The sequence below is a fragment of the Nonomuraea sp. PA05 genome (assembly GCF_008086045.1).
Lineage (GTDB): Bacteria > Actinomycetota > Actinomycetes > Streptosporangiales > Streptosporangiaceae > Nonomuraea > Nonomuraea monospora.
In genome coordinates this window covers 1-91,423 of sequence record NZ_VSEY01000049.1, presented here as the reverse complement: position 1 = coordinate 91,423, position 91,423 = coordinate 1, and the positions used below count along the sequence as shown (strand labels likewise).

Sequence of the window (91,423 nt, the reverse complement as noted above, 5' to 3'; positions counted from 1 at the left end):
CTGCAGCGGCGTCTGCACGCCGAACAGGTTCACGACCGGCCCGAACGGCACGATGGAGAAGGCCAGGAAGGCCGGCACCACCATGATGACCGGGGCCAGCAGGTAGAGCACCTTGTCCACGGTCCGCGGGAAGAGGTCCTCCTTCAGCCCCATCTTGATCGCGTCGGCGACCGACTGCAGCAGGCCGAACCTGCCGGCCCGGTTGGGGCCGTAGCGGTGCTGCATCCGCGAGATCAGCTTGCGCTCGAACCAGACCCCGAGAACGACCCCGAGCCCCAGGAAGGCGAACAGCATCACGGCCTTGACGATGGTGATCCAGAGCGGATCGTGGCCGAAGTCGGCGAGGGTGGGGCCGGCCGCGAGAGCCCCCGCCGACGCCACGGTGAGCGTCATGATCGGGGACGCTAACGCGTGAGCCGTCCGGTGTCTTGGATCAATGCGAACAGCTCCTTCGGCGTCAGCTCCGCCATCGCCCGGACCTCGCGCGCGAGATGCGGCTGATCGGCGTAACCGCACGCGACGGCCCCGCCCAGCGTGGCCGACGGGCGGGTCAGCGCGTGCACCGCCCGCTGGAAGCGGGCGACCCTGGCCACCGTCTTGGGCGTCAGGCCCACCACCCGGCGGAACCCCAGCTCCAGGTAACGGCGGCTGACTCCCAGCTCGCCGGCCAGCGCCCCGATCGTGTGCGGCCCCGCCGGGGCCTGGAGCCGCCACCAGGCGTGCAGGACCAGGCCGTCGGCGCCCGGTGCGCCCCGGCTCGCGGCGCGGGCGCGCAGCCCGTCCGCCAGCCATCGCTCCAGCGCGCCGAAGCGGCCCGCCCAGCTCGCCTGCTCCGCCAGCCGTCCGGCCAGCTCCCCGGCGCGGGCGGCCCCGAGCAGGTCCTCCAGGGGCGCGATCGCGCCGGTCACCTCGCGCATGGGCGTCCCGAGCAGCGCTGCCATGCCGGCGGGGGTGAGCCCGAGCGCCACCCCGTGACGCCAGAGGGGGCGCGGTGAGAGCGTCACGGCGCTGCGCGGGCCGGTGAGGGTCGCGCGCATGCCGGTGAAGTCGACGATCAGGGTGGCCGCGTTGAGCGGCAACATCCTGGTGGGCTGCTCCGTTCCCGCCTCGGCGCGGAAGCCTGCCCAGCCCAGCACGTACGGCCGCAGATCAGGCCCGGACGCGCGCATGACGGTCTTGAGCGGAGCCGGCCGCGGACACGCGGGCAGCGAGTGGATGGCCCTCACACCCACCATCCTGCGCGTCGCGTGTCGAGACCGCACCTTCCTGCCGCGCGGGCGGGGGCTTTGTGGCTTCGCAGCGAGTTCGAGAGACCGCGTTCCGTGCAACGTATTCACTATGACGGTAAAGACGAAGAAATCCTGCTCATGCGGACACGGATCCTCCTGCTCCTGCGCCAGCGGCTGTAGCTGCGGCTGCAACTCCTGATCCCGCGCCCGGTACGCGGCCCGGCAGGCGACGCACAGCGCCGTGCGCGCCGCTGATCTGCCGGGCGGCACACGCGTACGCGGGAGACTCCGGGTCGGCCGCCGCGGGACCGACACGGCGAGCCCCGGCGCCGGTGGACCGGCTTCGCGGAAGAAGGCCGCGAGCCGGTCGCCGGCGCCAGGGGTGCGACAACCCCGCGGGTCAACGCATCTAGGGCCGGCCGTTGAGGGTGTCGAGGAAGCGCTGCTCGAACGCGGCGGTTCCGGCGGCCGTGCCGTACCGGATGAGGCCGCCCGACGGCGACAGGACCGTGCGTCCGGCTGACGGGCCGCTCAGCACCACGTCCACACGCCCGTAGGTGAACCGCACATGTCCGGGACGGACGGCGCTCATCGCGGCGAGCGGGTCCCACCAGTAGAGGAGGTTCTGTTCGATCAACGGCAGCACCTCGGGGTGGGTGACGATCTCCAGGACGGTGCCGGCGGCAGGGGTGCCGTGGTCGGCGGCCAGCCGGTCCAGGAAGGCGGCGGTGATCGGCACCTCGTTGGCGGCGTCCAGCGACACCATGCGCACGGCGCCCCGGCTGCCGGTGAGCACGGCCCGCGCGGCGGCGGGGTCGAGCCAGTAGTTGAACTCCTGCGTGCCGTCGAACTCGGGCGGAGTGCCGCAGCACAGGTTCCCCGGGACGTGCACGGCGCCGCCCATGGAGGTCAGCACGGAGGCGGAGTGCGGCAGGGCGGCGGCCGGGTTGGTGAGCGGCCCGGTGGCGATGATCTGCGTGGCGGGGTCGTCCCGCAGCAGCTTCCTGATCAGGTCCGGCGCGCGGACCGCCGACGGCGTCTCGTCGCCCGCGCAGCCCGGGGTGGCGGCGGTGAGCACCCTGTCGAAGAGCTGCCGCAGGTCGGCGGGGAAGGAGTTCGGGCCGGTGCCGGAGCCGTCGGCGATGCGCACGCCGCGCAGGCCGAGCCGCTCGGCCAGGCAGCGGGCGTGCCTGACGGCCCGGCCGGGTAAGCCGGCGCCGCTGTTCGTCACGGTGATGGCGCGCAGGTCGATGCGGCCCGCCCGGTGCTCCTGGGCGAGGTAGGCGAGGGTGGCGGCGTCGTCGAAGTCCATGTCGGTGTCGAAGATGACGGCCGGGGGACGGGCGTGGGCCGCGGTCGCCGGAAGGGCGGCCAGGGCGAGGAGGAGGGCCAGCAGGAGTCTTCTCATGGGTTTCCCGGAGGTTTGAGGTGATCCGGACGGGCTCCAGTCAAACGTGGAGCTGTTTCATTTCGCCCTCATGGCCCCGGCGTTTGCGCGAACGCGGCGTCACTTGCCAAACTGGTGATGTGAAACATGTCTTCCTGTGTGGCAACCCCGCGCTCGACTTCGCCTGCACGATGCGCGCCCGCCGTACGGCGCGCTTCGAGACGCTGGACGCCCCGGCCACGCTCGACGCGTGGTACGTGGAGTGCGGCCTCGTCAACGCGGCACCCTCCTGCCAGGAGGGCGACCTCGCGCGGGCCGTGTCGGTGCGGGAGGCCATCTACTCGCTGATCACCGCCAGGCTCGCCGGCGACGGCTACGACCGCCAGGCGCTCGCGCTGGTGAACGAGGCCGCCCGCACCCCGCCCGCGACGCCCCAGCTCACCGGCGGCGGACGCTGGACGGAGGCCACCCCTGAGCAGGCGCTGTCCACGGTGGCGCGGCACGCCATCGAGCTGCTCAGCGGGCCCGACGTGCCGCTGATGAAGGAGTGCGCGAACCCCGAGTGCACCAAGGTCTTCATCGACCGGTCGCGTGGCGGGCGGCGCGAGTGGTGCGGCATGGAGTCGTGCGGCAACAAGATCAAGGCGGCGGCGTACCGGGCGCGCAAGAAGCAGGCGGCCGACGCGCACTGACGCTCACAGCAGGCCGCACCGGTCCCCGGCCAGGGTCCCGTTCCAGGAGAAGACGCTCGCGCAGGAGTAGGCGCCCTGGGCGGGACCGAACCTGATCAGGACGGTCACCTGGGAGTAGCCCACCCCGTCGCAGCCCGAGGCGGACAGCTCGAAGTACGTGCCGTCCCAGGTGCGGGAGCCGGAGAAACACTCGTGCGAGCCGTCCGCGCGGGCTGGGGCGGCGTTGAGGGAGACGACCAGGAGCGCCGTGGCGGCGATGCGGCTGAGAGACATACCCCGACCGTAGGAGCGGGCGCGGGGGCCATCCAGGTGCGGTTTGTCACCGGATGATGTGAATAATCCATGGTCAAGCGGTGCCGCGCATCTCCTCCTCGATGTCGCGGGCCGTCACGGCCAGCGCGCCGACCAGGCCGGGCAGCCGGTCACGGGAGAAGCGCGTGGCGGGCATCGACACCGACACCGCCGCCTGGGCCGTGCCGTCCGCGCCCCGCACCGCCCGGCCGATGGCGGTGACGCCGGCCTCCGTCCGGCCCGCGTTGATCGCGAATCCCCGCTCCCGCGTCGTACGCAGCTCGCGCCGCAACGCCGCCAGGTTGGGCCGCTGCTCAGGCCGGTCGGCCCACTTCTCCTCGGTGTAGAGCACGTCGAGCCGCTCGGGCGGCAGGTCGGCGAGCAGCACCTTGCCCCCGGACGCCAGGTGGGCGGGGAAGACCATGCCCTCGCGGTTGCCCACTCGCAGCGCCTGGCTGCACTCCACCGTGCCGATGAACCGTACGTGATCACCGGAAAGGATCACCAGGTTGGCGCTCTCGCGCACCCGCTCCACCAGCGCCGACAGGTGCGGCATGGCGACCGCGCGCAGCCGCGAGGTGTGCGACAGGGAGCTGGCGCCCAGCGAGAGCACGGGACCGGCCGCGTACCGGCGATCCTCGAGCTGCACCGCGAAGTCGCGGTACACCAGCATGGCCAGCAGCCGGTGCGCGGTGGACGGGGCCACGCCGAGCCGTTCGGCGGCCTCTCCGACGCTGAGCGGGCCCTCCACCTGGAGCAGCACAGCGAGGTGCAGCGCGTGGTCGACGCTGCGGATGGCATAGTTCGGCGGATTCTTCACAGCAGAATGTCCTGTTCTTCTGGTACGCCCAGGCTACAAGCTGGCAACGCGTGTCACCGAGAAGGAGCCAGAAGAATGACCGAGACCGCGAACCGTCCCGTGCGCCTCGCCGTGGTGGACGCCCCCGGCCAGCCGGCGCCGTCACCCGCGCTGGAGGAGCTCTACCGCGGCTTCGAGCAGGAGCTGCTGATCCCGCTCTGGACCGAGATCGGCGACCTGATGCCCCCGCATCCGCGTGCCAAGGCCGTCCCGCACCTGTGGCGCTGGCAGAGCCTGCTGACCCTCGCCGGCCAGGCAGGACACCTGGTGCCCGTCGGCCGCGGCGGCGAGCGCCGGGCGATCGCGCTGGCCAACCCGTCGCTCGGCGGCCGGCCCTTCGCCACGCCCACGCTGTGGGCGGCGATCCAGTACCTCATGCCGGGCGAGGACGCCCCCGAGCACCGCCACACCCAGCACGCGTTCCGGTTCGTCGTCGAGGGCGAGGGCGTGTGGACCGTCGTCGGACGCGACCCGGTGCCGATGCGGCGCGGCGACTTCCTGCCGCAGGCCGGCTGGGCCTGGCACGCGCACCACAACGGCGCCGCCGAGCCGATGGCCTGGATCGACGGCCTCGACATCCCGTTCCAGTACGCCGTGGACGCCCAGTTCTTCGAGTTCGGCAGGGACCGGATCTCCGAGGCCGAGCGCATCACCCCGGACCGTTCCCGTTCGGAGCGGCTGTGGGGGCACCCGGGCCTGCGCCCCGTCTCCGCGCCCGGCCCGCAGCCCGGCACCCCGCTGCTGGCCTACCGCTGGGCCGACACGGACCGCGCCCTGGCCGACCAGCTCGGCCTGGAGTCGGAGGGGTACGCGGGGACGGTCGAGCCCGGCCACGCCGCCGTCCGATACACCAACCCCACCACCGGCGGCGACGTGCTGCCCACCATCAGGGCCGAGATGCACCGCGTCAGGTCCGGCGCCGAGACCGCGCCCCGCCGCGAGGCCGGCTCCTCGGTCTACCAGGTCTTCGACGGCAGCGGACGCGTCACGGTCGGCGACGCCTCGTGGTCGGTGACCCGCGGCGACCTGTTCGTGGTGCCGTCCTGGCAGCCGTTCTCCGCCAAGTCGGAAGCCTCGGCGTCCGACTCCGACTCGGGCGCCCTCGATCTGTTCAGGTTCAGCGACGGGCCGGTCTTCGAGGCACTGCACCTCGACCGCGTCGCAGTGGAAGGAAACAACTCATGAAGCTCGCCACCATCCGCACCGCCGACGGCCGCACCAGGGCCGTGCGCGTGGACGGGGACACCCTCGTCGACCTCGGCCTCGCCGACGTGGGCGAGCTGCTCGCCCAGCCGGACTGGGCGCAGCGCGCCGCCCGCGCGGACGGCGAGCCGGTCGGGAGCGCCGGGTTCGCGCCCGTCGTGCCCCGGCCCGGCAAGATCGTCTGCATCGGGCTGAACTACCGCAAGCACATCCTGGAGATGGGACGGGAGCTGCCCGCGCACCCGACGCTGTTCGCCAAGTACCCGGAGGCGCTCATCGGCGCGTACGACGAGATCCTGCTGCCGCCCGAGTCCGATCAGGTGGACTGGGAGGCCGAGCTGGCCGTCGTCATCGGCGCGCGCGTGCGCCGCGCCGATGAGGCCGAGGCGGAGGCGGCCATCGCGGGGTTCGCCGTGCTGAACGACGTCACCATGCGCGACTGGCAGTACCGCTCGCCGGTGTGGCTGCAGGGCAAGACATGGGAGGCGAGCACGCCGTTCGGGCCGTACCTGGTCACGCCCGACGAGCTGCCCGGGGGCGTCCGGCCGTCGCTCACCCTGACCGGGGAGGTGGACGGTGAGGTGGTGCAGCGGGCCGACACCTCGGACCTGGTCTTCGATCCGGTCGCGCTGGTCCGGTACGTCTCCACGATCCTCACGCTGAACCCGGGTGATGTCATCGCGACCGGTACGCCGGGAGGGGTGGGGCATGCTCGCAAGCCCGCCCGCTACCTCGCCGAGGGCAGCGTCCTGGTCACCGAGATCACCGGCCTGGGCCGCTCGGAGTCCAAGGCCGTGGCCGAACCGGTCACCCCCTGATGGCCGCGCGGCGGAGCCTGGCCGACAGCCTGCGCTGGATGGCCGAGGGCGGCAGGACGTTCTTCGCCGCGCTGGCCGGTCTGCCGGACGACCGGCTGGACCGGCCCACGGCGCTCACCGGCTGGACGGGCCGGCACCTCGTCGCGCACGTCGCCGCCAACGCCGACGCGCTGGTCAACCTGGCGCACTGGGCGCGCACCGGCGAGGAACGCCCGATGTACACCTCGTTCGAGCAGCGCGACGCCGACATCCAGGCCGGCGCCGTACGCTCGGCGGCCGAGCTGCGGTCCTGGGCCGCCGCCTCAGCCGAGCAGCTCGACCGGCGGCTGTCGGAGCTGGACGAGCGGCAGTGGAGCCGGCCGGTCCGCACCGCGCAGGGCCGTACCGTGCCGGCGGCGGAGATCGCCTGGCTGCGGGCGCGTGAGGTCATGGTGCACGCCGTCGATCTCGGTGCCGGGGTGGGGTTCGGCGACCTGCCCGCCGACTTCCTGACCTCCCTGATCGACGACATCACCGCCAAGCGGTCGGGCGCGGGCGACGGCCCCGCGCTCACCCTCACGGCGACCGGCGTGCACAGCTCTTGGACCGTCGCAGGCACCGGCGACCCTGCCGAAGTGACCGGCACCCTGGCCGAACTGGCGGCCTACCTCTCCGGCCGCGGCCCAGGACCGGGCGACCGCCCCGCACCCCCGCTGCCCCGATGGCTCTAGCGGCCACCCGTCGCCGCGACACGATGAAAGGAGCACCTCATGGTGACCAGTAACGACGTCGACGTGGTCGTCGTGGGCGGCGGCATCGGCGGCCTGTCCAACGCCCTCGCGCTCACCCGCAAGGGCCTGCGCGTGCGGGTGCTGGAGCGGGCCCAGGAGTTCGGCGAGGTCGGCGCGGGCCTGCAGATCGCGCCCAACTGCACGCGCATCCTCGACCGCTGGGGCCTGCTCGACGAGATCACCTCGCTCGGCGTGCTCCCGGAGAACATCGTCATGAAGGACGCCCTCGACGGCAGCGTCCTGACCAGGCTGGACCTGCACGACGTGGAGCGGCGCTACGGCTTCCCCTACATGGTGATCCACCGCAGCGACCTGCACGGCACGCTGCTGCGCGCCTGCCGGAAGGCGGGGGTGGACCTGGTCACCGACGTCGCGGTCACGGGGTACGAGCAGGCCGCGGGCGGCGCGGTCGCCGTGCACGCCGGAGGGCGGGAGCCCGGAGCGGTCGTCATCGCGGCCGACGGCCTGCACTCGGTGGCCCGCCGGATCCTCAGCGACGACGAGCCGGTCAACTCCGCGTACGTGGCCTACCGGGGCGCCGTGCCGATCGACCGGGTCGCCGACCTCGACGTGCACACCAAGGACGTGGTCGTCTACGTCGGCCCCCGCTGCCACTTCGTGCAGTACCCCCTGCGTCAGGGCGAGATGTTCAACCAGGTCGCGGTGTTCGAGTCGCCGAAGGCGCTGGCCGGGGAGGCCGACTGGGGCACCCCCGACGAGCTGGACGCGGCCTTCGAGGGGACCTGCGGGCAGGTGCGCGCGGGGCTGCCGCTGATGTGGCGGGACCGCTGGTGGCGGATGTTCGACCGGGACCCGATCATGAACTGGGTCACCGGCAGGATCGTCCTCACCGGGGACGCGGCGCACCCGCCGCTGCAGTACCTCGCGCAGGGGGCGGTCATGGCCATCGAGGACGCCTGGGTGCTGTCCGAGCACGTGGAGGGCGCGGGCCGTGACTGGGACGCGGCGCTGGCGGCGTACAACGCGGTGCGTCCCGAGCACTGCCGGCGCGTGCTGACGACCGCGCGGGCGTGGGGCGGCCTGTGGCACCACGACGGCGAGAAGCGGTTGTGGCGCAACGAGGTGCTGCGTGAGCGCGAGGTGCACGACTACGGCTACGTGGACTGGCTCTTCGGGCCGACCGCGCTCACCCCCGATCAGGAGCCGCCGATGTTCCCGGCGGCCTGAGCGGGGGAGGCGCGTCCGCCTAGCGGGCGTTGGTGTCGAGCGGTTCCCCGTTGGCCAGCGCGGTGAACAGCTTCTCCCACAGCGGCATCACGACGTGCGGCGTGTACCCGTACGCCGTCTCGGCCGCGGTGGCCCCCAGGCGCAGCCGCAGCTCACGATCGCCCATCACCCGGTCCAGCGCCTCGGTCATGGCGGGCACGTTGCGCGGCGGCACGAGCAGCCCGTCCTTGCCGGGCGTGAGCACGTCGGCGGGCCCGGTCGGGCAGTCGAAGGCGACGATCGGCAGCGCGTGCCCCATCGCCTCGATCATGGCCATCGGCAGCCCCTCGATCCGGGAGCTGAGCGCGTACACGGACGCCTTGGCCAGCTCCTCGTGGATGCGGTTGCTGCGGCCCATGAGCTTGATCCGGCCGCCCGCGCCGGCCTCGTCGATGCGCTTCTGCAGCCGTTCCCTGGACGGGCCGGTGCCGAAGATGCGCAGCTTCCACTCCGGGTGCTCCTCCGCGGTGGCGGCGAAGGCCGGGATGAGCATGTCGAAGCCCTTCTGCGGCACCAGCCTCCCCACGGCGATCACGATCTTGTTGCTCTGGTCGGAGTGCTTGCGCTCGTCCATGTGCACCGCGTTGGGGACGCGCACCACGGGCGTGTCCTTCAGCAGCTTGCGGTACTCGCGGCGGCTGGTCTCCGTCAGCACCGCCACCGCGTCGAAGCGGCCGTAGTGACGGACGATCTGCTCGCGGACCCGCTCGTGGTAGGAGGCCAGGTTCATGTGCTCCTGGGCGACGCGGATCACGCTGGAGGAGGCGCGGCGGGCCGCGATCAGGTTGAGCGCGGGCCGGGTGGTGACCAGGATGCCGTCACGCAGCCCGGAGACGTAGTCGATGACCGCCGCCTCGACGCGCTCGGTGAAGTACTCGGCCGCGAACTCCCCGTACGGGACGATCTTGCCGCGCGCCCGGCGCCACACCTTGCGTGCCAGGGAGTCGGCGGTGACGCCCTCGCGCTGGTCCACCAGCGTGGACAGGCGCACCAGCGGGTCGATCGCGAACTGTGGCTCGTTCCTGCGCCGGACGACGCTGACGATCTCGACGTCGTGGCCGGCCGCGGCCATCGCGTTGGCCTGGTTGACCACGGTGCGGATGGTGCCGCCCATGCCGTAGGCGTGCAGCAGCATGTAGCGGATCTTCACGTCAGGTACTCCCAGTGCCTGCACATGTCCTTCAGCACATCAGGGATCTCCTCGGCGCGGGGCAGGTCGCGTCCGCGTTGCACCGTTCCTGAGCGGATCTTGTCCTTCCAGTCACCGAGGCCCTTGGTCACGACGTCGGGCGTGCCGTAGGACAGCAGCTCGGGCGCCCACGGGACGTCCAGGAACTCGCAGATGCCGCGGCCGATGCGCTCGGGCTCCGCGGTCAGCTCCTCGTAGCGGACGGTCAGGCCGGGCAGGGCCTTGCGGGCCCGCTGCACCGCCTTCATGTACCGCAGCGCGTCGGCGGCGGCCTCCTCCGGGGTCCGCTTGCCGGGGCTGGCCTCGTACCAGGAGGAGGCGATCGAGGCGGGGTGGCGCAGCAGGAAGACGAACCGCGCGGCCGGCCAGCACGCGGCCAGGCGCTCGTAGGCGAAGGCGTTGGCGGGCGTCTTCTCGACGATGTACCGCTTGCCGCTGCGTACCAGCTCCCGGTGGAGCACCCGGTCCCAGAGCAGGTGCTCCAGGTCGGCCTTGTTGTGGCCGAGTGCCTCCATGGCCTTCTCCGCCAGCGAGGTGTCGAATTCCACTCTCAACCGGCGTACGTGCAGCTCGTGCGGAGCATGCAGGTCCGGGTGAGCGTTGAGCATCGCCCGCAGCAGCGTCGAGCCCGATCGGACCGGCGAGATGATGAACACCGGCGCCTGCACGAGACGATCGGTCCTCGGATCCGCCGGCGGCCGGAAAGGCGATTCCGGTCGTTTGACCGCAGCCTTTTCCGGCGCCTTCGTCGTAGCCGCTTGCCCTGCTTTACCTACTCGGTTGAACTGGAATCCTGTGTACCTCGCCAGCGCCCCGTTGATTGTGCGCTGCCACTTCATGCCCGGGAGAGTACCCGCCCTACCTGGAAATTGCCTGAAGAAGAACGAGCGCTTAACGCGGCACCACGGGCAGGGTGATCCACGAGTCCGGGAACACCCGCTGATGCTGGACGACCAGATCGGCCTCCGTGGCCGAGGCCGCGGGGCGGCCGGTACCCGGGTTGCGGTCGAAGCGGGGGAAGTTGGAGCTGGAGATCTGCACCCGGAGGCGATGGCCCGCCTTGAAGACCTGGCTGGTGGCCACCAGGTCGATCGTGTACGTCCCGGACGGCGTCGAGGTGCGCACGATGCCGTCGGTCACGCTCAGCGCCCGCCCGTCCGGATGCACGTTCACCAGTTTGGCCGTCCAGTCGGTGGCGGCGGCCGAGGTCTCCGCGCGCAGCGTCACCGTCACCGGGCCGGTCACCTCCAGATCGGCTTCGAGCGCCTCGCTGGTGTAGCAGAGCACGTCGGCGCGGCGCTCCACGTCGCGCTGGTCCTGCGGGCCCACGTTCGTGGGGTCGGCCAGCAGGGTCGGGCCGCCGGCCGTGGGCACCGGGTCGCGCGGGTCGAACGTGAACGCCGCCGGCTCCGCGCCGGGCGCGGGAGGCTCAGCGGAGAGCAGGCCGCCGGCGTGCAGGTGGTAGCGGGTCTCGACGGCGCGGGCCAGCGGCCAGGACTCCTCGTCGCGCCACACGTCGTCGCCCATCACGAAGATCTTCACAGCCGGCCCCGTGTCGCGCCCTTGCAGGAACGCGAGCTGCCGCTGCTCCAACTGGACCGCCGGCGCCGAGGCGGCGAACCCGAAGTCCAGCCGGCCCGTGCCGGACGAGGCCGCCGTCAGGTGCGACCACGGGCCGATCACCAGCGGGCCGCCCAGCCGGCGGTGGTTCTCCAGCGTGCCGGACAGGAACAGGTCGAACCAGCCCGCCACGTGCATGACCGGCGCCTCGATGCGGTCGTGCCGCAGCGTCTCGCCCAGGCCCTGCCAGAACGCGTCGCGCTCGGGGTGGGAGATCCAGTCGTGCCACCACGGGATGCCCCGGACCGCCTCCAGCGGCAGCGTCCGCACCGCCGCGGCCTGGTCCGTCATGGCGGGAAGCAGCTCGCCGAACGCCGCGCCGACGTCCTCGCCCGCCTCGGCGGCGTGCATCAGGCCGAGCGCCGCCTGCATCGCGCCCCAGTTGAGCGCCGAGCCCAGGGCCAGCGCACCGCCGTGGTACTTCAGGCCGTCGTGGAAGTCGTGCGGGGTCATCGCCGCGTAGACCGCCTTGAGTCCCGGCGGGCGGGTGGCCGCCGCCTGGAGGGCGCAGCCTGCCAGGTACGACATGCCGGTCATCACCACCTCGCCGTTCGACCACGGCTGCGACCTGATCCAGGCGATCGTGTCGTAGCCGTCGTCGCCCTCGTCCAGCCACGGCCGGAACTCGCCGTCGCTGGCGCCGCGCCCCCGGCAGTGCTGCAGCACCACCGCGAACCCCGCCTCCAGCGCCGCCGTCAGCGGGATCGCCCGGAACGGCCCCTCGCCGTACGGGCTGCGCGCCAGCAGCACGGGGAACGGCCCGCCCTCGGCGCGGCGGTGCACCGAGCCGCGCAGCACGGTGCCGTCGCGCATCGGCATCGGGGTGTCGTACTCGGCGGTGACGCGCATCGGCGAGCGGTCGAGCTTCGGCATCGGGGGGCCTCTCCGGTCGGGTCAGGTCAGGGTGTAGGCGTCATAACGGACCGCGGAGGCGGCGCGGGCCGCCGAGGCCACCGCCAGCGTACGGTTCAGCCAGCCGTAACGCTCGTCGCCGGTCTCGAAACGGCAGAACAGCCGGAAGTAGTACTCCGACGGGTCCACCTCCTCGCCCCGCGCGAGCCGGCCGAGCACCTCGGGCGGGCCGTGCCGCACGCCGCTGGTGGAGATGTAGAGCAGCGCGCCGTCGTGGGTGCGCAGCGTGTAGCGGGTGTCGACGCTGATCGCGCCGTCGGCGTGGACCACCTGCCAGTCGGCGCCGCCGGGCAGCACGACGCCCGACAGCCGGGGCCCGTCGAACGAGCCGCCCACGATGTTGATCACCCGGCGGCGGCCCCACGGCGAGTCGCCCAGGTCGAGGATGGGGTCCAGCTCGACATGAAAGGCGGCCAGCGGTTCGAGGTTCATCATGGGGTGACGCTCCAGGACGGCCGCGCGCTCAGCGAGGCCGGGTCGAAGCCCGCCGTGCGCTTGTAGGAGGCCGCGATCTCGGCCCGTTCCGCGAGCGGGATGACCTGCTCGACGTCGTCGAACCCGCCGGGCGCCCGCTCGTGCGCCAGCTTCATCACGACCTCGGGGCCCATCTCCCTGTTCGACAGCTGCAGCGCCGTCGTGGCGGGCCGCCGCAGCCGCTCGTACTCGGGCAGGTCGCCGCGGGCCAGCGCGTACGCCAGCACCCGGGCGTCGATGATGGCCTGGGACGCGCCGTTCGAGCCGATCGGGTACATCGCGTGGGCCGCGTCGCCGAGCAGCGTGACCTTCCCGCTCGTCCAGCGCGGCAGCGGGTCGCGGTCCACCATCGGGTACTCGTAGGCCGTCTCGGCCCCGGCGATGATCCCCGGCACGTCCAGCCAGTCGAAGTGCCAGTCCGCGAAGTGGCTGCCCACCTCGGCCAGGTCGCACGGGCGGTTCCAGTTGCCGCGCTCGGGCGGCTCGCCGTCGAGCGGGCGCTCGGCGATCCAGTTGATCAGGGTGCGCTCGCCGGTCTCGATGGGGTACGCGACGAACTTCTGCGTCCCGTCGCCCGCCATGATCATGGACCGGCCGGTCAGGAACGGCTCGCCGTACGTGGTGCCGCGCCACAACACCAGGCCGTTCCACGGCGGCGGGCCCTCGCCGGGGTACAGGTGCGCGCGCACGGCCGAGTTGATGCCGTCGGCGCCGATCAGCAGGTCCTCCCCGCCAGGGCCGGTGATCCTGCTCCCGGTCCGTACGCTGTCCGCGCCCAGCCGCTCGGCCACCGCCTCCAGCAGGAGCAACTGCAGCCGGCCCCGGTGCACGGAGTACTGCGGCCAGGCGTACCCGGCGCCGAGGCCGCGCGGCTCGGACCAGATCGGCGTGCCGTAGCGGTTGAAGTAGGCCAGCTCGGCCGTGGCGACGCCGATCCCGGCCAGCCGGTCGGCCAGGCCCAGCTCGGTCAGCTCGCGTACGGCGTGGGGGAGGAGGTTGATGCCGACGCCGAGTGGCTTGAGCTCGCGGGCTGCCTCGTGCACGGTCACGTCGGAGAAGCCTGCCGCGTGCAGGCTGAGTGCGGCGGTCAGGCCGCCGATGCCGGCTCCGGCGATGACGATGCGCACAGGCCCTCCCCTGAGATTGTTATGGCCGAAACAATATCTCGGGTACGTGTCCGGCTACGCAAGACTTGACCGGTGAACCGCTCCCAAGCCGGCCCGCCCGACCTCCCGCCCGACCTCCCGCACGCCGCCCCGCCCGACCCGCGTCAAGCCGCCCCGGCCGACCTCGACTACGCCGCGTACGCGCGGGAGCGGCTGGCCGCGATGCCCGCCCCCGCCGACCCGGAGGCGTTCGCGCTGGCCTACCACCTGCTCCAGCTCGCCTACCTGCTCGTGACGGATCTGGAGACGCGCATCCACCGGCCCCGCGGCTGGACGCTGCCCGGCTTCCGGCTGATGTTCAAGCTGTGGCTGCTGGGCCCCACCCAGCCGGTCCGCCTCGCGGAGATCTCGGCGATGTCCCGCTCCGCCGTCACGAACGCGGTCAACACGCTGGAGCGGGCCGGGCTGGTGGAGCGCGGGCCGGTGCCGGGCGACGGCCGGGCGGTGGTGGTGGCGCTGACCGGGGCGGGGGAGGAGGCCGTGCGGGAGGCGTTCGCGGAGCAGGCCAGGCGGGAGGGGGAGTGGTTCGCGCCGCTCGACGAGGCCGAGCGCGCGCGACTGACCGGCCTGCTCATCCGCATCCTGCGAGAACGCCCTGCCATGGGCTTCACCCGGCTCGACTGAGGCTCACCCGGTGCGGCCTGGGCTCACGCGGTGCGGCCGGAGGCTCACCCGGTGCTGCTGACCGTGAACCACACGAGCTTGCCGTGGTCGGCCCGCGCCACCCCCCACTCGTCGGCGACGGCCCCGACGATCTGCAACCCCCGCCCGGAAAGCGCGTCCACACCGGGAGAACGCTGGAACGGCACCCCGTCACCCGGATCGAACACCTCCCCGTACAGCCGGTCCGCCCGGTCCTCCAGCCGCAGCGTGTAGGCCGAGCCGCCGTGCCGGATGACGTTGGTGACGAGCTCGCTGACGATGATCAGGCAGTCGTCGGTGAGGTGGGTGAGGTCCCAGCGGGTGAGCTGCGCCCGGACCAGGGAGCGGGTCTCGGCGACTCCGGCGGGTGCGGACGGCAGCAGGTACTCCACCGCGCGGGCCTGCGAGGCGGTCGCGGAACCGCCATGAGCGGCCAGGTGGGGGGCCATACGCATCACGTCTCTCGGGAATTGGGAGCGCTCCCACATCCACGATAAGCGCTCGCCTTCACTTTTGTGAATGCGTGGCAGAGAAGTTTCCTCAAGGGATGCGAGCGACGGCGCCGTAGTTGCCCGACGTGCTGGGCTCCTCGCGACAGGCGAGGTCGTCCCCGGCCGGGCGCCAGTCCGGGACCCAGACGAGCCCGGGCGCCACCAGGTCGAGCCCCTCGAGCAGGGCCGCGACTTCGTCCTTCGACCGGATCGCCAGGTGCGGCAGGGTCATGGCGAGCAGGTCGCGGATGGCCGGCAGCAGCTCGGCGGGGATGCCGTCGAACGTGGTGTGCAGCAGGCCGAGGAAGCTGCCGCCCGCCGCCGTGTGGCGCAGCCGCTTGATGACGTAGTGGGCGTACTCGTCGTCGTTGAGGCTGTAGGTGGACATCAGCAGCACGGCCACGGGGCGGTCCCAGTCGATGAACGTCCTGACCACGTGCTGCCTGAGCACCTCGTCGATCTCGCGGATGTCGCCCTCGACCACCCGCACCAGGTCGGTGAAGGGCTCGATGGTGGCCTGCGCCATGGTGACGACCATCGGGTTGTTCTCGACGTACAGGACGCGCGGCTGGGCCTCGCAGGCCTGGCGGGCCGCGTCGTGCAGCGCCTGCCCGGCGGCCGGGCCGCTGGGAATGCCGCTGCCCACGATCAGATATTGGTCGACGCCTTCGGCGGCCAAATGGCGGATTACCCGGGTGAGGAAGTCGAGCACCGCGCGGGCCGCCGTGGTCAGGGCGGGGGCTGCTTGATCGAAATGGCGTACCGTGTCCTTGTCGGCCAGGAAATGGTTCTTCCCGCCCGCGGCCGCGTCGAAGATGCGCGTGATTCTGGCCTGCGTGGTTTCGAGGTTGGCCAAGTTCCGGACGGCACGCTGATGCATGAGCGTTGCCCCTTTCCCTCGCCGCTACCTTCATCCCGGTAAGCGATCTTTGGACCTCACTCGGTGACTCGAACCATATGTTCCAACAATTCCAGTCAATGACAACACGCTAGACCGGTTGTCTTGGAAATGTTTGGCCGGTGCATCGTTGTGGCAAGGCACCTCTGCCGGGCGGGACATACCCGGCAGAGGTGATTGTTACTCGTGCGTCAGTCGGTACCGGCCTCGATCGTCAGCCGGTACCGGCGTGGGCCGTCAGTCGGTGCCGACCTCGGCCGTCAGTCGGTGCCGACCTCGATCGCCGCCTGGTCGACGAGGTGGTCGTCGTCGGGCACCTCGGCGTCCTCGCCGCGCTCGGCGATCGCCTCGGCGCCGCCCTCCGGCATCGCGCCGATCAGCCCGGTCGCCGCGACCTGCGTGGTGCCCAGCAGCGTCTGGTGCCCGACCATGCCGAACCCGGCGTACTGCTCCAGCTTGGCGCGCGAGTCGGCGATGTCGAGGTTGCGCATGGTGAGCTGGCCGATGCGGTCGAGCGGGCCGAACGCGGCGTCCTCGGTGCGCTCCATCGACAGCTTGTCGGGGTGGTAGCTGAACGCGGGGCCCGTCGTCTCCAGGACCGAGTAGTCCTCGCCGCGCCGCAGCCGCAGCGTCACCTCGCCGGTGATCGCCATGCCGACCCAGCGCTGCAGCGACTCGCGCAGCATCAGCGACTGCGGGTCCAGCCAGCGGCCCTCGTACAGCAGCCGGCCCAGCTTCCTGCCCTCGGTGTAGTAGCTGGCCAGGGTGTCCTCGTTGTGGATGGCGTTGACCAGCCGCTCGTAGGCCGCGTGCAGCAGCGCCATGCCCGGCGCCTCGTAGATGCCCCGGCTCTTGGCCTCGATGACGCGGTTCTCGATCTGGTCGGACATGCCGAGGCCGTGGCGTCCGCCGATGGCGTTGGCCTCCAGCACCAGATCGACGGCCGAGGCGAACTCCTTGCCGTTGATGGTGACGGGACGGCCCCGCTCGAACCCGATCGTGACGTCCTCGGCCAGGATCTCCACCTCGGGGTCCCAGAACCGCACACCCATGATCGGCTCGACGATCTCGATGCCGGCGTCCAGGTGCTCCAGCCTCTTGGCCTCGTGGGTGGCGCCCCAGATGTTCGCGTCGGTGGAGTAGGCCTTCTCCGTGCTCGCCCGGTAGGGCAGGTCACGGGCCAGCAGCCACTCCGACATCTCCTTGCGCCCGCCCAGCTCGGCGACGAAGTCCGCGTCCAGCCACGGCTTGTAGATGCGCAGGGACGGGTTGGCGAGCAGCCCGTAGCGGTAGAACCGCTCGATGTCGTTGCCCTTGAACGTGGAGCCGTCTCCCCAGATCAGCACGCCGTCGTCGAGCATCGCGCGCACCAGCAGGGTGCCGGTGACGGCCCGGCCGAGCGGGGTCGTGTTGAAGTAGGTGCGGCCGCCGGAGCGGATGTGGAACGCCCCGCAGGCCAGCGCCGCCAGACCCTCCTCCACGAGGGCCTCCCGGCAGTCGACCAGCCGGGCGATCTCCGCGCCGTACGCCGAGGCGCGGCCCGGCACCGAGGCGATGTCGGGCTCGTCGTACTGACCGATGTCGGCGGTGTAGGTGCAGGGCACCGCACCCTTCTCGCGCATCCACGCGACCGCCACGGAGGTGTCGAGGCCGCCGGAGAAGGCGATCCCGACGCGTTCGCCTACAGGGAGGGAGGTGAGCATCTTGGACACGAGTAGAAGTATATACACATGAATGCATGACCATTCAATCCACCCCTCTCAACGGCGCGTCGCCCTCTCCGCGAGGCCTGGCAAAATTTAAATCAACTGCTTGACTGAAGCCGAGCCGCCTGGTTGGCTGGGGCCGACCAGGAGGGTCATGTCGCGTCAGACCAGATGTCAGAGGATGGAACACCATGAAGGTCACCGTCGACGAGGACAAGTGCTGCGGCGCGGGCAACTGCGTGCTGCTCGCTCCGGAGGTGTTCGACCAGCGTGAGGACGACGGCATCGTGATCCTCCTGGACGCCGAGCCGGGCGAGGGTCTGCACGCGCAGGTCCGCGAGGCCGCCGCCGTCTGCCCCGCGGGCGCGATCGAGGCCGGTGAGCAGGCATGACCGACACGCTGCCCGAGTTCCCCGGCGTCAGGGCGGAGCGGTGCCCGTTCGACCCGCCGCCGCGCATCCAGGCACTCCAGCAGGACGGGCCGCTCACCAAGGTGCGGCTGTGGGACGGCAGCACCCCGTGGCTCGTCACCACGCACGCCGAGCAGAAGGCGCTGCTCGGCCATCCGCAGGTCAGCGCCGACGTCACCCGTCCCGGCTACCCGCTGTCCGCGCCCAGGGCCGAGGGCGGGTCGCTGAGCTTCATCCTCATGGACGACCCCGAGCACCACCGGCAGCGCCGCATGGTGCAGGGCGCGTTCACGGTGCGGCGGGTGGAGAGCATGCGGCCGGCCGTTCAGCGGATCGTGGACGGGCTGATCGACGACCTGCTGGCCGGGCCGAAGCCGGTGGACCTGGTGGAGGCGTTCGCCCTGCCGGTGCCGTCGCTGGTGATCTGCGAACTGCTCGGCGTCCCGTACACCGACCATGACTTCTTCCAGGACAACAGCAAGACCATCATCAAGCGGAACGTGACCGCCGAGGAGCGGGCCGCCGCCGGCGGCCGGCTGTTCGAGTACCTGGACACGCTCGTCGGCGCCAAGCTCGACCACCCGGGCGACGACCTGCTGTCGCAGGTGGCCGGGCGGGTCAAGGCGGGCGAGCTGACCCGCTCGCAGGCCGCCCAGATGGGCGTGCTGCTGCTCATCGCCGGCCACGAGACCACCGCGAACATGATCGCGCTCGGCACCCTGGCCCTGCTCCAGAACCCCGCCCAGCTCGCCCTCCTGCGCGACGCCGGCGACCCCAAGGCGGTCGCGGGAGCCGTCGAGGAGCTGCTGCGCTACCTGAACATCACGCACAGCGGGCGCCGCCGGGTGGCGCTGGCCGACATCGAGATCGCCGGCCAGGTCATCCGCGCCGGCGAGGGCATGATCATGGCCAACGACATCGCCAACCGCGACCCCGGCGTCTTCCCCCACCCCGACGAGCTCGACCTGACCCGCGACGCCCGCCGCCACGTCGCGTTCGGCTTCGGGGTGCACCAGTGCCTCGGTCAGCCGCTGGCCCGGCTGGAGCTGCAGGTCGTGTACGGCACCCTGTACCGGCGCATCCCCACACTGGCCCTGGCCACCGGCCTGGACCGGGTCCCGTTCAAGCACGACGGGCAGGTGTACGGGGTCTACGAGCTGCCCGTCACCTGGTGACCCCGGCCCGCGCGCGCCGTTAAGGTGCTTGCGTGCGTCAAGGGGAAGCTCCGTGAACGATGGGGCGAGGCTGATCGAGCGCGTGCGCGGGCTGGTCGCCGGAGGTGAGCGTGGAGGCGGGCCGCCCGCTGAGGGCGAGCGCCGGTCCGGGTCGGCCGCCGGCGGCGAGCGCGGGTTCGGGGCGGGCGCCGGTGGCGAGCGGGTGGTGATCGGCATCGCGGGCTGCCCCGGCGCGGGCAAGTCCACGCTGGCGGGCTGGCTCGCCACGGCGCTCACCGCGGCAGGGCTGCCCGCCGTCTGGGTTCCGATGGACGGCTTCCACCTGGCCGACGTCGCCCTCGACCGCCTCGGACGGCTCAGCCGCAAGGGCGCCATCGACACCTTCGACGGCCACGGCTACCTCGCCCTGCTACGCCGCGTCCGCGCCGAGACCGGCACCACCGTGTACGCGCCGTCCTTCGACCGCGACATCGAGCAGCCGATCGCCGGCGCCATCGCGGTGCCGCCGGACGCGCGGGTCGTCGTCAGCGAGGGCAACTACCTGCTCGCCGCGCAGGACCCCTGGCGGCAGGTGCGGGCCGCCATGACCGAGGTCTGGTACGCCGACCTCGACGACCGCGTTCGCCTGGACCGCCTGACCCGGCGGCACGTCCGGTTCGGCAAGAGCCCCGAGCAGGCGGTCCGCTGGGTGGCCGAGGTGGACGAGCCCAACGCCGCCGCCATCCGCGCGACCCGCGCCTGCGCCGACCTCCACGTCGACATCGACGCCCTGGCTCTGGCTCCCTGAGCCCTCAGTGGTGCGGTACGGCGGGCCCCAGCACGTACTGGTAGAGCTCGTACCCCACGAACGCGACCACCGGCAGGCCGACCGCGATGAGCAGGCGGCGCGGCAGCGGCGTGCGGATGGCGGTCGGCAGGTCGATCTCGTTGACGGGCACCACCGGCACCTTCGCCAGCGGCACCGGGTCGGGCGCCGCCGTCAGCTCGGGGTGCCGGGCCAGGTAGCCGGTGGGGAACGACGTGAGGTGGTAGGCGCCGCATGCCGGGCAGCTCGCCCCTGACCAGGGAGGCTGCACGGGCACGCCGGAGGTGAGCCAGATGTCCACCTCGTTGCCGTGGCCGTCGGTCAGATGGCGGACGACGTAGTCCTCCTCCCATACGTACAGACACCGCAGGCACTCGAAAGGCCATGATTCACGGGATTCGAACCCGTCGTGCACAGGGAATCACCCCCTGGCCGGGTATGTGGTTGTTCCCTCCGAGTGTCCGCCTCCGCCCGTACCCCCACGCAAGACGGCAGTTGTGACACTCGCCGCCACAAAAGGCTTGCCGGCTGTGATGTTAGGCGCGCCAGATCCACGGTCGACGTGAGCTTCCGTGCGCACCGCGGAGAGGAGAAGGCGTTGCGGCGGGTGGGCTGAACCGCAATCAAATAGACGGTCATCGATGAATTCAGCGCGCGCTCAAGCGCCGTTTCCCGGACGTTCACATTGACGTTCTTCGATGCGAATGCGGGGGATACGGAAGCCTGGTCCCAGGCCGGGCTCGTGACGAGCCGAAGGATGCATCGTGAGCAATCGAATGCGGACGACGCTGACCGCAGCGGCCTGCGTCTTCGTGCTCGCCGCCTGCGGCGGCGGGAACCAGACGGCCGCCCGGCAAGGGGAGGGCACGGGTCAGCCGGCCAGGGAGCTGGCGGGCGACGTGAAGGTGGACGGCTCCAGCACGGTGGCGCCGCTGGCCACCGCCGCGGCCGAGTTGTTCGCCGAGCAGCAGGCCAAGGTACGGGTCACGGTCGGCACGTCCGGCACCGGCGGCGGCTTCGAGAAGTTCTGCAACGGCGAGACCGACATCTCCAACGCCTCGCGGCAGATCGAGGCCGAGGAGGTGGCGGCGTGCAAGGCCAAGGGCGTCAACTACGCGGAGTTCACGGTCGCCAACGACGCGCTGACCGTGGTCGTGCACAAGGACAACACCTGGGCGACCTGCCTCACCGTGGACCAGCTCAAGAAGATGTGGTCGCCCGGCTCGAAGGTGACCACCTGGGACCAGATCGACGCCAAGTTCCCGAAGGAACCGCTGAAGCTGTTCGGCCCCGGCACGGACTCGGGCACGTTCGACTACTTCACCGATGTGATCGTCGGTGAGGAGGGCAAGAGCCGTACCGACTACAGCCCGAGCGAGGACGACAACGTCGTCGTGCAGGGCGTGGCCGGCACCAAGGGCGGGCTGGGCTACTTCGGCTACACCTACTTCGAGGAGAACGCCGACCAGCTCAAGGCCGTGCAGATCGACAGCGGCGGCGGCTGCGTGGGCCCGAGCGCGCAGACGGCGCAGGACGGGACGTACCAGCCGCTGTCCCGGCCGCTGTTCATCTATCCGAAGGCCGCCTCGCTCAAGCGGCCCGAGGTGCTGGCCTTCGTCGAGTACTTCGTGGCCAACCACAAGCAGATCGCCGAGGACGCCAAGTTCATCCCGCTCAACCCCGAGCAGGAGGGCCTGCTCCAGGGCGCCCTGACCAAGCTGAAGGCCGCGGCCGGCGGATGAGCGCGACCGGCGGCACGACGCCCTCCCCGCCCGGCTCGCCAGGGCCGCTGGGGAGGGCGCGCACGCGCTACGGCGAGAACGCGGTGCGGGTCGTGCTGGTGGCCGCCGCGCTGGTCTCGGTGGCCACCACCATCGGCATCGTGATCTCGCTGGTGCCGCCCACGGTGGAGTTCTTCGAGGCCGTGAGCCCGGTGGAGTTCTTCACCGGCACCGAGTGGGCGCCGCTCTTCGAGCCGGCCGCCTACGGCGTGCTCCCACTGGTCGGCGCGACGTTGCTGATCACGCTGATCGCCGTCGTGGTGGCGATCCCGCTGGGGCTGGGCGCGGCGCTCTACCTCAGCGAGTACGCCCACGCCCGCACCCGCGGCATCTTCAAGCCGGTCCTGGAGGTGCTGGCGGGCGTGCCGACCGTCGTGTACGGCTTCTTCGCGCTCCGCTTCGTCACCCCGGCACTCCAGGCTTACCTTCCTCCGGGCCTGCAACCGGACATCTTCAACGCCCTGGCGGCGGGCCTGGTCATGGGCGTCATGATCGTCCCCACGGTGGCGTCGCTGTCGGAGGACGCCATGGCGGCGGTGCCGAGCGGCCTGCGCGACGGCGCGTACGCGCTGGGCTCCTCCACCCGCCTGGTCGCCGTCCGCGTGGTGGTGCCGGCCGCGCTGTCGGGCATCGTGGCCTCGTTCGTGCTGGCCATCTCCCGTGCGATCGGCGAGACGATGATCGTGGCGATCGCGTCGGGCAACAAGCCCGCGCTGTCGCTCAACCCGCTGGACGCCATGCAGACGATGACCGGCTTCATCGCCCAGGCCGGCTCTGGTGACCTGCCGACCGGCTCGCTGGACTACAAGACCATCTTCGCGGTCGGCGCCCTGCTGTTCCTCATCACGCTCGTCATGAACGTCATCAGCGCCCGCCTGGTCCGCCGGTACCGGGAGGTGTACGAATGACCGCCACCCAGCAGCGCCTGCTCGCCCGGCGCGGGGTGAACTGGGGCGACCTGGCCTTCAAGCTGCTGCTGCGGCTGTGCCTGGCCGTCGCGGTGGCGTTCCTGGTGACGCTGCTCGGCTACGTCGTCTACAAGGGCTGGTCCCGCCTCGACCCCCGGCTGTGGGAGAACTTCCCGTCCATCAGGCGGCCTGAGCGGGCGGGCGCGAGATCGGCGCTGTACGGCAGCCTCTGGGTGATCGGGCTGACGGCCGTGATCTGCCTGCCGGTGGGCATCCTCGGCGCGATCTACCTGGAGGAGTACGCCGACCACCGCCGCTGGTACAACCGCCTGATCGAGCTGAACATCGCCAACCTGGCCGCCATCCCGTCCATCGTCTACGGCATCCTCGGCCTGGGCGTCATCGCCAGGGGGTTCGGCCTCGGCACCACGGTGCTGACCGCGTCGATCACGCTGTCGCTGCTCGTCCTGCCGATCGTGATCATCGCCTCGCGGGAGGCGATCAGGGCCGTGCCGGGCGAGATCAGGAACGCCTCGTACGGGCTGGGCGCCACCAAGTGGCAGACCATCTGGCGGCAGGTGCTGCCCTCGGCCGTCCCCGGCATGGCGACCGGCTCGATCCTGGCCCTGTCCAGGGCGGCGGGTGAGGCGGCGCCGCTGCTGCTGCTCGGCGGCCTGACCTACGTGGCGTACGTGCCGGACGGCCTGCTCAGCGGCTACACCGTGCTGCCGATCCAGATCTACGGCTGGATCAGCCAGTCCCGCGAGGCGTTCCACGACCTGGCCTCGGCGGCGATCGTGCTGCTGCTCCTCGTGATCATCGTGATGAACTCGATCGCCATCTACGTCCGCAATCGCTCACAGAAGCGGTGGTGAACCTGCCGTGTCCGCGCACCTGACCACAGGATCCGAGAAGCACATGGCCCCGTCGCAGCTCCCCGACCTGTTCGACCCCGTCTTCACGCTGGAGGACCTGTCGGTCTTCTACGGCGGCTACGAGGCCGTGCGCGGCGTCGACATGCGCATCGCGCCGCGCGAGATCACCGCGCTGATCGGCCCGTCCGGCTGCGGCAAGAGCACGGTGCTGCGCTGCCTCAACCGGATGAACGACCTCATCCTGGACGCCCGCATCGCCGGCAAGATCCTCTACTACACGGAGGACCTCTACGGCGACGAGGTGGACCCGATCGAGGTGCGCCGCAGGATCGGGATGGTCTTCCAGAAGCCGAACCCGTTCCCCAAGTCCATCTACGACAACATCGCCTACGGGCCGCGCGTCAACGGCCGCCGCAAGGGGCTCGACGACGTGGTCGAGGAGGCACTGCAACGCGCGGCCCTGTGGGACGAGGTCAAGGACAAGCTCAAGCAGAACGCCCTGGCCCTGTCCGGCGGCCAGCAGCAGCGCCTGTGCATCGCCCGCGCCATCGCGGTCAAGCCGGACGTGATCCTCATGGACGAGCCGTGCTCCGCGCTCGACCCGATCGCCACCACCAAGATCGAAGACCTCATGCAGGTCCTGTCCAGGGACTACACGATCGTCATCGTCACCCACAACATGCAACAGGCGGCCCGCGTCTCCGAGCGCACCGCCTTCTTCACCGCGGAGGTGGACGAGCACGGGGTGCGGCACGGGCGCCTCGTCGAGTTCGACGCCACCGCGCGGATCTTCAGCAACCCGGCGGACAAGCGTACCGAGGGCTACATCACCGGGCGGTTCGGCTGACCGGGGAAGGGAGCGACCAGCCTTGACCCATGCCTCGGCGGCACCACGACCGGACCGGCCCGGCGCGTCCTGCGACGCGCCGGTGCTCCTCGTCGCCGACCCCGATGAGGACCTGCGCGAGCTGGCCGCCCACGGCATCACCGTCGTCCGCGCCGCGGACGGCCCGAGCGCGCTCATCAGCGTCGGAGCGGGACCGCCCGACGTGCTCGTGGTCAGCGCGCGGCTGCCGGGCGTCGACCCGGTGACGCTCATCAACAGCGTGCGGCGCACGCTGCCCGTCCTGCCGATCATCCTCGGCATCGGGACGGAGGACGCGGACATCGCCATGCGGGCCCTGGCCGCCGGCGCCACCGCCTGCGTGGCCAGGCCCTACCGGGTGCGGGCGCTGCTCACCCTGATCCAGGTCGCGCACGGCGGCGCCGCCGTGCCGCTGCTGCGGGTCGGCGACATCGAGCTCGACCAGGTCGCGCACGTCGTACGCGTCGGCGGCGAGCCCGTGCACGTGCCGCTGCGCGAGTTCGAGCTGCTGCGCTTCCTCATGCAGAACGCCGACCGCGCGGTGACCAAGCACGAGATCACCCGGCAGGTGTGGCGCAGCGACGGCAGGCCGCCGAACAACACCATCGTCGTGCACGTCAAGCGGCTGCGGCGGCGCCTGGGCGACGACGAGAAGCACCCGGCGATCCTGCTCACGGTGCGCGGCATCGGCTACCGCATCACGGCGGGCGAGCGCGGACCTCACTCGCCGCCGCCGATCGCTCACTAAACTGGGCCGGTGCAGCCCGATGAGATCCCGCCGACCGACCAGCACCAGCCGAGCGACGTGATCCCCGAGCCGCTGACGCGATCAGCGGCCGAGCAGTTGGCGGGCGCGCTCAAGGCCGTCGCCGACCCGACCCGGCTGCAACTGCTCAGCCTGATCATCGGCAGCCCGGCGGGGGAGGCCTGCGTCAACGACCTCATCGTGCCGCTCGGGCTGACCCAGCCCACCGTCAGCCACCACCTGAAGATCCTCGTCGATGCTGGGCTGCTGACCAGGCAGAAGCGCGGCAAGTGGGCGTGGTACGCGGTCGTCCCCGAGCGGCTCGACGGCCTGCGCGGGCTGATCGCCTGACGTCTCGCGCAGGCGCATCAGCAGGGGGAACAGCTCCCTGGCCCCTCGCGTGGCGCGGTAGCCGGCGCCGTACGGCTCGATCAGGTTCTCCTCGCGCAGGATGGCGAGGTGGCGGCCCAGGGAGCGGCCGAACGCGCGGCCTTCCTCGTCGCAGAGCAGGACGCTGAGCAGGCGCAGTCGTACCGGGTCCGCCACGGCCCGCAGCCGCCGGGCGCGCCGCACGGCGGCGGCCCGGGGGAGAGGCGGCGGCCTTCCGCCCATCGGCATGCGTCCATCCTCGACGGGCCGGAAGGGGTTGTCCACCCGTGGGGGGTGCGTCAGAGAGGGCCGCGGCGCCAGGGGCCGCGGATCGCGTACGTGCGGCCCGGCGGGTCCAGCGAGACCGAGTCGCCGAAGTTGTTGACGAACAGCACCGAGCCGTCCGGGCTGAAGCACGCCCCCGCGAACTCGCAGTCGTCGGCGACGTTGACCGCGAACTCGAACGGCTGCCCCTTGCGCGGGTCCAGCCCGATCAGCCGGTTCACGTTCACCAAGCCGAGGGCCAGCGGGTGCGGGTCGGCGTCGGCCGAGCCCGCGTCGTCCTCGCACAGCACGATGCCGCCCCTGGGGGTGAACAGGAGGTTGTCGGGCGAGTCGAGCTCCCTGCGGCCCGGCGACTCGTAGACCAGCACCAGGGTGCCGCCGTCGCGGCGGCCGGGGACGTACTGCCAGACCTGGCCGTAGCCCTCCAGGTAGCCGTCCGCGTTGGGCGGGTCGCCGTTCTTGGCGTCGCCGCCGCTGGTGGAGTTGAAGAAGACGCTGCCGTCGCCGTACCAGCAGCCTTCCAGGCGGTTGAACTTGGCGCCGCCCTTGGCCAGGCCCTGGAGGGTGCAGGGGGTGGCGCCGTTCTCCAGGTCGGGGTCGGGGTCGTCGATGCGGACCCACTCCACGGGCAGGCGGGCGCCCATGGTCTGGCCCTCGCGGCAGTCGTAGCCGTCCACACCCCTGATCTTGAGCATCTCCAGCACGCCGCCGGCGGCCAGGTCGCGCGGGTTCCTGGGGCGGAAGCGGTAGAAGCCGTCGGCTCTGCCCGACTCGTCCTCGGTCTCGTAGACGTACCCGGTGCGCGGGTCCACCGCGACCGCCTCGTGCGAGAAGCGGCCCATCGCCGTGAGCGGCTGGGAGGGGGCGGGCGTGCCGGGGCGGGGGCCGTCGAGCGGCACCTCGAAGATGTAGCCGTGCTTGCGCTGCCAGCCCTGCACCGTGCCCGCGGTGGTCTCCTCGCAGGTCAGCCAGCCGCGGTCGTGCAGCATGCGGCCGCCCGCGCAGTTGACGATCGTGCCGTTGAGGCTGACGAAGTGGCGCAGCACCTCGCCGCTGCGCAGGTCCACCTCCAGCGTGGTGGTGCCGCCCACGCCCAGCTCGTCGTAGCGCTGCGAGCCCTCGACGTGCACGCGGCCGACCGGGGAGCCGGGGGTGGTGCGCACCTCGTGGTTGCGGATCAGGCGGACGGTGTGGCGGCGGGTCCCGGGGAAGGCGGCCATGCCGTCGTAGGCGATGGGGGTGGCGACGCCGTCGGTCATGGGGTCGCCACTCTTGCTCAGCACGGCGTAGGAGAAGCCCGCGGGGAGCGCGAGGAACTCCTCGCCGGTGTTCGTGGCGGGCACGCGGCGCAGGGGGCCGTATCCCGTCTCGCCGGGGTCGGTGGCGGGGCGGCCCGCGTCCGCCCACGCGGCGTGGGCGGTGAGGGTCTCGATGGCGATGCCGCTGGCCAGCACCCCGCCGGTGGTGGCCAGGCCGCGGCCGATGAAGGAACGGCGGTCGAGCTCGGTCATGGTGCTCCCCTCGGGACAAGGGTGTAAGCGTTCGATGAACGAGTGCTGTCGCCAGAGTAAACGGAGGCTTGCGTGCAGAGAGGGCCCATTTATGCCGTTCGTCCGGGAACGGGCCGCCGCCGCCCCTGAGCCCGCCCTGGCGTTCAGTGGCGCAGCCTGGCCAGCGGCACCAGTACCGTCAGCATGGAGACGGCCCCGGCGGCGAAGGCGGCCGCCACCGACACGAGCATGGGCGGCAGGAAGAACGCTCCGACGACGCAGCACCCGCCCACCGCGACCAGGCCGTGCCCGCCGAGATGCCTGGCCCGCTCCACGCCCGGCACGAACCGCAGCGGATCGATCAGCGGCCGCGCCTTGCCGAGACCCGCGATCAGCAGCCCGAGCGCCACGGTGACGCTCACCTCCAGCGGGAAGTCGTGCCCGGCGGTCCGCAGCAACAGCCCGCCGTGGACGACGACGAAGAACGGCGGCAGCACCACCAGGATCAGGCTCGTCGATCGGGACGGGGACAGGAGCGCCGGCGGCACCAGACGGCGCAGGCGGTGGGCGGCCACGGTCAGACCGGCCATGAGCGTGCCGAGCAGGACCACGGTCACCGGGATCGCCGTCGCCAGGACGATCCTCGGCACCTGGACGCCCGCCTGCCCCGGCCGCGGCTGCCGGGTCGTGACCAGCTCCGGGAGGGAGCCGTACACGGCCCGGGAGATCGCGGCCATGGCGAGCACGCTGAGCACGGTCACCAGGACGCCGACCCACGGCACCCCGCTCGTACGCCGCTCCACCGCCTGCATGCCGGCCCCTCTTCCTCGATGTGATGTGCTGCGATCGTAGGTTCGGGCGATCGGCGCGGACATCCAGCGTGCGGCACTTGCCGGTCATGTCTTGATATGACCAGCGATACATGACCATCGGCACGCTGCCCCGCGCGCAGACGGCTGGTTATGCTCCGACATATGCGCCAGGCACGATCGATCCGGGACCTGGACGGCTGGGTGCGGTTCACCGACGACCGGCCGCCCCTCGTGTTCAGCGTGTTCTTCTGGGGCTCCGCCGGGCTGCTCGCCGTCAACTTCGTCTTCGCCCTCCGCTCGCTCGACGTCGTGGCGGCGCGATGGCCGCTGCTGGAGGTGCTCTTCTACGCGGCGGGCGCGGCCCTGCTGCCGGTGATCGTCCTGTGGCCGCTGCTGCCCTGGCAGCGTGGCGCGCCCGCGCGGCGCAAGGCGGCGAGCGTGACGTTCCTGGCCATGACGCTGCTGGTCGCCACCGGGGGAGGGCTCGCGGGCCTGCTGATGGTCGGCATCGCCGTGGCTAACGCGCGGGTCGTGCTCGGGGTGCGCGGCGCCCTCTGCTACTCCGCCGTCACCGGGGCGCTCGGCTTCGTCACCGGCCTGCTCAATCCCGCCCAGGACGTGCTCGGCGCCGTCGTCAACGGCGTGCTCACCACCAGCCTGTGCCTCGTGCTGCTGGTCCTGGTCACCGCGCTGCTGCAGTACAGCTCGCGCGCCGAGGAGACCCGCCGCCTGCTCGCCGACCTCGAGAAGGCCCACGCCGAGCTGGCCAAGTACGCGGCCCGCTCCCGCGAGCTGGCCGTCGCCGAGGAACGCGCCCGGATGGCCCGCGACATGCACGACTCCGTCGGCCACTACCTGACCGTCATCAACGTCGGCCTGCAGAACGCCCAGCGGTACCGCACCGCCCGCCCCGACGACGCCTGGGAGGAGGTCCGCCAGGCCCAGGCGCTCACCCTGGAGGCGCTGACCGACACCCGCCGCTGGGTGCGCGCGCTCAAACCCCTGCGCATGGACGGCCGCACCGGGCCCGACGCCCTGCGGGCCTTGGCCGAGTCGTTCGGCTCGGCGGGCACCGGCGTCGCCTTCACCCTCCACGGCGCCTGGCCCGACGTGGACGAGGGCCGCGAGCTGGTCTGCTACCGGGTCGTCCAGGAGGGGCTCACCAACGCCCTGCGCCACTCGGGCGCGCGGCACGTCCAGGTCGCGCTCGACTGCACGGACGAACGCGTCGAGGTGACGGTCTCCGACGACGGCTCCGGCGCGCGGCCGGAGGCCACGTCGAACGGCTTCGGCCTGCACGGCCTGCGCGAACGCCTGCGCGGCGTCGGCGGCGAGCTGGACGTGAGCGCCGGCTCAGGGCGCGGCTTCACCCTGCGCGCGACGGTGCCGGTGTGATGGGGGCCGGTGTGATGGACGGTGAGATGACCCAGGAGGCAGCGGTGATCCGGGTCATGCTGGTGGACGACCAGATCCTGATGCGCGAGGGCCTGCGCAAGCTGCTGGAGATCGAGCCAGGCATCGAGATCGCCGTCAGCGCCGCCGGCGGTGAGGAGGCGCTGACCTGGCTGGCGAGCACCGTGGACGGCGGGCGGCCCCAGGTGGCGCTCGTGGACGCCCGCATGCCCGGCATGGACGGCGTCGAGCTGGTGGCCCGGCTGCGCGCGCGGTTCCCCGAGGTCGCGCCGGTCATCCTGACCACGTTCGACGACGACGACTACATCTTCGGCGGGCTGCGCGCCGGCGCCAAGGGCTACCTGCTGAAGGACATCCCGCCGGACGAGCTGGTCGCGGCCATCCGGCGGGCCGCGCGCGGCGAGACCGTGCTGGGCGGCGCCGCCAGCGAACGGCTCGTCGCCCTGCTGCGCGCCGCGCCCGCCCAGCTGCCCGCCCAGCTGCCCGTGACGCCGCCCCGGGAGCCGCCCGGCGGACTGTCGGACCGCGAGTACGAGATCGCGCTGCTCATCGGCGCGGGGGCGTCCAACCGCGAGATCGCGCGCGGCCTGCACATCACGGAGGGCACGGCCAAGAACCACATCTCCAGCTGCCTGCGCAAGCTCGGGCTGCGCGACCGCACCCAGCTCGCGGTCTGGGTGTCCAGGCACGCCTCCGCGAACGGCTCCGGGCCGGGGGACGCCGCCGGTTAGCGGCGTGAGCCGGTCAGGGGAGTGAGATGTGCAGGACCTCGCCCGCCCGCTGGTAGCCGACGCGGGCGTACACGCGGGCCGCCGCGTCGTCGCCCGGCGTGAGGAACGGCACGCCGACCCCGGCCCCGGCCGCCTCCCGGGTGAGCAGCGCGGTGACCGCGCCCGCGATGCCGCGCCGCCGGTACGGCGGCAGCACCGCGATGCCCGCCACCTCGGCGACCCCCTCGTGCGGCCGGCCGAGCTGCCCACCGCCCACTACCTTGCCTGCGACTACCTCGCCGCCCACTGCCTCGCCGTCCGTCTCCCCCTCCAGCACGGCGGCGGCCACCAGCCCCCCGCCGTCGAGGACGCGCCGCAGCCGCGCCACGTCGTGCTCGCTCGCCTCCGGCGCCCCGAACGCCTCGTTCATGACCCGCGCCACCTCCCACAGCGCCGCGTCGTCACTCACCAGCCGCACCTCCATCCGCGAGGAGACGGGCGCGTCCACCACCGAATCGGGCGGGCACACCAGCAGCGGGTAACGCCCCTCGGCCACGAACCCGGCGGCCAGCAGCGCGGCCTCGACACCGGGCGAGATCTGCGGCACGTACTCCAGCCGCGGCACGCGGGAACGTTCCCTGAACGCCGCCACCAGCGCGGCGACCTCGTCCGCCGTGGGCGAGAGGCCGTCGTCAGGAACGGCGTAGTTGAACGGCGGCGCGTCGTCGTGCTCGTCGAACCGGATCAGGAACGGCCCGGCCCGCCGCGCGCCCGGCTCGGCCGTCGCCCTGAGGTAGGCGTGCACCGCGGCGCTCATCGGGCGGCGCCAGGCGTGACGTGGCATGGAGTGTCGGTCATCGTGCAGCTCATGATCGAAGGAGGATATCCGGTCGCGCCGCCTCCGCCGTGCCACTTATCGTGACCCCCATGGCTGACGCGATCTTCGAGCACGCCCGTCTGGCCGGCGTCTACGACCCGCTCGACCCCGACCGAAGCGACCTGGACGCCTACGCCGCCATCGCCGGGGAGCTGGGTGCGCGCCGGGTGCTCGACGTCGGCTGCGGCACGGGCACGCTCGCGCTGCTGCTGTCCGCCCGCGGCATCGAGGTGACGGGCGTCGACCCGGCAGCGGCCTCACTCGACGTGGCCAGGGCCAAGCCGGGCGGCGAGCGCGTGCACTGGATCCACGGCTACGCCACGGACGTGCCGCCGCTGCGGGCCGACCTCGCCACCATCACGGGCAACGCCGCCCAGGCCGTCGTCGAGCCGGAGAGCTGGCGGGCCACGCTGGACGCCGTGCACGCGGCGCTGCGCCCCGGCGGGCACCTGGTGTTCGAGACCCGCGACCCGGCCAGGCGGGCCTGGCTCGGCTGGAACCGGCAGGAGACCTATCAGGCGGTCGAGATCCCCGGCGTCGGCAGGGTCGAGCAGTGGCACGACCTGCTCGACGTCAGCGGGCCGCTGGTGACCTTCCGCACCACCGTCGTTTTCGCCTCCGACGGGGAGGCGCTGACCTCGCACTCCACGCTGCGCTTCCGCGAGCGCGAGGAGGTCGAGGCGGACCTCGCCGCGAGCGGCTACGTGCTGCGCGAGGTCAGGGACGCGCCCGACCGGCCCGGCATGGAGTTCGTGTTCCTCGCCGAACGGCCGTAAGAAAACCGTAAGCGGCTTCTGCCACGCTTTACTCATCGGCAACAAGAAACGACCTGAGGAGCACCCGATGAGGAAGCTTGTCGAATCGACCTTCGTCACGCTGGACGGCGTCATCAGCGACCCGCACGTGTGGGGCCAGCCGTACTGGGACGAGGAGCACAACGGCTACTCCGCGAAGCTGCTGTTCGGCGCGGACGCGCTGCTGCTGGGCCGCGAGACGTACGAGGGCTTCGCCGGGGCGTGGGCCGGCCGCTCCGGCGACGAGTACACCGACCGGATCAACGGCCTGCCCAAGTACGTGGCCTCCACCACGCTCAAGGAGGCCACCGCGTGGAACGGCAACCTGATCGAGGGCGACGTGGCCGCCGCCGTCGCCGCGCTGAAGCAGCAGGAGGGGCAGAGCATCCTCAAGTACGGCACCGGTGCGCTCGACCGCACCCTGATCGAGAACAAGCTGATCGACGAGCTGCACCTGTGGATGTTCCCCGTCGTCGCGGGCGGCGGCGTCCGGCTGCTCGACGGCCTCGACCTCACCCACTTCGACCTGCTGGAGACGACCCGCTTCAAGTCGGGCATCATCGTGCTCACCTACGGGCTCAAGGCGTAGGGATTCCGTACGGGGCGCCGGTGTACTAGCATCCGCTGCACCGGCGGCACTCTCCCGCCGAACCTCCAGAGCGGGTCCCCACGCGGCCCGCCGCACGCGGAGGCAAAGGGGACCCCACGCGCCTCGGGAGCCCGCAGTCGAACGGCCGGCGATCCCTTCGCGGCCGCCACGGGCCGCGGGCGTGGGCCGGGCCGGTGGCGAAGGCCGCGGGAAGAGCCGTACATGACCAGCAAGAAGCAGCTCAAGGCCCGCGTCAGGGCGCGCATGGCCAAGACGGGCGAGAGCTACACCGCGGCCCGCCACCATGTCGTCGGCCCCGCCGCCGCGCGGGACGGGCAGGCGGCGGACGGCGGCTGGCGCTTCACCGGCGGGCGGCACCCGTCCAGCGCCGCCATCGCCGCCATCCTCGCCAACCAGGGCGTGGACGTCGGCGAGCCGCTGGTGTTCCTGGCGGGCGGCGGCATCGGCGCCGGATACATCCTGTGGGAGTTCCAGCACGACGGGTCCCGTTGCGTGGTCCTCGGGTTCCGCAACCAGTGGCAGTACCACGACCGGTGGATGGCCAAGACGCTCGGGCGGCTCGGGGTACCGTACGAGGAGCACCGCACGTCGGGGACGCGCGCCGCGAGCGACCGGCTGGCGGCGGAGCTGGAGGCGGGGCGGCCGTGCGTGGTCCTGCCCGACCGCTACCACGCGGGCTACTGGCACCTGCGCGCCGTGATGGACGGGCACGGCGGCCACCCGGTGGTCGCCTACCGGCGCGAAGGGGACGCGGTGCTCGTCGACGACCGTGGCCGCGCGCCGATCCGCGTCCCCCGGGAGAGGTTCGACGCCGCGCGGGCCAGGGTGGGCTCGTACCGCAACGTGCTGCACGCGCTCGGCGACGCCAAGCCGGACGAGGCGACGCTGGCCGCCGCGGCGCTCGACGGGCTGCGTGACTGCGCCGCCCACCTGTCGGCCGCCTCCGACTCCTTCTCGCTGCCCGCCTGGCGCAAGTGGGCGCGGCTGCTGGTCGACACCCGCAACGCGAAGGCGTGGCCGAAGGTGTTCGCCGACCGGCGCGGGCTGGCGGACGCCCTCCTGTCCGTCTGGGAGGGGGCCGAGCCGGTGGGCGTGGACGGCGGGAACCTGCGCGACCTGTTCGCCGACGGGCTCGACGAGGCCGCCGCCCTGCTCGACCGGCCCGCGCTGGCGGTGCTGGCCGGGCGGTTCAGGGAGATCCACGGGCTGTGGCACGACCTGGCCGAGACGGCGCTGCCCTCGGACGTGCCGGAGCTGGGCAGGGTGCGCGAGCTGACCGCCGCTCTCAAGGAGAGCGTCATGGCGGACGGCAGCGCCGGCGGGCAGGAGGCGGCCCAGGTGGCCAAGGAACTGGCGGTGGCGCGTGCCGCCGCCAACGACGTACTGGGAGCGGCCGAAGACACGGGGGCGCTGTTCGGCGCGCTCAGCGCCCGGGTGGCCGCCGTTCACGAGGCGGAACGGGAGTCCATCGCCCGCCTGGTCGCACTCGTCACCTGACCGGCCGCCACGGGGCGTTAGGGTTGGAGGTTCCGGAGGAGGGGGGCGACATGCGCACGAAGCCGCACGCCGCGCCGCCTCCGGGCCTGCCCTCCCGGCTGCCCGCCGTCCTGCTCCTCCTCCTGTCGTGGTTCCTGCCCGCCACCACGCACGCGCAGGTCACCCACCAGATCACCACCGTCAGCGCCGCCGCCTGGCGGGCCGAGCAGCAGCACTCCGGCGCGCGGCAGCTCCCGCACCCCGCTCCGGAGCTGCGTGCCTGGCCCGGCCAGGGCGGCACGACGGGAAGCCCGGCCGGCACGCTCGCGGCCGGCCTCCCCGGCGTGCGCCCGGGGTGGGCCGCCGTCGTCCCCGAGCCGTCCCAAGACGTCCCCACGGCACGCCGCCCGCGGGCCTCAGCGGCCAGGGCGCCTCCCTCCACAGGGCACTGAAGACCCTCATCCCTTCAAGCCTGTGGAGGCTTCCATGTTCCGTGCGCCGTTCTGGCGTGCGGTGACGGCGTGCGCCGTCATCGTCATCTCCTTAGCAGTCACTCTCGCCGGCACCCCGCGCCTGGGCCTGGACCTGCGCGGCGGCACCCAGCTCGTCTTCGAGTCCAGGAGCTCGCCCACCGTCCAGGCCGACGCCGCCGCCACCGACCGCGCGCTCGACGTGCTGCGCCAGCGGGCGGACGCGCTCGGCGTCGTCGATCCCACCCTGGTCCGCTCCGGCGAGCGGCGGATCATCGTCGAGCTGCCCGGCGTGCTCGACCCGCGCCAGGCCGCCGAGGTGATCGGCCGTACCGCGCAGCTCGCGTTCCATCCCGTGCTCGGCGCGGCCGGGCCCGGCGACTCGTCGGCCGTACGCGACGAGAACGGCGGGCTGCTCAAGCTCGGCCCCGCCGCCATCACCGGCGACGGCGTGCGGGACGCTGCCGAGCAGAGCGACCCCCAGCGCGGCCCCGGCTGGTGGGTGGGCCTCGAGTTCCGCGAGGAGGCGGCCTGGCGGCAGCTCACCGGGGAGGCGGCCTGCCAGCCTCGGGACGACCCCCGCCGCCGCATCGCCATCGTGCTCGACCGGGAGGTCATCTCCTCGCCGCCGCTCGACCCGTCGATCGCGTGCGGTGCCGGGATCCCGGGCGGCGGCGCCCAGATCACCGGCTCCTTCACCCATGAGGAGGCGCGCGACCTGGCCGTGCTCATCAAGGGCGGCGCGCTGCCCGTCCCGCTCGACCTGGTCGAGCAGCGCACGGTCGGCCCGACGCTCGGCGCGGCGGCCATCGACGCCAGCGCCAGGGCCGCGATCGCGGGCCTGGTCCTGACCGCCGCGTTCATCGTGGCCGTCTACCGGCTGGCCGGGCTGCTGTCCGTGGCCGCCCTGCTCTGCTACGGGCTCATCTCGTACGCGGCGCTGGTGGCGATGGGCGCGACCTTCACGCTGCCGGGGCTGGCCGGGTTCGTGCTGGCCATCGGCATGGCCATCGACGCGAACGTGCTCGTCTTCGAGCGGGCCAGGGAGGAGTACCAGCAGGCGCCGGGCCGTGGGCTGCGCAAGGCGCTCGACCGGGGGTTCAGGAACGCGTGGAGCGCGATCGCCGACTCCAACGTCACCACCCTGATCGCCGCCGGGCTGCTGTTCTGGCTGGCGTCAGGGCCCGTCAAGGGGTTCGGGGTGACGCTGGCCGTCGGCGTGCTGGCCTCGCTCGTCTCCGCCATGCTGATCACCCGCGTGCTCACCCAGACCGTGATGGGCCGCGTCGGGCCGCGCCTGTCCGGGCTCGGCACCGCCGGCTCCGTCAGGACCTGGCTGACCCGCAGGAATCCGCGGCTGATGCGCCGCCCGAAGCTGTGGCTGGCCGTCGCGGGCGGGCTGGTGGCGGTCGCCGTCGCCGGGCTCGCGCTGCGCGGGCTCAACTTCGGCGTCGAGTTCACCGGCGGCCGGCTCGTCGAGTTCGCCACCTCCAGGCCGATCCCGGCCGACGTCGCGGGGGAGGCGGTCGCGCGCGCCGGGTTCCCCACGGCGGTGGTGCAGGCCGGCGACGACGGCGTCTCCGTCCGGGCCGCGCGGCTCGGCCTCGACGACGTCGCCAGGATCGAACAGGCCCTGGAGGCGCGGGCGGGCGAGGTCACCAAGCGGAGCGAGGAGTTCATCGGCCCCAGCCTGGGCGAGGAGCTGCGCCGCAACGCCCTCGTCGCGCTCGGCGTGGCCGTGGCCCTGCAGCTCGGCTACCTCGCCGTCAGGTTCCGCTGGACGTTCGGCGCCGCCGCCGTGCTGGCGCTGCTGGTGGACGTGCTCGTCGTGGCGGGCATGTTCGCCTGGCTGAACAAGCCGATCGACGGCGTGTTCCTGGCGGCGACGCTGACCATCGTCGGCTACTCCGTGAACGACAAGGTGGTGGTGTTCGACCGGGTCAGGGAGCTGTGGGCGGCCCGGCGCGGTGAGCCGCTCGCCGAGGCGGTGAACGGGGCGATCCTGCAGACCATGCCGCGCACCGTCAACACCGGGCTCGGCGCGCTGTTCATCCTGCTCGCGCTCATGGCGTTCGGCGGCGACTCGCTGCGGGACTTCGCGATCGCGCTGGTGGCGGGGATCGTGACCGGCACGCTGTCGTCCGCCTTCGTGGCCGGGCCTGCGGCGATCTGGCTCGGCCGCTTCGACCGGCGCCCGGCGCCCGAGCCCGCCAAGCCCAGGCGGGCCGCGCGCGAGCCCCGGGGGTCGGGAGCGGTGGTGTGAGCACGCCCTCGGCCGGCCACCGTCACCTCACGTGGCGGTGGCCGGCCGATCGTCCGGATTCCTGGCTTTCCCGATCCGAGGGCTTCCGCGACCCGGCGCGGGGAACAGGTCCGGCATGGAGGTGCTGAGCAGTCGCGTGCTGTTGCGTCCCCGCGACCCCGCGCGCAGCCGCCGTTTCTACGCGGAGACCCTCGGCCTGGCCGTCTACCGCGAGTTCGGCCCGCCCGAGCACCCTGGCGTGGTCTTCTTCCTGGGGCAGGGGTTCCTGGAGCTGTCCGGGTCCTCGCAGGAGGCGGCCACGACCGGGATGCGGCTCTGGCTGCAGGTGCGCGACGCGGCGCAGGAGGAGAAGCGGCTGCGCGAGGCGGGCGTCACCGTGCTGCGCGAGGCCCGCCAGGAGCCGTGGGGGCTGATCGAGGCGTGGATCGCCGACCCCGACGGCCACCACATCGCGCTGGTCCAGGTCCCGGACGACCACCCGCTGCGCCGCGACCCCCGCTGACCGGAGCCCGCAGACCGCATCCTCGCCGTGGACGCCGACCCGCTCGCCGGCTGCCTGCACCGCAAGCTGGAGGCGGACGGCGGCCCGCGCCTGCCGCACACCGTGCGCGGGCCGGGGTTCATGCTGCGGGAGCCCTGGCGACCGCCGCCCGGCCGGGGGTCACGGCTCGCCGAGCGCGTCGCGCAGGAGCAGCACGGCGATGTCGTCCGTGCGCCGCTCGATCGTGGCCGGTTCGATGAGCGTCTCCGCCAGGTCGTGCAGGGGCTGGCCGGGCGCGGGCGCGAAGCGGGCGGCCAGGGCGGCGATGGCGTCGCCGAGGTCGAGGCCCGGCTCCTCGATGAGGCCGTCGGTGTAGAGGGCGAGCACCACGCCGGGCCCCATGGGCAGGTCGGTGGTGGCGTACTCGGCGTCCGGGTCGATGCCGAGCAGCAGGCCGGGTGAGGCGTTCACGACCTGGGCCGGGGCGCCGGGCCTGCCCAGCACGGGCGGCAGGTGACCGGCGCTGGCCAGGCACGCGGTGTGGCGGCGCAGGTCGAAGCTGACGTACAGGCAGCTCGTGAAGCGGTCGGGCGCCAGCTCGACGAGCAGCCGGTTGGTGTGCGCGAGCACGTCGCCGGCGCTGCCGCCGGTCGCGGCGTGCGCGCGGATGGCGGTGCGGACCTGGCCCATGAGCGCGGCGGCGGTCACGTCGTGGCCCTGGACGTCGCCGATGACGGCCGCGGCCCTGGTGTCGCCGAGGCGGATCAGGTCGTAGAAGTCGCCGCCGATGTCCATGCCGGGGGTGGCGGGCACGTATCTGGCGGCCACGTCCAGGCCGGGCACGTGCGGGAGCTTGTGCGGCAGCAGGCTCGACTGCAGGCACTGGGCGAGCTGGTGCTTGACGTCGTAGAGCCGGGCGCGTTCGAAGGCCTGGGCGATCAGTCCGGTGAGCGCGGTGAGCGTGGCCCGCTCGTCGGTGCTGAACCGGTGCGGCCGGTCGTAGGCGAGGATGCAGGTGCCGATGGGCTGCCCCGAGGTGACCAGCGGCAGGAACGCCCAGGCGGACATGTCGTCGGAGCGGACGGCGTCCGGGTAGGTGGCGCGCAGCTGGTCCCAGGTCGAGAAGAACGCCGGCTGGGCCGCGTCGAACGGCTGGTCGGCGGGCGCGACCGGGATGACGGGGCGGCCGTCGAACTCGTCGATGGCCTGACGGCTGTAGCCGCGCGAGGCGGCCACCCGCAGCCGCCCGCCCTTGGCGGTGAGTATCGCCAGCGCCTGCACGTCGTAGACGGGCATGACGTGGTCGGCGACCAGGTCGAGCACCTCCTGGGCGGTGACCGCCCTGGCGAGCGCGGTGGCCAGGTGCAGGATCTCGTGCACCGCGATGACCCGCAGCGTCCGGTCGCCGCCGGTGACGGGGTCGGGCGCGGGGCCGCGCGACACGGCGCCGGGCGTGATGCGCAGGGTGATGCCGGTCAGTCCTGGATAGAGCCAGAACGACAGCCGCCTCCCGGCCGGGTTGCGGCCGACGAACTGGGTGATCTGCCGGCCGATGACGGCGGCGCGGTAGCGGTCCTCGTACGACGGGTCGGCCAGCCACGGCAGCACCTCCCACAGGCGCTTGCCGAGCAGCGCGGACGGCGCCACCCCGAGCAGGTCGGCGGCCGGGGCGCTGACCAGCGTGGCGCGGCCTTCGACGTCGAGCACGCAGTAGCCCTCCGGCAGCCGGTTGAGGCACTCCAGGGCGACGAAGTCGGCCTGCGGGTCGCTCGGGCGCACGGGCCGCGGGCCGAGCAGCCGCGGCCGGCTCCCGGCTCTGATCGGCCGCCCGCGCCGGTCCGCTTCGCGCAGCAGCTCGCCGATCGCGGCGCACGTCCTGTCGATGAGGCCGCGCCGGCGGTCGTCGAGCTCGGGGGTGCGGCCGGCGGGCCACAGCAGCATGAACCCGCCGCGCACCTCGCCGTCGGACCAGATCGGTGACAGGGCGGCGGCGAACGGGTACGGCAGCGCGAGCGCCGCCGCGGGGAAGTCGCGGGCCAGGTGCTCGCGCCCGCTGATCCAGATGAGCCGCCGCTCGCGGACCGCCACGGCGAGCGGCACCGGGTCCTTGGTCCTGATCCTGGCCCACGCGCGGGCGATCGGCGCGGGCAGGCCGACCTCGGCGGCCATCTGCAGGACCTGGCCGCTGTCGTCCAGGAGGTAGGCGGCGCCGATGTGCGCGCCCGTGCCGGAGACGGTTTCGATCAGCAGCTCGTCGAAACCCCCCATATGGGCAGATTACACGCATATGTGTAGGTATTTGGTTACGTTCCGCCAATATCGCGATCAGGCCCCCGGCGCGGGCAGGCCCAGCGCGCGGCCGAGGAACTGGTGCATATGAGCGCGGAAACGCCGTAGCTGGCGCTGGTCGTCGGCGCCGCGCCGGTGCGCGCTGCCGTCCAGCACCCCGCTGAGCACGAAGCCGTGGATGCACCAGATCATCGTGTACGTGGTGTGCAGCGGATCCGCGCCGGCCGGTTCCGTCAGCGTGCTGACGCCCTCCACGATGTACTGCGTCAGCGGCTGGGCGTTCTCGGCCTCAAGGTCGACGATGTCGCTGGCGTCGGACAGCCAGCGGTGCATCCACAGCGCGGGTATCTCCGGATGGGCCACGCACAGGTCGATGTAGCCGTCGACGAAGGCGTGCAGGGCCGGCGCGTGCCGCTCCGCCGGGGCCGTCATCAGCGCGTCCACGTGCGGCGTGACGGCCTCCGCGAGCAGGTTGCGGGCCTGCTCCATGACCGCCAGGTACAGCTCGCGCTTGCTGGCGAAATGGGCGCCGAGCTCCTCCTGGCTCACCCCGGCCGCCTCGGCGACCTGCGCGGCGGAGGAGCTGTCGTAGCCGAGCGCGGCGAACAGCCTGGTGGCGGTCCGCAGTATCAGCTCCCGCCCGCCGCCGTCTGCAGAGTCCATGGTGGCGACCCTAGGCGTGATGGGCCGCGACACCTATGACTTGATCGACAAGTGCCGGTAAAAACCGCGACCCGGCCGACATGGGCTGATGAAACGTTCGCTATCGTGCCGAAAGTTTCGAACTCTTCAGGGGAGCCGCTCTCATGCCCGCATCCAGCCTTCCGACCGGCCGCTGGGTCATCACGTGGACGGCGATGCCGCAGCTCACCGAGCCGGACAACATGCCGCCGCCGCCGTACGCCAAGGAGGGCCTGACCCTGGCGGACACGACCCTGCGGCAGACGCTGCGCGTCTCACTGGGCGGCGGGCGACTGCGGCTGCGCCTGTCCAACGCGTTCGGCGGCGCGCCCCTCCCGATCACCCGCGTGGCCGTGGCGCTGCCGAGCGGCGGGGCGGCGGGCGTGAGCGGCATCCGGCCGGAGACCTCCCGGCCCGTGACGTTCTCCGGCCGCCCTCACGCCACCGTCCCCGCCGGGGCGCACGTCGTCTCCGACCCACTGGACCTCGACCTGGCCCCCGGCACGGTGCTGGCCGTCACCGTGCACCTCGCCGACGGCCTGGCCTCCTCCGCCCTCACCTCGCACCCCGGCTCCAGAACCACCTCCCACCTGGCCACCGGCGACCACGTGCACGCCGCCGACCTGCCCGCCGCCACCCCGGTCGACCACTGGTACCTCCTCAGCGGCGTCGAGGTCAGGGCCGGGGCGGACGCGGCGGCGGTCGTCCTGCTGGGCGACTCGCTGACCGACGGCCGGGGCTCCACCACCAACGGCAACGACCGCTGGCCCGACCGGCTCTTCGACCGGCTGCCGCCCGGCGTCGCCGTCGCCAACCAGGGCGCGGGCGGCAACCGGGTGCTCAACGACGGTCTCGGCCCGAGCGCCCTGGCCCGGCTGGACCGGGACGTGCTGGCCCAGAGCGCCGCCCGCTGGCTCGTCGTCTTCGAGGGCGTCAACGACCTCGGCACCGCCCCGGCCACCCGCGACGCCCAGCGGCAGGTGGTGGAGGAGCTGATCGCCGCCTACGAGCAGATCGCCGTCCGCGCCCGCGCCCGCGACCTGCTCGTGTACGGGGCCACGCTGACGCCGTTCGGCGGGAGCGACCCCTACGACGATCCCGAGGGGCATCGGGAGGAGGCGCGGCAGGCGGTCAACGCGTGGATCCGCGAGGCGGGGGCGTACGACGCGGTGATCGACTTCGACCTCGCGGTCCGTGACCCGGCCGCGCCCCGGCGGCTGGCGGCGGCCTACGACGAGGGCGACCACCTGCACCTGAGCCCGGCCGGTTACCGCGCGCTGGCCGAGGCCGTCCCGCTCACGCTGTTCCAGTAGGTGAAGATCCACCAGGACGCCGGTGCGGTGAGGCGGCGGGAACGCGCGCGGGCCCGGCCTCAGGGGCGAGGCGGCGGGGACGCGTGTGGCCCCGCCGCCTCGCGGGCGGGTCAGCGGCCAGGTGGGTACGTGTGACGGCCGCGGGGCCGGGCCGAGCGGGCCAGCCGGAACGCCGCCTCGGCGTTCACCAGCCCCGCCCCCGTCGGCCCGTCGTAGCCGTCGCCGGCCACCTGCCCCATCGCGCTCTTGCCCTCGGACACGTCACGCGCCGACGCCTTCAATATGGACTTGACCTGGTCGGGCGACAGCCCAGGCTGAGCCTGCATGAGCAGCGCGCACACCCCGGCCACCTGCGGGGACGCCGCGCTGGTGCCGCTGATGACGCTCCACCCGTCGTCGGGCGCCGTGCCGTCCTTGGCCGGGTAGCCGGGCCCCGCCAGGCTGGAGTCGATCTCGTCGCCCGGCTCGACGGGCAGCATGATGTACAGCGCCCGGGGCGCCTTGCCGACCAGGCCGCACACGTCGGGCACGTGCCGGCCGGCGTAGATGAGACTGTCGAAGCTGCTGGCGTAGTCGGAGGCCTCCAGTCGGAAGTCGCCGTTGACCTGCGTCTCGTCCACGAACACCCCGCCGACGGAGATCACGTCGGGCATCATGCCGGGGAAGGCGACGTGCCCGTTGCCCGCGGAGAAGCAGACGGTGATGCCGCGTTCGCGCACCGCCTCGATGACCGCCAGCTCCAGCGGGCGCAGGAAGTTCGGCAGCGTGTCCAGGCCGGGCAGATGGTAGCCCCAGCTGTTGGTCATGACGGCGGGCGACAGGTCGGCGGCCGCCTTGAACGCGAGCGTGGCGTTGGCGCCCATCTTCACCCCGACGAAGTCGACGTCGCGGGCGCTGGCGAAGATGTTGGCCGCCTCGGCGGTGCCGTGCCCGTGCTCGTCGTGCTGCACGCGGGTCGCGTCGGGGGCGAGGGTGGCGTTGTAGTTGTAGCCGTGGTGGTCGTAGAAGGGGTGCCGGTAGAAGCCGGTGTCCGGCATCGCGACGAGCACGCCCCTGCCGGTGACGCCGCGGTCGTGCACGGGGTGCGAGCGCAGCAGGAGCGCGATGTCGTCGGGCACCCGCAGGTGGTGGTAGCTGACGCGCGGCGGGATGGGGGAGGCGAAGAAGCGCGGCGGCGGCTGCGGGTAGGCGCGCTCGATGAACGGCTCCAGGTCCTGCGGCATCGTGAACGGCTCGCTGCTGACGTGCGCCAGGTAGGGCACCTGGGCGCCCGCGGTGGCGGTCACGTCCGGCGGGCGGCCCTCCAGCTCGGCCTGGCGGACCTCGACGTGCGTGTGGAACGTGCTCTCCCACAGCGATCGCGGGCCCTCCCCGCTGATGGAGAAGGTCCCGATGTGGCGGACGGTGAAGCCCTTGGCCTGCAGCGCGTTCGCGGTGCGTACGGCGAGCCCCGGCGCCGGCTTGAGCTCGTCCAGGTCGGCACTCTGCGAGGCGGAGGATTCGGCGAACATCGAGGCCCCGGTGTCCGGCCGCAAGGCCGCCTCGAAGTAGACGGTGTCCTCCCGGCGCTCGGTCATCGTGGTCATGTCGCTCCTTTGCGAGATGAGACCGGAGGTGGACGTCAAAGGGCGTGGAGATCCGGCGGCTCCGCGAAGTGCACGCCGACCACGAGGTCACCCAGTTCCCCCGGAACCTCCACCTGGGGCAGGCCGAACGCCCGCTCCCAGACCTCCCTGGGCGCGTTCACGCTGATCGTCGTCCCGATGTGGAGCACCTTGAAACCGAGGCGCGTCAGGGCGGTGGCCACCTGGCGTTGCCGGCCGGGCACCGCTTCCACCTCGGCCGAGAGAATGTCACCCTCAGCGGCCATGACTCCAGGGTTCACCCCTTTTCCGCGCCCGCGACACCGGGAGCGACCCAGGGATATCCCCTGCGTTCCATCCGGCGGCCCTGGGGCACTAATCGGTGTCAAGGGGGTGGATCGATGCGGATCGAGGACTACGCGCTGATCGGCGACATGCAGACCGCCGCCCTCGTGGGCAGGAACGGCTCCATCGACTGGCTGTGCCTGCCCCGCTTCGACTCGGCGGCCTGCTTCGCCGCGCTGCTCGACGAGCCGCGCGCCGGGCGCTGGCTGCTCGCCCCGGCCGACGACCGCGCCACGGCCACGCGCCGCTACCGGGACGACACGCTCGTCCTGGAGACCACCTGGGAGGCGGACGGCGGGTGCGTGCGGGTGCTCGACTTCATGCCGCCGCGCGTCGAGGCGCCCGACGTCGTGCGCATCGTCGAGGGCGTGCGCGGCCGGGTCGACATGCGCACGGAGCTGGCGCTGCGCTTCGACTACGGCAGCATCGTCCCCTGGACCCGCCAGGACGGCGGCGAGCTGGCGGCGGTCGCCGGCCCCGACTCGGCCTGGCTCGACGCGCCCGTGCCGCTCGACGAGCACGAGGGCACCGGCACGGCCCGCTTCACCGTCGCGCGGGGCGACCGGCTGCCGTTCGTGCTGACCTGGCAGCAGTCCTGGCTGCCGCGCCCCGCCAGGGTGGACGCGTTCACCGCGCTGGACGACACCGAGCGCACCTGGACCGGCTGGCTGCGCGACTGCGCGTACCAGGGCGGCAGGTACCGCGAGGCCGTGCGGCGCAGCCTGCTCACCCTCAAGGCGCTCACCTACGCGCCCACCGGCGGCCTGGTCGCCGCGCCCACCACGTCGCTGCCCGAGCAGATCGGCGGCGGCCGCAACTGGGACTACCGCTACAGCTGGCTGCGCGACGCCTCCTTCACGCTGCGCGCCATGCTGAAGGCCGGTTACGAGGACGAGGCCAGGGCCTGGCGCGACTGGCTGCTGCGCGCCGTCGCGGGCGACCCGGCCGACCTGCAGATCATGTACACGCTCGACGGCACCCGCCGCATCCCCGAATGGCGGGCCGACTGGTTGTGCGGCTACGAGGGCTCCCGCCCGGTGCGCATCGGCAACGCCGCGTACGCGCAGGTGCAGCTCGACGTCTACGGCGAGGTGCTCGACTGCCTCTACCAGGGCAGGAAGGCCGGCCTGCGGCACGACGACGCGGCCTGGGACCTGCAGCGCTCGCTCATGGACTACCTGGAGGGGCACTGGCGCGACCCCGACCACAGCCTGTGGGAGATCCGCGGCCCCCGCCGCGACTTCACCCACTCCAAGATCCTCGCCTGGGTGGCCGCCGACCGGATGGTGCGCACCGTCGAGTCGGGCGACCACGGCGGCCCGGCCGACCGGTGGAAGGCGCTGCGCGAGGAGATCCACCGTGAGGTGTGCGAGCGCGGCTACGACCCTGACCACAACACCTTCACCCAGTTCTACGGCTCGCGCGGGGTGGACGCAGCGCTGCTGCTCATCCCCAGGCTGGGCTTCCTGCCGCCGTCCGACCCGCGGGTGGCCGGCACCGTCGAGGCCGTGCGGCGCGAGCTCGGCAGGGACGGCCTGGTGCTGCGGCACCGCCACGACCTCGACAATCTCGACGAGCTCACCGGCGGCGAGGGCACGTTCCTGGCCTGCTCGTTCTGGCTGGCCGACGCGCTGGCCCTGCTCGGCAGGGAGGAGGAGGCGCGCGAGCTGTTCGAGCGGCTGCTGGGCCTGCGCAACGACGTCGGGCTGCTGGCGGAGGAGTACGACACCGCCGCCCGCCGCCAGGTCGGCAACTTCCCGCAGGCCTACAGCCACCTGGCCGTGGTCAACACCGCCGCCGCCCTGGAGGCCGGTCAAGCGGTCCCGAACACCGAACGGTAACGATTACCTGTGAAAGTCGTCCCCCGATATGCCCGCCTTAGCCCATGCATGGAACGCTACGAGCGGCATGCACAGAGTAGGGATCGGGTGAGAACCGGGTGGCAACGACTAGCGGGGGATCGTTCTGGCGCAGACTCGGCCTGGTGACGGGGGTCACCGCCATGGCCGTGATCGTGGCCGGATGCGGCGCGATGGGCGGCACCGAGCAGGGGCCGCCGGCGCCGCAGGAGAGCAGCGCCGCGCCGCGGACGCAGGAGGCGAGTCCGGCGGCGGCGCCGCCGAAGGTGGACGAGGGCTGGCCCCGCTGGGGCCTCACCCACACGGGCGTCAGCGCCAACAACATCACCAGGGAGTTCGAGCAGGTCGTGGCAGGCCGCCTCGCCCGGACGCCGATGTTGCAGAACCAGCACATCATGGGCTTCGGCGCGCTCAACCCCGAGCCCTACCCGGGGCAGTACTACTGGGAGGACCTCGACAGCCGGATGAACCTCATGCGGCAGTCCAAGGCCACGCCCGTCATCACGCTCTGCTGCGCACCGGACTGGATGAAGGGCGGCCCCGAGGGCCCCACCGAGGACGCGGCCTGGGGCGAGCACCTGGAGGACGCCCCCTACCCCGAGCACTTCGACGACTTCGCCAAGCTGGCGGCGGCGGTGGCCACCCGCTACAAGGACGTCAAGTACTTCATGGTGTGGAACGAGTTCAAGGGCTTCTGGAAGGACCACGCCAAGCCCGCCGACTACAAGGGCTACACCGCGATGTACAACAAGGTCTACGACGCGGTGAAGGCGGCGCGGCCGGACGCCCAGATCGGCGGCCCGTACATCGGCTTCGACAGCAACGCGGGCGGCGACACCGAACTGCGCGGCGACTGGGGGGTCGTCAACCAGAACGTGCTCGACGCCTTCAACTACTGGTACGAGAACAAGAAGGGCGCCGACTTCATCGTCGTGGACGGCGCCTCCGTCACCGACGCGCACGAGCTGCTGCCGGACGAGTTCAGCGCGGTGAACAAGTTCGCCGACGTCACCAAGTGGCTGCGGGAGAAGACCGGCGACATGCCGATCTGGTGGTCGGAGTGGTACTACGAGCCCGAGGACGGCAGCACCAACTGGGCGGAGCCCAAGCGCCTGGCCGTGCAGGCCGCCTCCATGATCTCGTTCGTGTCCAGCGGGGCCGCCACCGCGCTCTACTGGAACCCGCAGGCCAAGGAGGGCGCGTGCCGTGGCTGCCTGTGGGACCCCGAGGACGGCGCCGAGACGAAGACAGGGCAGCTCCTGACGAACTTCGTCAAGTGGTTCCCCGCCGGGGTGCAGGTGGACGAGGTGACCTCGTCCGAGTCGTCGGTCAAGGTGCTGGCGCAGCCGGAGCAGCTCCTGCTGGTCAACACCAGTGACGAGGACGTGACCACGACGGTGGACGGCAAGGAGTACACGCTCAAGGGGTACGAGATCAAGTGGAGCGCCCGCTGACCGCCCCCGCGGGACCGGGTGCGTTCAGCGAGCGCTTCGCACGGTGAGGGTCACACGTACCCGGTCGAGCCGTCCGGCCTGATCGGCAGCACGCGCTCCCACCGCACGTAGTCGTCGGTGCCCAGCACCGACTCGTCGATCTCCACCCCCCAGCCGGGACGGTCGGGCCGCAGCTCCAGGTACCCGTCCACCGGCAGGTAAGGGTCGGGGCACCAGGTGGTCTCGCACGGCTTGTACTCCACCAGCTTGAGCCCGTGGTGCGCGGCGGCGAAGTGCACGTTCACCGCCGTCGCCAGCGGGCCCATCGGGTTGTGCGGGGCCACGCTCGCGTAGTGGGTCTCCGCGATCGTGGCGATCCTGCGCATCTGCGCCAGCCCGCCGACCACGCACACGTCCGGCTGGACGATGTCGGCGCCGCCCGCCGCCAGCAGGGCCAGGAAGTCCTGCGGCAGGAACAGCGACTCGCCCGTGGCCAGCGGCACGTCGAGCTGCCCGCGCAGGTGCCCCCAGGCGGGGATGTACTCGGGCCTGATCGGCTCCTCGAACCACAGCGGGTCGTACGGGGCCAGCGCGTTGCCGAGCTGGATCGCCTGGCGCGGCTCGAAGATGCGGGCGTGCGCCTCGAAGGCGAACTCCCACTCCGATGGATGGATCGAGCGGATCTCGGCGAAGTAGTCAGCCGCCTCCTTGACCACGTTGCCCCAGCGGCCCGTGTACAGGTCGCGGCGGTAGGGGCTGAGCTTGAAGGCGGTGAAGCCGTACCGTTCGTGCAGTTCGTGGGTGAGGTCGCGGCAGACGGCCGGATCGGGCGCGGTGTAGACGCCGCAGTAGACGGGCACGCGGTCGCGGACGTTGCCGCCGAGCAGCATGTAGACCGGCAGCCCCGCCGCCTTGCCCGAGATGTCCCACAAGGCCTGGTCGATGGCCGCGATGGCGGCCAGCCCGATCGCGCCGGGCGGGAAGCGCGCCTCCTGCAGCAGCCGCCGCACGACGTACTCCACCCGCCGCGGGTCCACGCCCTCGATCTGCTGGAACATGTACTCCAGGACCGGGATCAGCGCGTGGTCGGGGCCGTGGTTGTAGGCCTCGCCCCAGCCGGACACCCCCTCGTCGGTCTCCACCTTCACCAGCAGGCGCGGGCGGACGTCCACCCGCTGCATGTACGTCCGCAGTGCGGTGATCTTCACTTGGCCTCCTCCTGCCAGGTGGCCAGGATCGCGGCCACCTCCTCCCGTACGGCGGCCGGCAGCGCCCGGCTCGGCGGGCGCACGTCGCGGCGGCACAGCCCGAGCTGCGCCAGGGCCTCCTTGACCACCGCCACGTTGTCCGCCGAGGAGTCGGCGCCGCGCAGCTCCTCGAACCTCCTGATCAGCTCCCACACCCGCATCGCGCCGGCCTGGTCGCCGGCCCGCAGCGCGTCGCGCATGCGCAGCGTCAGCCCGGGCGCCGCGGTGACCAGCCCGGAGGTGAAGCCGCGGGCGCCGACCGCCCAGTACGCCGGCGTGTACGGCTCCGCCAGCCCGCACAGCCAGGCGAACCGCTCAAGCCCGGCATCCCGCGCCACCGACGCGAACCTCACCGGATCGGGCACCGCGTACTTGACGCCGACCACGTTCGGGCAGGCCTCGCCCAGCCGCGCCACCTCCTCACCGGTGATCCGCGGGCTGCGCAGGTACGGCACGACCCCCAGGTCCGGCACGGCCTCGGCGATCTGCCGGTGGTAGTCCACCCACCCCTCGGCCGCGATGTACGGGTGCACCGGCTGGTGCACCATCACCATGCGGGCGCCGAGGTCGCGCGCCTGCCTGGCGGACTCGGCCGCCGAGAACGCGTCCAGCCCCACCCCGGCCAGCACGGCCGCGTCGTCGCCGGCCGCCGACACGGTGGACTCCAGCACCTGGCGGCGCTCGTCCGGGGTCAGCGCGTAGAACTCGCCGGTGTTGCCGTTGGGCGTGATCACTCGCACGCCCGCGTCGATCAGCCTGCGCACCAGCTTGGCGTTCGCGTCGAGGTCGACGGCGCCGCCGGCGTCGAAGGGCGTCACGGTGACGGCCGCGACGTCGTTCAGCAGTTCGGTCAGGTCACGCATCGATCAACCTCTGCTCTCTGCGGGCAAGTTCTCGTTCAGCGGCCGGACCTTCACCACGAAGCCGTAGATCAGCGTCCCCAGGATGGCCATCGCCCCGGCGAACAACATGGGGCCCGTGTAGGAGTCGCCGCTCATCGTCAGGAAGAACCCGATGAGGATCGGGCTGATGATGTTGCCGATCTGCGAGCCGAAGTTCTGGAAGCCCGCGACCGACCCGACCACCGACGGGGCGGGGGCCACCTCGGCGGGCAGGCTGAGGATGGCGGCGCCGGCGAAGGAGTGGGCGCAGTTGCTGATCGACAGCAGCACCATCACGGCCACGTTCCCGTCCACGAACGTGGTCAGCGCGATCGTGGAGGCCAGCAGCATGCCGGTGATGATGGGCAGCTTGCGGGCGCGGGAGATGGGCACGCCACGGCGTACCAGCCAGTCGGAGAACGCGCCGCCCGCGATGGTCGCGCCCACGGCGAGCAGGGACGGGATCGAGCCGAACACGCCCAGCTCCAGGATCGTGAAGCCGCGGTCCTCGACCAGGTAGCTCGGGTACCAGGTGAGGAAGAACGCGCCGGTCGCCGAGCGGCAGATGTAGCCGAGCACCAGGCCCCAGACGGTGGGGTAGCGCAGCAGCTCCACCCAGCGCACGCGCGGCCCGGTCTCGGGCACGGCGGCGTCGCCGCCCTCGATGTAGTCGAGCTCGGCCTGCGAGATGCGGGGATGGTCCTGCGGCGAGCGGTAGATCTTCCACCAGCCGATCACCCACACCATGCCGACCACGCCGATCACCACGAACGCCGCGCGCCACCCGAAGGCCGCGATCAGCGCGGTGACGACCGGCACGGACAGGGCCACGCCGACCTGCTGCCCGGTGTCGAACAGGCTGGAGGCCAGCGCCCGCTCCCTGCGCGGGAACCAGGCGGAGACCACCTTGATGTTGGCCGGCTGCACCGGCGCCTCGCCGATGCCGAGGCCGAGCCGGGTCACCAGCAGCGTGCCGACGCCGTGGGCCAGGGCCGTCGCGGCCGTCCACAGCGACCACCACACGACGGCGATCGGATAGATGAGGCGGGGGCCGAAGCGGTCGAGCAGCCAGCCGGAGGGGAGCTGGAAGATCGCGTACGTCCAGAAGAACGAGCTGAGCAGGATCCCCTTCGTGGTCTGGTCGAAGCCCAGTTCGTCCTGCATGTAGGTGCTGGCGACGCTGAGGGCGGAGCGGTCGAGGTAGGCGATGGTCAGGCCGAGGCCCGACAACGTGATGATCGTCCAGCGGAGTCGGGACCGTGCGCGTCGCGCTGTCGCGGGCACGGCCGGGGCGGGTGTTGCGGAGTTAGACTGCATTCGAGCTCCAGGCTGCAGGTCAGTGCAGTGGCCACGGCGGACCGCCGGCTCGCGAGCCCGCCGGTCGCCGCGCCAACGGCGTCCGGGCGGGGATCCGTCCGGTCCGGGTGTCCGAGTGAACGGAGCCGTCTTTGCCGGTGTGGTCCGTGTCCGCGGGCCACACCGGACGGCCGGGTTTCGGGTCTCCTGTCGGTGAGGTTTCTTCAAGTCCTAATTCACGCGACTGTAACCCAAAGAGCGGTCATATACGAGATGCGATGTACGATATCTTTCATCTCATGAGTGAGGTCATGGCGTCCCCGGTCTTCTCCGGGCAGCCCAGGTCGCTGTCCTCGCGCGGCACGGTCGTCCTGGAGGCGATCAAGCACGCGATCCTGACCGGCGCGCTCCCGCCCGGCCGCCAGCTCGTCGAGACCGAGCTCGCCCAGCAGCTCGGCGTCTCCAAGACCCCCGTGCGCGAGGCGCTCAAGACGCTCGCGGGCGCGGGGCTGGTGACGATGAGCGAGTACAAGGGCGCCACCGTCCGCACCGTGGACGACGCGCTGATGGAGTGGGTCTACGACCTGCGCCTGCTGCTGGAGCCCGAGGCGGTCAGCCGCACCGTCGAGCGCGGCGCCGACCTGGCCCCGGCCGCCGAGGCGCTGCGCCGCGCCGACACCGCCGCCGACTCCGCCTCGGACCGGGCCGACCGCAGCCTGGCCAACCGCGACTTCCACCGCGCCCTGTACGCCGGCTGCGGCAACCCGCTGCTCGTCAGCACCCTCGACTCGCTGCGCGACCAGACCGCGCTCATCTCGGCGGCGGCCTGGGAACGCGTCCCCACCTGGGAGGCCGAGGCCGAAGAGCACCGCGAGATCCTGCGGGCCGCCCAGGCGGGCTCCGCCGCCGAGGCCGCGGAGTTGCTGCGGGCGCACGTGTGCGGGTTCGTCGAACGCGTCAGGCGCAGCGGCGGCCTGTGATCCGCGTCTCAGCCTGACCTTTGACCGGAGCCGGGCCCGTGCGCGTCCCTACGATGATCAACGATCATCGGAAGGGAGCACGTTGTCAGGGCAGGAACGCGTCCGGGCCGTCCTGGAGAGCCGTCACGCGCAGCGGGCGGTCATCCTGGTCATCGTCGTCAACGCGATCACCATCGGCTGCGAGACCAGCGTCTACCTGATGGCGCGGGCCGGCGGCCTGCTGCACGCCATCGACCGGGTCGCGCTGGCCGTCTTCACGGTGGAGCTGGCCGCCCGCCTCTACGCCTACCGCAAGGCGTTCTTCAAGGACCCGTGGAACTGGTTCGACACCATCATCGTCGCCGTCGCGCTCGTCCCGTCGTCCGGCCCCACGTCCGTGCTGCGCGCCCTGCGCATCCTGCGGGCGCTGCGGCTGGTCTCGGCCGTGCCCAGCATGCGCCGCGTGGTCGGCGCGCTGCTCGCCGCGGTGCCCGGCATGGCCTCCATCATCGGCCTGCTGGTGCTGATGATCTACATCGCGGCCGTCATCGCCACCAAGCTCTTCGGCGACATCGTGCCGGAACGCTTCGACGAGCTGCCCCGCTCACTGTTCACGCTGTTCCAGATCATGACCGGCGACGACTGGGGCAACGTCGCCCAGGAGGTCATGGAGCAGAAGCCGTGGGCGTGGATCTTCTTCATCGTCTACATCCTCATGTCCACGTTCGTGGCGCTGAACTTGTTCATCGCGGTCGTCGTCAACGCCATGAACGAGGAGGGCGAGACCCCCTCCGAGCTCGCCGCGGTCAAGGAGGAACTGGCCGCCGTGAACGCCAAGCTGGACCAGCTCCTGATGCGTGAGCGCCAGGAGGAACTCCGCCCCGCGGCCGATCGTTGACGCGGGCGTCACACGTTCCGATCTTCGGCCGACAGGGAGAACAACAGCCGTGGTCTTCAAGAGGATGCTGGGTGCGCTCGGGGTGGGCGCGCCGACGGTGGACACCGTGCTGTCCGCACCGCGTACCCGGCCGGGCGGCACGCTGGAGGGAGAGGTGCGGCTCAAGGGCGGCGACTTCGACGCCGAGATCGAGCACATCACCCTCGGCCTGGTCGCGCGGGTGGAGATCGAGCACGGGGGCGGCGAGAGCGCCGGGCTCAGCGAGTTCGGCAGCGTCCGCGTCTCCGGCCCCTTCACCCTGCGCAAGGGCGAGGACCGCACCGTCGTCTTCCAGATCTCCGTCCCGTGGGAGACCCCGATCAGCGAGATCGCCGGGCAGCCGCTGCGGGGCATGGCCGTCGGCGTACGCACCGAACTGGCCATCGCCAAGGCCGTCGACAAGGGCGACCTCGACATGGTGGCCGTCGAGCCGCTGCCCTCCCAGCTCCGCATCCTGGAGTCGTTCCTGCAGCTCGGCTTCGCCTTCAAGTCCGCCGACCTGGAGGCAGGACACCTGTACGGGGTGCGGCAGGAGCTGCCCTTCTACCAGGAGATCGAGTTCTACCCGACCGGGCACCACGCGGGCCGCGTGGGCGAGATCGAGGTCACCTTCGTCGCCGACCCGGCCGGGCTGCAGGTGGTGCTGGAGGCCGACAAGCGCACCGGCCGGTACTCCTCCGGCGACGCCATCGGCCGCTTCCACGTCAGCCATGAGGACGCGCTGCGTACGGACTGGGCGGGGGAGCTGGGGCGGTGGCTCGACAGCCTGTCCCAGTACGGCGGGCACGCGCCCTTCGGCGGCGGCCACCACGACGGCCATCACGGGCACCACGGCGGGCACCACGGCGGGCACCACGGCGGGGCCGGCATGGGCATGGTGGTCGCCGCCGGGGCCGCCGGTGTGGTCGGCGGGCTCGTGGCCGGTGAGGTCGTCGAGGAGGTCGTGGAGGAGTTCTTCGAGGGGGATGACGAGGGCGGCGACTGGTGACGCGCCGCTGACCCGGCTTCCCGGCCACTGACCTGGCTTCAGGGCCGCGAGCCAGCTTCCGGCCACGGCCCCGATCTCCAGGTCACGGGCCCGGCTTCCCGGCCACGGGACCGTCCGTGGCCGGGAAGCCGGGTTTCACTCCGGCAGGACCGGGATCGTCGTGAAGTCGTCGATCGTCCCGTCCGGCCAGGTGATCTTCCCGCCGTCGATCGCGGGCGGCTCCCCGCCGTCGCCCAGCAGCAGCGCGGCGGCGTACCAGCGCCCGGGTCTCACCTCCCCGGGCGTCGCGCACCACGGAACCAGCGTGCGCTCACCCAGCGGCGTTCCCGCCACCTCCACACCGGACGCGCTCAACCCGGCCTCGCCGATCACCCGCGTGCCGGACGCGCTCAGCCCGGGCCCCCCGATCACCCGCGTGGCGGGGCCGCCCTCGGGCGCGGGCCAGCCGCCCACCCGCAGCCCCCGCGCCCGCCCGTCCACCCGGGCCAGCCGCACCTCCCAGGCCCCCCGCACGAGCGACACGACCTCCACCTCCGGCCCGTGCCGCATCTCCGCGCCCGCCCTGGAATAGCCGTGATCAGGTCCGGGCCCCTGCTCCCCCCAGTGCGCCCGCCAGCGCGACGACCCCACCACCGTGCCCGACGGCAGCGCGTCCAGGGCCCCCGCAGTGAAACCGGTCCTGTGGCTGGCCCGCCCCTCCTCGTCCAGCACCACCACCGACTGGTCCAGCGGATCACCCGCGAGCAGCGGGAACGTGGCCGTCGAGTACCCCAGCCGCGCGTACAGCGGCGCGTCGGCCAGGTCCGAGCCAGGATACGAATGGTCGGTGCCGTGGTTGACGACGCGCACCACTCCGTCCGCCCGCGTGCCGCTCACCAGCCACCCGGGAGCCCGCACGACCCGCGTGAAGTCGCCCCGCTCCACCGGCAGCGGCTCCTCCACGGCCGTCCACACCGGATGGTCGGCAGGCAACGCCAGCCCGTACAGGCCCTTGGCGGCCCAGTACGGCGAGCCGGGGCCGGAGTAGTCCTGCGCGATCGCCCGGTAGGGGCCGTGCCAGCCCAGCGTGAGCAGCCCGTCCTCGCCGGGCGCGCCGTGCCCGGCGAAGTGCCGCACGATGCCGGACGCGGCCCTGCGCAGCAGCCCCGGCGAGCCGACCCCGGCCCTGGCGCCCACCCAGAACGGCGTGGCGGCGGCGAAGCGGTAGGCGAGGCTGCGGCCCTGGATCAGCGGCGAGCCGTCGGCGCCGACCAGGTGCACGGCGTCGTCGAGGAACCGTTCGAGCCGTGCCAGGTGGCGGGGGTCGGGCGGCAGGCCCGCCATCTCGCGCCACAGCGGCGGGTAGAAGTGCAGCGCCCAGCCGGCGTAGTGGTCGTAGGCGCGTTCCGAGCCGTCGGCGTACCAGCCGTCCGCGCGTTCGAAGCTCTCCGACAGCGCCAGGCCGGCGTCGATGTCCTCCTGCTCGTACGGGCCGCCGACCGAGGCCAGGAACTGCTCCACGACGATCTGGAACCACACCCAGTTGATCGGCGGGTAGCCGGACCCGACCGCCGGCGCCAGGTAGTCCACCACCTGCTCGCGCACCGTCGACGACAGCCGGTCCCACAGCCACGGCCTCGTCAGGTGCAGGACCAGCGCGAGGGAGGCGGCCTCCACCTTGGCCTGGCCGTGCTCGTCCAGCCGGACCCAGCGGTCGGGGTGGTGCGGGTCGGTGCCGGCCGCGATGCCCAGCGCGTACCACTCCATCAGGTTCAGCGGGTCGCGCCCGCCCTCGCCCGCGACCCGGAACCCGGCCGCGAGGAACGTCCGCGCGAAACCCTCCAGGGCGTCCACGTCGGGGCCGTAGCCGCCGGGCTCGCCGGGGAAGCTGATGCGGGCGTGGGAGGGGGAGGCGTGGCGGCGGGCCGACAGCAGCAGGCGGTCGGCCAGCCCGGCCCAGTGCTCCCTGGTCCAGCCCGTGTAGGGGGAGATCACTCAGCCAAGGAACCACGCCGGGGCCGTCTCCCACAAGCGGCGCCGGGGCGGACACATTCGTCCACCTCGCGGGTGAGCACTACCTGACCATCGGGTGCTCGCCCGCCCGCGACCTGCCCGAGCATGCTGGGCCCCATAGCCCGGAACGGGGGCGGAGTCATGGACGCACTGACGGCCGCGGGTCTGGGGGCCGTCGGGGGAGCGGTCATCGAGATTCTGTACGTGTGGAGCTCGCTGACGGCTTGGCAGCAGGCTCGCAGGAAGGCCAGGTCGAAACGGAAGGGCGGCAAGCTGCCGCGGCTGGACGAGTACCTCGATCCGGTCGCGGACTCGCTCGTGGCCGCGACCCGGCTGGCGCTGGGGGCGGCGGCGTGCCTGCTGTTCAAGGACCAGATCACCGGCACGATGGCGGCCATCGCGGTCGGGGCCTCCGCGCCCGCGCTGCTGCGCCAGGTCGGGACCCTGCGCTCGTTGCGTCAGATCCCTGACGCTCCGGCGGAGCAGGCCCGGGAGGTCGCGCCGTGAGCGGTGCCCGGGCGCGGGAGGTGACGCCGTGAGCGGTGCCCGGGCGCGGGAGGTGACGCCGTGAGCGGTGCCCGGCGCGGGGAGCGCACGCTGGCGCGACGGTACTGGGACGCGCTCATCGACAGCAGGCCGTACGAGCTGGGCGACCTGCGGGTGCGCCGCGACCTCAGCCTGTGGCAGCGCTACTGGATCGCCCTCCTCGGCCTGCCACCCCCCACGCCGGAGCCGCTTCCCGCCGCCGAGCCCGCGCGGGCACGGTGGACGCTGTCGCTCGGCCGGGTGCTGCTCCCCGTGGCCATGACCGCAACGCTGGTGGCCGCGAGCGTGCTCACGTTCCGGCTGTTCACGATCCGGGAGCCCAATCCCGCAGGTCCTGCGGCGGCCAGCCCCGTGACGCCGCCGACCGCGACCTCCCCGGCGGACGGCACGGCGACGCCCGCGAGCTCCCTTGCCTACGACGACGTCGCGTCCTTCCCCGTCCCGGCCGCCGGCAACGCCATGGACCTGTGGAAACTCACCCCCGACGGCCCCGCCCCCGCCGAGGCGGGCGACGCGGACCTGGTCCTGGCCCGCGACGGCGTCTACGTCGACCAGAACCGCACCCTGGTCGTCACCTCCCGCGAGCAGTGCCGCAGCAGCCCGCCCGTGGAGGGCGTCACCGCCGGGGAGAGGCGGGCCAGGCCGCACCAGCGCCTGTGCATCCTGACCCACGCCTCCGACCTCGCGTACGTCATCTTCGCCGACCCCGCCGCGGGCAGGGTGAACGCCGCGATCACGCTCTGGGCGGCCGGTCAGAAGGTGACCAGCGGATCCCCCAGGAAGTCGGCGATGAAGTTGACGAAGAAGAACCCGAAGAACAGGAAGTTCAGCACCAGGATCACGTAGTGCCAGGGCCGCGGGCGAGCCGGGCGCGGCAGCTTGCTGTTCAGGTACATGAGCAGGAACGGGTAGATCAGCGCCCCTAGGTTCGACATGTTCGCCGACCATTCGACCAGCCCCACGGGCAGCGACTGGAAGATCACGATCGAGATGATGACGAGCAGCAGGAGCATGAACGGGTAGTAGAAGCGGCGCGGGTCGCCCTCGATGAGCCGGCGCAGGCGCGGGCTGGTGGCGTTGGCGGCGTCGGTCGTCACCCGGACCATGGCCTCGAAGATGCCGAGCTGGGTGGAGAACAGGATCAGCACCCCGACCACGAGCGCGACGTAGAAGGCCACCTGGCCGTACTGGTCGCCGAGGACGCTGGCGACGAACGTGGGCACGTTCGCCCGCGTGGGCTTCTCGCCCGACAAGGCGACCGCCTGCGACATGAGGAGCGTGGGCAGCAGCATGCCGAGGATGGCGCCGACGAAGAACACACCCCACATGTCCACCATGAGCAGCCGGTACCAGCGCCGCCACAGGCCGCGGTTGCGCTCGTCGTCGGGGAAGGTGACGCCGCTGGCCAGGATCGCGCGCCGCTCGCCGCGCAGCCCGGAGATGAAGCCGACGCGGTGCCCCATGCCGTAACCCTTGTCGCGGTAGTGGCCCATCACGTACCAGTTCAGGCCGGAGGCGAGGGCGGTGAACCCGGCCAGGCCGCCGAGCTGGGTGGCGGTGATTCCGGCGGGCGGCGCGGCCGGGGTGATGAAGCCGCGGATGCCCTCCCACCACATGCTGAACGGGACGACGAGCAGGTCCACGGCCAGCAGGGCGACCAGGATCGTGCTGACCATGACCCAGTTGGCCAGCTCCAGCGCGCGGCTGATGCGGCGGGCGGCGGCGGTGATGAGGAACACCAGCACGAGCAGGCCGATGGCCCAGAAACGCGGCTCGGCGTCGTCGGCGGCCGGCGGGACGCCGTGCACCAGCGCGTACACGCCCTGCCCCGCCGAGGCGGCCCAGCCGCCCGCGATGAACGCGAAGATGACGATGAGGACGGACAGCGGCACCCACAACATCCAGCCGGGCGGCACCCGCCCCCAGCCGACCACGGGGGTCTCGCCGGTGGCCAGGACGTAGCGGGAGCACTCGACGTTGTAGAACGTCTGCAGCAGCGCCGAGACCAGGATGACCCAGCCGACGCCGACGAATCCGTACTGCCCCACGTTGAGGGGGCCCAGCAGCCACTCGCCGCTGCCGATCGAGATGCCCAGGGCGATCAGGCTCGGACCGACGGCGTACTTGAACAGTTCCTTGAAGCCGATTCTTCGAACCTTGAAGACTTCTTCCGGGGTGGGCAGGTCGGTGACTTCGAGATCGGGACGGCTGACTCCGAGTGGGTGCGACATGTCAGTGCCTCCTGTGGCCCCCAGGGTGATCCCGAAGGGCGGAGGCAGCAAGACCCAAAAGCGGGTTGTGTCAGGCGTACTGGAGATCGGCCTTGACGATGCGCCCGTTCCCGACGGTGAAGTCGTAGTGCGCCCGCCAGCCGCCGGATCCGCCGGGAGCCCAGTGAACGAGCAGCTTCTGCCCGTCTGCCCTGCGACCGGCGATCGACAGCACCCGCAACGTCCCGCCGATCACCTCGGTGTCCGCCCACCGCCTGATCGCGTCGTGCCCCTTGATGCTCCGGCTGACGTCGACGATCTCGGCGCCCGGGGCGAAGGAGGCGACCAGGGCGTCCAGGTCGCCGGCGTTGACCGCGTCCACGTACGCCTGCGCCGCCCGATCCACCCCCGCGATGGGCCCCGCGGTGCCCGGGACCGAGACCGTGGGGGAGGGCGGGGCCGCGGCCGGGCTGCCGCAGCTCACGACCAGGAAAAGAAGGAGCGTCACGCCGAGGAGGATTCGCATGTCCCGATCTTGCGGCGGCGTCGGCCATCCCGTCCAAGACCTGTCGTCATAACCGGCGGCTATGGCGCAGGTGGCCACAAACCGACGAGACGGTTCCGGGCGTGGCGTTACACGGCGTTCCGGGGCCAGCTACGTACAGTGAGGAACCGATGTCACATCGTGACTACAGGGAGAGATCATGAAACGTACGCTCATAGCGGCAGGTGGCGCGCTCGCCACGGCCGCTGCACTCGTCGCGCTGGCCGGTCCGGCCGCCGCCGTGCCGTCGTACTGCAACCTGAGCCTGTCCGACGCCTCGCGCTCGGTGGGCATCGACGTCTGGGGCGTCTTCGCGGGTCAGCGTGAGGCCGACGCGTGCGAGAGCGACCACGGCACGGCCCACGACAAGTGGGACAACGGTTCCAACTGGGGCAACGGCCACGGCCACGGCAACGGCTGGGACAACGGCAACAACTGGGACAACGGCGGCAACTGGGGCAACGGCGGCAACAACTGGGGCGCCGGCAACTGGGGCGTTAACAACTGGGGTAACGGCGACAACGGCACCTGGGGTAACCAGGGCCACGGCTACAGCACCAACTGGGCCTCGCCGGGCAGTCGCGGCTGGGGCCTTCGCGGCACGTGGGGCTCGCGCGGCTACGGCTGGCCCGCCTCGCCTTACCGCTTCTGAGCACAGGCCGGTCAGTCCGGCGTGGTCCCGGGGCACGTCACGTGACCCGGGACCTTGTCATTGCCCCAGCGAGGGCGCGGCCGGGGGGCGGCCGCCCCGCTCACCGATCGACGATCTCGTTCTTCCCGATCACCACGACCCCGCCCCTGGTCAGCGCGAACCGCGTCCGGTCGTAGTCGAGGTCGAAGCCGATCCGCGCCCCGTCCGGGATCACCACGTTCTTGTCGATGATCGCCTTGCGCACGATCGCGCCCCGCCCGACCTTGACGTTCTCCATCAGCACGGAGTCCTCCACCAGCGAGTGCGAGTGGAGCACCACCTTGGGCGACAGGATCGACCTGATCGCCGTGCCGCCGGAGACGATCACGCCGGGCGACACCAGCGAGTCGATCGCCCGCCCCACCCGGTCGCCGTCGTTGTGCACGAACTTGGCCGGCGGCAGCGGGTCGTGCCCGGTGAAGATCGGCCACTTGTCGTTGTACAGGTTGAAGATCGGGTGCGCCGAGATGAGGTCCATATGGGCCTCGTAGTACGCGTCCAGCGTCCCCACGTCGCGCCAGTAGCCGCGGTCGCGTTCGCTGGAGCCGGGCACCAGGTTGTTGGCGAAGTCGTACACGTCGGCGCCGCCCGACTTGACCAGCATCGGGATGATGTTGCCGCCCAGGTCGTGCTTGCTGGTCGGGTCGAGCGCGTCCTCGCGCAGCGCGTCGATCATCGACTGCGTCTTGAACACGTAGTTGCCCATCGAGGCGTACACCTCGTCGGGGGAGTCGGCCAGCCCCACCGCGTCCTTCGGCTTCTCCCTGAAGGCCACGATCCTGCGGCCCTCGGGATCGGTCTCGATCACGCCGAACTGGTCGGCCAGCGACAGCGGCTGCCGGATGGCGGCCACCGTCACGTCGGCGCCCGAGTCCTCGTGCTGCTCGACCATCTGCCGGGGATCCATCCGGTAGATGTGGTCGGCGCCGAACACGATCACGTGCTCGGGCATCTCGTCGTAGATCAGATTCAGGTTCTGGAACAACGCGTCGGCGGAGCCGGAGAACCAGCGCGGCCCGAGCCGCTGCTGCGCGGGCACCGGCGTGACGTAGTTGCCCAGCATCGCCGACAACCGCCAGGTCCGCGAGACATGCCGGTCGAGACTGTGATTCTTGTACTGCGTCAACACGACGATCTTCAGGAAGCCGCCGTTGGCGAGGTTGGACAGCACGAAATCGATGAGCCGGTACATCCCGCCGAACGGCACCGCCGGTTTGGCCCGATCCGCCGTGAGCGGCATGAGCCTCTTGCCCTCTCCACCTGCCAGCACGACCGCAAGCACCCTCCGGGACCTCATGTCCAGGACGCTACCCTCAAATGGCCGATCTATCGACGAAACCCCGCCCGGCAAGCTCCAATCTTGTCCGGTTTTGGCGTCCAATGTACGAAGCGGGCTTGCCGAGCTTGGGCTTGTCGATGTGTTTTTCTTGCCTAGACCCCCCTTAAGGTCGTCTCATGCGTGTTGATCTGCTCAGCCGGGAGTATCCGCCCGAGGTCTACGGCGGGGCCGGGGTGCACATGGAGTACCTCGCCAGGGAGCTGCGGAAGCTGGCCGACGTACGCGTGCGCTGCTTCGGCGCCGACCGCGCCGAGCCCGGCGTCTCCGCCTACCGCGTGCCGGCCGGGCTGACGGGCGCCAACGCCGCGCTGCAGACGCTCGGCGTCGACCTGGAGATGGCCGCCGCCTGCGAGGGCGCCGACGTCGTGCACTCCCACACGTGGTACGCCAACTTCGCCGGCCACGTCGCCAAGCTGCTGCACGGCACGCCCCACGTGATCACCACGCACAGCCTGGAGCCGCTGCGCCCGTGGAAGGCCGAGCAGCTCGGCGGCGGCTACACGATCTCGTCCTGGGCCGAGCGCACGGCCCTGGCCGCCGCCGACGCGGTCGTGGCCGTCTCGGACGGCATGCGCGCCGATGTCCTGGCCGCCTACCCGGAGATCCCGCCGGAGAAGGTCACCGTCATCCACAACGGCATCGACACCGCCCAGTACACCCCCGACCCGGCCACCGATGTGCTGACCAAGCACGGCGTGGACCCGGGCCGCCCGTACGTCGTGTTCGTCGGCCGCATCACCCGCCAGAAGGGCCTGGTCCACCTCCTGCACGCGGCGCGCTCCTTCGACCCGGCCGCGCAGCTCGTGCTCTGCGCGGGCGCGCCCGACACGCCGGAGATCGCCGCCGAGGTGAGCGAGCTGGTGCGCGGGCTCGACCGCGACGGCGTGTTCTGGATCCAGGAGATGCTGCCCAAGCCCGAGGTGATCCAGCTCCTGACGCACGCCACCGTGTTCGTCTGCCCGTCGGTCTACGAGCCGATGGGCATCGTCAACCTGGAGGCGATGGCCTGCGAGACCGCGGTCGTGGCCACGGCGACGGGCGGCATCCCCGAGGTGGTCGCCGACGGCGCCACCGGGCTGCTGGTGCCCGTCTCGCAGGCCGCCGACGGCACTCCGCACGACCCTGAGCGCTTCGCCGCCGACCTGGCCGAGCGGGTCAACGCCCTGCTGGGCGACCCGGCGCGGGCGCGGGCCATGGGGGAGGCGGGGCGGGCGCGCGCCATCGAGCACTTCTCCTGGACGCGCATCGCCGAGCGCACCCTGGAGCTGTACGCCTCCCTGGGCGCCTGACACCCGCCTCCCCGGGCGCCTGACACCCGCCTCCCCGGGCGCCAGGACGCCCGCCTCCCCGGGCGCCTGACACCCGCCTCCCTGGGCGCCAGGACGCCCGCCTCCCCGGGCGCCTGACGACCGGCGGCTCGCCGGACTCAGACGAGGCCGCGGCGGCTGGCCTGGGCCCCCGCCTGGAAGCGCGTCTCGGCGTTCAGCTCGTCGAGCAGATGCCGCAGCCGCCGCCGCAGACTGCGCGTGCTGGTCCCGAGCTGCCGGGCGATGGCATCGTCCTTGAGCCCGGCGGCCAGCAACGCCAGCAGCCGCCGGTCCTCCAGGCTCAGCCCGGCGCCGGGGTCGCTGTCCGGGGCGAGCTCCGGCGACCCCTGCGACCACAGTTCGGGCCGCACCGGCAGCGCCTCCCGCCACAGCCGCTCGAACAGCTCCACCAGCGCCACCACCATGGTGGACCCCCTGATCAGCACCCCGCGCGTCAGGGGCGGCTCCATGTGCAGCGGCATGACGGCCCGCGACCGGTCGACGAGCGCCATCTTGAACGGCAGCCATGGCAGGATCCGCGCCTCCTCGCCGGCCCTGATGAGGCTGCCCACCTCGTCGAGCGCCCCGGCGTGGTCGAAGGCCTCGGGCACGTAGATGGTGCGGTAGCGCACGCCGTTGCGCAGCAGGTCGGTCTGCAGCGGGTTGTGGTAGTCCAGCACGTACGGTGGCCGGTCGAAGGTGAGCACCTCCTCCTTGGCCTCCTGCTGCAGCCTGACGTACCAGCGCGCCTGCTCCTCCGGCCCGGCGAGCACCTCGAGCTGGTCGCCGCCTGCGGGGTCGGTGCCGACGTCGCGGAAGGCGGCTTCGAGCTCGTCGGCCGTGTCGGTGAGCAGGTCCAGCTCGCTCTGCATGTCGCGGACGAGCGAGCGGATGGCGGTGCCGGGGTTGGTCGCGGTCCAGCGGGGCGCGCGCCCCCACAGGCGGCTGACCAGGCCCTTGGCGCGCAGCCTGCTCAGCGACGACTGGACGCGCCCGGCGCTCTCGCCGGTGCGCATGACCAGCTCCTGGACGGTGATGCCCGGGCAGGCGAGCACGCCGCGGTAGATCCGTTCGTCGAACGCGCTGACACCGACGATCTCCAGCGCGCGGCCGTCTTCCTGCACGGGATCGATCTTGGCCGTTTCCGGCAGTTGCCGCAATAGGCCACAGACACCACCTTGTCACCAAAATTCACTGACAATTAGAAAACGGGATGTGCAACAGAGAACGGCCCTCCTGGGCGTCGTGTTACTGGCCGTCACGGCGATCGCCGTACCGGCCCAGGCGGCGCCCGCCCAGCCCTCCACCACGTTCCAACCGGCGAAGACGATCACGCTCATCACCGGCGACAAGGTCACCCTCCGCGAGCTCCCCGACAAGCAGACGCAGCTCGACGTCGCCGCAGGCCCCGGCCGGGAGAAGATCCACTTCGTCCACCGCAGGTCCGCCGACGGGCTCAGCATCGTGCCCGCGGACGCGATGCCGCTGCTGGCCGCGGGCACGCTCGACCCCCGGCTCTTCGACGTCACCCGGCTCGCCGCGCTCGGCTACGACGACGCCGCCAGCCCGCGGCTGCCGCTCATCCTGACCTACCCCGGCGGGACCGACGCCGCCACGCTGCGCACGGCGGGCGGGCGCCCGCTGCCCGCCGTCAACGGCGTCGCCAGGCAGGAGCCCCGCGACGGCGCCCTCTGGCAGTCGCTGCCCGGCCGGGCCCGCACCGCCGCCGCCCCCGCCAAGATCTGGCTCGACGGCAAGGCCAAGGTCTCCCTCGACGTGAGCGTGCCGCACATCGGCGCCCCCGCCGCCTGGGCGGCCGGTCACACCGGCCAGGACGTGCCCGTCGCGGTGCTCGACACCGGCTACGACCCCGCCCACCCGGACCTGAAGGGCCAGGTCGTCAAGACGGAGAACTTCACCGCCGAGCCCGATACGCGCGACCTGAACGGCCACGGCACCCACGTCGCGTCCACGATCGCCGGCACCGGCGCCGCCTCGGGCGGCACGCGCAAGGGCGTCGCCCCCGGCGCCAAGCTGATGATCGGCAAGGTCTGCGGCCAGGACGGCTACTGCGCCGACTCGGCCATCGTCGCGGGCATGACCTGGGCGGCCCAGAACGGCGCCCGCGTCGCCAACCTCAGCCTCGGCGGCCCCGACGCCCCCGGCGTGGACCCGCTGGAGCAGGCCGTCAACAGCCTCTCGGCCGAGTACGGCACGCTGTTCGTGATCGCCTCGGGCAACGACGGGCCCCAGCAACTCGGCTCCCCGAGCAGCGCCGACGCCGCGCTGTCCGTCGGCGCCTCCTACCGCGACGCCGACACCGTCGCCCAGTTCAGCAGCACCGGCCCGCGCCCCGGCGACGCCGCCGTCAAGCCCGACCTGATCGCGCCCGGCGTGGGCATCGTCGCCGCCAGGGCGAACGCCCCCGAGGGCGGCGACCAGTACGCGGAGATGAGCGGCACGTCCATGGCCACCCCGCACGTGGCGGGCGCGGCGGCCATCGTGGCCGGCCTGCACCCCGGCTGGAAGGCCGACCGCGTCAAGGCCGCGCTGATGGCCTCCACGGCCCCCGGCGAGGAGCTGGGCGCCTACGTGCAGGGCTCAGGCCGGGTGGACGTGGCCCGCGCCGTCGGCCAGCGGATCACGACCGAGCCCGCCTCCCTCGGCATGGGGGACGTCGAACTGCCCGACACCGCGCCCAAGGAGCGCACGCTCACCTACCGCAACGACGGCGACGCCGCCGTCCGGCTGGAGCTGAGCGTGGTCGCCAAGGACGGGCACGGCCAGAGCGCCACGCCGTTCACCCTCGGCGCCGACGCGGTGGACGTGCCCGCGCACGGCGCCGCCGAGGTCAAGGTCACGGCCAAGCCGGACGCGATCGGCCTGTTCAGCGGCACGGTCATCGCCAGGAGCGGCGACGTCACCGTACGCACCGGGATCGGCATGCGCGTCGAGCCGGAGAAGCGGGGCCTCGGCCTGCGCTTCACCGGCAGCGACGGGCAGCCCGCCCAGGTCGCCTTCGCCGGCGTCATCGACGTCGAGTCGGGCGAGCAGACCAACTACGACATCGCGAGCGGCAGCCTGGACCTGCGGCTGCTGAAGGGCCGCCGGTACACGGTCGTCATCCTGATGGCCGACCACGACGGCACTGTCGTGATGGCGGCCGAGCCGGAGTTCACGCTCGACGGCGACCGCACCGTCACCGCCGACGCCCGCCGCGCCAAGCCGGTGGACGTGCGCACGGAGGAGCCGACGGCGCGGCTGGCCATCGGCATGCTGGGCATGCTGCAGCTCGTCGAGGGCAAGCAGCCCCTCGGCGTGGACGTGGACCTGGCCGGCCTGTGGGGCGCGGAACGGATCGAAGGCGTCAAGGCGATCCCGACGACCCGCACGGCCAGCAAGAAGTTCGCCTACTACCGGTGGACGCAGTGGGCCAAGCCGAAGGGCGACGGCACCTACGACGACAGCCCGTACTTCTACCACCTGATGAAGGCGGAGCCGCGCATCCCCGCCGACCCCGGCTACCGGCCGCGCCGCCGTGACCTCGCCCAGGTCGACTCCACCTACGCCGCCCAGCGGGACGGCAAGACCGGCGAGCACATGGCGCTGCCCGTGCTCTACGGTACGGAGCTGGCCTGGATGCCGTACGTGCACGTCGCCCACGTGCCGCTGCCGTTCCGCAGGACCGAGTACTACACGCCGGGCGACACCGGCTGGTACCCGTCGTTCGCCCAGTACAAGCTCCCGCCGGAGGGCATAGACGACCTCGACCAGTTCTTCTTCGGCCGGACCACCGTCTACCGGGCGGGCCAGAAGAGCACCGAGCGCTGGAACGGCGCCGTCCTCGGGGCCGCGCTCAACCCGGACGGCGACTACAACTGGCGCGAGGAGAACCTGCTGCAGTTCAGCACCTCGCTGTTCGACGACGGCAGGCTGGACCGCCACTCCATCACCTCGTACACGGCCCCGCAGGCCAAGCTCTACCGCGACGGCAAGGAGATCTTCAGCACCACCGACTACCTGCCCGGCTGGATCGACGTGCCCGCCGAGCGGAAGGAGAGCGAGTACCGGCTGACCATGACCGCGGACCGCGACCCGGCCATGACCGCGCTGTCCACCCGGGTCAGCGCCGAGTGGCGGTTCAGGTCGAAGACCCCGGCGGCGGGCGAGCGGCAACTGCTGCCGCTGCTGGCCGTCAAGGCCGAGCCTGAGCTGGACGAGAACAACCAGGCCGCCGCGGGCCCCATCAGCATCCCGCTGCGCGTCCAGCGCCAGGACGGCTCGCCCGACCTGAGGCTGCGCACGCTGACGGCCGAGATCTCCTACGACGACGGCCGCACCTGGCTGCCTGCGCTGGTGCACCCGTCGGGCAGGGGCGAGTGGTCCGCCGGGACCTGGCACCCGGCCTGGGCGCGCGGCAAGTTCGCCTCGCTGCGCGTCAAGGCCGCCGACGCCGGCGGCAACGCCTTCACCGAGACCGTCCTCCGGGCGTACCGGATCAAGTGAGCCAGGACAGGAAGGCCCCGTCACGGCGGGGCCTTCCGTCATGTCAGGTGGTGCGTTCGAGCACGACGACCGGGATCTCCCGGTCGGTCTTCTTCTGGTACTCGTCGTAGTCCGGCCACGTCCGCGCCATCACCCGCCACATCTCGGGCTTCTCCTCGGGTGTGGCGGTGCGCGCCCGGGCCTTGAACTTGTCCCCCTTCACCTGCACCTCGACCTCCTGGTCGGCGCGCAGGTTCTTGAACCACCCCGGATGGTCGGGGTCGCCGCCCTTGGACGCCACCACGAGGTAGTCGTCGCCGAACGGCTGATAGATGAGCGGAGTCGTGAAGGGACGGCCGGTCTTGCGTCCCTTGGTGGTCAGCAGGAGCACGACGGTGTTGTTCCAGTCGTGGCCCTCCGCGCCGTCGGTCTCCTGGTAACGCCGGACATGTTCTTCTCCGTAGAGCATGCAGGCGCACCTACCCACGCCGACCGTGACCTCACCGTTACTCGACGGGGTCTGGACGAGAAGTTAACGTGGTTGGCACCTACATTTCTGTAAGCGCTTTCAGTCAGTGAGTGGAAGCGCTTACACCGTTAGAGGACGCGCATGGACGTGACCATCTACGAAGTGGCCAAGCGGGCGGGCGTGTCGATCGCCACCGTGTCCAGGGCCCTGCGCGGCACCGGCCCCGTCGCCGCCCGTACCCGGGAGAAGGTGCTCAAGGCCGTCGAGGAGCTCAACTTCACGCCCAGCCGCCTGGGCGTCAGCCTCGCCGAGGGCCGCCACGCCGCCAACGGCGTCGTCTTCCCCGACCTGGCGGGCCCGTACTACGCCGAGGTCCTGCTCGGCTACGAGGAGGTCGCCTCCGAGCTGGGCCGCTCGGTGGTCATCCTGTCCACCAAGGGCCGCACCAGGGTCGGCGACCTGATCAAGGACCTGGCGGGCCGCGTGGACGGCATGCTCATCTTCGGCCACACCGTACCCGAGCCGCTGGTCGCCGAGCTGGTACGGCTCGGCGTGCGCCTGGTGTTCGTCTCCCGCGACCCGCTGCCCGGAGCCGACACCCTGCGCAGCGAGAACACCGGCTCGGCCCGTGCGCTCGCCGCCCACCTGCGCGAGCACGGCTACGAGCGCTACGCCTTCCTCGGCGCCCCGCTGACCAGCCGCGACGACGTGGACGAGCGCTGGCAGGGCGTTCGCGGCGTGCTCGGCGGCGCGATCGAGGCCGTCGCCACCGGCCAGTACACCGTGGAGTGCGGCCACGAGGCCGCCACGAAGCTGCTCAAGGGCGCGGGCAGGCCGCGGGCGATCGTCTGCTCCGACGACGAGGTGGCGCTGGGGGCGCTGCTCGCCGCCGAGGAGCTCGGCCTCGACGTGCCCGGCGACGTGGCCGTGACCGGCTGGGACGACATCATGGCCGCCCGCCACGCCCGCCCGGCGCTGACCACCGTACGGCAGCCGATGCGCGAGCTCGGCGCCCGCGCCGCCCGCGCGCTCGACGAACTCATCACGGGGGCCCGCGACACCCCGAGCCACATCGTCCTGACCACCGAGCTGGTCGTCCGCTCAAGCTGCGGTCAGCACCCCCAGGAGGTACCGACATGAACACCACCACCCGGCGCGCCGCGGGCGTGCTGGCGCTCACGATCGTGGCCGCGGGCTGCGGCCGCGGCACGGACTCCGCGCCCGAGCAGGCGCGGGACGTCACGACCGGCAAGGTCGCGGGGGAGGTCACGGTCTGGGCGATGGGCGAGGAGGGCAAGGCGCTCGGCGCGTTCGTCAAGGACTTCGAGACCGCCAACCCCGGCGTGAAGATCAACGTGACGGCCATCGGCTGGGACGTGGCCCACGACAAGATCACCTCGGCCATCGCGGGCGGCGCCACCCCCGACGTGAGCATGATCGGCTCCACCTGGTCCGGCGAGCTGGCCAAGACGGGCGCGCTGGAGCCCACCCCCGGAAACCTGGTCGACAAGTCGGCGTTCTTCCCCGGCGCCTGGCAGACCGTGGACATCAACGGCACCGCGTACGGCGTGCCCTGGTACGTCGAGACCCGCGTCCTGTACTACCGCACCGACCAGGCCGAGAAGGCCAAGGTGCGGCCGCCCGCGACGTGGCGGGAGTTCACCGCGTTCGTCAAGGCGCTCAAGGACGAGGGCGGCGCCAGCCGCGGCTTCAACCAGAGCTACCAGCTCGGCGCCTCCTGGCAGGAGGTGCTGCCGCTGATCTGGCAGGCCGGCGGCGAGATCGTCAAGGACGGGAAGTACACCTTCGACACCCCCGAGGCGGTCACCGCGCTCAAGCAGTACGCCTCGCTGTTCGAGCAGAAGCTGGCCCCCACCGACACCCCCGCGAACGCCTTCCCGCAGACCTTCATCAAGGGCGAGGTCGGCGCCTTCTACTCGGGGCCGTGGATGATCGGCGTGCTGAACAACGACGGCGGGCCGGGGTTCGCCGAGAAGTTCGACGTCGCCCCCTATCCCCGAGGCCCGGTCTCGGCGACGAGTTTCGTCGGCGGCGCGGACATGGCGGTGTTCAAGAAGGCGAAGAACCGCGACGCCGCCTGGACGTTCATCCGATGGCTGAGCGAGCCGAAGGTGCAGGCCAAGTGGTACACGACGGTCAAGGCGCTGCCGGCCGTCCAGGCGGCCTGGCAGGAGCCCGAGCTGAAGGCCGACGAGCAGCTCGCGGTCTTCGGCGAGCAGCTCAAGGACGCCAGGACCCCGCCGCCGTTCCCCACCTGGGAGCAGGTGGCCAGGGTGCTGGAGGCCGAGCTGGAGAAGCTGGCCCGCGGCAAGGCGACGCCCGAGCAGACGGCCAAGGCGATCCAGTCGCAGGCCGACACGATCGGCACCGGCCTCTAGAGCGCCATGGCCGTGCTCACGAGACAGGCGCCGCCCGCCCCCGCACCGGTCAAGGTCAGGGGCGCCTTACGCCGGTCGGGCGTCGGCTGGGTCTTCATCCTGCCGTTCGTGGTGCTGTTCGCGGTGTTCTACCTGGGGCCGCTGCTCGTCGGCATCGGGATGAGCTTCACCGACATCCGCAGCACCGACGTGACCGACCCGCTCGGCGTCAACCTGGTCGGCGTCGACAACTATCTGCGGCTCATGAACGACGGCGCCATGCGCAGGGCCGCGCTCAACACCGTGATCTTCGTGGTCACGGCGCTGCCGCTGACCATCGGGCTGGGCCTCGCCGCTGCCGTGCTGCTCAACACGGGCATCGCCCGCCTGCCCGCCGCGTTCTTCCGGCTCGGCTACTACCTGCCCAACATCACCAGCATCATCGGCATCGCGGTGGCCTGGAAGTTCCTGCTGGAGCCCGAGGCCGGGCTGGTCAACCGGCTGCTCGGGCTGGCCGGCGCGCAGGGCCCCAACTGGCTGGAGAACGAGGCCACCGCGCTGCCCTCGATCATCGTGATGACGGCCTGGCGCAGCTTCGGCTTCAACATGGTCGTGCTGCTGGCCGCCCTGCAGACCATCCCGAGAGAGCTGTACGAGGCCGCGGCCGTGGACGGCGCCGGCCGCTGGGCGCGCTTCCACGCCGTGACCGTGCCGTCGCTGCGGCCCGTGCTGCTGTTCTGCACCGTCTACAGCTCCGTCGGCTTCATGCAGTTCCTGGAGGAGCCCCTCGTCATGACCAGGGGCGGGCCGCTGAACGCCACCCTGTCGGCCTCGCTGGCCATCTTCGGCCAGTTCGGCGTCGGCAACTACGGCTACGCGGGGGCCGCCTCGACCGTGCTGTTCACGGTGATCGTGGCGCTCGCCGTCCTGCAGCTCAGGCTGGGGAGGAACCGATGAACAGGACCACCAGGCGGCAGCGCGCGGTCATCTACCTCGGGCTGTCCGCCGGCCTGGCGCTGGTCGCCGGGCCGTTCCTGTGGACGGCGCTCAGCTCGTTCAAACCGGAGCAGGAGATCAGGCGCGACCCGCCGACGTTCTGGCCGCGGACGTGGACGCTGGACAACTTCGCCGAGCTGTTCGGACGGGTGGACCTCGGCACCGCGTTCACCAACAGCATGCTCATCGCGCTCGTGCTGGTCGCCACGAACCTGCTGTTCTGCTCCATGGTCGGCTACGCCTTCGCCAAGCTCTCCTTCCGCGGCAAGAACCTCGCCTTCGGCCTGGTGCTCGTGCAGCTCGCCATCCCCGCGATCGTCGTGATGATGCCGCAGTTCGTGCTGATCGCCCGGTTCGGCATGGTCAACACGTTCATCGGGATCATCCTGCCGACCATGGTGACGCCGCTGGGCGTGTTCATGATGCGGCAGTTCATCGCCGAGCTGCCCGACGAGCTGATCGACGCGGCCCGCGTGGACGGCGCCAGGGAGTTCCGCGTCTTCTTCACGATCATCCTGCCGCTGTGCGGGCCCGCACTGGCCACCCTCGGGCTGATCACGTTCCTCGGCTCGTGGAACAACTTCCTCTGGCCGGCCGTGGTCGCCCAGAGCGAGGACATGTACACCCTGCCCGTCGCGCTCAACATCCTCAACGGCAACGAGGGCACCCACTACAACCTGCTGGTCGCCGGGTCGGTCGTGGTCATCGCGCCGATCCTGTTCCTGTTCGTCTTCCTGCAGCGCTTCTTCATCCAGGGCATCGCCACCACCGGCCTCAAGTAGAGGAGCACCCCATGCGCAAGACGGTCCTGTCCTGCTTACTCGTGCTGTCCCTGGGGGTGACGGCCGCCCCCGCCGAGGCCGACAGCACCCTGCACCGCTACGCCAGGGACACCTGGCGGTCGATGGCCGCCATGGTCGAGCCCGCCACCGGCCTGCCCGCCGACAAGGTGACGGGCGACCTGAAGACCAGGGCGCGGATCACCTCGCCCACCAACATCGCCACGTACGTGTGGAGCACCCTCGTCGCCCGCGACCTGCGCCTGATCACCGCCCGCGACGCCGCCACCAGGATCGGCAGGGTGCTGGACGCGCTGGCCCGCCTGGAGCGCAACGCCCCCACCGGCCAGTTCTACAACTGGTACGACCCGGCCACCCTCCAGCTCGCCCGCAGCTTCCCCGACTCCGGCGATCCGATCCACCCGTTCGCCTCCAGCGTGGACAACGGCTGGCTGGCCGCCGCCCTGATGATGGTCCGCAACGCCGTCCCCGCCCACGCCAGGGCGGCGAACACGCTGGTGAACTCGATGGACTTCACCGCCTACTACGACCCGGCCGCCCGCCCCGACGCCGGCACCGGCCTGCTGCGCGGCGGCTTCTGGCCGGAACCGCCGCCCAGGGACTGCAACACCCCCACCGACTACGCCGGCACCGGCGTGACCGTCTACTCCACCTGCCACCACTACGGCGCCCCCGCCGAGACCCGCATCGGCCAGTACATCGGCATCGCGCTCGGCCAGCTCCCCGCCGAGAGCTACTTCGGCCCCTACCGCACCTTCCCCGACAACGCCTGCGACTACGGCTGGCAGGAGCAGAAGCCCGTCGGCGCGTGGAAGCAGTACAGGGGCGTCAACGTCTGGGAGGGCACCTACGAATACCGCGGCATGCGGTACGTGCCCAACTGGGGCGGCTCCATGTTCGAGGCCCTGATGCCCGACCTGGTCGTCCCCGAGGCGAAGTGGGCGCCCAGGAGCTGGGGCCGCAACCACCCCGTGTTCGTGCGCGGCCAGATCGAGCACGGGCTGAACGAGGCGAAGTACGGCTACTGGGGCTTCTCCCCGTCCAACGACCCGCACGGCGGCTACAACGTCTACGGCGTGGACCAGCTCGGCATGGACGAGCCCGGCTACTCCTCCGACCGCGAGCGGACCAGCGTCGACCCCGGCTACGAGGGCTGCCGGCCCGCCCAGCCGCCGCCCGCCGCGTACGGGGACGGCGTCGTCACGCCGCACGCCAGCTTCCTGGCGCTGCCGTACGCGCAGCGCGCCGCCCTGGACAACCTGGCCAAGCTGCGCCGCGACTTCGACGCCTACGGCCCCGGCGGGTTCTACGACGCCATCGCCGTCCGCTCCGGCGTCGTCTCCAAGTGGTACCTGGCGCTCGACCAGGGCATGGCCATGGCCGCGCTGGGCAACGTGCTCACCGGCGGCAGCCTGCACCGCTACTTCGCCGGGTCCGGCGTCGAGGACAGGCTCCGGCCGGTGATGCGGCTAGAAGACTGGGACGTGCGATGAATCGAGGCGACCGTTGAAGGACCCCCTGACGCCCCCGGCCCCCACCGGCCTGCGCGCGGTCACCGGAGCGGGACACGTGACGCTCACCTGGGACCCCGTGCCCGGCGCCATCGGCTACCTCGTGCACCGGGACGGCGCGCCCGCCGTCCCCGCCGAGGTGGACGTGCCCGCCGTGCCGTCCTGCCGGTTCGTCGACACCGGCCACGGGCCCGCCGCGTACACGGTGGCGGCCCTCACGCCCGCCCAGGGCCCCTTCTGCGCCCCGGTCGAGGCGGCGCCGCTGCCCGCCGGGGACGGGGCCCGGGTCTCGGTACGGGTGGACGCCCGCCGGACGACCCGCGAGCTGCCGCGGCCGTGGGCGTACATGGTGGGCTCCGAGCACCTGTCCCACCTGCTCAGCACCGACGAGACCGGCGGCAGGCCGATCGGCGAGGAGCTGGCGGCGGCGCTGCGCATCGTGCGCGAGCAGCTCGGCGTCGGCGCCGTCCGCGCGCACGCCATCCTCGGCGACGACCTCGGCGTCTACCGGCACGGCGAGCCCTACGACTTCTCCCGCGTGGACGCCGTCTACGACCGGGTCGTCGCGCTGGGCCTGCGGCCGGTCGTGGAGCTCGGCTTCATGCCCCGCGACCTGGCCGCCGACCCGTCGAGGACCGTCTTCGACTACGCGGCCGTCATCTCGCCGCCGAAGGACTTCGAGGCGTGGGGCGACCTCGTCAGAGCCCTGGTCGAGCACCTGATCGGCCGCTACGGCCTGCGCGAGGTGGTCGGCCACTGGCCCTTCGAGGTGTGGAACGAGCCCAACCTGGACGTCTTCTGGTCCGGCACCCGAGAGGAGTACTTCCTGCTCTATGACGTCACCGCCGCCGCCGTCCGCGACGTGCACCCCGATCTGCGGGTCGGCGGCCCCGCCTCGGCCGCGAACGGCTGGGTGGCGGAGCTGCTCGCGCACGTCGCCGAGTCGGGCGCCGCGCTCGACTTCGTCTCCACCCACACCTACGGCAACGCGCCGCTCGACTGGCGTCCCGTCCTGGCGGCGCACGGGCGGGACGTGCCGATCTGGTGGACCGAGTGGGGCCCCACGCCCACCCACTTCCACGGCATCGGGGACGGGCCGTTCGGCGCGGCGTTCGTGCTGCACGGCATGAAGTCCGCCGCCGGCCGGATCGCCGCGCTGTCGCACTGGGTGGCCTCCGACCACTTCGAGGAGGTGGGCAGGCCGCCCCGGCTGTTCCACGGCGGGTTCGGCCTGCTGACCGTCGGCAACCTGCGCAAGCCCCGCTTCCACGCCCTCGCGCTCGCCGAACGGCTGGGCGACGCGGAGCTGGCCGCCGAGGTGGACGGCGACGTCGCGGGCGTCGAGGCGTGGGCCGCCAGGCACCCCGACGGCCGGGTCGGCGTGCTCGTCTGGAACGGCACGCTCAACAGCGCCCAGTCCACCGGCGCGCCCGAGCTGACCCGCGCCGTCACGCTGGCCGTCGAGGGGCTGGAGCGCCGCCCGTACACGCTGACGCACCACCGCATCGACGCCGCCCACACCAACGTGCAGGCGGCCTGGGAGGCGATGGGCGGCGGCGACTGGCCGGCCGGCGAGCAGTGGGAGGCGCTCGCCGGAGCCGACGGGCTCGACGAGCTCGCCCCGCCCGCCGCCGTCACCGGACCCGCCGTCAGCCTGGCGTTCGACCTGCCCATGCCGGGTGTGTCGTTCGTGGAGCTGACACCCTGAGTGACGGTCCTGTACGCGGGCGCACGCCGGTGAGAGCCTGTGCCCATGACCGAACCGGCCAGGGCGCTGGCCACCCGCATCGAGCGGTTCGAACAGGCCGCGGACCCAGAGCTGATCTGGGAGCCCGCGGCGCTGTCCGAGGCCGAGCAGGCGATGCGGGCGTGCGCCGGCGACCGGACCGACGCGGTCACCTGGCGGCTGATCGGGATCCTGCACCTGGCCCGCTACCGGCTCGACCCGCAGACCACCCAGGACGCCGCGGTGGCGGGCGCCTTCTTCGCCGCCGTGGCCGTGCTCGACCCCGGCCGGCTGCCCGAGAAGCTGCGCGGCTCCAACGTGCCGCCGGGCGAGTCGGCCGACACCTGGGCTGGGCTGGTGGAGGAGGTGCTGGGGCACGTCGATCCGGCCGCGTACCGGCACGTCGGGCTGCTCGTCCACGCGCTGGTACGCCGCGCCATGGCGCACCCGTCGCCGGAGGTGAGCGAGCGGCTGACCCGGCTGCTGCTCCAGGAGTCCATGGGCTCCGCCGACTCCTCCTGGGCGTCCGGCGCGCTCGGGCTGGTCGGGGCCGGGCTGGTGCGCCTGCACGCCATGACCGGCGAACGCGGCGTCATCGGCGACGCGGTGCACGTCCTGCTGCGGGCGGCCCTCGGCGACGCCGCCCACGCCGGAGAGCTGGCGACGGCGCTCGGCTCGGCGGCGCCCGACGACGAGGAGCTGGTCAGGGCGTACGTGGCGGCGGCCGAGACGCCGCCGCGCAGCCGGGAGCGGTCCCAGGCGCTGCTCACCCTGGTCGACCTCACCCAGGCGCGGGCCGCCGCCTCCTACGCGGACGGCGACCTGCTGGCGTTCATCAGGGCAGGGCAGTGCGCGCTGGACTTCTGGCACGAGCAGTGGGCGCATCCCGGCGTCGTGGCGCCGTACGCGTCGGGGCTCATCGAGTGGTACGTCGTCACGGGCGACGAACGCTCACTCGAAGCCGCCACCGAGATGCTGGAAGCGCTGCGCGTCGCGCCTGACGAGAGTGCCCGCGGGCTCGGCGCCGATTCGCTCGTCCGGCTCGGGCTGCTCGGCAAGCGCCGCTGGCGCCGCTACCTCGTCACCGGCGACCTCACCGACCTGGACGACGCCGTGGCCGTCCTGCGCCAGGCGGCCAGACGCGCCCCCGACGGCCACCCGGACCGGGCCAGGCACCTGACCACCCTGGCCAACGCCCTTCTCCGGCGGGCCGTCGTCACCGGGGGCGACCCGGCCGAACCCATCGCCGCGGCCCGCGCCGCCCTCGCCGCGCACGGGCCGCAGGACCAGGCCAGGGCGGGCACCCTCATGCTGCTCGCCCGGGCGCTCCGGCTCGGCCTCACCGCGGCGACGGCCGACGAGACCGTGACCGTCTTACGGGAAGCCCTCACGGTGGGGGAGCAGTCGGGATTCCGGGTGGAGGCGTACGGGCTGATGTCGGAGGTGCTGTGCTGGCGCGCCACCCGGACGGACGGCGAGCGGCGGGCCGACGACCTGCGCAAGGCCGGGCGCGTCACCCGGACGGACGGCGAGCGGCGGGCCGAGGACCTGCGCGAGGCCGGGCGCGTCACCCGGACGGACGGCGAGCGGCGGGCCGAGGACCTGCGCGAGGCCGTGCTCGCCGCCCGGCAGGGGGTCGAGCTGGCGTTGAAGGCCTCGCACGGCCAGCAGGGCGCGCAACGGGTGCTGTGCAGGGCGCTGCTGACCCGCTACACGGCCCAGCACGACGCCCGCGACCTCACCGAGGCGCTGTCCCTGGCCGGAGAGGACGACGCGGCGCTGCTGTCCGGGCTGGACGTGCCGCCCGCCGTGGACGAACAGCTCGCGCGCGCCGCCACCGAACTGGCGCTGCGGCTGCCGGACGAGCCGGTGGCGCTCAGGCTGCTCGCGGTGGCCGGGGCGGGGGCGGCGGAACCGGGCGAGTTCCTGCTGGAGACGGCCCAGCGGCTGACCACCGCCGGACGCCGGCGCACCGCCGCCCGGGTGCTGGAACGGGCGGTGCGGGCGTTCGAGTCGGCGAGGGCGGCGGGGCGGGCCGCGTACGCGCTGGAGGTGCTGGGCGCGGCGCACGAGGACCTCGCCGCCGCGGAGGACTCATCCCCGGCGTACGCGCGGGCCCTCACGGCGTACGAACGCTCGGCCACCCTCCACCGCTCCCTCTCCGACCCCGGCTCGGAGGCGCGCCAGCTCGGCAACATGGGCCTCGTCCACCTGCGCACCGGCGACCCCGCCCGAGCCGTCGAGCACCACCTGAGGGCCGTCGCCCTGTGCGAGGCCGCCGGGCTGCCCGCCGAGGAGGCCGCCCACCGCGAGCACGCGGCCGAGGCGTACCTGGCGCTGGGCGACCCCGCCTCCGCCGTCACCTGCGCGGCCCGCGCCCGCGAGCTGTACCAGGACACCGGCGACAGGCGGGCCGCCGCCCTGGCCCTCGTCCCCGCCGCCAGAGCCGCCGTGGACCAGGACGACCTCACCGCCGCCAACGAGCGCATGGCCGCCTGCGCCATGGAGCTGGAGGCGGCGGGGGAGTGGGAGGAGGCGTGCGGGGCGCTCGACGCGTACGCCGTCACGCTGGCGGCCGGCGGCCACCACGGCCACGCGGCGGCCTGCGAGACCCGGCTGGTGGAGATCGTGCGCCGCAGGGGGCAGCGGCGAGAGCCCGCCGACGAGTGGTACCGCCTCGGCCAGCGCCGCCGCGCCCGCGGCGACACGGGCGGCGCGAGGGTGGCGTTCGAGCTGGCGGGACGCGAGTACGAGGCGATCGCCCACCACGACGGGGCCGCGTCGGTGCGCTACAACCTGGGCGTGCTGGCGTACGCGGAGGGTGAGCCGGAGCGGGCGCTGGAGGCGTTCGAGGCGGCGGCGGAGGCGTTCGCGGGGCTGCGGGCGCCGGCCAAGGAGGCGGTCGCGCTGGTCATGCGCGCCGCCTGCCTCATCGCGCTGAACCTCGTCGAGGACGCACTCGCCGACCTCGACCGGGCCTCGGACCTGGCCGCCGCGGAAGGCGACCTGGACGCCCTCTTCACGGCCACACTCGGCCGGGCCGCCGCGGACGTCCGGCTGGGGGAGCCGCAGGAGGCGGCGGAACGCCTGTACTCGGCGCTCGGCCTGGCGTCCCAGGACCCGCTCAAGGAAGCCGTCGTCCGCGACCGCCTCGCCGCGCTCGCCGCCCGTGACGGCGACCTGCGGGCGCAGGCTTCCGAGCTGGAGGCCGCCCTGGACGGGTTCCGCGCCAGCGGCCAGGAGCGGCTGACGGCCCTCGCCTCCATCAAACTCGGCCTGGCCCTGGAGTCGCTGGGGGAGTTCCGGCGGGCGCGGGCCCGGCTGGAGGAGGGGCTGGCCGGGCTGGCCGCCGCTCCCGACCTCCGGTCATCGGGGGCGCCGTTCGAGGTCGTCGCCGCCATGGCGGGCGGTCTGGACGCCGCCCTCCTGGCCCGCCTGGCCGGTATCCAGCTCAGCCTGGGCGACCTCGTCCGCGGCCGGGCCACCCTCGCCCAGTCGGTGGCGTCCCTGCGGGCGGAGGGGCGGCCGGGGGCGGAGCTGGAGCGGCTGGAGCTGTGGTCGCGGCTGGAGGAGGCCGAGGCGGCAGGCGACCTCACCACGGCCCGCACCCTGGCAGAAGAGGCCCTCGGCGCCGCAGCCGGAAGCTCGGGTGCGGCGGCCGGTTCGGGTACGGCGGCCCCCGGCGGTGCGGCGGCCCCCGGCGGTGCGGCGGCCGGCGGGGGTGCGGCGGGCGTTGACCGGTCTCACCTCCTGGCCAAGCTGTCCGCCTGCTGCCGCGAGATGGGCGACCTGCCCGCCGCCCACGCCTACGCGGCGCGCGGCTACGAACTGCGCGACGACCGGGTCATCGAGCACCTGCGCAACCTCGGCGCGGCGGCCACGGCCATGGGACGGGCGGAGGAGGCGACCGGCCACCTCACCAAGGCGGTCTCCCTGGCCCGCGACGCGGACTCCGCGCTGCCCGCCCAGCTCGTCCGATCCCTGGCCCTGCTGGGCGCCGCCCTCACGGACCTGGGCCGCACCCAGGAGGCCGCGCGGGCGTACGAGGAGGGGCTGGCCGCCATCGGCGCGCCGATCTGGCGGGCGCTGCGGGCGCCGCTCCTGTCCGGCCTCGCCGACCTCCATCTCAGGCTCGGCGAGCCGGACGAGGCCGCCGCCTGCTACCGCGAGGCCATCGCGATCGGCGAGGAGCTGGGCCGCCGCGCCGACCTCGCCACCGCCTACGCCGACCTCGCCCTGACCTGCGAACTACGCGGCGCCACCGCCGAGGCCGTGCCGCTGGTCGAGCGCGCCCTGGAGCTGGAACGCGCCCACGGCCACGGCCGCGGAACGGTCCTGGCCCTGATCGCGCTGGGCCGCCTGGGGGCGCCGGAGCGGCTGACGGAGGCGCTCGCCCTGGCACAGGACATCGGCTTCCGCGCGGGAGAGGCCATCGCGCTGACCCACCTGGCCACCCTCAACCTGACCACCGACCTCGCCCCACCGCCCGCCACCCCGGCCTCTACCTCGCCCGCCACCTCGCCCGCCACCTCGCCCGCCACCTCGCCCGCTACCCCGCCTGCCACTTCGCCCACCGCCCCGTCCGCCGCTGCGGGCGACGCGGCCAGCGACGTCGTCGGTGCCGAGCTGGCCACCGCCTCCCGCACCCAGGCCCGCCACCGCCTCTCCACCGCCATCGACCTCCTGTCCGACCTAGGCCACGACCACCAGCTCGCCACCGCCTACCGCCACCGCTCGCTGGCCGTGGAGGGCCTCGGCGACCTCCCAGCCGCCCTGGCCGACGCCGAACGCGCCTGCGCCCTGGGCCTGGAGACGGCCCGCGACCGCACGATCCGGCTGGCCGTCCGCCTGAACCTCGGCATGACCGCCTGGACCCACGCCGAACAGTCCAAACTCAACGCCTTGAACACCACCCACCGAATCCCCACGGGCCAGGCGCCCGCCGACCTCCCGGAGCCCGAGCAGCACACCCTGCGCACCATCCGAACCCTGACCACGATCGCCCGCAACACCCGCGACCCCGACCGCGCGGCGTCCGTCTTCCGCCGGGCCCACACCGCCCAGGACGACCTCGACAGGCGCATGGACCCCGACGACGCGGCCGCCCACAGAGGCAGACCACCCACCAGAGCCCAGCTCGACGCCCTGGTGGACGTCCCCGGCCACGCCGGGGGAGCGCGGGCGCTGCTCGGGTTCCACCTGGGCGAGGGCACCGTGACGGTCCTGGCCCACCGCACGGGCTGGCCAGAGCCGCGCGCCTTCCCCACCACCGTCGGCCCGGACCTCCTGGACGCCTTCCGCCGCACCATGAACGGCCGCAGACCCGGCCTCCTCGACATCGACGCCCGCCGCCACCGCGCCGACCTCTGGCGCCGCCTGGCCGACCTCCTCCTCGCCGACGCGCTCACCGCCCTGGGCAACGGCATCGACCTGCTCCACCTGTTCCCGCACCCGGCGCTCCGCCGGATCCCCCTGCACGCCCTGTCCCCGTCCGGACACCTGCTCATCGAACGGTTCCCGGTCGCCTACGCCCCCTCAGCCACCGCCCTGATCCGCCTGGCCCGCCGCCCCCGCACCCCGCGCACCGGCTCGCTGGCCCTGGCCTTCACCACCGACCCGGCCGCCCGCCCCGTCGTGGAGGCCGAGGCCAGGGACGCGGCCACCCTGCTCGGCACCCACCCGTCCCCCGAGGCCACCGCGGATCTCCTCCAGGGCTCCTGGGACGTGCTGCACCTGGCCTGCCCGGCCGTGTACGACCACGCCGACCCGTTCGGCTCGGGCATCCGCCTGTCCGACGGCCTCCTCACGGCCCGCCACCTCATGACCATGAACGTGACCGCGGACGTAGCCCTCATCACCGCCCACGAACCACCCGCCGCAGACCCCCGAGACATGCCGAGCCCGCACACGTGGGACGGCATGACCGCACTCTCCCACGCCCTCCTCCACGCAGGCGTCCGCTCCGCCCTGCTCACCCTCTGGCCGGTGTCAGCCGAGATCACCCGAGCCCTCACCCGGGACATCCACACCCGCCTCAGCACCGGCACCACCCCGGCGCACGCCTTCCGCGCCGCCGTGCTGGCCCTGCGCGACCTCTACGGCTCCACCGAGCCGGACCTCTGGGCCTCGTACGTCTCAGTGGGCCTCTTCACGGACTCGCCCGCCCACGGAGACCCCGGCGCCAGCGTCACCAGCGCCAGATAGCCGAAGAACCCCACGGCCAGCCCCACGGCGTATCCGCCGAAAACCTCGGGCAGCTCCAGCATCGCCGTCGCCAGCCCGCCGCCCACCGCGGCCAGCACGGCCGCCAGCTCGGTCAGCCCGGTGCCCGAGCGCCGCCCGCGCAACGTCCCGTACGTGATCCAGCCGATCACCAGCCCGAAGCAGATCGCGCCGACCACCGCCATCGCCGGAACCTCCAAGTCGATCGGGCCACCCGCTCACCGGCCACCGCAAGGATCTTCGCTCACGATCGCACGCGACACCGATCACGGTCTAGAGGTAGGACTTGGCGGCGCTCACCAGCTCGGCCGCCGCGTCCCGCGTGTCCACGTACACGGCCGTGTCGGGGGTGCGCTCGCGCACGTCCTGGTCGCGGATGGCGAACACGGCGGGCGCCACGCCCACGTCGCCGTAACGGCCCGCCACGGCGGCACCGATCGCCCGGCGCACGTCGCCGACCACCTCCCGCGCGGTGTGCCCGGCCCCGGAGGCGGCGACGTAGCCGAGCATGCCGGCGAAGCGCAGCTCGCCCTCGGCGGCGGGCCGCTGCTCGGGCAGCACGGGCCGGTCCAGCCAGAACACCTTGCCCGCCAGGAACGCCTCGTAGCCGTCGCCGCCGTTTCCCTCGCGGCCGAGCACGCGGGCGGTCTCGGCGAGCAACTCGCCGAACTCGGCCAGCTCGGCCTCGGGCGGCAGGTCCGTGGTGACGAACAGGGGCACGATCAGCGAGTCGAGCATGTGACTATCCCTCCGTGAGGAGCCTCATCGTAGGATGCCGCACCGACAATCCCGGTGCGTCGGCTCACGCGCCGTCGCTGAGTTCACGAAATCGGCTGCCGAAGGGAGCTAGCGCTCGCTCCACTCACCCTCGATCGCCGAGTGCACGATCGAGTCACGCCATCCATGAGGTGTGCTCAAATGGTGCCGGATGCGCCCCTCCTCCACCATCCCCGCCGTCAGCATCGCAAGCTGCGCGGGAAGGTTGGCGGGCGACCGGGCGCCCCAGATGCGATGCAGCCCGAGCTGCTTGAACCCGAACGACAGCAGCAGCCGTACGAGGTCCGTGCCGATGCCCCGCCCCCACTGGTCGGGGTGCAGCCCGAACCCGATCTCCGCGCTGTGCGGCAGCTCGGCCTCGATGCGGAGCCTGGCCACGCCGATCACGTCGCGGTTGCCGGCGTCGACGACGGCCAGGACGTACAGGCGGCGCGGCTCGGCCAAGGCGGCCTCCATGGCCTCGTCGACGAGGTCGGTGACTTCGCGCAGGCCGCGCGGCGCGAAGGGGGCGTGCTGGAGGGCGGCGGGGTGGCTGTAGACGGTGTGCAGGGCGGGCACGTCGGCCTCCGTGACGTCACGGAGGCCGAGTCGTTCGCCATTGCAGACCACACGGCGCATGCGGAGAAGGTAACGCGAGTCCAGTGATCTTTACAAGCCCTTGTCAAGTGGCGAGTTGACTCCCGTAAGCTCGCGCGACAAGTTCTGCGACGGCGCTGTGCGCGCCGAGCGGGTCGGCGTGGCCGGCGTTGATCGACGCGGCGGCCTGCTCGACGACGCCCGCGGGGGTTTCGTGACCGATCACGCAGGGCGCGATGGCCAGCCGCTCGGCGCCCGCGGCGCGCAGCCGCTGGGCGGCGACGCCGACGCCGGGGTCGCTGTCCAGCGAGGCGGCGACCACGGGCAGCGTGAGCCGGGACGCCAGGAGCACCGCGGTGGCCTGCACGGCGTGCACCGCGCGGGGCCCGCCGGCGGTGGCGAGGATGACGGCGTCCACGGGGCTGGAGACGTTCAGCAGGCGGACGCGGTCGGCCCTGGCCAGGCCGCGTTCGGCCAGCCGGATGTGCAGGGCCTCGGCCAGCAGCGGGTGCGGCCCGAGCGCCTCGGTGACGACGGCCCCCGAGCCGCTGGCGGCGACGGCCTTGCCGATCTCGGCCATGATGACGGGATCGTCCCAGGTGAGCAGGGGCACGACGACGGCGTCGCGGCCCGCGGGCAGGGAGTCCGCCAGGTCGGTGATGCTCGTCAGACGCACCTCGATCTGCGGGTTGTCGACCCGGACCACGGCCGCGATCTCCTCGGCCACGCCGGCGGTGCCGCCGGGGGTGGCGAGCACGAGCACGGGGGCGTCGGGCGGCAAGGACGTGGGCACGGGACGGCGGTGGCGACCGCCGCCCGGCCGAGGGGAACGTTCTCGTACAGGCAGGCTCACAGGCGCGCAGTTTATGCCGTTTCGCCGCTGCTTGTTCTGGGAATCGATGGCGATTCCGTCACAACCCCTACCTGGACGGTATGACCACTGACTGCGGGTTGCCGGGCGCGTACACCGTGATGCCCTGCGGCAGCGATCTGAGCTTCTCGATCTCGGCGCACGCGGGGCACTTGTCGTAGCCGTTCTGCCGGGCCAGGTTCGCCTCCGCCTCGGCCTCGGCCTGCGCCACCTTGGCCTCGGCCTCGGAGACGGCGGCGGCGGCCGTCAGCGACCTGTCCACCGCCTTCTGCACGTCGGCGGGCAGCGTCACCTTGACCAGCGTGAACCGCAGGCCGGTGAGGAAGGTGCCGCCGAGCATGACGGGCAGGTCGCGGGCGAGCGTGGCGTTGACGGCGTCCTGCACTCTGGTGATGTTGGCGTTGCTGTCCTGCGGCTGCAGCGCGGAGCTCTTCAGCAGCGAGCAGGACGGCACCAGCTCGACGCAGCGCATGGCGCCGATCTGGCCGCGCAGCGCGTTGTCGATCACGGGCCGGACGGCCTGGCCGAAGAACGCGCTCCAGCCTTCGTCGCCGTCCCAGGGGTGCAGCGAGGTGTCGTCCCCGGCGCGGAAGGTCCTGGTGCCGTACTTGTCGTCGAACTTCTTCAGCGTCTCGTGGTCCAGGTTGAGCGTGAAGTAGAGGGTGCCTTCGATGCCCAGGTTCACGCCGTCGCTGCTGGGCACCGTCACCACGTCCACCCCGAGCGCGGTGGCGCGCTTGGCGTCGGCGGTGATCGTGTAGAAGCGCTGCTGCGCCGGGTAGAGGTGGACGGCGGACCACATGCCGGTCCAGGTCAGGCCGGAGCCGGGGTCGATCACCTGGCGGACCTTGTTGTCGTCGAGCGGGCCGCCGTCGCGCACGACGGCCACCTCGCCGCCGCCGGTGCTCTCCATCCCGCCCAGGGCCCCGATGATCAGGGGGATCGCGAGGATCGCAGCGGCGATGGCCAGTGCTGTTCTCATACGGACCCTTTCCGCGCGGGCGGCGTTGGCAGCCGCCGCCCGCGCTCCTTCGCGGCATTCGCGGCGTCGGGGGCTTTCGTGTGACGGGCTAGGCGTACGGGCCCACCTGCGGGGTCTTGGTCCTGGACGGCGGCTCGGCCAGGTCGAGGTCACGGGTCTCCGGCGCGATGGCCAGGCCCACGGCGGTGATGGCCAGCGCGACGACCACGTAGATCGAGACCGCGACCGTCGTCTGGAACGTCTGGAAGAGCTGCAACGCGATGATCGGGGCCAGCGCGCCGCCGACGATCCCGGCGACCTGGTACCCCATGGACGCGCCGCTGTAGCGCAGCCGGGTGCTGAACAGCTCGGCGATGAACGCGGCCTGCGGGCCGTACATGGCGGCGTGGGTGATCAGCGCCACCACGGCGGCCAGCGCGATGAGCGGGAAGGACTTGGTGTCGAGCAGCGGGAAGAAGGCGAACACCCACACCGCCGCCGCGACGACGCCGGCGAAGTAGACGGGACGGCGGCCGTACCGGTCGGACAGCGCGCCGGCCAGCGGGATCAGCCCGAGTTGCAGCGCCGAGCCGATGAGCACGGCGTTCAGCGCGTACGAGCGAGGCAGGTCGAGCTGGCCGGTGATGTAGACGATGATGTACGCGGTGAAGGTGTAGAACGCGACGTCCACCCCGATCCGCGCGGTGAAGGCCGACAGCAGCGCGCGCGGGTGCGTGCGCAGCACCTCCAGCAGCGGCATCCTCGCCTTGGCACCCTTCTGCTCCAGCTCGGCGAACAGCGGCGACTCGGTGATCCGCAGCCGCACCCACAGGCCGACGAACACCAGCGCCCCGGACAGCAGGAACGGCACCCGCCAGCCCCAGGACAGGAACGCCGCGTCCGACAGCGTGAAGGACAGGATGGTCAGCAGGCCGGTGGCCAGCACGTACCCGGCGGGCACGCCGACCTGCGGCCAGCTCGCGTTGAAGCCGCGGCGGCGGCCGTCGCCGTGCTCCAGCGACATGATCACCGCGCCGCCCCACTCGCCGCCGAGCCCGAGCCCCTGCACGAACCGCAGCAGCGCGAGCAGGACGGGGGCCAGCACGCCCACGGCGGCGTAGCCGGGCAGCACCCCGATGAGGAACGTCGAGACGCCCATCACCAGCAGCGTCACCACCAGCACGGTCTTACGGCCGGCCCGGTCGCCGAAGTGCCCGAACACGATGCCGCCGAGCGGCCTGGCCACGAACGCCACGGCGTTGGTGGTCAGCGACGCCACGACGGCGGTGAACGGGTCGAGCGACGGGAAGAACAGCGTGGGGAAGACCAGGGTCGCCGCGGTGGTGTAGAGGAAGAAGTCGTACCACTCCAGCGAGGTGCCGATCAGGCTGGCGAGGATCACCCGCCGTGTCTGTTGGGGGGAGCCTGACATCCGATCGCTCCTTGAGTTAGAGGGGGGATAAGCATCAACATATGAATCGTTGAACAATTCGACAAGAGGTTTGCTCCATGATTCCCTGTTAATTGTGGATAACGTGGTTGCCGACCTCTCCCAGGACCGCTCCCGGCTGGGTCGCAGCAGCACGGCGGAGCGAGTGGCCGACATCCTGCGCGACCGCATCAGCGAGGGCTTCTTCCAGCCCGGCCAGCGGCTGTCGGAGGAGTCGATCTCGGAAGGGCTCGGCGTGTCACGCAACACGCTGCGCGAGGCGTTCCGGCTGCTCGGCCACGAGGGGCTGCTGGAGCACCGGCTCAACCGGGGGGTGTTCGTCCGGCTGCCCTCGGTCGAGGACGTGCTCGACCTCTACCGCGTTCGCCGCGTCCTGGAGGGCGCCGCCGTACGGCGTAAGCCGTCGGAGGAGGCGCTGACCTTGATCAAGGAGGCGGTGGCCGACGCCCGCAGAGCCGTCGCCGCCGACGACTGGCAGGCCGTCGGCACCGCCAACATCCGCTTCCACCAGGCGCTCGTCTCGCTGAACGACAGCCCGCGGATCGACGAGGCCATGCGCCAGCTCCTGGCCGAGCTGCGCCTGGTCTTCCACGTCATGGAGAACCCGCGGGCCTTCCACGAGCCGTTCGTCGAGCGCAACCTCGCGCTGATCGAGCTGATCGAGTCGGGGCGGCCCGATGAGGCCGCCGCCTACCTCGACGACTACCTGCACCATGCCGAGCGGCTGCTCATCCACGCCTACGAGCCGAACCGCTAACGTGGGCCCATGGAGCGGATCTTCACCCTCGACGAGGCCCGCGCGCTGCTCCCCGCCGTCATCGAGCAGGCCGCGGAGCTGATCGCGGCCCGTGCCGACCTGGCCGAGATCGACTTCCAGCGGCGCGCCGGCGGCCGGTCCGAGCTGGGCGGCCTGCCCGAGCTGAAGGGGCTGCAGGCCAGGATCGAGGAGATCCTGAGCGGCTGGAACGAGCAGGGCATCGAGGTCAAGGGCATCGCGCCGGTGCTGGTCGACTTCCCCTCGCTGCTCGACGGCGCCTCCGTGCGGCTGTGCTGGATCGAGGGCGAGCGCGAGCTGGGCTGGTATCACCGTACGGAGCTGGGCTTCGCCGGCCGCCGTCCCCTGTGATGGCCCTTGACATAGTTCGTCATGGCCTGTATTCAACTTATAGGTTGATTAACCAGGAGGTTGAATACAATGCTCCTCGAGAACAAGATCGCCGTCGTATACGGCGCAGGCGGATTCATCGGCGGCGCGGCGGCCAGGGCCTTCGCCCGCGAAGGCGCCCGCGTCTTCCTCGCCGGACGCACCCGCGACAAGCTCGACGCGCTCGCCGCCGCCCTTCCCGGAGCGGAGGCCGCCCAGGTCGACGCGCTCGACGAGGCCGCCGTCGACGCCTTCACCGGCTCCGTCGCCGAACGTGCGGGCCGCATCGACGTCTCCTTCAACGCCATCGGCATCCAGGACGTGCAACGCCCGCTCGGCGAGATCTCCGCCGCCGAGTTCCTGCGGCCGATCGAGGTGGCCACCCGCACCCAGTTCCTCACGGCCAGGGCCGCCGTCCGGCACATGGTGCCCGGCGGCGGAGTCATCCTCATGTTCGGCGGCGGCGGGCCGCAGACCCAGCCCGGGCTCGGCGGGCTCAAGGTGGCGCTCGACGCCATGGAGAGCATGCGGCGCCAGTTCGCGTGCGAGTACGGCCCGGCCGGCGTCCGCGTCCTCACCCTGGTCACCGGCGGCATCCCGGAAAGCCTGCCGGAGGGCTTCGCTCCCAGGGACGAGATCGCCGCCGCCATCGCCGAGGCCACCCTGCTCAAGCGCGCCGCCACGCTCGCCGACGTCGGGAACGTGGCCGCGTTCGCCGCCTCCGACCTGGCCGCCGCCATGACCTCGGCCACCCTCAACCTCTCCTGCGGCACGATCGTGGACCACTAGGGTGATCGCACCGTCCGCCTGACAGGAAGACCGCCGAGCATGCCCGACGACCAGCTCAGCCTCACCTTCGCCGCGCTCGCCGACCCGACGCGGCGGGCGATCCTGGCGCGGCTGGCCGAGGGGGAGGCGACCGTCAACGAGCTGGCGGAGCCGTTCGAGATGAGCCTCCAGGCGGTCTCCAAGCACCTCAAGGTGCTGGAGCGGGCGGGCCTGATCAGCAGGGGCCGCGACGCCCAGTGGCGGCCCTGCCGCCTGGAGACCGCGCCGCTGGAGACCGCCTCCGCCTGGATCGACCGCTACCGCGACCGCTGGAGCGGCCGGTTCGACCGGCTGGAACAAGAGATCCGGCGCATTCAGGAAGGACCCTCAGCGTGACCGGCACCGAGCTCCTGATCGAGCCGGGACGGCAGGACATCGTCAGGAAAAGGACCTCAGCGTGACCGACACCGACTTCGTGATCGAGCCCGGACGGCAGGACATCGTCATGATCCGGCACTTCGACGCCCCGCCTGACCTGGTCTTCCGCGTCGTCACGGATCCGGCGCTGATCCCGCGATGGTGGGGGCCGAACTTCCTGACCACCCGCGTCGACCGCATGGAGGTCACGCCGGGCGGGCGGTGGCGGTTCGTCAACGCCGACGCCCGGGGCCGGGAGTGGGGCTTCAGCGGCGTCTACCACGCCGTCGTCCCGCCCGAGCGTTACGTACGGACGTGGGAGTTCGAAGGCGCGCCCGAGGAGGTGGCGCTGGAGACCGTCACCCTGACGCAGACGGACGGCCGGACCCGCTACACCGCCCGCTCCGTGCACCCGACCGTGGAGGCCCGCGACGCGATCATCCGCGCCGACGGGCCCCGCGGCGGCCGGGAGTCGATGGACCGGCTCGCCGCCCTGCTCGTGTCCCATCTGTGACCAACCGGCCACGGCGGGTCCGACTCTAAGGGGGTGAGGGAAAGGACCACAGCCATGAGGCACTCCTCACTGATCGCCGTCGCACTCCTCGCGCCCGCGGTCATCGCCACCCCGACACGCGCTTTTGCCGCCCCGGCACCCGCGGCCCTCACCACCCCGACACACCCGGCCATCGCTACCCAGGCACACGTCTGGGGCGCGCAACCGGTGGCCAGAGCCGCCTGGATCAAGAGCTGCCACGACAAGAAACGCCAGGACACCGACCCCTGCGGCGCCTGGCGCCTGAGCCTGCGCGACGGCCGCCAGGTCACCGTGCGCGCCGCCGCGGCCCGAGGCGTCGACGGCAAGGGCCGCCGTGCGCACCACGCGGGCACGTTCGCCGTCAGCGGTGACGGCAGCGTCATCCTGTACGAACGCGCCCGCGACCACCGCCTGGTCGTCCAGCCCGTCGCCGGCGGCCCGCCCACCGCACTGCCCCGGTCCGCCAGACCCGCGGGCATCGGCAGCGACGAGATGGCCGTCCGCCTGTCCCTGTCGGGGGACCGGGTGCTGATCGACTACTACGACGACGAGGACCGCCTGCCCACCAAGGTCGTCACCGCCGCCAGCGGAGAGACAGTCACGCTGCCGCCCAGGTACGGGGTGCTCGGCTTCAGCGCCGACGGCGGCGAAGTGCTGGCCACCCGGCAGATGGACGACAACACCACCACCCTGTACGCCCTCGGGGCCGGTGGTGACTCGATCCGCAGCACGCCGCCCCAGGTCGTCGTGAACGCCGCCGCCTGGGCGCTGGCCGCCGACGGGACCACGGTGGCGGTGCTCGTGCAGGGGGACAGGGCGCGGATCCGTACCTATGACCTGGCGACGGGGGAGTTGTCGGAGGGGGTGGACGTGCCGGTCGGAGGTGGCTTGTCGCCTTCGAGCGCGTGGTGGGAGGGGGCTCGGCTCAGGGTGACCTATGCGAAGACCGCTGATGTGGGGAACTCGGCGGTGATACGGGTGCTCACCGTCGGTCCCGGGCACGGGCTGGTCACTCAGGACGAGACGTACAAGATCGGTAAGAACTACACGTTCGCGGTTGCGGGGGAGTGAACGACATGCGCTTCAAGACCATCACCACACTGGCCATCGCCTCGGCCCTGACCTCAGCCCTCGCCCCGGCCCTCACCTGGCCGGCGTCCGCCCACACTGCGCCTGTGCACGCAGCGCCTGTGCACGCACCGTCCGCCCACACCGCCCACGACCACAGCATCCGGTACGCCTCCATCAAGAGCTGCCCCGTCAAGGGCGGCGGTGCCAGGCCGTGCGGCGACTGGCGGCTCGTCATGCACGACGGCAGCCGCACCATCCTGCCCGACGCCCAAGGCGTGGCGAAGGAGGCTGACGGCTCGCCCAACCGCTACGTCCCCGCCCCGGTCGCGGTCAGCGGGAACGGCCGGCGGGTGGCGTACTTCACCGAACAGGGACCCCTGGCCGTGCGCACCCTCGGCGGCGGCGTCAAGCGGCTCGCGGCGGACGCGCTGCCCAAGGTGGCGCAGTACGAGGTGACGCTGCTGCTGTCCGACGACGGCGCCCGGCTCGCCGCGGTCGTCGGCGGCGACAAACCCTCCGGAACCCGCATCTTCGACACGGCCACCGGCAACCTGCTCGGCACCCTGCCTCCCGAGTCGTCGGTGCTCGGCTTCAGCGGCGACGGCGACGAGCTGCTGGCCACCGCCGAGGGCGCCGAGAACGTCACCGACCTGGTCATCCACTCCGGCACCGGCGAGGAGCTGCGGCGCGTCACCCCGCCGCAGGTCATCGCGGCCAACGTCCCGCAGGCGCTGGCCGGTGACGGGCGTACCGTGGCCAGCCTGCTGTCCGGCTCCAAGGCGGAGCTGGTCACCTACGACTCGCAGGGCGACCAGCTCGCCGGCCGCATGCGCGTCAAGCTGCCCGCCGGGGATGTGCAGATGCTCGACTGGACGGGCGACACGCAGGTCACCGCCCACCTGGCCAGCGACGTGTCCGGCTCGACCCGGATGACGATCGTGCAGATCGACACGGCGACGGGCACGGTGCGGGTCCGCGACCGGTACACGGTCCTGCGCGACTCGTTCTTCTTCGCGGCCTGCGGCGGCTGACCGGCTCCGGCGGCTGACCGGCTCCGGCGGCGAAGCGCTTCGGCCACACCGCCCTGCTGCTCCGGCATACCCTGCAACGGTGAAGGTGTTCTCGACCAAGGCGATGGCCGTGCGGGCCGTGGACCTGTGCGTGGCGCTGCTGTACGAGCCGCCGTCCGTCGCCTCGGTGACACAGGTTCTACGCGAACACGGCGAAACCGGAGAACTCCACCTCACCGACGACGACGTGACCGCGATGCGCACGGCAGCGGCACACCTGCGCGACGTGCTGGCCGCCGCCACCACCGGCGAGGCGGCGGCCCAGCTCAACCAGCTCCTCGCAGACTCCGCCCGTCCTCCCCGCCTGACCAGCCACAACGGGACGACCAGCTGGCACCTGCACGTCGACGGCGCGGACGACGCTCCATGGGCGGAGTGGTTCCTGACGTCGTCGGCCATGGCCCTGGCAGTACTGCTCGCCGACCAGCAACGGATACCGGGCGGGCTGTGCGCGTCGGCTGGCTGCGGACGACCGTACCTCGACGTGGGCGGCGGCAGCCCCCGCCGCTACTGCAGCACCCGCTGCGCCACCAGGGAACGCGTCGCCGCCCACCGCTCCCGCACCTCCCCCGCCACCCGCTGACCTCCGCGCCACCCGCTGACCTCCGCGCCACCCGTTGGTCTCCGCGCCGCCCGCTGACGTCCCCGCCACCCGCGGACCTTCCCGCCACCCGCGGACGCGCTGATGCACCCGCCACCTGCTGACCTCCGCCACCTGCTGACCTCGGCCGCTCACGCACCTCGCCGCCGCCAGCCAAGCCACGCAGGTCACCCGCCACCGACTGGCCGCCGCACGCCCACCCACCGCGGGGCGACGAGCACCGCGACGGCGAGCGCCTGCAGCGCCGCACCGGTCACCAGCGCGAGACTCACCGAGTACGCGGCCAGCGGCCCCGCCAGCGCCGCACCGATCGCGAATGAGGTGATCTTCAAACTGGCCCCCGTGGTGAAGACTTGACCTCGCAGCCGGGCGGGCGCTTCGCGATGACGTACCGCGAAGAGCGCGGTGAGCTGCGGCCCCTCACCCACCCCCGCCACCGCGGCCCCCACCACGGCCATCCAGTACGTCCCCGAGAGGGCCATCACCACCATCCCGGCCCCCAGCACCGCCGTCCCGGCAGCCTGCACGCCTTCCCACCAAGAGACCGTGCCGCCCCGCCGGGAGGCAACGGCCAGCGCGGCGTTGGCCACCAGCCCGGCCGCGGCGGTGACGGCCAGCAACAACGCGCCAAGCCCGCTCCCCCCGCTCACCCGGGCACCGAGCACAGGCGCGGACACGACCATCATGGCCAGCCCGCAACACGACACCATGGACGCCGAAGTGGCCCGCCGCAAAGGCCCGTTCGACACGATCGCCCGAAACCCGGCCCGCACCTCGTCCCGGACGACGCGCCACCCACCCACCGCGCGCCGCCCGACAGAGGACGGCCCCTGGCTGCCGGCATCGGAAGGCACACCAGCCGAGGGCAGCCCGAAAGCGGCAGGCATCGCGACGACCAGCAACCCGACACTCACCATCACCGCCATCACACCCCAACCAGCCACACCCCAACCAGCCACACCCCAGC

85 protein-coding genes and 1 pseudogene are annotated in these 91,423 nt (G+C 72.4%); 49 read left to right on the top strand and 37 right to left on the bottom strand.

The window, feature by feature from the left end; all coding sequences use genetic code 11:
- The 3 genes from FXF51_RS50520 to FXF51_RS50510 all read right to left on the bottom strand — a co-directional run.
- The coding region (locus tag FXF51_RS50520) for an NADH-quinone oxidoreductase subunit H (protein WP_187415015.1) at positions 1–393 on the bottom strand (393 nt) is incomplete at its 3' end.
- 11 nt (positions 394–404) lie between these two features.
- The gene (locus tag FXF51_RS50515) at positions 405–1,226 is read right to left on the bottom strand and encodes a helix-turn-helix transcriptional regulator (RefSeq protein ID WP_148441984.1); all 822 of its coding nucleotides are present in this window, start codon (positions 1,224–1,226) and stop codon (positions 405–407) included.
- Positions 1,227–1,638: 412 nt separating this feature from the next.
- Complete coding sequence (locus FXF51_RS50510) at positions 1,639–2,637, bottom strand: nucleoside hydrolase (RefSeq protein ID WP_148441983.1); 999 nt, start codon at positions 2,635–2,637, stop codon at positions 1,639–1,641.
- 119 nt (positions 2,638–2,756) lie between these two features.
- Between FXF51_RS50510 and FXF51_RS50505 the strand changes: the two genes are divergently transcribed.
- Positions 2,757–3,308, top strand: a complete 552-nt coding sequence (locus FXF51_RS50505) for a CGNR zinc finger domain-containing protein (RefSeq protein ID WP_222871828.1) — start codon at positions 2,757–2,759, stop codon at positions 3,306–3,308.
- A gap of 3 nt (positions 3,309–3,311) precedes the next feature.
- Here the strand turns inward: FXF51_RS50505 and FXF51_RS50500 are convergent, their stop codons facing one another.
- On the bottom strand, positions 3,312–3,581 hold the full coding sequence (locus tag FXF51_RS50500) for a hypothetical protein (protein WP_148441982.1): 270 nt from the start codon (positions 3,579–3,581) through the stop codon (positions 3,312–3,314).
- A gap of 73 nt (positions 3,582–3,654) precedes the next feature.
- Positions 3,655–4,419 carry an IclR family transcriptional regulator gene (locus FXF51_RS50495; RefSeq protein ID WP_148441981.1) on the bottom strand — a complete coding sequence of 255 codons (765 nt, stop codon included), beginning with the start codon at positions 4,417–4,419 and terminating at the stop codon, positions 3,655–3,657.
- 75 nt (positions 4,420–4,494) lie between these two features.
- Between FXF51_RS50495 and FXF51_RS50490 the strand changes: the two genes are divergently transcribed.
- Genes FXF51_RS50490 through FXF51_RS50475 form a run of 4 tightly spaced genes read left to right on the top strand, consistent with a single transcriptional unit; the run spans position 4,495 to position 8,437 of the window.
- Positions 4,495–5,643 carry a cupin domain-containing protein gene (locus tag FXF51_RS50490; RefSeq protein WP_148441980.1) on the top strand — a complete coding sequence of 383 codons (1,149 nt, stop codon included), beginning with the start codon at positions 4,495–4,497 and terminating at the stop codon, positions 5,641–5,643.
- Positions 5,640–6,479, top strand: coding sequence for a fumarylacetoacetate hydrolase family protein (locus FXF51_RS50485; protein ID WP_148441979.1), 840 nt, complete (start codon positions 5,640–5,642; stop codon positions 6,477–6,479). Before FXF51_RS50490 ends, FXF51_RS50485 begins: the two co-directional genes overlap by 4 nt.
- Positions 6,479–7,189, top strand: a complete 711-nt coding sequence (locus FXF51_RS50480) for a maleylpyruvate isomerase family mycothiol-dependent enzyme (RefSeq protein ID WP_222871827.1) — start codon at positions 6,479–6,481, stop codon at positions 7,187–7,189. Before FXF51_RS50485 ends, FXF51_RS50480 begins: the two co-directional genes overlap by 1 nt.
- 39 nt (positions 7,190–7,228) lie before the next feature.
- Positions 7,229–8,437: an FAD-dependent oxidoreductase gene (locus FXF51_RS50475; protein ID WP_148441978.1), complete on the top strand. Its 1,209-nt coding sequence runs from the start codon at positions 7,229–7,231 to the stop codon at positions 8,435–8,437.
- A 19-nt stretch (positions 8,438–8,456) separates the two neighbouring features.
- Here FXF51_RS50475 and FXF51_RS50470 read toward each other — a convergent pair whose 3' ends face one another.
- The 5 genes from FXF51_RS50470 to FXF51_RS50450 form a co-directional block, all read right to left on the bottom strand.
- Entirely contained in the window at positions 8,457–9,626 is a 1,170-nt protein-coding gene (locus FXF51_RS50470; RefSeq protein ID WP_148441977.1) for a glycosyltransferase family 4 protein, read from the bottom strand.
- Positions 9,623–10,333 carry a sulfotransferase family protein gene (locus FXF51_RS50465; RefSeq protein WP_262380416.1) on the bottom strand — a complete coding sequence of 237 codons (711 nt, stop codon included), beginning with the start codon at positions 10,331–10,333 and terminating at the stop codon, positions 9,623–9,625. The genes FXF51_RS50470 and FXF51_RS50465 overlap by 4 nt, the downstream gene beginning before the upstream one ends.
- A gap of 223 nt (positions 10,334–10,556) precedes the next feature.
- Positions 10,557–12,158 carry a CocE/NonD family hydrolase gene (locus FXF51_RS50460; RefSeq protein ID WP_148441975.1) on the bottom strand — a complete coding sequence of 534 codons (1,602 nt, stop codon included), beginning with the start codon at positions 12,156–12,158 and terminating at the stop codon, positions 10,557–10,559.
- 21 nt (positions 12,159–12,179) lie between these two features.
- On the bottom strand, positions 12,180–12,632 hold the full coding sequence (locus FXF51_RS50455; protein WP_262380415.1) for a DUF3237 domain-containing protein: 453 nt from the start codon (positions 12,630–12,632) through the stop codon (positions 12,180–12,182).
- Positions 12,629–13,798: a flavin-dependent oxidoreductase gene (locus FXF51_RS50450; protein WP_148441974.1), complete on the bottom strand. Its 1,170-nt coding sequence runs from the start codon at positions 13,796–13,798 to the stop codon at positions 12,629–12,631. Before FXF51_RS50450 ends, FXF51_RS50455 begins: the two co-directional genes overlap by 4 nt.
- A 72-nt stretch (positions 13,799–13,870) precedes the next feature.
- On the opposite strand from FXF51_RS50450, the gene FXF51_RS50445 reads away from it, so the two are divergent.
- Entirely contained in the window at positions 13,871–14,461 is a 591-nt protein-coding gene (locus FXF51_RS50445) for a MarR family winged helix-turn-helix transcriptional regulator (protein ID WP_262380414.1), read from the top strand.
- A 44-nt stretch (positions 14,462–14,505) separates the two neighbouring features.
- Here the strand turns inward: FXF51_RS50445 and FXF51_RS50440 are convergent, their stop codons facing one another.
- The 3 genes from FXF51_RS50440 to argG form a co-directional block, all read right to left on the bottom strand.
- A complete protein-coding gene (locus FXF51_RS50440) occupies positions 14,506–14,934 on the bottom strand; it encodes an ATP-binding protein (RefSeq protein WP_187415014.1) in 429 nt (142 codons plus the stop codon).
- An 85-nt stretch (positions 14,935–15,019) separates the two neighbouring features.
- Positions 15,020–15,826 (bottom strand): SAM-dependent methyltransferase, encoded by an 807-nt coding sequence (locus tag FXF51_RS50435; RefSeq protein WP_262380413.1) that lies wholly within the window; start codon positions 15,824–15,826, stop codon positions 15,020–15,022.
- Between the two features lie 302 nt (positions 15,827–16,128).
- A complete protein-coding gene (gene argG / locus FXF51_RS50430) occupies positions 16,129–17,580 on the bottom strand; it encodes an argininosuccinate synthase (RefSeq protein ID WP_148441971.1) in 1,452 nt (483 codons plus the stop codon).
- 185 nt (positions 17,581–17,765) lie between these two features.
- On the opposite strand from argG, the gene FXF51_RS50425 reads away from it, so the two are divergent.
- The 3 genes from FXF51_RS50425 to FXF51_RS50415 are packed head-to-tail and all read left to right on the top strand — an operon-like array spanning position 17,766 to position 19,946.
- Positions 17,766–17,966: a ferredoxin gene (locus tag FXF51_RS50425; protein WP_148441970.1), complete on the top strand. Its 201-nt coding sequence runs from the start codon at positions 17,766–17,768 to the stop codon at positions 17,964–17,966.
- Positions 17,963–19,159: a cytochrome P450 gene (locus FXF51_RS50420; RefSeq protein WP_148441969.1), complete on the top strand. Its 1,197-nt coding sequence runs from the start codon at positions 17,963–17,965 to the stop codon at positions 19,157–19,159. Before FXF51_RS50425 ends, FXF51_RS50420 begins: the two co-directional genes overlap by 4 nt.
- Positions 19,160–19,211: 52 nt before the next feature.
- Positions 19,212–19,946 (top strand): nucleoside/nucleotide kinase family protein, encoded by a 735-nt coding sequence (locus FXF51_RS50415; protein WP_222871826.1) that lies wholly within the window; start codon positions 19,212–19,214, stop codon positions 19,944–19,946.
- Between the two features lie 4 nt (positions 19,947–19,950).
- Here the strand turns inward: FXF51_RS50415 and FXF51_RS50410 are convergent, their stop codons facing one another.
- Entirely contained in the window at positions 19,951–20,379 is a 429-nt protein-coding gene (locus FXF51_RS50410; RefSeq protein ID WP_148441968.1) for a hypothetical protein, read from the bottom strand.
- A 349-nt stretch (positions 20,380–20,728) separates the two neighbouring features.
- Here FXF51_RS50410 and FXF51_RS50405 point away from each other — a divergent pair, with 349 nt between their 5' ends.
- The 6 genes from FXF51_RS50405 to FXF51_RS50380 are packed head-to-tail and all read left to right on the top strand — an operon-like array spanning position 20,729 to position 25,489.
- The gene (locus FXF51_RS50405; protein WP_222871825.1) at positions 20,729–21,706 is read left to right on the top strand and encodes a PstS family phosphate ABC transporter substrate-binding protein; all 978 of its coding nucleotides are present in this window, start codon (positions 20,729–20,731) and stop codon (positions 21,704–21,706) included.
- Positions 21,703–22,653: a phosphate ABC transporter permease subunit PstC gene (gene pstC / locus FXF51_RS50400; protein WP_148441967.1), complete on the top strand. Its 951-nt coding sequence runs from the start codon at positions 21,703–21,705 to the stop codon at positions 22,651–22,653. The genes FXF51_RS50405 and pstC overlap by 4 nt, the downstream gene beginning before the upstream one ends.
- Complete coding sequence (gene pstA / locus FXF51_RS50395) at positions 22,650–23,528, top strand: phosphate ABC transporter permease PstA (protein WP_148441966.1); 879 nt, start codon at positions 22,650–22,652, stop codon at positions 23,526–23,528. The genes pstC and pstA overlap by 4 nt, the downstream gene beginning before the upstream one ends.
- Positions 23,529–23,571: 43 nt before the next feature.
- Positions 23,572–24,375 (top strand): phosphate ABC transporter ATP-binding protein PstB, encoded by an 804-nt coding sequence (gene pstB / locus FXF51_RS50390; RefSeq protein ID WP_148441990.1) that lies wholly within the window; start codon positions 23,572–23,574, stop codon positions 24,373–24,375.
- A 22-nt stretch (positions 24,376–24,397) separates the two neighbouring features.
- Positions 24,398–25,141 carry a response regulator transcription factor gene (locus FXF51_RS50385; RefSeq protein WP_148441965.1) on the top strand — a complete coding sequence of 248 codons (744 nt, stop codon included), beginning with the start codon at positions 24,398–24,400 and terminating at the stop codon, positions 25,139–25,141.
- Positions 25,142–25,150: 9 nt separating this feature from the next.
- A complete protein-coding gene (locus tag FXF51_RS50380; protein WP_148441964.1) occupies positions 25,151–25,489 on the top strand; it encodes an ArsR/SmtB family transcription factor in 339 nt (112 codons plus the stop codon).
- Between the two features lie 317 nt (positions 25,490–25,806).
- Here FXF51_RS50380 and FXF51_RS50375 read toward each other — a convergent pair whose 3' ends face one another.
- Together FXF51_RS50375 and FXF51_RS50370 are read right to left on the bottom strand one after the other, a co-directional pair.
- Positions 25,807–27,303, bottom strand: coding sequence for an alkaline phosphatase PhoX (locus tag FXF51_RS50375; RefSeq protein ID WP_148441963.1), 1,497 nt, complete (start codon positions 27,301–27,303; stop codon positions 25,807–25,809).
- A gap of 143 nt (positions 27,304–27,446) precedes the next feature.
- Positions 27,447–28,094, bottom strand: coding sequence for a hypothetical protein (locus FXF51_RS50370; RefSeq protein ID WP_148441962.1), 648 nt, complete (start codon positions 28,092–28,094; stop codon positions 27,447–27,449).
- A 162-nt stretch (positions 28,095–28,256) separates the two neighbouring features.
- On the opposite strand from FXF51_RS50370, the gene FXF51_RS50365 reads away from it, so the two are divergent.
- Together FXF51_RS50365 and FXF51_RS50360 are read left to right on the top strand one after the other, a co-directional pair.
- A complete protein-coding gene (locus tag FXF51_RS50365) occupies positions 28,257–29,489 on the top strand; it encodes a sensor histidine kinase (protein WP_148441961.1) in 1,233 nt (410 codons plus the stop codon).
- A gap of 26 nt (positions 29,490–29,515) precedes the next feature.
- On the top strand, positions 29,516–30,238 hold the full coding sequence (locus FXF51_RS50360; RefSeq protein WP_148441960.1) for a response regulator: 723 nt from the start codon (positions 29,516–29,518) through the stop codon (positions 30,236–30,238).
- A 13-nt stretch (positions 30,239–30,251) separates the two neighbouring features.
- Here the strand turns inward: FXF51_RS50360 and FXF51_RS50355 are convergent, their stop codons facing one another.
- Entirely contained in the window at positions 30,252–31,061 is an 810-nt protein-coding gene (locus FXF51_RS50355; RefSeq protein ID WP_148441959.1) for a GNAT family N-acetyltransferase, read from the bottom strand.
- Positions 31,062–31,144: 83 nt separating this feature from the next.
- Here FXF51_RS50355 and FXF51_RS50350 point away from each other — a divergent pair, with 83 nt between their 5' ends.
- The 6 genes from FXF51_RS50350 (at position 31,145) to FXF51_RS50325 (ending at position 37,209) form a co-directional block, all read left to right on the top strand.
- Complete coding sequence (locus tag FXF51_RS50350) at positions 31,145–31,870, top strand: class I SAM-dependent methyltransferase (protein ID WP_148441958.1); 726 nt, start codon at positions 31,145–31,147, stop codon at positions 31,868–31,870.
- Between the two features lie 67 nt (positions 31,871–31,937).
- The gene (locus FXF51_RS50345; protein ID WP_148441957.1) at positions 31,938–32,477 is read left to right on the top strand and encodes a dihydrofolate reductase family protein; all 540 of its coding nucleotides are present in this window, start codon (positions 31,938–31,940) and stop codon (positions 32,475–32,477) included.
- A 222-nt stretch (positions 32,478–32,699) separates the two neighbouring features.
- On the top strand, positions 32,700–33,995 hold the full coding sequence (locus FXF51_RS50340) for a BtrH N-terminal domain-containing protein (RefSeq protein ID WP_148441956.1): 1,296 nt from the start codon (positions 32,700–32,702) through the stop codon (positions 33,993–33,995).
- Between the two features lie 50 nt (positions 33,996–34,045).
- On the top strand, positions 34,046–34,426 hold the full coding sequence (locus tag FXF51_RS50335; RefSeq protein WP_148441955.1) for a hypothetical protein: 381 nt from the start codon (positions 34,046–34,048) through the stop codon (positions 34,424–34,426).
- A 34-nt stretch (positions 34,427–34,460) separates the two neighbouring features.
- Positions 34,461–36,707, top strand: coding sequence for a protein translocase subunit SecD (gene secD, locus FXF51_RS50330; protein WP_148441954.1), 2,247 nt, complete (start codon positions 34,461–34,463; stop codon positions 36,705–36,707).
- 115 nt (positions 36,708–36,822) lie between these two features.
- Positions 36,823–37,209: a VOC family protein gene (locus tag FXF51_RS50325; RefSeq protein ID WP_148441953.1), complete on the top strand. Its 387-nt coding sequence runs from the start codon at positions 36,823–36,825 to the stop codon at positions 37,207–37,209.
- A gap of 159 nt (positions 37,210–37,368) precedes the next feature.
- Here the strand turns inward: FXF51_RS50325 and FXF51_RS50315 are convergent, their stop codons facing one another.
- Together FXF51_RS50315 and FXF51_RS50310 are read right to left on the bottom strand one after the other, a co-directional pair.
- Complete coding sequence (locus FXF51_RS50315; RefSeq protein ID WP_148441952.1) at positions 37,369–39,456, bottom strand: SpoIIE family protein phosphatase; 2,088 nt, start codon at positions 39,454–39,456, stop codon at positions 37,369–37,371.
- A 57-nt stretch (positions 39,457–39,513) separates the two neighbouring features.
- Positions 39,514–40,140, bottom strand: a complete 627-nt coding sequence (locus FXF51_RS50310; protein WP_148441951.1) for a TetR/AcrR family transcriptional regulator — start codon at positions 40,138–40,140, stop codon at positions 39,514–39,516.
- Between the two features lie 143 nt (positions 40,141–40,283).
- On the opposite strand from FXF51_RS50310, the gene FXF51_RS50305 reads away from it, so the two are divergent.
- Entirely contained in the window at positions 40,284–41,471 is a 1,188-nt protein-coding gene (locus FXF51_RS50305; protein ID WP_148441950.1) for an SGNH/GDSL hydrolase family protein, read from the top strand.
- A gap of 110 nt (positions 41,472–41,581) precedes the next feature.
- Here the strand turns inward: FXF51_RS50305 and FXF51_RS50300 are convergent, their stop codons facing one another.
- Together FXF51_RS50300 and FXF51_RS50295 are read right to left on the bottom strand one after the other, a co-directional pair.
- On the bottom strand, positions 41,582–43,057 hold the full coding sequence (locus tag FXF51_RS50300; RefSeq protein ID WP_148441949.1) for a S8 family serine peptidase: 1,476 nt from the start codon (positions 43,055–43,057) through the stop codon (positions 41,582–41,584).
- Positions 43,058–43,092: 35 nt separating this feature from the next.
- A complete protein-coding gene (locus FXF51_RS50295) occupies positions 43,093–43,341 on the bottom strand; it encodes a hypothetical protein (RefSeq protein WP_148441948.1) in 249 nt (82 codons plus the stop codon).
- 69 nt (positions 43,342–43,410) lie between these two features.
- Here FXF51_RS50295 and FXF51_RS50290 point away from each other — a divergent pair, with 69 nt between their 5' ends.
- On the top strand, positions 43,411–45,240 hold the full coding sequence (locus FXF51_RS50290; protein ID WP_262380417.1) for a glycoside hydrolase family 15 protein: 1,830 nt from the start codon (positions 43,411–43,413) through the stop codon (positions 45,238–45,240).
- A gap of 143 nt (positions 45,241–45,383) precedes the next feature.
- Positions 45,384–46,712, top strand: a complete 1,329-nt coding sequence (locus tag FXF51_RS50285) for a GH39 family glycosyl hydrolase (RefSeq protein WP_148441946.1) — start codon at positions 45,384–45,386, stop codon at positions 46,710–46,712.
- Between the two features lie 50 nt (positions 46,713–46,762).
- On the opposite strand, the gene FXF51_RS50280 is transcribed toward FXF51_RS50285, so the two are convergent.
- Genes FXF51_RS50280 through FXF51_RS50270 form a run of 3 tightly spaced genes read right to left on the bottom strand, consistent with a single transcriptional unit; the run spans position 46,763 to position 50,049 of the window.
- Entirely contained in the window at positions 46,763–47,899 is a 1,137-nt protein-coding gene (locus FXF51_RS50280) for a mandelate racemase/muconate lactonizing enzyme family protein (RefSeq protein WP_148441945.1), read from the bottom strand.
- Entirely contained in the window at positions 47,896–48,801 is a 906-nt protein-coding gene (locus FXF51_RS50275; protein ID WP_148441944.1) for a dihydrodipicolinate synthase family protein, read from the bottom strand. Before FXF51_RS50275 ends, FXF51_RS50280 begins: the two co-directional genes overlap by 4 nt.
- 3 nt (positions 48,802–48,804) lie before the next feature.
- A complete protein-coding gene (locus FXF51_RS50270) occupies positions 48,805–50,049 on the bottom strand; it encodes an MFS transporter (RefSeq protein ID WP_187415013.1) in 1,245 nt (414 codons plus the stop codon).
- Positions 50,050–50,414: 365 nt separating this feature from the next.
- Here FXF51_RS50270 and FXF51_RS50265 point away from each other — a divergent pair, with 365 nt between their 5' ends.
- From FXF51_RS50265 to FXF51_RS50255, 3 genes are all read left to right on the top strand, one after another.
- Entirely contained in the window at positions 50,415–51,095 is a 681-nt protein-coding gene (locus FXF51_RS50265; protein WP_148441942.1) for a GntR family transcriptional regulator, read from the top strand.
- An 82-nt stretch (positions 51,096–51,177) separates the two neighbouring features.
- Positions 51,178–51,972, top strand: coding sequence for an ion transporter (locus FXF51_RS50260; protein WP_148441941.1), 795 nt, complete (start codon positions 51,178–51,180; stop codon positions 51,970–51,972).
- A gap of 49 nt (positions 51,973–52,021) precedes the next feature.
- Positions 52,022–52,999 (top strand): sporulation protein, encoded by a 978-nt coding sequence (locus tag FXF51_RS50255; RefSeq protein WP_187415012.1) that lies wholly within the window; start codon positions 52,022–52,024, stop codon positions 52,997–52,999.
- 135 nt (positions 53,000–53,134) lie between these two features.
- Here the strand turns inward: FXF51_RS50255 and FXF51_RS50250 are convergent, their stop codons facing one another.
- Positions 53,135–54,973, bottom strand: a complete 1,839-nt coding sequence (locus FXF51_RS50250; protein WP_148441940.1) for a DUF2264 domain-containing protein — start codon at positions 54,971–54,973, stop codon at positions 53,135–53,137.
- 159 nt (positions 54,974–55,132) lie between these two features.
- On the opposite strand from FXF51_RS50250, the gene FXF51_RS50245 reads away from it, so the two are divergent.
- Positions 55,133–55,498: a hypothetical protein gene (locus tag FXF51_RS50245; RefSeq protein WP_148441939.1), complete on the top strand. Its 366-nt coding sequence runs from the start codon at positions 55,133–55,135 to the stop codon at positions 55,496–55,498.
- A 60-nt stretch (positions 55,499–55,558) separates the two neighbouring features.
- Positions 55,559–56,383: a hypothetical protein gene (locus FXF51_RS50240; protein WP_148441938.1), complete on the top strand. Its 825-nt coding sequence runs from the start codon at positions 55,559–55,561 to the stop codon at positions 56,381–56,383.
- Here the strand turns inward: FXF51_RS50240 and FXF51_RS50235 are convergent.
- Positions 56,290–57,768 carry an Nramp family divalent metal transporter gene (locus tag FXF51_RS50235; protein WP_148441937.1) on the bottom strand — a complete coding sequence of 493 codons (1,479 nt, stop codon included), beginning with the start codon at positions 57,766–57,768 and terminating at the stop codon, positions 56,290–56,292. The genes FXF51_RS50240 and FXF51_RS50235 overlap by 94 nt on opposite strands.
- A 70-nt stretch (positions 57,769–57,838) precedes the next feature.
- Positions 57,839–58,273, bottom strand: a complete 435-nt coding sequence (locus FXF51_RS50230; RefSeq protein ID WP_148441936.1) for a nuclear transport factor 2 family protein — start codon at positions 58,271–58,273, stop codon at positions 57,839–57,841.
- 178 nt (positions 58,274–58,451) lie between these two features.
- Here FXF51_RS50230 and FXF51_RS50225 point away from each other — a divergent pair, with 178 nt between their 5' ends.
- Positions 58,452–58,943: a hypothetical protein gene (locus FXF51_RS50225; RefSeq protein ID WP_148441935.1), complete on the top strand. Its 492-nt coding sequence runs from the start codon at positions 58,452–58,454 to the stop codon at positions 58,941–58,943.
- A 100-nt stretch (positions 58,944–59,043) separates the two neighbouring features.
- Here FXF51_RS50225 and glgC read toward each other — a convergent pair whose 3' ends face one another.
- A complete protein-coding gene (glgC, locus tag FXF51_RS50220; RefSeq protein WP_148441934.1) occupies positions 59,044–60,279 on the bottom strand; it encodes a glucose-1-phosphate adenylyltransferase in 1,236 nt (411 codons plus the stop codon).
- A 158-nt stretch (positions 60,280–60,437) separates the two neighbouring features.
- On the opposite strand from glgC, the gene glgA reads away from it, so the two are divergent.
- Positions 60,438–61,610 carry a glycogen synthase gene (gene glgA / locus FXF51_RS50215; protein WP_148441933.1) on the top strand — a complete coding sequence of 391 codons (1,173 nt, stop codon included), beginning with the start codon at positions 60,438–60,440 and terminating at the stop codon, positions 61,608–61,610.
- A 137-nt stretch (positions 61,611–61,747) separates the two neighbouring features.
- Here glgA and FXF51_RS50210 read toward each other — a convergent pair whose 3' ends face one another.
- A complete protein-coding gene (locus FXF51_RS50210; protein WP_148441932.1) occupies positions 61,748–62,752 on the bottom strand; it encodes a TrmB family transcriptional regulator in 1,005 nt (334 codons plus the stop codon).
- Between the two features lie 91 nt (positions 62,753–62,843).
- Here FXF51_RS50210 and FXF51_RS50205 point away from each other — a divergent pair, with 91 nt between their 5' ends.
- A complete protein-coding gene (locus FXF51_RS50205) occupies positions 62,844–66,134 on the top strand; it encodes a S8 family serine peptidase (RefSeq protein WP_148441931.1) in 3,291 nt (1,096 codons plus the stop codon).
- A 43-nt stretch (positions 66,135–66,177) separates the two neighbouring features.
- On the opposite strand, the gene FXF51_RS50200 is transcribed toward FXF51_RS50205, so the two are convergent.
- A complete protein-coding gene (locus FXF51_RS50200) occupies positions 66,178–66,582 on the bottom strand; it encodes a nitroreductase family deazaflavin-dependent oxidoreductase (RefSeq protein WP_148441930.1) in 405 nt (134 codons plus the stop codon).
- A gap of 141 nt (positions 66,583–66,723) precedes the next feature.
- Here FXF51_RS50200 and FXF51_RS50195 point away from each other — a divergent pair, with 141 nt between their 5' ends.
- The 7 genes from FXF51_RS50195 to FXF51_RS50165 are packed head-to-tail and all read left to right on the top strand — an operon-like array spanning position 66,724 to position 80,197.
- Positions 66,724–67,722, top strand: coding sequence for a LacI family DNA-binding transcriptional regulator (locus FXF51_RS50195; protein WP_148441929.1), 999 nt, complete (start codon positions 66,724–66,726; stop codon positions 67,720–67,722).
- Positions 67,719–68,981: a sugar ABC transporter substrate-binding protein gene (locus FXF51_RS50190; protein WP_148441928.1), complete on the top strand. Its 1,263-nt coding sequence runs from the start codon at positions 67,719–67,721 to the stop codon at positions 68,979–68,981. The genes FXF51_RS50195 and FXF51_RS50190 overlap by 4 nt, the downstream gene beginning before the upstream one ends.
- Positions 68,982–68,987: 6 nt before the next feature.
- Complete coding sequence (locus tag FXF51_RS50185; protein WP_148441927.1) at positions 68,988–69,917, top strand: carbohydrate ABC transporter permease; 930 nt, start codon at positions 68,988–68,990, stop codon at positions 69,915–69,917.
- Positions 69,914–70,738 (top strand): carbohydrate ABC transporter permease, encoded by an 825-nt coding sequence (locus FXF51_RS50180; protein ID WP_148441926.1) that lies wholly within the window; start codon positions 69,914–69,916, stop codon positions 70,736–70,738. Before FXF51_RS50185 ends, FXF51_RS50180 begins: the two co-directional genes overlap by 4 nt.
- 11 nt (positions 70,739–70,749) lie before the next feature.
- Complete coding sequence (locus tag FXF51_RS50175; RefSeq protein WP_148441925.1) at positions 70,750–72,249, top strand: glucoamylase family protein; 1,500 nt, start codon at positions 70,750–70,752, stop codon at positions 72,247–72,249.
- Between the two features lie 13 nt (positions 72,250–72,262).
- Positions 72,263–73,975 carry a GH39 family glycosyl hydrolase gene (locus FXF51_RS50170; RefSeq protein ID WP_148441924.1) on the top strand — a complete coding sequence of 571 codons (1,713 nt, stop codon included), beginning with the start codon at positions 72,263–72,265 and terminating at the stop codon, positions 73,973–73,975.
- Between the two features lie 45 nt (positions 73,976–74,020).
- Positions 74,021–80,197: a CHAT domain-containing protein gene (locus FXF51_RS50165; protein WP_148441923.1), complete on the top strand. Its 6,177-nt coding sequence runs from the start codon at positions 74,021–74,023 to the stop codon at positions 80,195–80,197.
- Here FXF51_RS50165 and FXF51_RS50160 read toward each other — a convergent pair.
- The 6 genes from FXF51_RS50160 to FXF51_RS50135 all read right to left on the bottom strand — a co-directional run bounded on the left by FXF51_RS50160 (position 80,089) and on the right by FXF51_RS50135 (position 84,832).
- Positions 80,089–80,400: a hypothetical protein gene (locus FXF51_RS50160; protein WP_148441922.1), complete on the bottom strand. Its 312-nt coding sequence runs from the start codon at positions 80,398–80,400 to the stop codon at positions 80,089–80,091. The genes FXF51_RS50165 and FXF51_RS50160 overlap by 109 nt on opposite strands.
- Positions 80,401–80,488: 88 nt before the next feature.
- The gene (locus FXF51_RS50155; RefSeq protein ID WP_148441921.1) at positions 80,489–80,953 is read right to left on the bottom strand and encodes a hypothetical protein; all 465 of its coding nucleotides are present in this window, start codon (positions 80,951–80,953) and stop codon (positions 80,489–80,491) included.
- Between the two features lie 108 nt (positions 80,954–81,061).
- Positions 81,062–81,610, bottom strand: a complete 549-nt coding sequence (locus tag FXF51_RS50150; RefSeq protein WP_148441920.1) for a GNAT family N-acetyltransferase — start codon at positions 81,608–81,610, stop codon at positions 81,062–81,064.
- Between the two features lie 43 nt (positions 81,611–81,653).
- A complete protein-coding gene (locus FXF51_RS50145; protein WP_262380411.1) occupies positions 81,654–82,361 on the bottom strand; it encodes a sirohydrochlorin chelatase in 708 nt (235 codons plus the stop codon).
- A gap of 127 nt (positions 82,362–82,488) precedes the next feature.
- Entirely contained in the window at positions 82,489–83,421 is a 933-nt protein-coding gene (locus FXF51_RS50140) for an SPFH domain-containing protein (protein ID WP_148441919.1), read from the bottom strand.
- A gap of 88 nt (positions 83,422–83,509) precedes the next feature.
- A complete protein-coding gene (locus FXF51_RS50135; protein ID WP_222871824.1) occupies positions 83,510–84,832 on the bottom strand; it encodes an MFS transporter in 1,323 nt (440 codons plus the stop codon).
- 94 nt (positions 84,833–84,926) lie between these two features.
- Between FXF51_RS50135 and FXF51_RS50130 the strand changes: the two genes are divergently transcribed.
- The 8 genes from FXF51_RS50130 to FXF51_RS50095 all read left to right on the top strand — a co-directional run bounded on the left by FXF51_RS50130 (position 84,927) and on the right by FXF51_RS50095 (position 90,438).
- Positions 84,927–85,607 carry a GntR family transcriptional regulator gene (locus FXF51_RS50130; protein ID WP_262380410.1) on the top strand — a complete coding sequence of 227 codons (681 nt, stop codon included), beginning with the start codon at positions 84,927–84,929 and terminating at the stop codon, positions 85,605–85,607.
- 9 nt (positions 85,608–85,616) lie between these two features.
- Positions 85,617–85,976: a DUF2203 domain-containing protein gene (locus tag FXF51_RS50125; RefSeq protein ID WP_148441918.1), complete on the top strand. Its 360-nt coding sequence runs from the start codon at positions 85,617–85,619 to the stop codon at positions 85,974–85,976.
- Positions 85,977–86,045: 69 nt separating this feature from the next.
- Entirely contained in the window at positions 86,046–86,783 is a 738-nt protein-coding gene (locus FXF51_RS50120; RefSeq protein ID WP_148441917.1) for an SDR family oxidoreductase, read from the top strand.
- Between the two features lie 39 nt (positions 86,784–86,822).
- Complete coding sequence (locus tag FXF51_RS50115) at positions 86,823–87,158, top strand: ArsR/SmtB family transcription factor (RefSeq protein WP_148441916.1); 336 nt, start codon at positions 86,823–86,825, stop codon at positions 87,156–87,158.
- A gap of 61 nt (positions 87,159–87,219) precedes the next feature.
- Positions 87,220–87,693 carry an SRPBCC family protein gene (locus FXF51_RS50110; protein ID WP_148441915.1) on the top strand — a complete coding sequence of 158 codons (474 nt, stop codon included), beginning with the start codon at positions 87,220–87,222 and terminating at the stop codon, positions 87,691–87,693.
- 54 nt (positions 87,694–87,747) lie between these two features.
- Complete coding sequence (locus FXF51_RS50105) at positions 87,748–88,785, top strand: hypothetical protein (protein WP_148441914.1); 1,038 nt, start codon at positions 87,748–87,750, stop codon at positions 88,783–88,785.
- A gap of 5 nt (positions 88,786–88,790) precedes the next feature.
- Positions 88,791–89,816, top strand: a complete 1,026-nt coding sequence (locus tag FXF51_RS50100) for a hypothetical protein (protein WP_148441913.1) — start codon at positions 88,791–88,793, stop codon at positions 89,814–89,816.
- Between the two features lie 79 nt (positions 89,817–89,895).
- Positions 89,896–90,438, top strand: a complete 543-nt coding sequence (locus FXF51_RS50095; RefSeq protein ID WP_262380409.1) for a CGNR zinc finger domain-containing protein — start codon at positions 89,896–89,898, stop codon at positions 90,436–90,438.
- 185 nt (positions 90,439–90,623) lie between these two features.
- Here FXF51_RS50095 and FXF51_RS50090 read toward each other — a convergent pair.
- Positions 90,624–91,423 (bottom strand): annotated as a pseudogene (locus FXF51_RS50090) (hypothetical protein); the annotation flags it as partial.

What these genes read in the sequence shown, in the direction of transcription:
- FXF51_RS50510 (WP_148441983.1), bottom strand. Translation starts at nt 2,637, where the DNA reads ATGAGAAGACTCCTGCTGGCCCTCCTCCTCGCCCTGGCCGCCCTTCCG.
- FXF51_RS50500 (WP_148441982.1), bottom strand. Translation starts at nt 3,581, where the DNA reads ATGTCTCTCAGCCGCATCGCCGCCACGGCGCTCCTGGTCGTCTCCCTC.
- FXF51_RS50490 (WP_148441980.1), top strand. Translation starts at nt 4,495, where the DNA reads ATGACCGAGACCGCGAACCGTCCCGTGCGCCTCGCCGTGGTGGACGCC.
- FXF51_RS50485 (WP_148441979.1), top strand. Translation starts at nt 5,640, where the DNA reads ATGAAGCTCGCCACCATCCGCACCGCCGACGGCCGCACCAGGGCCGTG.
- FXF51_RS50480 (WP_222871827.1), top strand. Translation starts at nt 6,479, where the DNA reads ATGGCCGCGCGGCGGAGCCTGGCCGACAGCCTGCGCTGGATGGCCGAG.
- FXF51_RS50475 (WP_148441978.1), top strand. Translation starts at nt 7,229, where the DNA reads ATGGTGACCAGTAACGACGTCGACGTGGTCGTCGTGGGCGGCGGCATC.
- FXF51_RS50460 (WP_148441975.1), bottom strand. Translation starts at nt 12,158, where the DNA reads ATGCCGAAGCTCGACCGCTCGCCGATGCGCGTCACCGCCGAGTACGAC.
- FXF51_RS50455 (WP_262380415.1), bottom strand. Translation starts at nt 12,632, where the DNA reads ATGATGAACCTCGAACCGCTGGCCGCCTTTCATGTCGAGCTGGACCCC.
- FXF51_RS50440 (WP_187415014.1), bottom strand. Translation starts at nt 14,934, where the DNA reads ATGCGTATGGCCCCCCACCTGGCCGCTCATGGCGGTTCCGCGACCGCC.
- FXF51_RS50425 (WP_148441970.1), top strand. Translation starts at nt 17,766, where the DNA reads ATGAAGGTCACCGTCGACGAGGACAAGTGCTGCGGCGCGGGCAACTGC.
- FXF51_RS50420 (WP_148441969.1), top strand. Translation starts at nt 17,963, where the DNA reads ATGACCGACACGCTGCCCGAGTTCCCCGGCGTCAGGGCGGAGCGGTGC.
- pstC (WP_148441967.1), top strand. Translation starts at nt 21,703, where the DNA reads ATGAGCGCGACCGGCGGCACGACGCCCTCCCCGCCCGGCTCGCCAGGG.
- pstA (WP_148441966.1), top strand. Translation starts at nt 22,650, where the DNA reads ATGACCGCCACCCAGCAGCGCCTGCTCGCCCGGCGCGGGGTGAACTGG.
- pstB (WP_148441990.1), top strand. Translation starts at nt 23,572, where the DNA reads ATGGCCCCGTCGCAGCTCCCCGACCTGTTCGACCCCGTCTTCACGCTG.
- FXF51_RS50375 (WP_148441963.1), bottom strand. Translation starts at nt 27,303, where the DNA reads ATGACCGAGCTCGACCGCCGTTCCTTCATCGGCCGCGGCCTGGCCACC.
- FXF51_RS50370 (WP_148441962.1), bottom strand. Translation starts at nt 28,094, where the DNA reads ATGCAGGCGGTGGAGCGGCGTACGAGCGGGGTGCCGTGGGTCGGCGTC.
- FXF51_RS50365 (WP_148441961.1), top strand. Translation starts at nt 28,257, where the DNA reads ATGCGCCAGGCACGATCGATCCGGGACCTGGACGGCTGGGTGCGGTTC.
- FXF51_RS50360 (WP_148441960.1), top strand. Translation starts at nt 29,516, where the DNA reads ATGACCCAGGAGGCAGCGGTGATCCGGGTCATGCTGGTGGACGACCAG.
- FXF51_RS50355 (WP_148441959.1), bottom strand. Translation starts at nt 31,061, where the DNA reads ATGCCACGTCACGCCTGGCGCCGCCCGATGAGCGCCGCGGTGCACGCC.
- FXF51_RS50350 (WP_148441958.1), top strand. Translation starts at nt 31,145, where the DNA reads ATGGCTGACGCGATCTTCGAGCACGCCCGTCTGGCCGGCGTCTACGAC.
- FXF51_RS50345 (WP_148441957.1), top strand. Translation starts at nt 31,938, where the DNA reads ATGAGGAAGCTTGTCGAATCGACCTTCGTCACGCTGGACGGCGTCATC.
- FXF51_RS50340 (WP_148441956.1), top strand. Translation starts at nt 32,700, where the DNA reads ATGACCAGCAAGAAGCAGCTCAAGGCCCGCGTCAGGGCGCGCATGGCC.
- FXF51_RS50335 (WP_148441955.1), top strand. Translation starts at nt 34,046, where the DNA reads ATGCGCACGAAGCCGCACGCCGCGCCGCCTCCGGGCCTGCCCTCCCGG.
- secD (WP_148441954.1), top strand. Translation starts at nt 34,461, where the DNA reads ATGTTCCGTGCGCCGTTCTGGCGTGCGGTGACGGCGTGCGCCGTCATC.
- FXF51_RS50325 (WP_148441953.1), top strand. Translation starts at nt 36,823, where the DNA reads ATGGAGGTGCTGAGCAGTCGCGTGCTGTTGCGTCCCCGCGACCCCGCG.
- FXF51_RS50315 (WP_148441952.1), bottom strand. Translation starts at nt 39,456, where the DNA reads ATGGGGGGTTTCGACGAGCTGCTGATCGAAACCGTCTCCGGCACGGGC.
- FXF51_RS50310 (WP_148441951.1), bottom strand. Translation starts at nt 40,140, where the DNA reads ATGGACTCTGCAGACGGCGGCGGGCGGGAGCTGATACTGCGGACCGCC.
- FXF51_RS50305 (WP_148441950.1), top strand. Translation starts at nt 40,284, where the DNA reads ATGCCCGCATCCAGCCTTCCGACCGGCCGCTGGGTCATCACGTGGACG.
- FXF51_RS50300 (WP_148441949.1), bottom strand. Translation starts at nt 43,057, where the DNA reads ATGACCACGATGACCGAGCGCCGGGAGGACACCGTCTACTTCGAGGCG.
- FXF51_RS50295 (WP_148441948.1), bottom strand. Translation starts at nt 43,341, where the DNA reads ATGGCCGCTGAGGGTGACATTCTCTCGGCCGAGGTGGAAGCGGTGCCC.
- FXF51_RS50275 (WP_148441944.1), bottom strand. Translation starts at nt 48,801, where the DNA reads ATGCGTGACCTGACCGAACTGCTGAACGACGTCGCGGCCGTCACCGTG.
- FXF51_RS50265 (WP_148441942.1), top strand. Translation starts at nt 50,415, where the DNA reads ATGAGTGAGGTCATGGCGTCCCCGGTCTTCTCCGGGCAGCCCAGGTCG.
- FXF51_RS50245 (WP_148441939.1), top strand. Translation starts at nt 55,133, where the DNA reads ATGGACGCACTGACGGCCGCGGGTCTGGGGGCCGTCGGGGGAGCGGTC.
- FXF51_RS50235 (WP_148441937.1), bottom strand. Translation starts at nt 57,768, where the DNA reads ATGTCGCACCCACTCGGAGTCAGCCGTCCCGATCTCGAAGTCACCGAC.
- FXF51_RS50230 (WP_148441936.1), bottom strand. Translation starts at nt 58,273, where the DNA reads ATGCGAATCCTCCTCGGCGTGACGCTCCTTCTTTTCCTGGTCGTGAGC.
- FXF51_RS50225 (WP_148441935.1), top strand. Translation starts at nt 58,452, where the DNA reads ATGAAACGTACGCTCATAGCGGCAGGTGGCGCGCTCGCCACGGCCGCT.
- glgC (WP_148441934.1), bottom strand. Translation starts at nt 60,279, where the DNA reads ATGAGGTCCCGGAGGGTGCTTGCGGTCGTGCTGGCAGGTGGAGAGGGC.
- glgA (WP_148441933.1), top strand. Translation starts at nt 60,438, where the DNA reads ATGCGTGTTGATCTGCTCAGCCGGGAGTATCCGCCCGAGGTCTACGGC.
- FXF51_RS50200 (WP_148441930.1), bottom strand. Translation starts at nt 66,582, where the DNA reads ATGCTCTACGGAGAAGAACATGTCCGGCGTTACCAGGAGACCGACGGC.
- FXF51_RS50195 (WP_148441929.1), top strand. Translation starts at nt 66,724, where the DNA reads ATGGACGTGACCATCTACGAAGTGGCCAAGCGGGCGGGCGTGTCGATC.
- FXF51_RS50190 (WP_148441928.1), top strand. Translation starts at nt 67,719, where the DNA reads ATGAACACCACCACCCGGCGCGCCGCGGGCGTGCTGGCGCTCACGATC.
- FXF51_RS50185 (WP_148441927.1), top strand. Translation starts at nt 68,988, where the DNA reads ATGGCCGTGCTCACGAGACAGGCGCCGCCCGCCCCCGCACCGGTCAAG.
- FXF51_RS50180 (WP_148441926.1), top strand. Translation starts at nt 69,914, where the DNA reads ATGAACAGGACCACCAGGCGGCAGCGCGCGGTCATCTACCTCGGGCTG.
- FXF51_RS50175 (WP_148441925.1), top strand. Translation starts at nt 70,750, where the DNA reads ATGCGCAAGACGGTCCTGTCCTGCTTACTCGTGCTGTCCCTGGGGGTG.
- FXF51_RS50165 (WP_148441923.1), top strand. Translation starts at nt 74,021, where the DNA reads ATGACCGAACCGGCCAGGGCGCTGGCCACCCGCATCGAGCGGTTCGAA.
- FXF51_RS50160 (WP_148441922.1), bottom strand. Translation starts at nt 80,400, where the DNA reads ATGGCGGTGGTCGGCGCGATCTGCTTCGGGCTGGTGATCGGCTGGATC.
- FXF51_RS50155 (WP_148441921.1), bottom strand. Translation starts at nt 80,953, where the DNA reads ATGCTCGACTCGCTGATCGTGCCCCTGTTCGTCACCACGGACCTGCCG.
- FXF51_RS50150 (WP_148441920.1), bottom strand. Translation starts at nt 81,610, where the DNA reads ATGCGCCGTGTGGTCTGCAATGGCGAACGACTCGGCCTCCGTGACGTC.
- FXF51_RS50140 (WP_148441919.1), bottom strand. Translation starts at nt 83,421, where the DNA reads ATGAGAACAGCACTGGCCATCGCCGCTGCGATCCTCGCGATCCCCCTG.
- FXF51_RS50135 (WP_222871824.1), bottom strand. Translation starts at nt 84,832, where the DNA reads ATGTCAGGCTCCCCCCAACAGACACGGCGGGTGATCCTCGCCAGCCTG.
- FXF51_RS50125 (WP_148441918.1), top strand. Translation starts at nt 85,617, where the DNA reads ATGGAGCGGATCTTCACCCTCGACGAGGCCCGCGCGCTGCTCCCCGCC.
- FXF51_RS50120 (WP_148441917.1), top strand. Translation starts at nt 86,046, where the DNA reads ATGCTCCTCGAGAACAAGATCGCCGTCGTATACGGCGCAGGCGGATTC.
- FXF51_RS50115 (WP_148441916.1), top strand. Translation starts at nt 86,823, where the DNA reads ATGCCCGACGACCAGCTCAGCCTCACCTTCGCCGCGCTCGCCGACCCG.
- FXF51_RS50105 (WP_148441914.1), top strand. Translation starts at nt 87,748, where the DNA reads ATGAGGCACTCCTCACTGATCGCCGTCGCACTCCTCGCGCCCGCGGTC.
- FXF51_RS50100 (WP_148441913.1), top strand. Translation starts at nt 88,791, where the DNA reads ATGCGCTTCAAGACCATCACCACACTGGCCATCGCCTCGGCCCTGACC.